Source organism: Mycolicibacterium gadium (assembly GCF_010728925.1).
GTDB lineage: Bacteria > Actinomycetota > Actinomycetes > Mycobacteriales > Mycobacteriaceae > Mycobacterium > Mycobacterium gadium.
This window is the reverse complement of record NZ_AP022608.1, coordinates 5,299,027-5,411,221: the sequence shown is the minus strand read 5'-3', so window position 1 is coordinate 5,411,221 and position 112,195 is coordinate 5,299,027. Positions and strand designations below refer to the sequence as shown.

The window sequence follows — 112,195 nt, the reverse complement described above, 5'->3', positions numbered from 1 at the left end:
AACCAGCACGACCAGATACAGCAGAACCAGCGTCACGTCATCGATACTGCCCGATGCCTCCGACAGGCACCGCGCCCCCGCGCCTACAAGCCTGGCCGCAGGGTCTTCATCGGCGGCCGGTCGACGAGCGACACCTCTGAGGTGCGCGGTGTGAAACCGTCGCCGTCGGCGAAGAACTGGGTCAGGCCGACACCGGAATCCGGCACTCCGCATCGCGACAACAGGGTCGCGATGACCTGTCGGCTCATCGCGGCGAGCTCGGTCAGCGGCCGGTTGCGGTGCTCCCGGACGCCGAGGTTCACCTGCGCTATCGCATTCAGGCCGAGGCGGTCGTACGTATCCACCAGCAGGCCGATCTCCACCCCGTAGCCGGGTGCGAACGGCACCGAGGTCAGCAGCTCACGGGTGCCCGCGTATTCGCCGCCCAGGGGCTGCAGCAAGCAGGTCAGTTCGGGGCGCAACGCGGCGAGCAGCGGCCTGGCCACGAGCTCGGTGACACGCCCGCCGCCGTTGGCGTCCTCGCTGCCGCTGACCTTCAGCGGCCGCCGGTAGAACCCCTTGACCAGATGCACACCCTCAGCCGTGAGCAGCGGACCCAGGAGTTTGGGGACGAACATGGGGTCGGGGTCGATCAGGTCGGAGTCGACGAACACGACGATGTCGCCGGTCGTCACGGCCAGCGAGCGCCACAGCACCTCGCCTTTGCCCGGCTGCGGTGCGACCTCGGGCAGGGCCACCTCGCGGCTGATCACCCTCGCACCGGCGGCCAGCGCGCGGATCTCGGTGTCGTCGGTCGATCCGGAATCAAGCACGATGAGCTCATCGACCAGGCCGCCGAGCAGCGGCGTGATGGTCTCGACGACGCTTGCGACCGTCTCTTCCTCGTTGAGGGCGGGCAGCACCACCGAGATGGTGCGGGATCCCTTCGCGGCCACGAGTTCTTCGATCGTCCACATGGGCCGGCTCCAGCTGTTGTCGGCCAGCCAAGGGTGTGCCGCGATATCGGTGGCGGCCAGCTCCGTTGGCTGTTCAATTAGCACAGTCATGCCAGTCCCCTCACTGTGCGCGTCGGTGGACGCGTTCCGTGGATCGACGCGACCATTTCCAGTACGCGTCGAGTGGAACTCACCTCATGCACTCGGAACATGGCGGCGCCATCGGCGGCGGCCAGTGCGGTCGCAGCCAATGTGCCTTCCAGGCGTTCAGTCAGGTCCACACCCAGAGTTTCCCCGACGAAATCTTTGTTGCTCAGCGCCATCAGGACCGGCCATCCAGTATTTACAAGGTCTTTTACGTGGCGCAACAAACTAAGACCGTGATAAGTGTTCTTGCCGAAATCGTGGGTCGGATCGATCAAGATGGCGTCCCGCGCGACCCCGGAAGCGACCGCACGCTCGGCCGCGGCGGTTACCTCTGCGATGACATCGTCGACGACGCCGCGTTCGGAGATGCCGTAGTTGACGCGGAACGGGCGGGTGCGCGGCACCGCACCGCCGGTGTGTGAACAGACCAATCCGGCGCCGAACTCCGCGGCGACCTCAGGCAGCGCTGGGTCGTGACCGCCCCAGGTGTCGTTGATCAGGTCCGCACCGGCCGCGCAGGCCTGCTTGGCCACCACCGCACGCCAGGTGTCGACGCTGATCAGCCGGTCGGGATAGGTGTCGCGGAGCCATTCGATGAAGGGGACGACGCGGGCGATCTCCTCGTCGACGTTTACGGGCCCCCCTGGGCCTGCTTTGACACCGCCCACGTCGACGATGTCGGCGCCGTCCTCGATCACGCGGTGGGCGGCCGTCTTGGCGGCCTCGTCGGTGAAAGTGGCGCCGCGATCGTAGAACGAATCCGGCGTGCGGTTGACGATCGCCATGATCAGCGCGCGGTCACCGGCTACCGGGCGACCGAGAAACGTCGACTGCACGCCCTCCAGGCTACGGGGGCCTGCGATTTCGCCTAGTTCTTGGGCTTCTTGCCCGCCGCGACCTCGTCGGGGTACTCGTCGTAGAACTCGACGTAGCCCTCCTCGCGACCGGACAGCACGTAGATCGGGTCCTCGATCTTCTCGGCGTCCTCGTCGCCTTCACCCGACGATCCCCCGTAGCCCTCCTTGCGCAGGTCCACCTTCTGGCTTTTGAACGTCGACGTATGTGCGAGTTCTTTGACTACCCGGACGAACAGTGGCAGGGCGTAGCCGGGCAGCTTGTCGTAGACGGCCTTGGCCAAGGCTTTACCGTCGAACTCCTGACCGTCCTTGAGCTGGATCGCCGCCATCCCCGCGCGCCCACCTGCCCCCTCGACCTCGACGCCGAACACCGTGGCTTCCTCGACCTGCGAATCGGTCGACACCGCGGCCTCGACCTCGGTGGTCGCGACGTTTTCACCCTTCCAGCGGAAGGTGTCGCCGAGCCGGTCGGTGAACGCGGCGTGCCCGAAGCCCTGCGACCGCATCAGGTCGCCGGTGTTGAACCAGCAATCGCCTTCCTTGAAGGCGTCCCGGACCAGCTTCTTCTCGGTGGCCTTCTTGTCGGTGTATCCGTCGAACGGCTGGAAGTTGCTCACCTTCGACAGCAGCAGGCCCGGCTCACCGGTTTTGACCTTGCGCACGCGGCCGTTGTCGTCGCGCACCGGATCTCCGGTTTCGGGGTCGTACTCCACGAAAGCCACCGGCGTCGGGCAAATCCCGGTCGACTTGTCGATGTTCAGGACGTTGACGAATGCGGTGTTGCCCTCGCTGGCGCCGTAGAACTCGCACACGCGCGGAATCCCGAACCTCTCGGTGAAGTCGTCCCAGATGGCCGGCCGCAGCCCGTTGCCGATGATCACCCTCACCTTGTGCTTACGGTCGGTGTGCTTGTCCGGCTGGTTCAGCAGATAGGCGCAGATCTCGCCGATGTAGATGAACGCTGTCGCCTGGTACCGGATCACGTCGTCCCAGAACTTCGACGCGGAGAACGACTTGCCGAGCGCCAGCGTCGCACCGGCGTTGATCGTCGAACCGAGCGCAACCGTCAGCGCGTTGTTGTGGTAGAGCGGCAGGCAGCAGTACAGAGCGTCGTCGCTGTGCAGCCGCAGACCGAGACCGCCGAAGCCGGCGAGCGCACGCAGCCACCGATAGTGGGTCATCACGCTGGCCTTGGGCATGCCCGTAGTCCCCGAGGTGAAGATGTAGAACGCCTTGTCCTTGGCCAACACCGCGGCCGTCGTCGCCGGGTCCTGGGTCGGGGCGGTGGAGGCGAGGCGGTCCAGTTCCTCGAGCGTCATCAGCCCGGAGGTATCGGCGCCGCTCTCGGTGATCGGCTCGATCAGATCCGTTTCGGCGACCATCGTCTTGGCGTCGAGCAGTCCGATACTGTGGGACAGCACATCGCCGCGCTGGTGGAAGTTCAGCATGCCCGCGATGGCGCCGCATTTGACGATGGCGAGCATGAGCAACACCGTCTGCGGTGAGTTGCGCAGCATGACGCCGACGACGTCGCCGTGCCCGACCCCGCGCGCGGCCAGCACCGCGGCGTAGCGGTTCGCAGTCTCGTTGGCCTGGCGGTAGGTCAGCTCCTGATCCTCGAACCGAAGGAACGGCTTGTCGCCGTAGCGCGCGGCGCGGTCCTGGAAAACCTTGCCGATCGACGTCTTCGCGGTGGGGCGCGCCATGAAGCCGGTCATCGCGCCGCGCAACATCACAGGGGCGTCCATCAACAGATGCGGAACCCGGGTGGCGATGTCGAGCAGACCGACACTGCTCCGGACGCCGGATTTCTGGTCGGCCATGCGGTGAGTCCCCTCCGGTGTTCGCTTACGGAACACCACCCTATCGGCGTGGGTTTCGACGTCACCCACGCGGTTGGCAGGCGGCAAGAGCGGCCTCGACGTCGTCGACGACCACCAACCGGTCCAGCGCCCGGTGGGTGACGTAGCCCGTGTCGATCAGCCCGTGCAGCCAAGTGAGCAAACCGGTGTAGTGCCCGAACGGGTCGAGCATCACCACCGGTTTGTCGTGCATACCCAGGTAGCCGGCGGTCCAAGCCTCGAAGAACTCCTCCAACGTGCCGATGCCACCCGGCAGAGCTATGAACGCGTCTGCGCGGTCCTCCATCGTCTGCTTGCGCTCGCGCATGGTGTCGGTGACGACGAGTTCGTCTGCGTCTATGTCGGCGACCTCGCGATGCACCAGCGCCTTGGGGATCACGCCGACGGTATGACCGCCGCGGGCCCTGGCGGCGGCCGCCAACGCGCCCATCGCAGACACGTTCCCCCCGCCGGATACCAGCGTCCAGCCACGCTGCGCGATCGCGGATCCGACCTGCTCAGCCAGTGTCAGCAGCTCAGGATGCGTCGGTCCCGACGCGCAGTAGACACAGACCGCCCATTCGCGGTCGAGTTCTTGGGACACACCCTAAAACGTAGCCATAGACTCGCGCCGTGCCAGTGGAGTGGGTGACCGTGCCGCTTGAACCGGCACTGGAGACACTCGAAGCCGGCTGGGGAACTCGCGCCGGAACGGTGATCATCGGCCCCGCCGGGGTCGGCAAGACCACGCTGGCACGCGCCGCAGTTGCGCGTTTGGGTACCGGGTTCGACCGGGTGGATTGGGTCATTGCGACCGCGCCGACCGCCACAATTCCGTTCGCCGCATTCAGCCACCTCATCGAGGTACCGGACACCGGCAAGACCGCGGAGGTGCTGCGGAACGCTCGTGAGTCACTCGGTGATGGCCGACTGTTGGTCGTGGACGACGCCCACCTGCTGGACAAGTTGTCGGCGGCCCTGGTCCATCAGCTGGCCGTGAGTGGCGCAGTCAACCTCATCGTGACAGTTGCGCCCAACGGGCCTGTGGCCGAGGAGGTCTCGGCGCTCTGGGAGGATCACCTGCTCGACCGAATCGAGCTGCAACCCGCGGGCCATGACGACAGCAGAGTAGCCACGCTGGTCGAGCAATTCGTCGCCGCGCTACCCCCCACCGCTCACCGCGTCCTGGAGTACCTGGCCGTCGACGATCCGCTCCCCCTGGCTCAAATCTCCGGGTTGGTGAGCCGCGAAGCCGTCGCCGAGGCGGAGGCCGCAGGCGCGATCGTGGTCGACGACGATCGGGTGCGACCGGCCCATCCGCTGTTCGTCGATGCCGTGCGCGACGCACTGGGTGGTCCGGACCTGCGCCGACTGCGCACGGAGCTCGTCGAACGCCTAGGCGCCGCGCCCCCTCGAGACGTGGTCGAACTGCTGCGGCTGGCCGTGCTCGCCCTGGACGCCGACCGGCCGCAGCCGACCGCCGAATTGGTCAAGGCCGCCCAGGAAGCGCTCCGCCTGGGCGACCTCGAGTTGTCCGAGCGACTCGGACGGGCGGCGCTGCGACGTGCGGCGTCCCTGCCCGCCCGGCTGACACTCGCCTACGCACTGGCGTGGCAGGGTCGCGGCCGCGACGCTGATTCCGTTCTGGCGCAAGTGGATCCGTCGACCCTGTCCGAAGACGAGTTGATGGCGTGGGCCTTGCCGCTGGCCGCCAATCAATTCTGGATGCTGTCCCAGCCGGAGCGGGCAACCGCGTTTTTGCAGGCGACAAGAAACAAGGTGTCTTCGCCCGCCGCCCGAACCACTCTGGATGCGTTGTCGGCGACGTTCGCGATGAACGCAGGTGGTCCCGCCCGGGCACTGCAGATCGCGGACGAGGTCCTGAAGTCACCGGCGGCCGACGACACTGCGATCGGGTGGGCATCGGCCGCCGCGGCGTTGAGTTCGGCCCGCATGGGACGGTTCTCCGACGTCGACGCATTCGCCGAAAGGGCCATCGCCGCCGGGCATCCGGGACTGCTGCGGTTCACCAGTGGCTTCGGTCAGACCACGGCGCTGTTGATGGCGGGCGACCTGGACAGCGCACAGGACCTGGGGCAACAGCTCACCGACTTCGCGCAGCTGCAACAGCCCGGGCGCGCCATCGGCGAGGTGCTGGTGGCCGACGTGCTGATCGCGAAGGGCGAACTCGAGTCGGCAGTTCGGCTGTTGCGCAGGGCTGCGGCGGCCTTGGCGCCGACGGGTTATTCGTGGGGCCCACTGGCCTGGATGCTGTTGGCACAGGCGCTCGGCCAGCAGGGCTCGACCGTCGAGGCGGGAAAGGCGTTGTCGCGCGCGGAGTCTCGGCACGGTTTGAAATCGATGCTGTTCGCGCCGGAACTCGCGCTGGCACGCGCGTGGACGATGTCGGCGCGGGGCGACAAGCACGGCGCCGTAACGGCGGCACGCGACGCGGCGCGTAGCGCCGAGCGTGGCGGGCAGACGGCGGTCGTGCTGCGGGCCCAGTTCGATGCGGTACGGTTCGGCGACCTTCGCGCAGCCGACGCTATCGCGCGTGTCAGCGTTGAATGCGACTGCGCGCTCGGACAATTGGCGCTCACCTACGCACGCGCACTGGTCGGCCGCGACGTGGCGGGCCTCAGCGAAGCGGCACACCGCTTGACGGCCATCGGGATGCACCGCGCGGCCGCCGACGCCGCCGCACAGGCGGCCGACGCCGAAACCGTCTAGAGCCTACGGCCCAGATCGTCGTCGGCGGCGTGACGCGTTGACTCCGGTGGCGCGACGGGGGCCGGACCCGCACCAGGCCTGCTGCTTTCAGGTCCGAACGCCAAATTGCTGTCGTCAGCACGCTGCAGGGGCTCGCGTTGCGGTGCGGACTGCACTGGCTGCTCCTGCGGCCGATCTTCCCGTGCGACGCGCTCCTCGAGGCGTTCCACCCGCTCTTCCAGCGGGTCGCGGCCCGGCTGCCCGGAAGGCTGACCCGCCGCACCCGACGACGGAGCACCCCCGACAGGCGCGGCACCGACAGGCGCACCGCCGGCCGGACGCTGACCAGCCTCGCCGCCTCCGCCGCCCTCGGCCGCCTTCATCACCTGCTCGATCAGCGATCCGAACATGCCGGACCCGCCTTGCGCGGCCTGCGAGGGCGCACCAGCCAGCTGGCCCGCTTGCTCGCCGAGTTTGCCAAGCATGCCGACAACCTGACCGACGGACTGCGATCCGGACTCGTCGGAAGCCGCGTACGCCGCCTGTGCGTCGCCCACCTTTCCGGAGTATGTGTGCTCCTTCGCCTGCAACGCCGCGACATTGGCCGTCAGCTGGGCGGCCAGCGTGGGCAGCACGGCGGAGATCGTCGCACTCATCGCGTCCGGACCCGGCGGAAGCATTGGTATCTCAGGCAATTCGACCGAGGCCGCGTTCCAGCTGATGCCCTCGGGCTTCTTCAGTGGGCCAAGCGCCACAGTCCTCCCCTATCACCAGTCATCGTCTACGTCGTCCTCGTCCAGATCATGATCGAGAGGCGCGGGCACAGCCAGGCCCGGCGACGTGCCGCCGCTCTCGCCCCGCATACCGCCCATCATCGGGCCCATCCCACCCATTCCGGCGCCCGCGGCCATCGGCGCCACCCCACCGACCGCACCGGCGCCCGCCAGTGCGCCCTCGGGCGGGGCGGTGGACACCGGCTTGGCACTGCCCACGAGGTTCGCCATCAACGGCGTCTGCGACGGCACACCGCCCGAGCCGGGCAGTGATGCCGCGCGCACCATGCCGGAGCCGCCGCCCGCACCGCCGCCGCCCGCCAGCGGGTGATTGGAGAAGGCCGAGAACGGCAGCCCGGCCGCGCCCATCGAATCCGATTTGCCGCCCTGCCCGAACATCGACGTCAGCTGCTGCAACGGTTGGGACAGCTGCTGCAACGGCTGCATCATCTGCTGGGGTATCTGCATCAGCATCTGCGGGAGCTGGCCCGCCATCGACCCCAGCTGGCTGAGCATCTGCATCGCCTGGTCAGAGCCTCCACCGGCTTGTTTGGCGGCTTCCTCGCCTGCGTCCTGGGCCTCCTTCGCGCCGGGCACCGTCGGGGCGCCGGGCAGCGGGAGGCTGGGCGGTACGCCGAGGGTGTTGGCGAGCTCGGTCGTATTGGTGGTCACGTTGGCCATGTTCTGCGAAAGGCCCATCATGACCCGGCTGCGGGCCAGCTCGGCGGCGTTGGGGAGGGGCATCGCGGCGATCGCTTCGGCTTCGGCCTGCGTCTCCTGCGCGATGGTGTTGGCCAGGAGTTTCGTCTTCACGACCGAAGCCTCCATGGCGCGCAGCTTGATCGCGATCGCCGTGGCGTGCGCCGCGTTGGCTTCGTGACCGCCGATGATCGTGGTCGCCTCGCCCGCTGCGGCCACCGATCCCGTGCCCTCCCACACATCAGTGAGCTTCATCAGCTGTCCCTGCTGCTGCGGGACCACTGTGCCGCTGATCTTCGCGGCGAGCGTCTCGAACCTGGCGGCAGTCGCCGCCAGCATCTCCTCGTCGACGTTCGGCCAGCCCGGGCCGGTCACGGTCTGGCCCCCGTACGGGCTGGTATCGGGCTCGATCGCCATAGGCACCAAATTTACCGTGTCCGCGGTAGCTGCCGGTCCGCAAATTCTGTCCGTCGAGATCGGCGATCAGCGCGGACTAGTTGTGATGCAGCCGTCCGCCAGATAGCCGAAGGGTGCGCTGGACACCGATCTCCGCCAGGAACCGCTCGTCGTGGCTGACCACCACGAACGCGCCCTGGTAGGCGTTCAGCGCCGATTCCAGCTGTCCGACGCTGACCAAGTCGAGATTGTTGGTCGGCTCATCGAGCAGCAGCAGCTGTGGCGCCGGTTCGGCGTAGAGCACGCATGCCAGCGTCGCGCGCAACCGTTCGCCGCCCGAGAGCGCCGAGACCGGCAGGTGAATCCGGTTACCACGAAACAGGAACCGGGCCAGCAGATGCATCCGCCGGGTTTCGGACAGGCTGGGCGCGGATGCGGCGAGGCTTTGCGCGACGGTGGCGTCGGGGCTGAGCAGGTCGAGTCGCTGAGACAGATACGCCACCCGGCCGTCGGCACGGGCGACGGTTCCGGCGGTGGACGCCGCCTCCCCGATATCTGATGTCGCCGCCGGGGCGGCTCCGGCGATCATGCGCAGCAGCGTCGACTTGCCCGCGCCGTTGCGCCCGGTGAGCGCGATGCGTTCAGGGCCGCGGACGGTCAGATCGGCATCGGTGAACAGCGCCCGGCCGCCGCGTTGCGCGGTCAGGCCTTCGGCCCGCACGACCGTGCGGCCGGCAGGGACGTTCGTCTCGGGGAGCTCCAGCGCCAGCACGTCGTCGTCGCGCAGTGCGCGTTCCGCCTCGTCGAGACGGTTGTTGGCGTCGGCGACTCGCGCCGCGTTGACCCCGTCGATCCGGCCCGCCGACTCCTGCGCGCTGCGCTTCATCGCGCCCGCGATGATCTTCGGCAGCCCGGCATCCTTGATGTTGCGTGCGGCCGTGGACGACCGTTTCGCCGCGCGCTCGCGCGACTGCTGCATTTCGCGCTTCTCGCGCTTGAGGCGCTGTTCGGCGTTGCGGATGTTGTCCTCGGCCACCCGCTGCGCCTCGTTCACTGTCTCTTCGTACATCGTGAAGTTGCCGCCGTAGAAATGCATTTCGCCGCGGTACAGCTCGGCGATGCGGTCCATCCGGTCGAGCAGCCAGCGGTCGTGGCTGACCAGCAGCAGACATCCGGTGAAGCCGTCGAGCGCGTCGTACAGCTTGTGCCGGGCGTCGACGTCGAGGTTGTTGGTCGGCTCGTCGAGCAGCAGGACGTCGGGTTGCGTGAGCAGTTGCGCGGCCAGTCCGAGGGAGACGACCTCGCCGCCGGACAGCGAGCCCAGCCGCCGGTCGAGGTCGAGGTGGCCAAGGCCGAGTCGGTCGAGCTGGAAGCGGCTGCGTTCCTCGACATCCCAGTCGTCGCCGATGGCGGCGAACACGTCGTCGCCGGCGTCACCGCCGGCCAACGCGTCGAGTGCGTCGATGACGTGCGCGATGCCGAGCACTTCGGCGACGGTCCGCTCCGTCGTGAACGCCAGCGTCTGCGGCAGATAGGCGACGGAGCCGTCGACGCTGATCGAACCGCCGGTGGGTTTGCGATCGCCGACGATCAACTGCAGCAGCGTGCTCTTACCCGCGCCGTTGGGGGCGACCAGCCCGGTGCGGCCCTCGCCGACGGTGAACGACAGGTCCGTGAACAGCGGTGTGCCGTCGGAGAACGCGAACGACAAGGCCGAACAAGTGATGGAAGACATGCGAGAGATCTCTCGTGACAAGAACGACGTGAATCGGATTGCCGGCTCAGCCGGCGTCGGACACCGGAGTCGTTGTCTCACCGCATGGTTCCAGCGTACGGATCGGTGTCAACCGGTTAAATATCTCCGTAGCATGTCGGTGGCCGCGGTGATGGCTGCGGTGTCGACGCGCTCGTCGACCCGGTGGGCAAGGTTCGGATCGCCGGGTCCGTAATTGACGGCGGGGATGCCGAGCGCCGCGAACCGCGCGACGTCGGTCCAGCCGTACTTCGCCCGCACCTGTCCACCGGCGGCATCCACCAGCGCCGCGGCGGCGGGCGCCGTCAGACCCGGTAGTGCTCCGCCGGCCGAGTCGGTCAACTCGATTTCGACGTCGAGCCCGTCGAACACCTCGTCCACATGCGCGGCGGCCTCGGGGACGCTGCGGTCGGGGGCGAACCGGAAGTTGACCGTCACCGAAGCGGCGTCGGGGATGACGTTGCCCGCGATCCCGCCGTCGATGCGCACCGCCGACAAACCCTCGCGATACGTGCAGCCATCGATGTCGACGTTGCGCGCCCGATAGGACGAAAGCCGGTCCAGGACAGCACCGATCTTGTGGATTGCGTTGTCGCCCAACCAGGATCGCGCCGAGTGTGCACGGGTGCCCGTGGCTCGCACCACGACGCGCAGCGTGCCCTGGCAGCCGGCCTCGATATACCCACCGGAGGGCTCGCCGAGGATCGCCACGTCGGCCTGCAACCAGTCGGGCAGCTCGCGTTCGATGCGGCCGAGACCGTTGGCCGCCGCCTCGATCTCTTCGCAGTCGTACATCACGAGCGTGATGTCGTGCTGGGGCTCGGTGACCGTCGCGGCCAGGTGCAGGAAGACGGCGTCCCCGGATTTCATGTCCGACGTGCCACAGCCGTGCAGTTGGCCGTCGGTCATCCGGCTGGGCAGGTTGTCGGCGGCGGGCACGGTATCGATGTGGCCGGCGAGCAGCACGCGCGACGGCCGGCCCAGGTTGGTGCGCGCGAGCACGGCGTCGGCGTTGCGCACGACCTCGAATCCGGTCGTCTGCTCGCGCAGCGCGGCTTCGATCTCATCGGCGATGCGGCGCTCGCTACGCGATTCGCTGGGAATGTCCACCAGCGCCGCGGTCAGGGCGATCGGGTCGCCGTGCAGATCGAGGGCCACCTGCTTGACGTTAGTCTGAGCGGCGTGACTTCTGCTGCAGGTATAGGCCTGGCGACGATCGCGGCCGACGGAACAGTGCTGGACACCTGGTTCCCGGGGCCGGAACTGGGCGCTGACGGCCCCGCCGGCACGACCCGGTTGTCGATCGCCGAGATTCCGGAAGAGCTGGGCGCACTGACCGGGCACGACGAGGACCGTGGCGTCGAGATCGTGGCCGTCCGCACCACCATCTCGTCGCTGGACGACGAGGCCGCCGACGCCTACGACGTGTATCTGCGGTTGCACCTGCTCTCCCATCGGCTGGTGCCGCCACGCGGACTGAACGCCGACGGCTTCTTCGGCCTGCTGACCAACGTGGTGTGGACCAATCACGGGCCCTGCGCTGTCGATGGTTTCGAGATCGTGCGGGCCCGGCTGCGTAAGCGCGGTCACGTCACCGTGTACGGCGTCGACAAGTTCCCCCGCATGGTCGACTATGTGCTCCCTGCGGGCGTGCGCATCGCCGACGCCGACCGAGTGCGTCTCGGTGCGCACCTGGCGTCGGGGACCACGGTCATGCATGAGGGCTTCGTCAACTACAACGCGGGAACGTTGGGCAATTCGATGGTGGAGGGGCGTATCTCGGCAGGCGTCGTCGTCGATGACGGCTCCGACGTCGGCGGTGGCGCGTCCATCATGGGGACGCTGTCCGGTGGCGGCACCGAGGTGATCTCGGTGGGCCGGCGCTGCCTGCTCGGCGCGAATGCCGGGCTGGGTATCTCACTGGGCGACGACTGCGTGGTGGAGGCCGGTCTCTACGTCACCGCGGGCACCAAGGTGCAGACCGCCGACGGCCAGACGGTCAAGGCGCGCGAACTCTCGGGTGCCAACAATCTGCTCTTCCGGCGCAATTCGGTGACCGGAGCCGTCGAGGTGGTCAAACGGGACGGCACCGGCATCACGCTGAACGAGGCCCTGCACGCCAACTAGGGTCAGCCCGTCGCGTTCGGTTTCAGCGGCGGGCAGCGGCCCTGGTCATCGGTTGCCAGTTCGAAATGCCAGATCTCATTGGCATAGATCTGGCACAGGCCGAACTGCCTGCCGTTGGCGATCAACCACTTGTCGGCCTCCACCGGGGCGATGTCGACGGCCTTGCCCTCGACATGTTTGGACGTGTCCGGCGACGCGACGAACTGCCGCGCCGCGTCGACGCTCCCGTAGGTGCGCACCCCGTCGTCGAACAAGCGCTGCTGGAATCCCCTTGTGCGCCAACCTGAATTGATCCGGATATCGACGTTCTCGGTCGCGGCCTTGCGCGCCGCGTCCTGAACGGCGGACAGCAGTGCGGAATCCAGTAATCCGACCACGGGGTTGGCCACGTCGAAGGGGCTCAGCGTGACTCCGTCGGGCAGCCAGCCGCCGAAGGTGTCGATCGCCGCCGCTCCGATGTCGAGCGATCCGCCGGTGTCACCGGGCGCCGGCGGTGGCGGCGGTTGCGCGTGCGCCGTCGCACAGGTGGCCAGCATCAGCGCGCCCACTGCCGCGGACACGCGGAAGGCCCGCACGGTCAATCGTCTGAGGCAGCGAGGATACAGAATTCGTTGCCCTCCGGGTCGGCCAGGACTACCCAGCTCTCGTCGCCACGCTGCCCCACGTCGACCCGTCGCGCGCCGAGGGCCAGCACCCGATCCACCTCAGCCTGCTGATCGTCGGGACGGAAGTCGAGATGAATGCGGTTCTTGACCACCTTCTCGTCGGGAACCGCGATGAAAATCCAATTCACTCCGGCACCGGGAGGTGCGTGCAGCACGACGTCGCCGTCCTCGTCGATGTCGTGCGGCCAGTCCAGCACCTCTGACCACCAGCGACCCAGAGCGGTGGCATCGCGGGCGTCGATACAGATCTCGTCGAATCTCAGGCCCATTGCGCCAACTCCTTCTTCAACACCTTCCCCATGGCGTTGCGCGGGAGGCTCTCGACGACCCGCACCTCCCGCGGCCGCTTGTGCACCGAAAGCTCCTGGGCGACAAAGTTGATGAGCGCCTGCGGATCCGCATCGCCGACGACGAACGCGACGATTCGCTGGCCGAGATCGTCGTCCGGGACACCCACCACCGCGGCTTCCGTCACGCCGGCATGCCCGAGCAACGCCGTCTCGATCTCCCCGGCACCCACCCGAAAGCCGCCGGTCTTGATCAGGTCGACCGACTCGCGGCCGACGATCCGGTGCATCCCGTCGGCGTCGACGGCCGCAACGTCGCCGGTGTGATACCAGCCGTCGGCGTCCAAGACCTCGGCGGTCGCGTCGGGACGATTGAGGTAACCGTCGAACAATGTGGCACCCCGAAGATGAAGTCGTCCAATGGTTTCACCGTCATGCGCCACCGCAGCACCGGACTCGTCGAGTAGCCGCGTTTCGATTCCCGTCAGCGGCAGGCCCACCCACCCGGGCCGACGCTCACCGTCGGCGCGCGTGCTGATCGTGATCAGCGACTCGGTGGACCCGTAGCGTTCGATGGGTCGGTGCCCGGTCAGTTCGGCGAGCCGTTCGAACACGGGCACCGGGAGGGGCGCGCTGCCGGAAACCAGCAGGCGGGCGGATGTCAGCGCTGCTGCCGCAGCGGAGTCCTCAGCAATCCGCGACCACACGGTCGGCACGGCGAAGTACAGCGACCCGCCAGCGGCGGCGTAGAGGTCGGGTTTCGGCTTTCCGGTGTGTACGAACCGATTTCCGATGCGCAGCGAACCGAGCAGACCGAGCACCAAGCCGTGCACGTGGTAGAGCGGCAGTCCATGCACCAAGGTGTCCTCGGGCGTCCACTGCCAGGCCTGCGCCAGCGCGTCGATGTCCGCGGCGACCGCGCGCCGGCTCAGGACCACTCCCTTGGGCGGGCCCGTGGTGCCCGACGTGTAGATGATCAGCGCCGTCGCGTCGGGGTGCGGTTCTGCGTAGCGGTGCCACGACCGTGCGTGTATCCGCACGGGAACGTGTTGCAGCCCGCCGGTGTCCGACGGCTTCTCCCCCAGCCATGCCTGCGCTCCGGAGTCGGTGAGGATGTGTGTGCGTTCGGCGGCGCCGACATCGGCGGGCACCGGGACCACGGGCACCCCGGCGATCAGGCAGCCCGTCACCGCCAGCACGGTCGTGGCGGTCGGGGTCGCGAGCACGGCGACACGGTGTGCACCGGCTACGCGCTCGGCGACCGAGGTCGCGGCGCCGACCAGGTCGCTACGGCTCAGCACCGCTTCGTCGATGCGCACGGCGTCGCCGATGTCGGCACCTGCCGCCACTGTCGCGGGGTTCAGGGAGGACAGCAGCACGTTCGTGAGGATACTGGGCGCGTGGATTCCATCGAGACAGTTGCTTCGCGGCAGATCTACCGGAACAACTGGTTCTCGCTGCGCGAAGACGATATCCGTCGGCCCGACGGCAGCGACGGTATATACGCGGTCGTCGACAAACCGACGTACGCGCTGGTGATCGCGCAGGAGGGTGATCGGCTCCACCTGGTCGAGCAGTATCGCTACCCGTTGGGCATGCGGCGGTGGGAGTTCCCCCAGGGCACAGTGCAGGACGACACCGATCCGGAGCCGTTCGAGCTTGCCGCGCGGGAACTGCGCGAGGAGACCGGACTGCGTGCAGAGGCGATGACGATCATCGGTCAGCTCGACGTCGCGCCGGGGATGAGCAGCCAGCGTGGCCTGGTGTTTCATGCGACGGGTATCACCGAAGGCGCACATGATCGTGAACACGAGGAACAGGACATGCGCAGTGCATGGTTCGCCCGCAGCGAGGTGGAGCGGATGATGCGCGACGGTGACATCACTGACGCCCAGTCCATCGCGGCGTATGCGCTGTTGCTGTTGTCGCAAACGCCGGCTTCCCGATGAGCTTTGAACCGCCCACTGGTCTACCCCGTATGAGCGATGAGGTGACCATCCGCAAACTGATCACCGATTGGGCCGCGGCGGTCCATTCGGGCGATCTTGATTCTGTGCTGGCAGAACACGATTCGGACATCGTGATGTTCGATGTCCCACCGCCGTACCGGGGTGTGCGCGGCATGGACGAATACCGGGCCTCCTGGCCGCCGTTCTTCGAGTTTCAGAGTCAGGGCGCGTCATTCGACATCGAAGAACTCGACGTGACAGCCGGCGGGGATGTCGCGTTCGCATGGGCCCTGCTGCGATGCGGCAAGCCCGAGGAATTTGAGGCCAACCCCGACAACCGGCTGAGGCTGACGATAGGGCTGCGCAAGCGCGACGGCCGCTGGGTGGTCACCCACGAGCACCACTCGTTCTGCGTGACCGACTAGCGCGGCGCGCCGTCGACGTCCGTCGGGCGTGCACGGATACCGTCACGGTCGTGTCCAGGCGAACGCTCACCGCGGTGCTCGTCGCCGTCGTCCTGGGCAGCCTGGTGACCGCCCCGCACGCGCTTGCCACGGGCCAGATCTGGAACGGCAAGTTCTCGCTGCTGCGGTACGCGGCCACGAAGACCGGCACCAGCATGGCCGCCCGCCAGCACGAGCCCGACTTCAGCGATGTCTACCTGTTTTCCACCGACTGTTCGACGGGCGCCTGCGTGTCGACCGTCATCGGCGGCCCCAAGCCCGCGAATCCGACGCTGCCGTTACCGCCCCGCTACACGTGGGACGGCACCCGGTGGGTGCACGTCTACGACTGGCAGTGGGATTGCTATCTGGGCGAAGGTGTGCCGAAGCAGTGGAACCCCGCGCATTCGGTCGCCTACTACACCCCGCAAGCCGATGGATCGCTACGCGGGGTCTGGCGCACCGATATCGACGGTGGACCGTGCGGCGGCAGCGTCATCATGAACGTCGCGGCGTTTCCCGCTCAGTGACGGCGTTCGGTCAGGGCACGCAGAAAGAACGTCAGGTTGGCGGGCCGCTCGGCCAGTCGCCGCACGAAGTAGCCGTACCACTGCGTTCCGAACGGCACGTAGACCCGGACGTGATTGCCTTCCGCGGCCATCCTGCGCTGCTCGGCGTCACGAATGCCGTACAGCATCTGATATTCGAAATCATCGACGCCCCTGCTGAACTCGCGCGTCAGCGCAGGAACCGCCTCGATGATCGCAGGATCGTGTGAGGCGACCATCGGATAGCCGTCGCCAGCCATCAGCACTCGCAGGCACGCAAGATAGGACGCGGTGACGTCGTCACGATCGCGGTACGCCACCGATGCGGGCTCGTCGTAGGCGCCCTTGCACAGCCGAATTCGCGCTCCCGAAACGGCGAACTCCCTGCAATCGGCCTCGGTGCGCCGCAGGTACGCCTGCAAAACCGTTCCTAGCCAACCGAATTCGGTGCGCAGGTCGCGGACGATGGACAGCGTCGAGTCCGTCGTCGAATGGTCCTCGGCGTCCACGGTCACCCACGCGCCAGCGCGCTGCGCCCGCTCACAGATGGTGTGGGCGTTCTCGAGTGCGATCTTCTCGCCGTCGCGGGGCAAGGCCTGCCCCAGCGCCGACAGCTTCAGCGACACCTCGAGCGGCCGCACCGCCGCCGTGGGCTCGTCGCGACGGTCCAACGCATCTAGCAACGCAAGGTAGGCGTCGACGGTGGTATTCGCCGCGTCGGCGTCGGTGACGTCCTCGCCGAGATAGTCGATCGACACCAGGCGGTCCGAATTCCGCAACTGCGCAACGGAGTCCAGCGCATCCCTCACCGTCTCACCGGGTACGAAGCGGCGCACCACCTGCCGAGTGACGGGCAGGCGCTCGGCTGTGCGGCGCAATCCGTCCGACCGGCTGACGGCCATGATCGCCGGGCGCGCGACCCGCTCGAAGACACCCACGTCACGCCTCCATGTGGGGATAGGTGTGGTTCGTCGCGGGGGCGAACGTCTCCTTGATCGACCGGGCCGACGTCCAGCGCAACAGATTAAGCGCCGAGCCTGCCTTGTCGTTGGTTCCCGATGCCCGTGAGCCACCGAACGGCTGCTGCCCGACGACCGCACCGGTCGGCTTGTCGTTGACGTAGAAGTTGCCCGCCGCATGACGCAACCGTCGCTGCGCCGTCAGCACCGCCGCACGGTCATCGGCGATCACCGCTCCGGTAAGCGCGTAGCGCGCGCCGCTGTCGACGACGTCGATGACACGTTCGTAGTCGCCGTCCGGATACACGTGGACTGACAGGATCGGACCGAAGTACTCGGTGGAAAACGATTCGTCGGTCGGATCATCGGACAGCAGGACAGTCGGCTTGACGAAATAGCCTTCGCTGTCGTCGTATTCGCCGCCGACGGCGACGGTGACGTTCGCGGCGCTCTTGGCACGCTCGATCGCGGTGACGTTCTTCGCGAAGGCCCGATCGTCGATCAGGGCACCGCCGAAATTGGTCAGGTCGGTGACGTCGCCGTATGTCAATGCTTCGGTGGCGGAGAGGAAGTCGTCACCCATCTGTTGCCACACCGATCGGGGGATGAACGCCCGTGACGCCGCCGAGCACTTCTGGCCCTGGTAGTCGAACGCGCCACGGATCAACGCGGTGCGCAACACGTCGGGCTGAGCCGAGGAATGCGCCAACACGAAATCCTTGCCTCCGGTCTCCCCCACCAACCGCGGATAGGTGTGGTAGCGGTCGATGTGGGTGCCGACCTCGCGCCACAGATGCTGGAACGTCGCCGTCGACCCCGTGAAGTGGATGCCGGCCAGCCGCGGATCGGCAAGTGCCACATCGGAAACCGCGATGCCGTCACCCGCCAGCAGGTTGATGACGCCAGGCGGCAGGCCGGCCGCCTCGAGCAACTGCATGGTCAGGTATGCGGCGAAGGTCTGCGTAGGCGACGGCTTCCACACCACGGTGTTGCCCATCAGTGCGGGCGCGCTGGGCAGATTGCCCGCGATCGCGGTGAAGTTGAACGGGGTGATGGCGTAGACGAATCCCTCGAGCGGGCGGTAGTCGGTCCGGTTCCACACGCCGCGCGCGCTGATCGGCTGTTCGGCGTAGATCTCGCGGGCGAATCCGACGTTGAATCGCCAGAAGTCGATCAGTTCACAGGCGGCGTCGATCTCGGCCTGGTACGCGGTCTTGGACTGGCCCAACATGGTGGCCGCGCACAACTTCTCGCGCCACGGTCCGGCGAGCAGATCGGCGGCGCGCAGGAAGACCGCGGCGCGCTCGTCGAACGGCGTCGCTTCCCAGCCGGGCTTGGCGGCGATCGCGGCGTCGATGGCGGCGGTCGCATCGGCGTGCACTGCGTTGGTGAAGGTACCCAGCCGTGCGCTGTGCCGGTGGGGCTGCACCACGTCGGCGCGCTCCCCGCCACCCATGCGGCGGGCGCCGCCGATCACATGGGGCAGGTCGATCGGGTCTGCGGCAAGCGTCGAAAGGGCTTCGGTGAGCCGGGAGCGCTCCCCTGAACCCGGGGCGTAGTCGAGAACCGGTTCGTTGGCAGGGGCGGGCACGTCGCTGAAGGCGTCCATCCAGTAAGAATCCCCGTTCGTACCGTTTTCAACCGATGGCTGATCGGACAAAGACCTGGTGGACTTATAGTTGGATCAGACAAAGGAGGCGCGATGACCGCACCGTCTTCCGGCCTCGGGCTCGGCAGGCTGCTGCTGGCCTTGGACCGCACGATGGTGACGCTGGTCGAAGCCCCCCGAGGCCTGGACATGCCGGTCGGTTCGGTGGCGCTCGTCGACGCCGACGATGTCCGGTTGGGTCTTGCGGTCGGTGCCGGTTCCGCCGATCTCTTCTTTCTGCTCGGCGTCGCCGACGCCGAGGCCGTGCGATGGCTCGAGCAGCAGTTCGCGGGTTCGGGAACGGTGCCGACGGCCATCTTCGTCAAGGAACCCACCGACGCCGCGGTAAGGCGGGCCGTCGCACTCGGTACCGCGGTCGTGGCCGTCGACCCGCGCGCCCGGTGGGAGTCGCTCTACCGCCTCGTCACCCATGCCTTCGAACATCACGGCGACCGGGACGACCGCGACTCGGGCACCGACCTGTTCGGCCTCGCGCAATCGATCGCCGACGGCACCCGCGGCATGGTCAGCATCGAGGACGAACAATCACACGTGCTCGCGTACTCGGCGTCCAGTGACGACGCGGACGAGTTGCGCCGCCTGACTATCCTGGGCCGCGCCGGTCCGCCCGAACACCTGGAATGGATCGCGCAGTGGGGCATCTTCGACGCGCTGCGGGCGGGCGGCGATGTCGTGCGCGTTGCCGAGCGCCCCGAGTTGGGTCTGCGCCCGCGGCTGGCGGTCGGTATTCACCTGCCCAGTACGGATGCGCGTCGCCCGCCGGCCTTCGCAGGCACGATTTGGCTGCAGCAGGGTTCCGCGCCACTGGCCGACGACGCCGAGGAGATTCTGCGCGGCGGTGCGGTGCTCGCGGCGCGGATCATGACGCGCCTGGCAGCGACGCCGTCGACCCATGCGGTGCAGGTGCAACAAATGCTCGGACTGGCCGGCGACGATGTCGACATCGCAGCGATAGCGCGCGAGCTGGGAATCACCGTCGACGGCCGGGCGGCGCTCGTCGGCTTCCAGGGCGGAGCGTCTGCGCCGGCCGGTGTCATCGCGTTGAGCGCCAGCGCTTTTCGTGCCGACGCCCAGACGGTCTCGGCCGGTGGGCGGGTCTACGTCCTGCTACCCAAGATCGGTGCACCATCGTCGGTGATGTCCTGGGTGCGTGGAGTCGTGAGCGCGATGCGTCGCGAACTCGGCCTCACGCTTCGTGCCGTCGTCGCGGCCCCGCTCGGCGGACTGGCGGGCGCGGCGGCCGCCCGCGTCGAGATCGACCGCGTCTTCGACAGCGCCGATCGCCATCCCGGCGCGATCGGACAGATCACCTCGCTGGACGAGGCGCACACCACCGTGCTCCTCGATGAGATCGTGTCGCACGTCGCCGGACGGTCGCGGCTCGTCGATCCCCGGGTCCGACTCCTGCGCGACGAGGATCCGATGCTGGCCGAGACGCTGCGGGCGTACCTCGACGGGTTCGGCGACGTGGCCGCCGTCGCCAAGCATCTGCACGTGCACCCCAACACAGTGCGGTACCGGGTTCGGCGCATCGAGACGTTGCTGTCCACCGCGCTGGACGACCCCGATGTCCGGTTGCTCTTCGCGCTCGGACTGCGCGCCACCGCCGACACGTAGTCACGTATCGTTTGCCGTAAGAGGGGTATACACGAGCAATGAGTGACACTGCGCTTGGTTCCGAGGAATTCGTGGTGCTCGTGGACGACCGCGGTGCCGCAGTCGGCACTGCCGCGAAAGCCTCCGTGCACCACGCGAGTACCCCGCTGCACCTCGGTTTCTCGTGCTACGTCTTCGACGCCGACGGACGCGTGTTGATGACGCGGCGCGCGCTTAGCAAGCGGACATGGCCTGGGGTGTGGACGAATTCGTTCTGCGGCCATCCGGCACCGGATGAGCCGATCGCAGATGCGGTCCACCGGCGCGCCCGCCAGGAACTCGGGCTGACGATCGAACGCGTGGTGTGCGCGCTACCCGACTACCGCTATCGCGCCGTCGCGGCCGACGGGACCGTCGAGAACGAGGTATGTCCGGTGTACTGCGCTGCCGCCGTGGGTGATTTACATCCGTCGCCGGACGAGGTGATGGACTACACGTGGGCCTCGTGGCCGGATCTGCGGTCGGCCGCTCAACTGCCCTGGGCCATCAGTCCGTGGGCTGCCGAACAGATCCCGTTGCTCGACGCGGCCGGAGTCGTCTCGCACTGATCAAGGGCTGCGCAGCTTGAAGATTCGTTCGGCGTACGCCAGGTCGTCACGCCACAGCCGCGCTGCCGCGTGCCGCATGACCGGCTTGATCAACGGCGCTGCGCGCGTCGCATAGGCGAAGCCCGATCGGTCCGAATGGGCGATCACGGCCTCGACCACCGCGGTACGCGGAGATCCGTCGCGGTCCGAACCCACAGGTGTGGCATGGGTTTCCACGACGCTGCCCGTCCCCTCCCCGTCGACGATGCGCATCACAATGGTCCGCGGCTCCGGGCTGGTGAATTCGGCGACGACCGGCACCCCCAGTCTGCCGACGCGAAAGGTGACTGCGACAAGGAAGCGGTCCATTTCCTCGGGCAGGTCATCGTCAGCGGGCGGAGCCGACAGCACTTCCAGACGGCTGAACGAGTACGGGTGAAACCACGATCCGTGCCACGGATCCATCCGGTTGGCGATGATGTCGCTCGGCTCACACGTTCCGACGAGCCGTGTCACAGCGTGCATCTGCTCGCCGTCGGGGCGTACCGGCAACACGGGCATTTCGGTCGGTGTTTCTCCTCCGATGCTGTCGAGCCGCACCCACGCCAGCACCCCGTCGTCGTGGCAAGGATATGGCCGCCAACCGAACTCGCGTCCGCCCTCCAGTCGCAGCCCATGCCACGGGCATATCAGCGCGCCACAATCGACCGTCCCGGTAGCGAGGTCGGCTCCCAGATGGGGGCACGCGCCTGGTCCCACCTTCAGAGCACCGTCCGCGCCACGCCAGGCGACCAGTTCCTGTCCCGCCACCGACGTCCCGTATGGCCGGTTCTTGATGGCGTCGCTGGCGCCGAGGACGTACCAGTTACCGCTCGGTCGCTGTTGCGAACGCCGCAATGCCGCGTCGATCACCGCCGGTACGGCGTCACGGTAGGTCGGTCGCTGTGCGGGCCAAGATAGCGCGGGCAGCAGTTCGAAAGGGACCGTCTTGGACAGCCGCGACCGAAGTCTCGCGATTCTGCTCATCGTGTCTTGGGCCTTCCACGTTCGGCGACTCGACTCAGGAGCGCCATCCGCCCGTGGTTCGGAACCGTCTGCAGGGAATGACCTCGAATGCCGAAGTGATCGAGAAGGTGATTGGCCGCCGACCATCCCGTCGTCGCGGCGCGTTCCATCAGCGCGACAGGCAGATCGATGCGGATACCGTCACCGGCAAGCACCAGTCCGTCATCGGGCGATCTCACGACCGGCCGGTCGGCGAAGTCGCCAGGAGCGAAGCGCGGGCAGTCGTTGTGCCAGAGCACCTTCTCGGCGACGACGTGAGCATTGCGGGTCTCGGGATACAGCTCGTGGAGGCGACCCAGCAGCCGGTCACGCAGAGTATCGTCAGGCGTCTTCACGGCGTATGAGTGCAGTTCCACCACCGATCCCCCGTGCTTGCGCGACCAGTCCGCCGCCTCGTGTTCGTATCGCTCCAGCACGCTGACGTTGTCCAGCGGTGGCCTGCCGCCTGTTCCGATGAACGGCGCTCGGTCGGAATTCACCTTCTCGTCCAGCCACAACCGATGCACGATGAACGGCGGCGCCTTGCCGAGTTTCGCCACGCTCTTGCGCCAGTCGTCGTCACCGATGCCGGCAGAGTTCTCGACGATCCGTTGCAGGCCAGCGATATCGGTGGCCAGTACGACACCGTCGGCGTCTAGTTTCGCTCCGCCGTCGAGACCGACCATCCAACCCTGCCCGTGTCGCACCTCGCTCACCGACGTCTCGCGGTGGACGCGAACACCAAGCGCCTCGAGATAGGCGCCCAACGGGTTCCACAGCGCCGCATCGAAGTTGGCTCCGGCCACGTCGAAGATCAGCCCCTCCCGGGAGCCGAGGAAGTAGATGTGGAACATCGCTGCCAGTTCGGCCGCCGACAGATCAGTCGGCTCCGCGAAGAAGCTTCTGGAGAAGACCTCGAACGCCAGATGCCGCGCCGCTACGGGAAAGTTGATGTCGCGCAGGAAGGAGTCAGCATCCAGGTGGTCAAGGCGGTCGTAGATGTCCGGCACCGACACCGCCGCCAGCGGAGCAGCCGCTCGCGCGTCGAGTCGGACGAGATCTCGTAGCCGGAACGTGGGACTGCGCAGAGCGAACATCATCGCGTTGAGCGGCGGCGTCAACGGCAAACCCCGAAAGGTGTCGGTGCGGCCTTCTGCGTCGATGAGTGGATAGTCATCCACCGGTGTGAGCATCGCGAGCGCAGGGTCTATGCGCCGCAGAAGGTTTCGCAGATTGTAGTACTGCCGGAAGAACGCGTGAAAGCCGCGATTCATCGCGACCTCAGAGTCATCGGAAAGTCGCTCGGTCCATCCGCCGACCCGGCCGCCCAGGTAAGACTGGCGCTCGATGAGGTCGACCGCAACGCCGCGCTCGGCCAATCCCGTGGCGGCAGCAAGGCCCGCGATGCCTGCGCCGACCACGACGACGCGTGGGCGCTCTGACAGTTCAGATGCGTTCGCCACGCCAGCTGGCCCGGGATGAGTCTGGGCGCGCGGATCGCTCATCGTGGCGCCTGCCCCACGAACGTGTGCACGATGTTGCGCTGCCAACCGGGCATCGTCTCGCTGCGGACGGACTCGAAGCCGTTCGCGGCCATCCTGTGCCGGAAGGCTCCCACCCCGTCGAAGGTGTTCACACTGCGCCGGAGGTAGGTGTAGAGCGAGGCATCGCCACTGCGCAAGCGACCGCTGGGAATGATGATCGCGGTACACACCGCGTTCCACACCGCCGTGGCGAGCTTGGAATCGCGGACCGAGTATTCGTGCACCGCAAGCGTTCCACCCGGTCGCAGGAGCTCACGAAACCTGCGTAGCTGGCCGTCCCGGTCGGTCACGTTGCGGATCAGGTAGGCCGCCAGGATGCCGTCGAACGGTCCGACGACGCCGGCGTCGGCGAGATCCTCGATCCGAGACTGCACGAAGCTGACCGACGTCGGCCACGCTTTCGCCCGTGCCTGCGCCAGCATGCCCTCCGACGCGTCAACCGCGACGATCTCGGCTTCGGGCGCGACGGCCAGTAGTGCCGCGGTCGACGCCCCGGTTCCGCATCCGGCGTCCAACAGGCGCAAACCACGGCCCTGGTCGGCGATCCGCATTCGCTGCGCCGAGAGTCGCAGGTGATCGTGGTAGCCGGGGTTGGCGCCCACGAGCTTGTCGTAGGCAGGCGCCCCGACGTCGAAGGCCCCGGGAATTTCGTTGGAGGACAGACTCACAACGTCTCCTTTGTCTGTTCACGTAGCCGCTGACGCTCCCATAGCAACAGCACCGCGGTGACCATCGCCCAACCGAACAGAAAGTCTTCGACCGGGATGTCGAGCGGAAACCGCAATCCGCTGGTGTGCTGTTCGTCGTAGATGACGATCGGTGCGCTGAGCTTGGTGAGCCAACCGTCGACGGGGATCTGGAAGCCCAGCACGATCGCCATCGAGATCCAATACGCCGCGCGGCGGAACAGTCCCGTTCGCAGTATCGCCAATTCGAGCACGATGACGACGATCACCGCGATCACGGCGGGCACGGTGTAGCCGATGCCGGTCACTGCGCCTGCCTTGCCTTGCCGCGGAGGGCGCGTACTCGCCCGAGCAGGCCGTCGACTGCGTTGTAGGTCAGCAACCCGCACAGCGGTATCACCATGAAGAACAACAGTTCCTCGATGGGCATCCCCCCCGGGAGTTGCAGGCCTGTCACGTACTGAGGGTTGAACGTCCACACGTCCGCGGTGATCGCAATCAGATCCCAGAATACGAACACCGCAGCGACCGGAAGTATTGCGAGGGCGGTGCGTTTGGCGTAGCGATACACACCGGGCCCGAGGAACTCCAGGGGTGCGGTGATCACCAGGCACGCCGCGAGCACGAGCAGGTACTGCCAACGGTCCATCGTCACGTCCCTGAATGGCGGATTCGGGCGGCCCACGCTTCGATGAACCCGCGACCAGCGACCTGAAGTCGGCGGGCCGTGCCGACGGTGGCACGTTGATCGAACACCGCGAAGTCGAGTTCTTCGATGCGGTCCAGGATTTCGGAGTACAAAGTGAGCGCAGCCGAAATGCACGGTCTCGACCGAGGATGAAGCAGGGCAATGCCCTGTTCGGCGAATCGGTAGATGCGTCTGGTCTCCGCGTGCTGCTCCTCCAGGGCGCGCCGCACTCGCGAGTCGGTACGGCGATGGTCGTGACACCAGTTCAGAACGTCGCGGTCCACCTGGTGGACGGCGAGTTCGTCGGCGGGTAGATAGATCCGCCCGCGCTGCAGGTCTTCATCGACATCGCGCAGGAAGTTGGTGAGCTGGAACGCTTTTCCGAGTGCTGCGGCGTACGGTGCAGCCTCGGTGGGTTCGCACACGGTACCCAGGACGGGCAGCATTTGGAGACCGATCACTTCGGCGGAGCCATACATGTATCGGTCGAGTGCGGCGCGGTCGGGGTAGTCGGTGGTCGACAGGTCCATTCGCATCGAGGACAAGAAGTCGTCGAAGTGTTCCCACGGGATGTCATATCTGCGCGCGGTGTCGACCACCGCCGCCAACGAGAGGTCACCATCGTCGTTGGCGCCGGTCGTCATACGGTTGAACAACCGTGTCGCCAACCGCTGCAATTCATTCGCACGCTCCGAGGTGGACACCGACGCGTCGAAGTCGTCCAGGATGTCGTCGGCGCGCCGAGCGAACCCGTAGAGCGCGTGCACGGCGGGACGCTGCTGCGGCGTGAGCAACCTCGTGGCAAGGAAGAACGTTCGCCCGTGCTGTGAGTTCAAGGTGCGGCAGCGTCGGTAGGCGTCCCGCAATACGGGATCGTGGACACCGGCGGCATGGAGTTCTGAACTGATCATGGTTGCACCACCCGTAGTTGGCGTCGCTTGGTCACGGCGCCGGTGATTCTGTCGGCGGCCAGGCGGCCCGACATCAACGCTGTGGGCACACCTACCCCCGGCACTGTCGAGGATCCGGCGAGGACGGCGTTGTCGACACCGCGCACGGTGTTCGCCGGCCGGAACGGACCGGTCTGCCCGAAGGTGTGGGCCAGCGCGAACGGCGTGCCCGCAAGCATGCCCTGGCGCGCCCAGTCCGCGGGGTCGACGACATGCAGTAGTTCGGCTTCGCGGCCGAGCGACGGCATCCGGTTCTGGACGGCCCGCAAGATGCTGTCGGTGTATGCCGGACCCGTTGCGGCCCAATCGACATTGCCCACCGCGGTGTTCGGCGCAGGAGCCAGGATGTACAGCAGATCGCGACCGGCCGGCGCCAGCCCCGCGTCACCCGCCGAGGGCCGAGTGACGAGCAACGAGGGGTCGGTCATCACTTTCCCGTCGTCGATGATGTCCCGGAATGTCTGCTGCCAGGCCTGGCCGAACAGAATCGTGTGGTGCCCGACATCGGTATCGACCGCCTGGCAACCGACGTGCGCGACGACGGCGGAGGGTGCGGGCCGAAGCCGAAGCAGCCGGCGCGGTTCACGGCCGAGCAGGCGATAAGTCTCGGGTAGCTCCGTGGTCAGCACGACCGCGTCCGCCGGGACACGCTCACCGGTGCTGGTGCGCACGGCCGTCACCTCTGATCCGCTGCGCTCCAGTGCGGAAACTGCCGCGCTGTAGCGGAATTGGACACCTGCACCGGCGGCGGCCGCGGCCAGCGCATCAGGCAGCGCGCGCATGCCGCCGCGCGGGAAGAAGACGCCGGAGATGGTGTCCATGTAGGCGATGACGGCGTATACGGCCAATGCCCGCTGCGGCGGAACGCCGGCGTACAGCGCTTGAAAGGTGAACACCCGCTGCAGCCGTTCGTCGCTGATGAACTTGCGCACCATGCGATCCCACCGACGAAAGCCGCCGATGGCCGTCAACCGCGCCAGCGCAGGAGTGAGGAGAGACAGCGGTGAGTCGAAGTTCGCCGCGATGAAACCGTCGAACTCGACGTCATAGAGTCGGGTCAGCCAGTCACGTAGCTGCAAGTAGCCATCGGCCTGCCCGCGGCCCGCGAACCGCTCGATCTCGGCGGCCATTGCCTCTCGGTCGCTGTGCACGTTCAATGAGCTGCCGTCGGCGAACGACGCGTGGTAGGCGGGATCGACCCGCATGAGGTCGAGACGGTCGGACAGCGATTCGCCGACGGCCGCGAATGCGTCGTCGATGAGGTCAGGCATCGTCAGCACGGTTGGGCCCGTATCGAGTAGGTACCCGTCGATGTCGAGGCGCCCCACCCGTCCCCCGGGATGTGGTGCCCGTTCGATCACGGTGACCTCCCGGCCACGCCCTGCGAGATGCAGGGCCGCCGATAATCCCGCGAGGCCCGCACCGACCACGACCACCCGTTGGGCGTTGCTTCCAAAGGTCTTCACGATCACGCCGTCCGTGCGGTGCACGCCGTGGCCATGTCCGCCAGGGCTACTCGGACATCTGGTCGCAGGTCGGCATTGTCGACGAGCGTCAGGGCGTGCGTGAGCCGCGAGTCGATCAGTTTCTCGATCCAATCGACGGCACCCGTGGCGACGATCAGTTCACGCCAGCGGTTGATGTCGTCGACGTCGAGGGCGTCCGCGCGCATCAGGCCGCGCAGTTGCCTGCGCAACACCCTGTCCGCCAGGTGGTAGGCGGCCGCTACGACGGTTGTCGCCTTGCCCTCCAGAAGGTCGCTGCCGCTGGGCTTTCCGGTGATCGAAGGCGATCCGAAGATGCCGAGTACGTCGTCACGCATCTGGAAGGCCTCTCCAATGGCGTCACCGTAGCCGCCAAGCATCGCCATCACCGGCTCGTCACAGCCCGCCATGGCCGCGCCCATTTCAAGTGGGCGCCGCACGGTGTAGTTGCCGGACTTGCGGCGCGACACGGACAGCACGCGGTCCAGGGTTGGGAACCTGCTCGAGTCGTTGATCAGGTCGGCGAATTGCCCTATCGCGAGTTCGGTGCGCATCGCGTCGTAGCGAGGCCAGACCCGCTCGAGGGCGGCGGTCGGAACGCGACTCTCCCGCATCATCTGCGCCGCCCAGACCAGACACAGATCCCCAAGCAGCACCGCGGCGGATTCCCCGAAACGATCCGGCGATCCCCGCAACGGCCGCCGCCGATGCCACTGCGCGAACGCGACGTGCCCGGCGACTCGGCCACGGCGCATGGTGGAGCTGTCCATGACATCGTCCTGCAAGAGGGCGAACGCGTGCAGTAGCTCGAGGCCGGCGGCTGCTCGCAGCGCTGCAGGATCGTGGTCGGCGCCGCACAACCAACCCAGGTACATGAACGTCGACCGCACGCATTTGCCTCCGTCGACGAAATCGCGCAACACGTCGGCCGCGATATCGACCCCGGCAGCCTGAAGCTCGGGTGCGCACCTGGTGTCCACGAACTCGGCGACGATCCCCTGCACAGCACGGCGCAACGCGCCGCGCCAGTGCTCGCCGCCCAGTTCGGCAGCCGGCTGTGAACCGTTGGCCGAATGCGACACCACCTCGTCAAGCATGCGTGAGCCGATCGCTGACACGCGCCACTCCTTCCGCGCCGTGTGCGGTTCAACTTACCCAGGGCTGGCGAGCCCAACCTACGAACACAAATACCCGGTTCGCCGCCAAATTGCATCGTTCCTGCATCGATTAGTCACGCAAACGTCATCACTGTCCACCGGTCGACGGACACAGCAATCAGCCCCAAGGTTGTCGCGCGCCGCTCGCCAACGGAGCACGATCAGTGCATGACGACCGCAGCCCGGACCCGCAGCACGGAAAATCCCTATCTGAACGGCAACTACGCGCCGGTCAGGGAGGAAATCACCGCTTTCGACCTCGAGGTCACCGGAACCATCCCGGAGTATCTCGACGGTCGCTATCTCCGCATCGGACCCAACCCTCTCGGCGATCCGGATCCCGCCCGCTACCACTGGTTCCTCGGCGACGGCATGGCGCATGGACTACGTCTGCGCGACGGCGAGGCGCAGTGGTACCGCAACCGGTGGGTGCGCTCTGCGGCCGTGGCGCGCCGGCTTGGCGAGACCTGGCGCGGAGGTCCGACCGCAGGCGGCTTCGACTTCGCGGCGAATACCAACATCCTCGAACAAGGCGGCCGGACCCTGGCCATCGTCGAGGCCGGCGGACGTCCCTACGAGCTGACCGACGAGCTGGAGACCGTCGGCCCCTCCGACTTCTGCGGCACGCTGTTCGGCGGGTACTCCGCCCATCCCAAGCGGGACCCCGCGACGGGCGAGCTGCACGCCGTCTCATACAGCCCGGTGCGCGGCAACATCGTGAGGTACACCGTGACAGGTGTCGACGGGAAGGTGCGTCGCACGGTCGACATCCGTTTGAAGGCGCAGACGATGATGCACGACTTCTCGCTCACCGAAAAATATGTCGTGCTCTACGACCTGCCGGTCGCGCTGGACCTGAGCGGTCGCGCACAGACTGCCACGGCGAAGGCTGCCACGGGTCTGCTGGCCCACGTCGTGGAGCGCCACGCGCTGCCGGACTTCATGCTGAGAAGGGCCATGCGCAAATCCGGCCAGGGTGGCGGGGCGCCATCGGGCGGTATGCCCTATCGCTGGGCCCCCGAACGGCAGGCCCGCGTCGGGGTGATGCCTCGCGAGGGCAGCGCTGCTGACATCCGTTGGTTCGAAGTGCAGCCCTGCTACGTCTTCCATCCACTGAACGCCTACGACGTGCCCTCTCCCGAAGGCGACAGCATCGTGCTCGACATCGTGCGGCACTCTTCGGTCTTCACGACCGGCACCAGCTTGGTACCCGGCACGCAGACTCTGGACCGGTGGACCGTCGATCTGGCCGCGGGCACGGTCCGGGAAGAACGCCTCGACGACACCGTCCAGGAGTTCCCGCGGGTCGACGAGCGGCGCGTCGGTCGCCCGCACAGGTTCGGGTACACGGTCGGATATGTCGGAGGCTCCGCAGGAATCACCGAAGCGGACTCGATCCGCAAGCACGACCTGCACACCAAACGCACCGAGTCGGTGGCCTTCGGCGCGGGTCGTGAACCCGGCGAGTTCGTCTTCGTCCCATCCGGTGCGGACGCTGCCGAGGACGACGGGGTCGTGATGGGGTTCGTCTACGACCCGGCCACCGACCGCAGTGATCTTGTACTCCTCGACGCGCAGACGCTGGAAACGGTCGCAACGGTGCACCTTCCGGCCCGCGTACCGCACGGATTTCACGGCAACTGGGCACCGACCCGGGGATCGGACCCACAGCGAAGCTAGGGTGGGGCCCCGGCGAAGACAGGGGAAAATCGCGGTATGAGTGTGGACGCTCCGCGGGGCGCCGAATGGCATTGGCTGTGGATGGTCTATGTCGTCGGCGTCTGCGCGGCGGCCATGTTCGCGGTGGTCGTGCTCGATCATCGCTTTCCCGGTGACATGCCCGTCGCCATGGCCGCGATCGCAGGCATGGTGCTCTGCGTGGTGACATTTGGTCGCAGGATCTTCGTTCTTCCTGAAAACAGCTGGGCTGCAGTATTATTCGTCGCAATTGTGGTCGCTCTGTGGACCGTCGCCTTGTGGGCCTCTCCGGTCGCGGTGGCAGCGGTACCGGCGATCTACCCGATTGTGTTCGCGACACTGACGCTGCGCGCCGCGCTGGTGATCACCACGGCGATCAACCTGATCCCGCTGATCCTGGTCATAGTCAGGGAAGGCATCCCTTCGCCGAATCTCGGTATCGCTATTGCGTTTACCCTCATCGGGGTGATCATCGCGCCGGTGATCGGCACTGTGATCATCACGTCGATGCGGCAACGCAGACAGCTGGCCGCCCTGGTGTCCGAGTTGGCGGCCACTCGTGCCGAGAGCGCCCGTTTGTCGCGTGCGGCGGGCACCGCGGCGGAACGGGAGCGACTGGCCCGCGAGATCCACGACACGCTGGCCCAGGGCTTCACCAGCATCGTCATGCTTGCCCAGGCCGTCGAACCAGAGCTGGAAACCGATACCGCCGCGGCGAAGCGACACGTCGAATTGATCGGCGCCACTGCACGGGAGAACCTCGCCGAAGCACGGGCGATGGTGGCCGAACTGACGCCGAGTCCGCTCGAGGAAACGCTGCCCGCCGCCATCCAACGACAGTGCGATCGGCTCGCCGCCGAGACCGACGCCGTGGTCACCGCGCACATCGCCGCCGACCTGCCCACCCAGAGCATGGCCGCCGATGTGGTGCTGCTGCGTGCCACGCAGGAGGCGTTCGCGAACATTCGCAAACACGCGCAGGCTAGCGCAGTCACCGTCGACCTGGCACCGTCGACTTCAGGAGTTCGGCTTACGGTGACAGACAACGGCATTGGAATGGACAGCGGTCACCGCGAGGGCTTCGGGCTGCGCGGAATGCGTGCCCGGGTGGCGCAGGTGGGCGGTGCGATGACCCTGTCCACCGGTTCCGGCGCCGGGACGACGCTGACGGTCGAGGTGCCGACATGACCGCCGCCATCACGAAGGTGCTGATCGTCGACGACCATCCGGTAGTCAGGGAGGGTTTGCGCGGCATGATCGACGCCGAGGCCGACCTCTCCGTCGTGGGCGAGGCGGGTTCGGGCGCGGAGGCGATCGTCATGGCCGAATCCCTGCGACCTGACGTCATTCTCATGGATCTGCGGATGCCGGACGTCGACGGTGTGGCGGCCACCGAGCGAATCCTCGCGGCGCTGCCGGGGACACGCATCGTCGTCGTCACCACGTACGAGTCCGACTCCGACATCCTGCGCGCGGTCGAGGCGGGTGCGGCGGGCTATCTGCTGAAGGATGCGACGCGATCCGAACTGGCCGAGGCCGTTCGCGACGCGGCGCGAGGTAAGACGGTGCTGGCGCCGACTGTTGCCGATCGCCTTGTCCGCTTTGTGCGCCAACCTGTTTCGGCGGCGTTGTCGAGCCGAGAGGTCGAGGTGCTCGGGCTGGTGGCGACCGGCAAGACCAACGCCGAGATCGGGCGTGCACTGCACATCAGCGAAGCCACGGTGAAGACCCACCTGCTGCGGACGTTCAACAAGCTAGGCGTTTCCGATCGCACGGCGGCGGTGACGACCGCGATGTCGATGGGCCTGCTGGATTGATTCCTAGCCCGTGAGTCGCTGTACCGCAGCGGCTATGCGCTCATCGGAAGCGGTCAAAGCGACCCGGACGTGCTGCGCTCCCCCGGGCCCGTAGAACTCACCGGGCGCCACCAGGATGCCTCGCTGGGCCAGCCAGGCCACGGTGTCGCGGCACGGCTCGCCGCGCGTGGCCCAGATGTACAGTCCCGCTTCCGAGTTGTCGACGGTCAGGCCGGCCCCCTGCAGCGCGGGCTTGAGGACGGTCCTGCGCCGCTCGTAACGCGCGCGCTGCTCCCGTTCGTGTTCGTCGTCGTCGAGTGCCGCACCCATCGCGGCCTGCACCGGAGTCGGCATCATCATGCCCGCGTGCTTGCGCACGGCCAGCAGCTCGGCCACCACCGACGGGTCGCCGGCGACGAAACCGGCCCGGTACCCCGCCAGCGACGACGTCTTCGACAGCGAATGGATCGCCAACAGCCCGGTGTGGTCGCCATCGCAGACGTCGGGATGCAGTACCGAGAGCGGCCGGTCCTCCCAGCCCAACCCCAAGTAGCACTCGTCGGAGGCGACGAGGACACCGCGCTCCCGGGCCCAGCCGACGACCTTGCGCAGGTGGTCGACGCCCAGCACCTTGCCCGTGGGGTTGCTCGGCGAGTTCAGGTACACCAGTGCGGGCGACTGCGGACCCAGCTGCGTCAGTGAATCCGCGCGCACGAATGGCGTTCCGGCCAGCCGTGCACCGACCTCGTAGGTCGGATAGGCCAACTCCGGCACCACGACCAGATCATCGGGTGACAGGCCGAGCAACGTCGGCAGCCACGCGATGAGCTCCTTGGTGCCGATCACCGGCAGCACGGAATGCTCGGCAAGCCCGGTGATGCCGTATCGGCGGTGCAGCGCCGCCACCGCCGACGCCCGCAACGCGGGCGTGCCTGCGGTCGTCGGGTAGCCAGGGGCTGCACTGGCCGCGGCCAGTGCGTCACGGATCACCGGGGCGACGTCGTCGACGGGTGTGCCGACCGAGAGGTCGACAATGCCGTCAGGGTGTGATCGGGCCAGCGCGGTGACGTCGGCCAGGGTGTCCCAGGGGAACACCGGCAGAGACGCCGATACGCGCTGCAAGCGCGCCGGTATCAGTCTTTTTCCTGTGGCGGCAGATCCTTGACCGCCTGGGGGTCGTTGTCGGTCTGCCCGACCTTGGATGCACCGCCCGGGGATCCGAGCTCGGCGAAGAAGTCGGCATTGATCTGCGTGTAGCTGGACCACTGGTCCGGCACATCGTCCTCGTAGTAGATGGCCTCCACCGGGCAGACAGGTTCGCAGGCACCGCAGTCCACGCACTCGTCCGGGTGGATGTACAGCATGCGTGCGCCCTCATAGATGCAGTCGACAGGGCACTCCTCGATACATGCCTTGTCTTTCAAGTCAACGCAGGGTTCGGCAATCGTGTACGTCACAGGTTGCTCCTCGATCTCCTGTCCAATGGGGCTGCCATCTCGGGTCAAGGCCCATGAGTTCTGAGCAAGTATGCGGAATCCATACCTGTACGGTCGTCTCAGTGTGCCCTAACTTCGCGCGCCGCCCTGTTATGGGTTGCGCGTGGTTACTGATACTAGACGTCGCAGATACAGCTAGACCAGTCACCACACCCCATCATGTCAACCCGCTGATCGAATGCTCAGCATTGACCTCGGATGCGGCCATCGCTCAGCCGTTAAGAATTCTCCAAGTGCACTCGCTCAGTCTTTCCGTCAATCACCACGACCGCCTCGTCGTCGCGACTGACTCAGAAGGACCAGGACATGACCTACCCCAGGTACGCCGCCAACACGCTCGGCCCGACGCGCGGAGCGCAGTTCCATTCCGCGCCCACTCAGGGCTATCCCATGCGGCCGGCTCCGCAGTTCCAGCCACCGGCTCCGCAGTTCCGGCGGCCGGCTCCGCAGTTCCAGCGGCCGGCTCCGCAGTTCCAGCCGCCGACTCCCCCGGTTCAACCGCCGGCTCCCCCGGCCCAGCCGCCCGCGAAGCGCAAGCGCAGTCGTGGCCCGCTCGCGATCGTCCTCATCCTCGTGATCGTTCTCGCGACCGCCGCCGCGGGAGTGCTCGGCGCCGAGTTCTACGCACGCACCATCGCGGTCGACAAGGTCAAATCGGCCGCCGCATGCTTCATCGAGGGGTCCGAGAACTCCGTCGATGTGACGTTCGAGACCTCGCCGCCGGTTCTCATGCAGTACTTCGACGACAAGTACTCCGGGTTCACGATCGCCACCGACGGACCCATCCGCGGCGTTGACGGGGTCACCGCGGACATCGCGGTCGATGACCTCGACCTCAACGGCGGTGCGAACGACCGGGGCACCATCGGCGCGATCAACGCGACCATCGACTGGACGTCGGAAGGTATGCGGGAATCTGCAAATGCCGCCCTCAAGGAGGCCATCGACGAGTACCTCGAGGGCAGCTTCCTGAGCTTCCTGTCGGACTGGATCTCGACCGACGAAGTGGTGACGAACGTCGAAACCGACCCTTCGACGGGGATCGTCACCCTGGAGGGGATGTTCGACAGCAGGATCGCTGTCAAGCCGGAGACGACCGCCGACGGCGGAATCAAGCTGGAGATCCAGCCCGACGGTTTCACACTCGGCGGCGACCTTGACCTCCCTCAGGAAGACCTGCAGGAGAAGCTGGATGAGATGACGGGCGAGCTCACCGACAACAGGTACAACCTCCGGGTGGATTCGCTCGCAGTCACGAACAACGGTGTGGTTGCCGAGTTCTCGGCCAAGAACATCGACATCCCGGCCAGTGACGGGGGGAGCAGCTGCTTGGACATGTAGACGAAACGCGGCCAGCGCGTCTGCAGGATCTCGTCCTGCAGACGCGCTAGTTCGTTGTGGGGCCGGTGTTACGCCTGCTTGAGTGCCTCGATCTCCAACGTGACGGTGATTTTGTCGCCGACGACGGTGCCACCGGTTTCCAGCGGCATGTCGATGTCGATGCCGAAGTCCTTGCGGTTCAACACCACCGATGCCTCGAACCCGGCGACCTCGCCGTGTCCCATGCCGGGGTTGACGCCGTTGAACTCCAGTTCCAGGGTGACCGGCTTGGTGACGCCCTTGAGGGTGAAGTCGCCGTCGACAAGGTAGGAGTCACCGTCAGACCGGATGCCGGTCGAGGTGAAGGTGGCGGTCGGATACTGCTCGGCGTCGAAGAAGTCGGCGGACCGGACGTGCGCGTCGCGCTGTTCGTTGCGGGTGTTGATGGAGTCGACGGCGATCTCGGCGGTCACCGACGGCGTGCCGTCCTCGGCGACCACGATCGCGCCGCTGAAGGTGTCGAAGGTGCCCCGTACCTTGCTCACCATCAGGTGACGTACGGAGAATCCGATGGTGGAGTGCACGGGATCGATGGCCCAGGTACCCGTGGCGAGCTGGGCGGTTCCGGTGGCGCCGGTGGCAGTGGTCATTCGTGAATCTCTTCCTCTACGGAGCGCCGGCCTCCCCGGCACCTTCGTAGGAATAAACGGACCTCAGTCCGCTTTTATTTCTGGGCCGGGGCCGAGGGCGAATTCGCCAGGTCAACCCCGATCGCCCCAGACGGCCTGCGCGCCGGAGTCACCGATCCGAACGACGGCGATGATCGACGACACGCCCACCAGTAGGGCCATGACGGCCACCATCGCCGCCGCGGCCTTCCGCGGTTTGTTCGAGCGGCCTTCCACCCAATGCAGCCCCGCCAGCGCCACCGCGACGATCAGCATGGCGACCGAGAAGTAAATCATCCACTCTCCGCGCTCAGCATGCTCCTGCAGAATCGGCCGCGGCGGGCCTCCGTGCTCCAGCAGCCATTCGCCCGCTGAAGTGGTCAACGGTGTGAGCACTGCCGTCACCACGGCGAAAGCCAGGACCAGCCACACCAATCGACGACGTGCCGCGGGCCAGATTGCACACAGGATCACGAGCAAGGCGGTCAAGGGCGCGAGTACCACGATGCCGTGTACCAACAGGGCGTGCGCGGGGATTCCGGAGATCGTGTCCATGGCCGCTCCAACGGTTGAGGATTGCGACATTCAAGGTATACACGTTGCAGTCGCGGGAGCGTTCTTTTTGCCTCGAGTTTCCGTAAAGTCAGGCGCAGCAGTGCGTTTCAGGCACTTCTTGTTAGGTAAGGCTAGGCAGCCAGTGGCGCGTACGTCGTGGAGCGCTGTCGCGCCGGCCGGCCGATACCCTCGGCGATCGACGTGAGCTCCTCGACGCTCTTGGCCGAGCCGAACTCCGAACCGGCCATCCGCGAGATGGTCTCCTCCATCAGCGTCCCGCCGAGATCGTTGGCGCCACCGTTGAGCATCACCTGCGTGCGCTCGACACCGAGCTTGACCCAGCTGGTCTGGATGTTGGAGATCCTGCCGTGCAACATGATCCGCGCCAGCGCATGCACAGCGCGGTTGTCGCGGTGCGTCGGCCCCGGCCGCGCCCCACCTGCGAGGTAAAGCGGCGAGCTCTGGTGGACGAACGGCAACGGCACGAATTCGGTGAATCCACCGGTGCGGTCCTGGATCTCGCGCAGCACGCGAAGGTGGCCGACCCAATGTCGCGGCGTGTCGACGTGGCCGTACATCATCGTCGAACTCGACCGCAGCCCGACTTCGTGTGCGGTGCTGACTACCTCGATCCACATCGACGTCGGCAGCTTGCCCTTGGTCAGCACCCAGCGGACCTCGTCGTCGAGGATTTCGGCGGCGGTGCCCGGGATGGAACCCAGTCCCGCCTCACGAAGCTCGGTGAGCCAGTCGCGAATGCTGGTGCCGCTCTTGGTGACTCCGTTGGCGATCTCCATCGGCGAGAACGCATGCACATGCATCGACGGCACGCGCGCCTTGACCGCGCGCACCAGATCGGCGTAGCCCGTGACGGGCAACTCCGGATCGATACCACCCTGCATGCACACCTCGGTCGCACCCGCGACGTGCGCCTCCCATGCACGGTCGGCGACCTCGTCGACCGAAAGCGAGAACGCGTCGGCGTCACCCTTGCGCTGGGCGAACGCGCAGAACCGGCAGCCGGTGTAGCAGATGTTGGTGAAGTTGATGTTGCGGTTGACGACGAAGGTCACATCGTCGCCGACGACATCGCGCCGCATTGAGTCCGCAAGTGCGGCAACAGCATCCAACGCCGGGCCGTCCGCCATTGCGAGCGCCAGGTATGCGTCGTCGGAGAGTGCGGCCGGATCGCGCTCGGCGGAGCGCAGCGCCGAAAGCACGTCGGTGTCGATGCGTTCAGGAGCCTGGGCGGCCAGTTCGTGCACCTTCTCGCGGATCGACTCCCAGTCGCCGAACGCACTTCCCAGATCGCTACGCGTCTCGGTGAGGCGGCCGGCGTCGTCGATGGCCGAGTGAAGGTCGGTGCGACCGAGAGACTCCCAGGCCTCGTCGGGTTCCTGCCAGGGCCGCCCGGTGGGGTTGACATCCAAGGCCAGACCGGTCTCGGGGTCGGCCAGCGCGTCGACATGCCCACGTACCCGCGGGTCGATCCACGCGGCACCGGCCTGTACGTATTGTGGCTGAGCAGTCAAACGCTGCACCAGGTCGTAACCGGCCTCGGCCGTGACCGCGGACAGCTCGTCGAGTGCGGGCCACGGCCGCTCGGGGTTGACGTGGTCGGGGGTCAGCGGCGACACCCCGCCCCAGTCGTCGACTCCGGCGCCGATCAGCGCCAGGCATTCCTGGCGCGACACCAGGTTCGGCGGCGCCTGAATGCGGACCTTGGGTCCCATCACGAGGCGCGCCACCGCCACCGTCGCCAAGAGGTCCTCGAAGCCGGCATCCGGCGTCGCCGCCATCGCGGTGTGGTCCTTGGCCCGGAAGTTCTGCACGATCACTTCCTGAACGTGTCCGAACTCCTTGTGCGATCGCCGGATCGCGTGGATCGTGTCAGCCCGCTCGGCAAGTGTCTCCCCGATCCCGACGAGCAGTCCCGTTGTGAAGGGGATCGACAGACGGCCGGCGTCGGCCAGCGTGCGCAGCCTGACTTCCGGATCCTTGTCCGGGCTGCCGTAGTGGGCCAGTCCCTTGGTCTCGAAGAGGCGCCGCGACGTGGTCTCCAGCATCATGCCCATCGACGGGGCCACTGGCTTGAGCCGGCTCAACTCCGACCAGCTCATCACGCCGGGGTTCAGGTGCGGCAGCAGCCCGGTTTCCTCCAGCACCCGGATGGCCATCGCGCGGACGTAGTCCAGCGTCGAGTCATAGCCGCGCTCGTCTAGCCACTGCCGGGCCTCGTCCCAACGCGCCTCAGGCCGGTCACCGAGCGTGAACAGCGCTTCCTTGCAACCCAATTCGGCACCGCGACGAGCGACCTCGAGGATCTCGTCGGGCTCCATGTACATGCCGAGGCCCTGTGCCCGCAGCTTGCCGGGGACCGTGACGAACGTGCAGTAGTGGCAGGTGTCTCGGCACAGATGAGTGACGGGGATGAACACCTTGCGCGAGTAACTCACCGGCAGCCGTCCGGTCGGACCGCGCCGGCCGGCCGCTTCGAGGCCGGCATCACGCACGCGGGCCGCACTGGCGCACAGATCCGCGAGGTCATCCCCACGCGCGGTCATCGCGATCGCAGCTTCGTCGAGATTGAGTGCCACGCCGTCGCGGGCGCGGCGCAATACGCGCCGCAGGCCTGCGGGGCTGGGTGTGCCTGACTTCGGTGGGATCGCCGGACTGGGCAGATCGGCGCCATGCTGGGGGTTCAGAGCCACTCCCGTGTAACCCCACGTCCGTCGAAGATCATCCGCGCGTCTCACATTCTGAAACATGGGCGCCTGACATATCGGTCACATTAGTCCGCCAATTGACGCAGTCGGTGCGCCGCCGCCCCGCAGTCGAGGTCAGCAAAGCAAAAGGTGCGGTCCATTTACGCGCGAGCAAACATTGACGTAGGTTATGCGAGTCGGGCTTTCCGGAAGGACAACATGAAACGCTCTGCACGCTCGGCAATGGCGGTCGGGGTGAGCATGCTGGCAGTCAGCGCAGCGGTGATCGCTCCGGTGCATACGACCGACGCGCCCGCGCCGGATCCGGCGGTCCGGCTGGCGGCGGCGGTGGAGCCACTGCAACCCGGGGAAAAGCCTCCCCACATCCCCGCCCTGCTCCGGTCGTCGCAGTTGCTGCCATCGGTGGTTCCCACGGCCGTGCCGGGCGCGCCGTCGGTGCTGGCCGTCCCCATCGCCCCGAACCTCGCCAACGGCATCGACAACCTGTACCTCGCGGTCGAGCCGTGGGTCCAATACGGGTTCGAGGTCGCCGCGGCCGCGATCGCCTGGGTTCCCTACGTGGGCTTCCTGTCAGGCCTGATCATGGACGGCTACTTCTTCGGCGAGAGCATCGTCGCGAGCGCCGTCTTCAACTTCACCGACTTCCTGCGCGGCGACGGGGGCCTTGTCGAGAACCTCGTCGACTTCGGTGTCGACGTCGGCCTGGCCTTCGTCTGGCTCGGACTCGACGTGGTGAACACCTTCATTCCGCTGCCGCCGTGCAATTGCTACCCGCCGCGGCCACCGCTACAAGGTCCGTTTTCTGCACTCGACGCGCTCACCACGCTGACGAAGCCGGCGCAGGAAATGACCGCGGACACGACGTCCGTCGACGAGTCGGCGCAACCAGGGCTGGACGAGACCACCGGCGAAGAAGTTGTGGCGGTCGACAACGCGATCGAGCAGAAGCGAGCCGCCCCCGGCACGAAGCTCCGCGAAGTCCTCGGCGAACTCGTCGACCGATTCACTGGCGAACGTCTCGACGGCAGTGCGGAACAGCTGACCAATGACAACGTCACCGACGCGTCCGATACAGTCCGGGCGCAGGGTCAGGTCCGCGGTTCACTCGTCGCCACGCCGACCGGCCAGTCGTCGCATCCGAAAAGCGGGACGACACCGCGTACCGGCAAGCTGAACGAGAAGCTGGCCGAACTTGCGCAGTCACTGGCACCGAAGGTGACCAAGGCGCCGTCATCAAATGCTGACGGCGCGGGCAGCCTGGGCGACCCAGGCGCCGGGGATACCAGCGGCACGCAGTAGCTCTTAGGCGTTGACGTAGCGCCACAGCACCGCTGCGGGAGGCAGCGTGCCGAGTGCGATCAGCAGCAGTGTCCCGTAGGCCATGACCCCGGCGCCGCCATAGACGATGTCGTCGCCGGGTCCGCCCAGTGATAGCAGCGCAACCGTGAGCAGCCAGGTGAGCAGCGGCACCGCCGCTGTCCTCGGCGACGACGTCCAATGGAGCGCGGCCCACACCAGTGCGGCATTCATCAGGCCACCGATCAGCGCGCTGATCGGAAACGGCCACGTGCCGATGTAGGACGGAAGAAAGAACGACGCGAGGATCGCGCAGAGGACGCCGTCGATGGCGAGCAGCGTCAGAACGGCGACGCGCCGATACTCAGCGCTGGGAGCGGGCGAGGTCAGGTCGGGATGCTGTCGATCACGCTGGCGATCGAACCGATGACCCACTGAAAGTTGTCGAGCCGGTCCTGCCAGTGCTGCAGGTTCGGATCCAGATCGGGGTCCATTGTCGTCCCTTCCACTCGCACCAGTTGTCGGGAGCTTACCCCGGTGAGCCCTCGCTATTCGAGGTTCAGACCCGCAAGCAGATCGGTTTCCCAGCCGCGATGGTCGCGGGCGCCCGCCTCGCCCGACACCAGGATGTAGTGCTCGACGGCGCCGACCGGCAGAGCGATGTTGTTCGACAGCGCCAGCGAGCGGTCGTTGGGCGCGACGGTGACCTGGGTCGCGTGCGCCCGCAGGGCCGCCACCTTGGCGGGCAGCTGATCCGGGACGTCGATGACCGCGTCGATCGCCTCGTCGGGATGACCGAACGACACGTCGTCGATGGACACCCGGATCCAATCGTCTGGCACATCTTCGAGCGCGTTCAGACCTTCGGCGATCGCTGTCGTCGAGAGCACGGTCCAGTACACCTTCGGCACGGTCCACGGCTCGCCCGGATATTCGGAGCCGGCCGACGCCGCAACCGCCGCCATTGTCACTTCGTGGGTGTGGATGTGGTCGGGGTGCCCGTAGCCGCCGTTCGGGTCGTAGGTGACGACGACGTGCGGGCGCAGCTCACGAATGATCGCGACCAGCGCGCCGACCGCCTCGGCGGGGTCGGCATCGATGAACCGTCGATGATGTCGAGTCGGCGTACCTTCCATCCCCGAATCTCGCCAGCGGCCCGCGCCGCCGAGGAAAACGGGCTCGTCGACACCGAGAGCCTGCAGCGCCGCCGTCAGCTCACCGATGCGGAACCCGCCGAGTTGGTCTGCCTTGTCGACGGCCAGGTGCGCCCACTGGTCGCCGATCACCTCGCCCTCCTCGCCCAGGGTGCACGTGACCACCCGCACCCGCGCACCCCGGGCGACGTAGTGCGCGATCGTCGCGCCCGTCGTCAGCGTCTCGTCGTCGGGATGCGCGTGGACGAACAGCAGCCGTGGACTCTCCATTGGCACAGCTTGCACGATGATTGGCAGCTAGATTCACCTGGTGTCGCGCCGCACAGTCGAGTTCGTATGCGCGATCATCATCGTCGGGCTGCTCGCCGGGCTGGCGGGCGCGGCCACCACGCTGCTGCTGCACGCCGTCGAACATCTGACGTACCACTACTCCTTCGGCACGCTGCTGTCCGGTGTCGGTGGCAGTAGTCCGGTGCGGCGCGCGGTCGGGCCGATGATCGGCGGTGCGCTCGCCGGCTTCGGGTGGTGGATGCTACGACGACGGACCACCGTCCCGCCGCTGGCCGCGACCATCACGGCGCACCGGCCCATCCCCCGGGTCGCGATGTCCATCGACGCGTTCCTTCAGGTGCTGCTCGTCGGCGCGGGCGCGTCGCTGGGTCGCGAGGGCGCACCCCGTCAACTGTCCGCCGCATTGGGCGATTTAGGCACCACCCGGCTGTCGCTCACAGCGCGCGACCGTGAGATTCTGCTCGCCTGCGCGGCCGGTGCCGGACTGGGCGCGGTCTACAGCGTGCCGCTGGGCGGGGCCTTGTTCGCCGCGCAGATTCTGCTGGGCAGCTGGCATCCGCGGGTGCTGGGCACGGCGTTGATCACGTCGAGCCTCGCGGTCGCGGTCGCCGCGCCCGTCACCCATCTCGAGCATCCGCTGGATTGGCCGGACGCGTCGACGTCCTATCTGTTCGCGTTCCTCGCGCTGGCCGTCGCGCCGCTGGCCGGAGCCATCGGGCTGGCGTTCAACCGGATGATGGACTTCGCGCGGCCCAAGGTGCAAATCACGTCCTGGATACTGATTCCCGCGATCGCGGCGGCCGGCCTGGTGACCGGCATCTGCTCGATCTGGTACCCGGAACTTCCCGGCAACGGGCGCAGCATCCTGACGGTGGCGGTCGACAGCAGTATGACCCTCGGGGCCGCCTGCGTGATCCTGCTGTTGAAACCGCTTCTGACAGCCGGGTTTCTGCGCGCCGGAGCCGTCGGCGGACTGCTCACACCCGCTTTGGCCACCGGCGCGGCCACCGGATCGGTTGTCGCCCTTGCGCTCAATCAGATGGCGGGAACCCAGATCCACGTGTCGGCATTGGCGCTGACGTGTGCGGCCGGGGTCTTGGCAATCACCCAGCGGTCACCGCTCTTTGCGGCCTTGTTCGTGTGGGAACTGGCGCACCCGCCGTACTGGTTCCTCTTCGTGTTCGCGATCGCGGCGTATGCCGCACACGGCCTGCGTGTGATGCGCGAACGCCGCGAGGACGAATCACCTTCTCACTGACGGGTTTTCACCCACGTGCCGGCGTCGCCGACGATGCCGACCGGCACAGCGCCGGACAGCTTGACGTTCTCAACGCTCGGCCCGGCCGCGACGATCGTGGTGTCCTGCAGAATCGGCAGCACCGTCGACATGTTCCACAGTCGCGGTTCGACTGCGGTGATCACGGCGTCGATGGGCTCGCTGCCGTCGAGTGCGGCGTCGATCTTGGGCTGGAGGCTGCGATCACAGATGCCGGTGATATTGCTTGGCGCCTGGACCAATTCGCCGGTTTGCGGCGCGGGACTGGCCAGCGTGGTCGTCGTCGGAGCCGGGGCCACGGTCGTCGGCGCGGTGGCGGTCGTGCTCGACGTGGGCCTCGTGGTTTCCGAGGTTTCCGAAGTCGGTGATGACGTGGCGGGCGCATCCGGTACCGCCGTCGCCACGGCGGTGGCCTCGAGCGCGCGGCAGCCGTACCGCGATGCCAGCGACGTGGCGAGGTCACCGCCGGCTTGATGCCAGCCGACGACGGCGTCGACGCGGTTGTTCGTCAGCGCGTCGCCGTAGAGCGCCACCGGATCGAGCGCCGATACGGATGCTTCGATGCCCACGTTGCGCAGTTGGTCGGCGGCGGTGTTGGCGACCGCGACCGAGGTCGGATCGTTGGCGGCGACGCCGAGCACGAGCGACAGCGGCACCCCGTCCTTGCTGATGCGGCCGCGGCCGTTATCCGGAGCGGGCGTACCGGGTGTCGCGGGGGTCGGCGATTCCACTGGCTCGACTAGGTAGCCGGCGTCGACGAGTAGTGCGAGCGCATCCTCTTTCGAGATCGCGGGCGGCGCGGTCGGCACGTAGCCGGGATCGGACGGCGATCGCACCTGTGCCTGCGCCAACGTCACCGTGTTGTCGTCACCGGCCCCCACCGCGGCGAGCAGGTCGACGTCCAGCAATCCGAAGATCGCCTTTCGCACTTGGGAATCCGCGAGTGCGGGCTGTTGCGCCCGTAGCGACAACTGCATGACCCGCGGCGTGACGATCCGCGCCGTACGGACATCCGGAATCGCCGAGAGTTGCGCGAAGGTGGCCGCACCACCGTGGACCTGGGCCACCTGGGTGTCTCCGTTGCGGATCGAATCGGCCAGGGCGGCAGCGTCCCCGCCGCGCCTCAACAGGATCAGGTCGGGTTTGGCGGGCGCGCTCCAGAAGCGGTCATTGCGCGCCAGCAGGATCTCGTCGCGCTGAGGGTCGATGTTCTCGACCCGGAACTGACCGCCGGTGACGGGCAGTGTGCGAGCCAGACCTGCCGCGAATCCGCCGGGGATGTCCTTGACGATGTGGGCGGGCAGGATGTTGTTGAACAACTCGCGCCAGGCCGGATAGGGCTGCGAGAAGGTCACCACCGCGGTCTTGCCACCCTCGATCGACTGCACGCCGGTGATGAGGTCATAGCCTGCGGGGTCGACCACCCCGGGTTGGCTCACCATCTGCTGCCACAGGTACCAGAAGTCGTCGGCGCCGATCGGGGCGTTGTCGGTCCATGACGCCTCGGGCCGGATCTTGTAGGTGACGGTGAACGGATTCCGACTGGTGACTTCCGCCGACTCCAGCAACGTGGTGTCGAGTTCCCATCGCGATCCGGTCGGGGTGTCGGGATCGGGCACCGGTCGGAACGAGCTGGGCAGCACCAGAGAACTGATCGCGGCGTTCACCGGTGACTGGTCGGCGAGCAGGTGGGGATTGAAGCCCGGACCGATCCAGTCGATGGCCATGATGATCTGCGACGCCTTCGGCGGAGGTGGAGCCGTCGTCTCTGTGGTGTCGGTGCTCTGCGGCGCCGGCGGCGGGCTCACGGTGCAGCCGGATATGAGCGTCATCAGCGCGGATATCGCGACTATGACGCGTACTGGCCTCGGCACGGTGTTCAGGGTATCGGCAGCCGCTGGGCTGTCTTGGCCACGCTATCCGCGGGCCTTGGCGCGGGACTTCGCGCGAGCCCGCAGCGTCGCATCCAATTCGACCTTCCGGACGCGGACCACTTCGGGCGTGACCTCGACGCACTCGTCCTCGGCGCAGAACTCCATCGCCTGTTCGAGGGTCAGCTCGAGCGGACGGGCCAGCGTCTCCATGACGTCGGCCGTCGACGACCGCATGTTCGTCAGCTTCTTCTCGCGGGTCACGTTCACGTCGAGGTCCTCGGCGCGCGGATTGATGCCGACCACCTGCCCCTCGTACGTGTCCTGGCCCGGTTCGACGAAGAATTGGCCGCGGTCGGCCAGCTGAATCATGGCGAACGGCGTGATCGAGCCCGAGCGGTCCGACACCAGCGATCCGGTGTGGCGGGCGCGGATCTCACCCGCCCACGGGCGGTAGCCGTCGAACACCGCGTTCGCGATGCCGGTGCCGCGGGTCAGCGTCAGGAAGTCGGTACGGAAGCCGATCAGCCCGCGGCTGGGCACGATGAAGTCCATCCGCACCCACCCCGCGGCGTGGTTGGTCATTTCTTCCATGCGGCCCTTGCGGGCGGCCATCAACTGGGTGATCGCTCCGACGAACTCGTCAGGGCAGTCGATGGTCATCGCCTCGAAGGGCTCGTGCAGCTTGCCGTCGATGGTGCGGGTGACCACCTGCGGCTTGCCCACGGTCAGCTCGAAGCCTTCGCGACGCATCTGCTCGACGAGCACGGCCAGCGCGAGTTCACCGCGGCCCTGCACCTCCCACGCGTCGGGCCGATCGATGTCGACGACCTTGATCGACACGTTGCCGATGAGTTCGGTGTCCAGTCGCGACTTGACCATGCGCGCGGTGAGCTTGTGCCCGGACACCTTGCCCGCCAGCGGCGAGGTGTTGGTGCCGATCGTGACCGAGATGGCGGGTTCGTCCACGGTGATCCGGGGCAGCGCGTGGGCGTGCTCGGTGTCGGCCAAGGTGTCGCCGATCATGATCTCGGGAATGCCCGCCACCGCGACAATATCGCCAGCTGTCGCCTCCTCCATGGACGTGCGTTCCACGCCCTCGGTGACCAGGAGTTCGGTGATCTTGGCGTTGGTGATGACGGGGTGTCCGTCGACCTCCCGCATCCAGGCCACCTGCTGCCCCTTGCGAAGCCTGCCCTTGTAGATCCGGATGAGTGCGAGACGGCCCAGGAACGCCGATGCGTCGAGGTTGGTCACCAGGGCCTGCAGCGGGGCCTCCGGGTCGCCCTTGGGCGGCGGGATGTGTTCGAAAAGCACGTCGAACAGCGGGTCGAGGTTCTCGCCCTCGGGGTTCTCACCGTTGGCGGGTTCGACGGTGCTGGCGATCCCGGCCCGTCCGGATGCGTAGAGCGTCGGCAGACCGAGCGCGTCCTCGGCGGCCTTCTGCGCCTCCTCATCGAGGTCGGACGCCACGTCGAGCAGCAGATCGTGGCTGTCGGAGACCACTTCGGCGATGCGGGCGTCGGGCCGGTCGGTCTTGTTGACCACGAGGATCACCGGCAGATGCGCGGCCAGCGCCTTGCGCAAGACGAACCGGGTCTGCGGCAGGGGCCCCTCGGACGCGTCAACCAGCAGCAGCACCCCGTCGACCATCGACAGCCCGCGTTCGACCTCGCCACCGAAGTCGGCGTGCCCAGGGGTGTCGATGACGTTGATGACGGTCATGCTGCCGTCGGGGTGGCGACGGTGGACGGCGGTGTTCTTCGCCAGGATGGTGATGCCCTTTTCCTTCTCCAGGTCCCCGGAGTCCATCAACCGCTCGATGGCATCATCACCGCGGTGGGTCAGGGCGCCGGATTGCCGCAGCATCGCATCGACCAGGGTCGTCTTCCCATGATCGACGTGCGCGACAATGGCGACATTCCGAAAATCCACGCCGGTAAGTGTCGCAGTGCGGGTGCTCAATCGCGAAAACGAGAGCGATTCCACGAGACTTAAAGAGAGAAACGTCACTTGAAGGCCAGCAAGCTGCTCGACATCAAACCGAAGAAGAAGTGCTGCCGCAGTAAACCCCGATGCAAGAAATGCCCGCTCGTGCTGCACAAGGTGCGTAAGGCCGAAATGGTGGGAATCCGCGGTAAGGAACTCGAAAAGGTCTATCGGCGCGCCCGCAAGAACTGATCCTCCGGAGTACTTTGGAAATCATCCGTCAGGCGTGTTCACGTGCGGTTTGGAGGTACCGATGTGACGGTTTATCAGATTGCAACCATTGCGCTGATCTTCGTGGTGGCTTCGGCCGCGACGCTGGCGATCTACCTCGGGTTACTCAACTGGATGGGCCGATTTCACGTGGTGCATTGCTCTGCGTGCCATCACCTGACCACAGCGTCGACGAAGGAGCCACAGGCGTCCTGCCCCCATTGCCGCCACCCGTTGCTACTGCATCCTCTGCATGCGGTGACTCACCCGAACGCGCGGGTGCGGGTGCTCAGCGACTCGCTGCGGTACTGAGCGCTGGACCGGAAATCACTGGCCGGCTTGCCCGTCCAGCGCCGAAACGCGTGTGAGAACGCGGTGGTGTCGCTGTAGCCCAGCCTGCGCGCCACCTCGTTGACCGATAGCCCTACGACACTGAGCAATTCGACGGCCAAAGTGTGGGCGACATCGTTGCGCAGCTCCCGGTACGACGTGTGTTCGTGGTCGAGCTGACGACGGAGAGTGCGAGTGCTCATGTGCAGTTCGGCGGCCAACTCCTCGACGGAGGGCATCGCCTCTGGGCTCCGTGCGAAGCGGGACCGCACGGTGGCCGACAGAGTGGGTGCCGCCTCCAGGGTGTGTACGAGGCGTTCACATTCCCGTGCGCACGCGGCGCGGGTGATCGGGTCCGCCGTCGGCAACCGTAGCGCCAGCGCCGTGGTCGGTATGCGGAAACGGTATTGGTTCGCAACGGTTTCCACGTCGAACGGATGCAGCGCGGCGCGCAGTCGCTCACCTTGCTCGCCGTCGAACGGAACCTCCACGGTCAGCGGAGCCGTCGCGAGCCCGGACATCCGCAACAGCAACGGCAACGCCGAAAGATCGCGCGCCGCATAGTATTCGCGGACGTCCACGGGCAGGTGTTCGTAGCGCAACACCACGATCGTGACGTCGCCGACCTGTACCGACTGGGGGTTGAACACCGTCGGAGACAGCGTCGCGTAGGCCAGCGCGAGGGCCAGCGCCTCCCCCGCGTTGGCACTGGACAACAATGCGTAACCCCAAATACCCAGATCGCCGACGGTGAACTGCGATCCGACGCTGATCCCTGCCGCCAGCGGGTCACCGAGTTCGCGGACCAGGTTGGCGGTCATGACGAACTCGTCGTCCTGATCCATGCGGTAGCCGGCGGCCACGACGCCGTTCTCAGTCCATTGCGTGCCGGCCAGCACCCGTTCGAACGGCACGTCGGCGTCGCGCGCTACCGCGAACGCGTAGCGGATTCCAGCGGGACTCCTGGTCGCGGTCATCGCCTCCAATCGTGTCACGCACGGCCACTAGAGCCATGTCGTTGGCCGAATCGATCACCTGATTGGCCTTCGCGATCATGTCGCCGCCGGCGCTGGGCGCGCATTCTTGCCGTATGCGGGCAGCGGTGGTCGGGTCGACGATGCGCGACTTCGGACTGATGGTGGGCCAGGGTGCGGTCCGGGACCTGCGGCTCGCTCGGGTGGGTTCTGTCGCGCAACGCGTGCCGCGGACCACCTTCGATCCCACCGCCACCGACACGATCAGGGATCCGTTCCCCGCGCTGGCGCGACTGCGTGAACATCCGGTGCACGTCAACGAGAAGCTCAATGTGTGGATGTTGGCCCGCCACGAAGACGTCACCGCCGCAGCCCGGGCGCACGACGTGCTGTCGTCGAGTTCGGGAGTCCTGCTGCGGTCCACGGTGATACCCAGCGTCATCACCACCGACGAACCCGACCATGCCCGGCTGCGCCGCGTGGCCGCGCCGTACTTCACGCCATCGGCAATGCGCCGGCTCGAGGGATCGTTGGCGCAGTTCGTCGATCCCAGCGTCGATGCCCTGACGAGCGGCGCGGTCGTCGACATGGTGCCCGCCCTGACGGTGCCGCTGCCCGTATCGGCCATCGCGCTGCTGCTGGGTGTCGATCGCTCCCGCTGGCGCGATTTCCGGGTGTGGTCCAACGGCGTGACCGCGCTGTTCGGCGCCAGCTCGCTCGCCGAAGTCACGACAACGATCGGCCATGCGCTGCCGGGCATCCTGTCACTACGGGAACTCATCGTCGACGAACTGCACAGGCGCCGTCGCGAGGAGCACGACGACGTGCTCGGCGGCCTCAGCAAGGCGCTTGCCGCGCATGAGATCACACCGCTGGAAGCGCTCAGCGCGGCGTTGATCGTGCTGATCGCGGGCAACGAGACGACCACGAACCTGCTCGGCATCCTGCTCATCCAGCTGGCGAGCGATCCGGAACTGTATGCGCGGCTGAGGGATAACCGCGACCTGATCCCGGCCGCGGTCGAGGAGACGTTGCGCTGGGGCTCACCGGTGCAGTGGGTGACGCGCACGACGCTTTCGCCGTACCGAGTCGCCGACACCGTCATTCCTGCCCGCTCGCGGGTAGTGCTGTTCTATGCGGGCGCGAACCGCGACCCGCGCCGGTTCGCCGATCCCGACCATTTCGACATCGAACGAAAACCTCTCGGCCACACCGGCTTCGGTCATGGTTCGCATTTCTGCATGGGTGCGCACCTGGCTCGCCTCGAAGTCGTCGTCGCCCTCAACGGGATATTCGACCGCCTCGCCGGCCTGGAGTTGGCGGGACCGGTGAAGTGGACGACAACCCCGTCGCTGTCAGGGCCGACTGCGCTGCCGATGCGCGCCATCTTGGATTGAGCCCGCTCTAGCGCCGACGAGACGCGGATCAACCCGTCAGCGCGGCGCGCAGTTCGGCAAGCCACGTTCGGTCGGCGGGCACCCAGTCCAGGTCGTCGAGTTCGTGGACGGTGATCCAGCGCAGCGCGCGGTGGTCGTTGGGATGCAAGCTGCCCCCGGTCTGGGTGACCCGGTAGGCGCGCAGCGCGGTCGCCGGCGCGAGCGCGACGTCGACTCCGAGGCGGGCGCCGACAGTCACGTCGACGCCTAGTTCCTCTTTGAGCTCACGGACGAGCGCGGCCTCGTCGGTCTCACCCGCGGCCACCTTGCCGCCGGGCAGTTCCCACAGGCCGGCCAGGGCCGGCGGCCTGTCACGTTGCGCGACCAGCAGCGCGTTAGCCGCGATCAGAGCACCGGCGACGACGATATGATTCGGCTTCTGGTTTAGCACTGCGGCTGACGGTATACCTAACAAGCATGGCTGTATTGACGGACGACCAAGTGGACGCCGCACTGCCCGATCTCGACGGCTGGGAACGCGCCGACGGCGCCCTGCGCCGGTCGATCAAATTCGGAGCCTTCCTCGACGGTATCGATGCAGTGCGGCGCGTCGGCGAGAAGGCCGAGGAGAAAGACCATCATCCCGACATCGATATCCGTTGGCGGACAGTCACTTTCGCGTTGGTAACGCACTCCGAGGGCGGTATCACCGACAAGGACGTCGAGATGGCGAAGGAGATCAACGCGATCGTCGGCCAGTAGCCGCGATCCACGCCAGCGTTACCAGCGTGGCGACGATGTAGATCAGCCCCGCCCAGGCCAGGTACCACGGCCGGGAGATGACCCAGATCGTCGGCTGCGCGAAGCTCAGCAGCCACGGCACCCCGATCAAGGTCAGCGCCAGCCACCCCCACCCCAGCACCTTCGCGCCGAGCCGGTCCCGCAGTGGCCCGTGCAGCAGCCAGATCATCAACGGGATGAGCCACACCCAGTGGTGCGTCCACGAGATCGGCGACAGCAGGAGGCCGAACAGCTGTACGACGACGATCGCCCCGAGTCGGTCCGACGCCCCGCCGATCGCGCGCCAGGCCAGCACCGCAAGTAGGGCCGTCACCGCGATGCCGGCCAGTACCAGCGGCCCGTAGCCCGCGTCGTGTCCGAGTATCCGCGATATCCCACCGCGCCATGACTGGTTGAACGACGTTCCGATCGGTCCCACCCGGGACGCGTCACCCAGCAATTCTCTGAAGTAGTAACGGGTTTCGCCGCCGATGATCAGCCACGAAATCCCCACCGTGGCGAGGAACACGACCGCCGAGAACACGACGGCGGCCCACCGGCGGGCGCCGAGGAAGTACAGGCCCGCCACCGCGGGCGTCAGCTTCACCCCGGCCGCGAGGCCGACCAGTAGTCCCGAGACCCACCATCGCGTGCTGTACACCGCGTACAGCACCGCGAGCACCAACAGCACGTTGATCTGGCCGTAGTCGAACGTGCTGCGAAGGGGTTCGATCCAGATGCCGACGGCCGTCCACACCATCGCCGTTCGCTGGTTGGTGCACCCCAGCAGCCGCTGGCTGATCCGCACGACCCCGTACAGCGCCGCGAAAAGGCCGAGTTGCCAGGCGAATGCGACGAGTCCGAACGGCAGCAGATGCAGCGGGTAGAACACGATGGCCGCGAACGGCGGATACGTGAACGGCAGCGGGAAGTCCGGCGTCTGATCGGCGTAGACGTAGTCGTAGAGCGTGCCCGGATGATCGAGCATGCCCGCGCCGCCGACATACACGTGCAGATCGACGAAGTTGGCCCCGTTGGGCACCAGATACGTCCACGCCAGGCGCACGACGATGCTGATCACCAACAGAACCGGCGCCGCGGCCGCCAGTCGGGCAGGCAATCGCGACGCGGTCGAGGCGGTGGTCGGCGTGTCTATCCGTACGACTCTATCGACCGGTAACCGTTAGCCCTCGCAACCGTAACGGTTGCATAAATGCCACACGTGTCACTTGAGTAACACCAGTAACACCGTAGCTTCGGGTCGAGGCGTGCCGACCAACCTGAATGGGAGAACCATGCACAGCACCAGAAAACTCTTCGCGACCACAATGATCGCGGCCGCGGGAGCCGTCACGGCTGCAGTGGCCTTGAGCGGAACCGCTTCCGCCCAGCCCGCAGCACCCGCACCGACCCCCGGCGTTCCGGGTCTGCCGTTCATCCAGCAGCTCGCATCCAATCCGGCCGCAGCGACGCAACTCATGCAGGGCTTCACGTCGATGCTGACCACCGCCGCCACCCCGGCCGCACCCGCCGCCGCGCCGCAGACCGCGACCGCGTCGGTCACCCTGCCGCCAGCTCCGGCGCTGCCCACCGCAGCGCCGGTCGCCACAGCGGCAGCGCCTGCGACCAACCCGGCCAACCTGCTGACCGACGCTGCGGCACCGCTGACCGGTCTCGCATCGCTGTTGCCCGCCGGAACGCCGTTGGCCGGTCTCCTGCCGGCAGCGTCGACGGCCGCCGCACCCGCCGCGGCCGCCGCACCGGCGCTGGCTGCTCCTGCGGCCGCCGCTCCCGCGGCGCTTCCCGCCGCCGGTGCCGCACCGCTGATGCTGCCGTTGTCGGCACTGCCCTGACGGCAGCGGCGACGTCGACCGAGAAGACCACCACAACCACTCTCAGGGGGAAATATGTCAACTCCGACGATGTTCGCCACCGCTGCCGTTGCGCTCGGCTCATCGGTCACGCTGCTGTTCGGCGGCGTGACCGGTGTGGCCGGCGCACAGCCGGCGCCCGCCCCGGCACAACCCATCGACGCGCTGCAGGCCCCTGGTCTCCCTGCGGTACAGAGTCTCGGACCGATCATTCAGCAGGCCGCCGCCGATCCGACCAGCGCGGCCTCGACGTTGATGGCCGCCGCCGCGGTGTTCGCCGGCGACGCCGCCGCACCGCCCGACTCACGCAACGTCGCGTCGGCCGTCAACCAGTTCGTCGCCCACACGCCAGCCCCCGGTGCGGCGCCGGGCACGGTGGCGCACCTGCCCGCGGGGGTCAATCCCGCCCATGCCGTCGGTCCCGCGCCGGAGGAACTGCCTGCCCCCGAGGCCGCCGCGGCACTACCCGCGCCCGAGGCCGCAGCGCCGGCGCCCGGTCCCGCACCGGAGGTCGCCGTTCCGGTCCCCGCGCCGGCACCTGCGCCAGGCCCGGATCCCGCTGCCGCCGCACCCGCCGCAGCGCCCGGCGGCCCCGACTTCGGTCCGGACTCCCCGACGACGCAGGACTTCCTGTACCCGTCGATCAGCAACGGATGCCTCAAGGATGGGGGAAACGTGCTCGCCACAGCGATTTCGGTGGCGGGTCCCGCGAAGATCCCGACGCCGGGACCGGGACCGGGCCAGACGGCCTACGTATTCACCGCGATCGGCACCCCGGGTCCCGCTGCGGAGCAGAAGCTGCCGCTGAACGTCACCTGGGTGAACCTGACGACCGGCAAGTCCGGCGGAGCCACCCTGGTGCCACGGTCAGACATCAACCCCCAGGGGCCGACCACGCTGACGGCGATTGCCGACACCGGTTCGGGCAGCATCATCTCGACGATCTTCGGTCAGGTCACCACGACCGAGAAGCAATGCCAGTTCATGCCGACCATCGGTTCGACGGTCGTCCCCTGACGCGGGCGGCTCAGTAAGCCATGAAGAGGATGGCATCTCGGTCGTAATCGCGGCCGGGATGCACCTCTGACAGGTGAGCCTGAGCCTTCTCGACGAGATCGTCCTCGTTCTCACCGCGGATCGCCTCGCCGCACGGGCAATTCAGGTGTGTCTTCATACCTTTAGCTTCCCACAGCCGATGATGTTGGGCATGGAGCTTTCCGACGTCATGCGAACAACCGGTGCTGTCCGTCGATTCACCGACGACCCCGTGCCCGACGAGGTGCTCGAGCGCATCCTCGACAACGCTCGGTTCGCGCCCACCGGCGGCAACCGCCAAGGCACCCATGTCATCGTGATCCGCGATCGCGAGACCCGGAAGGCGCTGGCCGACCTCAGCGTGACGGGTGCGCGCCGCTACACGGCTCAGGTCAAGAACGGCGAATTCCCGTGGAATCCGGTGAAGCCCATGCAGGTCACGACGGAGGAAGTCGCCGCGACCGAGGCGGGTCCCTATCTTCCGTTCGTCTACTGCGGAGCCGTCCTGGTGGTGTGCGTGGACCTGAACGTGTGCGCGGCATTCGACCAGCACCTCGACCGGATCGGGCTGATCGCGGGCGCGTCGGTGTATCCATTCGTGTGGAACATCCTGCTCGCTGCGCGTGATGAGGGCTATGGCGGCGTGCTGGCGACCGTGACCGTGGCCGAGGAACCCCGCGCCAAGGACCTGCTCGGTATCCCAGAGGACTACGCGATCGCCGCGCTGCTGCCGATCGGCAAACCGGTGAAGCAGGTGCGCAGGCTCACCCGCAAGCCGGTTGCCGAGATCGCGACCCGCGAGCGCTTCGACGGTGAGCCGTTTCGCGCTTAGCGCGCGGTTTCGGCCGCTAGGTCGACATTCGGTAACAGTTCGGCAGTTAGCCAGCCTCGAAGGCGCCGCGCCTCTTCCCCACTCGTGGGTGCCGTGGGACCTTGAATGCATGACCTGCATTTTGGGTTACGCCGCCGCGAGCGCCGTCGGGCAGAACCTCGAGGGTCAGCTCGCCGCGCTCAGCGCCGAGGGCGTCGACCCCAGACGGGTGTTCACCGACAGGGTGTCCGAAACGGCCGACCGCGCCCGCGCCGGGTTGTACGCGATGCTGAGCTACGCCCGCTCCGGTGACACGGTCATCGTCGTCGCGCTCGACCGCCTCGGCCGCTCGACCGCAGAGGTCACCCGAACCATCGCCGACCTCACCGATCGCGGATTGCGACTGCGGGCGTTGCGCGAGGGTCTGGACACCGGCACGGCGACAGGTCGTGTCGTCGCAGGGATCCTGCGCGGCCTGGCCGAACTCGACCTGCAACCCCACCGCGAGCCGAGCTAGCCTTTCGCGGCCTTGGCCGCCGCCTTGGCCTGCTTCTTGTAGTTCCGCACCCTTTCCAGCGAACCGGGATCGACCACGTCGGCCACCGACAGGAACGAGCCGGCCTTCCCGTAATCGCCGGCGGCCTTGCGCCACCCCGCCGGCGTCACGCCGTATTGCTTGCCGAGCAGGGCGAGGAAGATCTTGGCCTTCTGCTCGCCGAACCCGGGCAGCGCCTTGATGCGACGAAGCACCTCGGCCCCGTCCGGATCGCCGGACGTCCACAGCCCCGCCGTATCTCCGCCATAGTCGGTGACGATGAGCTGGGCGATGGCCTGGATCTTCTTGGCCATGGATCCTGGAAAGCGATGTATCGCAGGGGTTTTCGAACACAGCGCGGCGAACTCTTCGGGGTCGTAATCGGCGATCTCCCTGACATCGAACCCACCGATGCGGTCGGCGATCTTCTTCGGGCCCGCGAATGCATGCTCCATCGGGTACTGCTGATCCAGCGTCATACCGGTCAGCAACGCGAATGGATTGGATTCGAGCAGTTCGTCGGCCGCGGGATCTTGAACCAGCTGCAGTTTTGCCACCTCGCCAGTTTAAATTGACCTCTATCCGATGAGGTGAGATGTCCGGCGAGCTCGCAATAATCCTGGCTGCGGTGCTGCTCGTGGCCGCGGTGGGCGCCGCGGTCATCACGGTGCGCACGCGCCGGGTCGTCGCGACCCCCACCGAGCGCGCCGTCCACGCGGCCCTGCACACCGCGTCACTGGCCGCCCGGGCCCTGCGCCAGGGCCTGGACACCGAATCCGCCGACACCGCCGCCCCGTTTCTGCGCGGGCTCACCGGGACCGAGGGTGTGGCGATCTTCTCCGCCGAGGGCCGACTGCTCGCGCAGGATCCCGAAGACGACGCACTGTGGACGCCCGACGTGTTCGACGCATGCGAGCGCGCAGCCCACGAGTCGATCGCCGGTGGACGACGAATGCTCACCCACGCGCGGACGTCGACGGTTGTCGCGCAGCCGATGCTCGCCGAGGGTGGCGACGCACTCGGCGCCCTCGTCGTCGTGACCGCCCGCGCCCCCGCGCCCGGCCTGCTCGGCGCCGTCGGTGAGGTTGCCCGGTACGCGACCAGCCAGATCGAGCTCGCCGAACTCGACGCCTCCCGCGCCCGACTCGACCGCGCCGAGGTGCTCGCCCTGCGCGCGCAGATCAGCCCCCACTTCATCTACAACGCGCTGAACACGATCGCGTCGTTCGTGCGCACCGACCCCGACCGCGCCCGCGAGCTCATCCTCGAGTTCGCCGATTTCACCCGCTACTCGTTCCGGGCCGCGGGGCAGTACACGACGCTCGCCGACGAGCTGCGCAACATCGACCGCTATCTCACGCTCGAGCGTGCGCGATTCGGCGACGCCCTCAAGGTCAGGCTTCAGGTCGCGCCGGAGGTGCTCAACGTCGTCGTACCGTTTCTCGCGCTGCAGCCCCTGGTCGAGAACGCGGTCCGGCACGGCTTCGCCGGACAGCGCGGTGGCGAGATCGAGATCATCGCCCGTGACGAAGGATCGGATTGCGTCATCACGATCGAGGACAACGGCGTCGGGATGGACCCCGACACGTTGCGCACCGGCCACGGCGACGTCCTGACCAACGACGGGGCCCTGACCAACGAGGGGGCACTGGCCGACGACGGGGCACTGGCCGAGGAGAAGAAGGACTCCGCACACGTGGGGCTGACCAATGTCGATCACCGCCTGCGCGCGGCCTTCGGCAACGACTACGGTCTGGTGGTCGAAACAGCAGTCGGCGCAGGCACAAAGGTCGTGATGCGAGTACCCAAATTCCGCGCGGGCGTGCGCGTATGAACAAGCTCCTTACGGTGCTCGCGGTCGACGACGAGGCGCCCGCGCTCGACGAGCTCGCCTACCTCCTCGACCAGCACGGTGACATCGGCAGAGTGCTGCGCGCCGGCGACGCCACATCGGCTTTGCGTGAACTCAACCGCTGCAACGTCGACGCGATCTTCCTCGACATCAACATGCCCGGGCTGTCCGGCATCGAGCTCGCCGGTGTGCTCGCCAATTTCTCGCACCGGCCGGCCATCGTGTTCGTCACGGCCCACGACGACAAGGCCGTCGCGGCATTCGACGTCGGCGCGCTGGACTACCTGCTCAAGCCGATCCGCCAAGACCGCCTCGATGAGGCGGTGCGACGCGTGCTGACGGCGCGGGTCACCGAACCCACCGATCAGCCTGACGACGACGTGATTCCCGCCGAACTGGGCGGCGTCACGCACCTGGTCCCACGGGACACCATCGGTTGGGTGGAGGCCGAGGGCGACTACGCGCGGCTGCACTCGGCGTCGGGGTCCCACCTGGTCCGCATTCCGCTGAGCACCCTGGAAAGTCGTTGGCGCGACAAGGGTTTCCACCGGGTGCACCGGTCGTATCTGGTGGCGCTGCGACTGGTCACCGGGCTGCGCAACAGCGACGGCGGCGTGCTGGTGCGCCTGCGCGCCAACGGCGCCTCGCCGCCGGTCGAGCTGCCGGTCAGCCGGCGACAGGCCCGCGAACTGCGCGACCGTGTCGTCCGCGACCCGATGCGGAACCTGAAACCCGATGACTAGCGGGGAACGGCCGCAACGCGAACGCGTCGTGCTGTCGCAGCGGCGCGGTGCCCGCATGGTGCGCACCCGTGTCGAGGTGCAGGAACAGACGCAGGTCGGCGACGCGTTGGTGCGCGGCCTGGTTCGCGCCCAGCTCGGGCTGGCGCTGCGCCTGGCCGCCGTGGTCGTGTGTGCCGTCGTCGCAATTCCCTTGCTCAATGCGGCGTTTCCAGATCTCGCGGCCATCAGCGTCGCCGGAATCCGGCTCAACTGGCTCGTGCTCGCGGTCCTGGTGTATCCCTTCTTCTACGGCGTCGGACGGCTCTACGTGCGCCTGGCCGAACAGGCGGAGCGCGACTTCGTCGGCGTCGTCGACAGCGAACCATGACCGGCTCGCCCTTGACGGCGGCCGCCCTGCTCGTGGCCGTCATCGCGACCGTCGCCATCGGCGTCTACGGGGTGCGGTTCTCCCGCACCACATCCGACTTCCTGGTCGCCTCACGCACCGTCGGTCCGCAATGGAACGCCGCCGCGATCTCCGGCGAATACCTCTCGGCCGCATCGTTCCTCGGCGTCGCCGGGCTGATCGCCAAATACGGCGCCGACGCGCTGTGGTATCCGGTCGGCTTCACCGCGGGATATCTCGGCCTGCTGCTGTTCGTCGCCGCGCCGCTGCGTCGCACCGGCGCCTATACGGTGCCCGACTTCGCCGAGTTCCGACTGGGCTCGGCGAGGCTGCGCAAGGTCGCCATGATCGTCGTCGTGGTGGTGTGCATCTACTACCTGGTGCCGCAATACCAAGGTGCCGGGCTCGCGCTGAAAGCCCTTCTGGGTCTACCGGTTTGGGTGGGGCCATTGGTGGTCGGCGCCATCGTCATCTCGAACGTGGTGGCCGGCGGTATGCGGTCGATCACGTTTGTCCAGGCGTTCCAATACTGGTTGAAACTGACCGCGATCGCGATACCCGCGCTCGCGCTGCTCGGCCTGTTCGTCACCGACCGCGGCGATCTCGGTGGCCCGATGCCTCCTACGGTCACCGCGGCCACCACGGTCGCGATCGAAACCGATGTGATGGTTCGGGTCGCCGATCCGGCAGGCATCACGGTGACGGGCATGCTCGACGGCACACCCGTTGACGCCCAGCCGATCCCGGCGCCGGGCGCTCATACCCTCAAAGCAGGCACGACACTGATCCTTGCCGCGGGCGCAGCGACACCTGTGGTGGCAGGCACACCCAGCAGCGGCACCGAGTGGATCGCGTCCGGCAGCGGGCTCGGCGGTGACCATCCGCTCTATCAGGTGCTGTCGATCATCGTCGCAACGTTCCTGGGCACCATGGGTTTACCGCACGTGCTCGTGCGTTTCTACACCAACCCCGACGGCCGCGCGGCCCGGCGTACAGCGCTGGCGGTCATCGCTCTGCTGTCGCTGTTCTATCTGTTTCCGACGCTGCTCGGGGTCTTCTCACGCCTCTACGTTCCGCGGATCCTGATCACCGGGAACGCCGACGCCGCGGTCCTTCTCGCGCCGTCGACCGCGATCGGCGGGCCGGCGGGGCAGTTGCTTGCCGCACTCGTCGCCGCCGGTGCCATCGCGGCGTTCCTTGCGACGTCGTCCGGGCTGCTGGTCAGCATCGCGGGGGCGTTGGCCACCGACGTGATGCGCGGCCGGGTGCGGGACTTCCGGGTGGCCGCGGTGGTCGGCGGACTGATCCCGATTCCGCTGTCACTGGCCACCACCGGCGAGCTGGAGTTGTCCCGCAGCGTCGGCCTGGCGTTCGCCGTCGCCGCGTCCACGTTGTGCCCGCTGCTCGTGCTCGGTATCTGGTGGCGGGGGCTGACCGCCTGGGGTGCCGCCTGCGGCCTGGTGGTCGGCGGCGTGCTGTCGGGCACCGCGGTCACCGTGGCCGTGGCGGGTGGGATCGACGAGGACGTTCTCGGCGGCTGGCCCGCGGTGATGATCGGGTACCCCGCCGCGGTCACCGTTCCGCTGGCATTCGCCACGATGATCCTGGTCAGCGCCCTGACACGGGCCTCGGCGCCAGCTGACGTCGCACAGATCTTCGCCCGCATGCACCTGCCGGAACGGCTGGGCATGGGCGTGGAGCGCGTGCCCCGCGGTTGACATCACCGTTCGTCGTCGCCGATCGACCGCTTACCGCACCACCTACGGGTTTCACCGTGTCAACGCCGTATGCACTGGGTATGTGACCTGCATCTCATCTAGTTTCTGCAGTTGAGCCGGTTCACATTCGACGTTCAGGAGCACACGATGCCGACAACAGAAACCGCAGTCAGCGGCGAAAAGTACCTGGCCGTCCAGGCCAGCCCGGAATTTCAGGAACTGCGAAGCCGATTGCGCCGCTTCGTATTCCCTATGAGCGCGCTATTTCTACTCTGGTACGCCGCGTACGTGATCCTCGGCGCTTTCGCCAATGACTTCATGGCTATCAAGGTGTGGGGCAACATCAACGTCGGCATCCTCGTCGGGCTCGGCCAATTCGTGTCGACCTTCGTCATCACCGCAATCTATGTGCGGTTCGCCAACCGGGAACTCGACCCGCGCGCCAAGGCGATCCGCGACGAGCTCGAGGGCGGTGTGGCATGAACCACGACACTCTGACCATCCTCGCCGCCGAGGGCACCACCGTCGGCAGTCCGACTGCAAATATCGGCATCTTCGGTCTCTTCGTAGCGATCACGCTCTTCATCGTCATCCGCGCGAGCAAGAAGAACGCCACTGCCGCCGAATTCTTCACCGCGGGAAGGTCTTTCACCGGACCGCAAAACGGCATCGCAATCTCCGGTGATTACCTGTCCGCAGCCAGCTTCCTCGGAATCGCGGGAGCCATCGCCGTCTACGGCTACGACGGCTTCCTCTACTCCATCGGCTTCCTGGTGGCTTGGCTGGTGGCCCTGCTGTTGGTCGCCGAGTTGCTGCGCAACGCAGGCAAATTCACGATGGCCGACGTGCTGAGCTTCCGGCTCAAGCAGCGCCCGGTAAGGATGGCAGCCGCGACGACCACGTTGGCTGTGTGCCTGTTCTACCTGCTTGCGCAGATGGCGGGTGCGGGCGGTCTGGTCGCCCTGCTGCTCAACGTCACCAGCGACATCGGTCAGGCGCTGGTCATTGCCGTCGTGGGTCTGCTGATGATCGCCTACGTGCTGATCGGTGGCATGAAGGGCACGACCTGGGTGCAGATCATCAAGGCAGTCCTGCTGATCGGCGGCGCGGCCATGATGACGGTGTGGGTGCTGGCCAAGTTCGGCCTGAACTTCTCCGAGATGCTCGGCGCCGCCCAGTCCGCGGTCTCGGGCTCGTCGGATGCGGCCGTCGCAAGCCGTGACGTCCTGGCGCCCGGCGCCCAGTACGGCGCCTCGCTGACGTCGCAGATCAACTTCATCTCGCTGGCGCTGGCGCTCGTGCTCGGCACCGCGGGCCTCCCCCACGTGCTGATGCGCTTCTACACCGTCCCCACCGCCAAGGAGGCGCGTCGCTCGGTGGTGTGGGCGATCGTGCTGATCGGCGCGTTCTACCTGTTCACCCTCGCCCTCGGCTACGGCGCCGCGGCTCTCGTCGGACCCGATGCGATTCGCGAGGCACCCGGCGGACAGAATTCCGCAGCGCCGTTGCTGGCGTTCGAACTCGGTGGTGTGGTCCTGCTCGGCATCATCTCGGCCGTCGCCTTCGCGACGATCCTCGCGGTGGTCGCAGGCCTGACCATCACGGCCGCAACGTCATTCGCTCATGACATCTACGCCAGCGTGATGAAGAGCCATGAGGTCAGCGAGAGCGAGCAGGTTCGCGTATCCCGCATCACCGTGGTGGTGATCGGCGTCCTGTCGATCGGCCTCGGCATCCTCGCCGCAGAGCAGAACATCGCGTTCCTGGTGGCGCTGGCGTTCGCGGTGGCCGCAGCGGCCAACCTGCCGACGATCATCTACTCGCTGTACTGGCCGCGGTTCAACACCCGCGGTGCGCTGTGGAGCATGTACGGCGGCCTCATCTCGACGATCGTGCTGATCATCTTCTCGCCCGCGGTGTCCGGCGCGAAGACCGCGATGTTGCCGAACATCGACTTCGCTTTCTTCCCGTTGGCAAACCCCGGCATCGTGTCGATTCCACTGGCGTTCATCCTCGGCATCGTCGGCACGCTGAGTTCGCCGGACCGCGGCGACCCGGAGATCAACGCGGAGTTCGAGGTGCGCTGCCTGACCGGCGTCGGGGCCGAGAAGGCTGTCAGCCACTGATCGGCCGCGATCTCGGTGCGCCTACAGTCGCTGAGCGGTCGTAGGCGCACCGAAATCGCTGACGCGCGGGGATTACTTCACCCGCGATGGGGGTTGTTTTCTCGCGTGAGCCCGCAACGCGTCGCCTTCCCGCTGCTGGCGTACGCGTTCGCCGCGATCATGGTCGGTACGACGCTGCCGACGCCGATGTACTCGCTCTACGCCGAGCAGATGAACTTCTCGGTGCTGACGACCACGGTGGTGTACGCGACCTACGCGGGCGGTGTGCTTTTCGCGCTGCTGGTGTTCGGCCGCTGGTCCGATGTCATCGGCAGACGGCCCGTGCTGCTGGCGGGAGTGGTCTTCGCACTTGCCAGCGCGGCGGTGTTCCTTTGCGCGGACAACGTGTCGATGCTCTTGATCGGCCGGGTGCTGTCCGGTTTGTCGGCGGGCGTCTTCACGGGGACGGCCACCGCCGCCGTCATCGAAGCCGCCCCGCCCAGCTGGCACACCAGGGCCGCCGCCGTCGCGACGATCGCCAATGTCGGCGGTCTCGGCGCCGGACCGGTGGTCGCCGGCGTACTGGTGCAATACGTTCCGCACCCGTTGCAGTTGAGCTTCATCCTGCACATGGCGCTCGCACTGCTCGCGGGCATCGCGGTGCTGGTCGTCCCCGAGACGTCTCAGCGCGTGGGAAGCATCGGTTTCCAGCGGCTCTCCGTTCCAGCGGAGGTGCGCCCGGTGTTCGTCATCGCCGGACTGGCCGCTTTCGCGGGATTCTCGGTCACCGGCCTCTTCATGGCCGTCGCGCCATCCTTCGTGGCCGACGTCGTCGGCATCGACAACGACGCGCTGGCCGGGCTCGTCGCGGCGTCGATCTTCGCCGCGTCGGCGGTCGCGCAAATCGGCGCCAGGGGGGTCGCGCCGCAGCGCGCGGTCGCGATCGGTTGCGCGGTGCTGGTCGCAGCGATGGCGATTGTCGTTGTCGCCCTCTATTTGTCCTCGCTGGCGGGACTGGTCGCGGCCGGCCTCGTGGCAGGCGTCGGCCACGGTATGACGTTCAGCCGTGGGCTGGCGGCCGTCGTCGAACGCACGCCGGCGGCGCGCCGGGCCGAGGTGAGCTCCACCTATTTCGTCGTCGCGTACGTGGCCATCTCATTGCCGGTCGTCGGCGAAGGCCTGGCCGCTCAGGCCTGGGGACTGCGCACCGCCGGGGTGAGTTTCGCGGTCGCCGTCGCCATTCTGGCCGGCGTCTGCCTGGCCGCGATCCTGGCCCGGGAAGCCCGCCAGTCCCGACGGGCCGGCGTCGAGGTCGCGAGCTAGCCGCTTTTACGCCGGAACTCGCGGCGACTCTCGAGGGGGCCATGGGCCCGCGGTTGCTTCGCGCCCTTGTCTTTGTGGTCGGAACCACCGGCCGACTTGGCCTTTTTCCGCTCCAGCGCTTCCCGGAACTTGCGTTTCGTCTCGTCTTCCGGTGCATCAGGCATGACCGCAGCCTACTGCCCGCCTGCCGCGCGGTCGCGTGCTTTACCGCTTGCCGGGGGGCATGCCGTAGACGTGCGAGATCGGCAGCGTCATGACGACCCGTCTGTCGTCGACCATCGCCCTCCGGTAGTCGTCCCAGTCGGGATGCTCACCGGCGATATTGCGGTACAACGCAATCAGCGCCTCGACGGTGTCGTCCTGCGGTGAGGCGGCCGGCGGGGTGAGGGTCGCGTCGCCCTCGGCGACGGCATAGGACCACCCGTCGTCGGAGCTGACATGGATCGAGGCCCGCGGGTCGCGCCGCAGGTTGCGGGTTTTGGCGCGCGGTTCGGTGATCGACACCTGGATCGTCAGACTGCGCGGGTCGAAGTAGTAGGACACGTTCGACAACTGCGGGCGGCCATCGCGTTTGATCGTGGCCAGCACGCCCAGCGAGTTCCCACCGATCAACGCCAACAGCTTGTCGTCGAGAACGTGACGTCCCATTGTGCGAGCCTACGTCGGAATCCCTGCGTGGATTGCGACATATCTAGCATGAAGCAGATCATGACGGTCAGTGGGGAAGTTCTCGACGGCGTCTCGGCCACCACGCTGTGGACCCTGCACAACCGCGGCACCGAGGCCAAGCGCTCTGACGGGGTGATCCGCGACCCGTGGGCGGTCACGCTGTTCGACGCGATCTCCTATGACTTCCGCAAGTTCGGCAAACCCAACCAGTCACACGGGTTACGCGCGGTCGCCTTCGACGCCGCCACGAGCGACTATCTGCGCACGCATCCGAAAGCATCGGTGGTGGCGCTCGCCGAAGGTCTGCAGACCAGCTTCTGGCGGCTGGAACGCGCCGGCGTTGCCGACCAATTGACCTGGTACTCAGTGGATCTTCGGCCCGTCATGGCACTTCGGGAGAAGCTGCTGCCCAGCGACGAGCGGATCGTGCCGCTGGCCCAGTCGGCGCTGGACCTGAGCTGGATGGACCGCATCGACGACTCGCACGGGGTGTTCATCACCGCCGAGGGCCTGCTGATGTACCTGCAGCCCGACGAAGCACTTGGCCTGATCCGCGCCTGCGCAACCCGCTTTCCCGGCGGGCACATGATGTTCGACTCGATCCCTCACTGGTTCTCCCGGCGCACCCTGACGGGCCTCAAGCTGTCCGACCGATACGTCACCCCGCCGATGCCGTTCGCGCTCAGCGCGGAAGAAGCGCTCGCCCTGGCCGGCCGCATTCCGGGCGTGCGCGGCGCCCGCGATATCGCCATGCCGCCCGGGCGGGGCCTGTGGAAGGTGGCGAGCCACTCGAGGATGGACCACATCGGTTTCCTGCGCCGCAATCGCCCGAGCATCACGGTGCTGGAGTTCTAGTCTCGCGGTATGACCAGATACGCCGGATTTCTCCGCGGGGTGAACGTCGGCGGCGTGAACCTCAAGATGGCCGAGGTGGCCAAGGCATTCGAGGACGCCGGATTCACCAATGTGAAGACCATCCTCGCGAGTGGAAACGTGTTGCTGGACAGCCGTTCCGGGGTGGCCGCGGTCAGAAAGAAGGCCGAGAAGGCGCTGCGCGACGCGTTCGGCTACGACGCATGGGTGCTGGCCTACGACCTGAAAACCGTGCAACAGATCTCCGACAAGTTCCCGTACGAGCGTGAGGTCGACGGCTACCACTCCTACGTCACGTTCGTCACCGATTCCGACGTCCTCGACGAGCTCGCGGCCCTCGGCGACGACGCGGGGCCCGACGAGAAGATCGCGCGCGGCGAGGGTGTCATCTACTGGCAGGTCCCCAGCAAGGGCACGCTGGACACCACAATCGGCAAGACGATGGGCAAGAAGCGCTACAAGTCGTCCACCACCACTCGCAACCTGCGCACAGTCGAGAAAGTTCTGCGATAGGTACATTCGGGCGTGTGACATCCGAAACGACCGCGAAGGCCGACGGCGCCGTTCTGTCCGGTGTGTCCGAGACGGCGCTGATGACATTGCAGGTCCGCGCGAACGAGGCGCGCAGACCGGATTCGATCATCGACGACCCGATGGCGATCCGGCTGGTAAATTCCATCGATTTCCAGTGGGCGAAGTTCGGGCTGAGCCGCCGGCAGGACATGGCGGTGCGCGCGCTGGCCTTCGACACCGAGACACGCCGCTACCTCGCCGACCACCCCCGGGCCACCGTGGTGGCGCTGGCCGAGGGCCTGCAAACCAGCTTCTATCGTCTCAACGCGGCCGGGGTCGGGGACGAATTCCGTTGGCTCACTGTCGATCTTCCCCCGATGATCGAGTTGCGCCGCAAGCTGCTCCCGCCGTCGGAACGCATCACCATGCGCGCACAGTCGGCCCTCGACTTCAGCTGGATGGACGAGGTGCCCGCCGAGGACGGCGTGTTCATCACGGCCGAGGGCCTGCTGATGTACCTGCAGCCCGACGAAGCCCTCGGCTTGATCGCCGCGTGTGCGCAGCGCTTCGGCGGCGGCCGAATGATGTTCGACCTGCCACCCGCGTGGTTCGCCAAGGGGATCACCCGCGGCATGCTGCGGCCCACGCTGCGCTATCGGGTGCCGCCGATGCCGTTCAGCATGACGCCGTCGCAGCTGGCAAATCTCGTCAACGAGGTGCCCGGCATTCGCGCGGTCCACGACTTGCCGATGCCGCAGGGCCGCGGCAGAGCCTTCAACGCCCTCGTGTCGACGGTTCAGCGGGTGCGCCTGTTCGACTCCGTGCGCCCGGTGAACACCCTGCTGGAATTCGGCTGAGAAGCGTCGATCAGACGGGCAACGCCACTGCGCGTTTGGGCTGCGCGACCGCCTGTTCCGACGACGCGAACTGCAGGTGCGGGTCGACGACGGAGCCCTCACGCAGCATTTCGACGTCGTAGTAGTAGTTCATCGACACACGCCACGGATCCCCGTCACCCTGCTTGGGTAACCGGTCCAGGGCACGCTGGACGTATCCGGCACTCAGGTCGAGCATCGGCCGAGTCGCCATTCCGTCCTCGACGACGTCGGCCCGCGCGATGTCGTAACCCTGCGCGTCCATGTGGCTCAACAGGCGGCAGAAATGCTCGCACAGCAGGCCGACCTTGAGAGTCCACGACGAGTTGGTGTATCCGAACGCAAAGGCGAAGTTCGGTACGCCCGACAGCATCATGGCCTTATAGGCGACCGAGTCGGCGAGGTCCACCGGCGTTCCGTCCACAGTCAGCGACATCCCACCGAGCAACTGAATGTTCAAACCCGTTGCGGTGACAATGATGTCAGCCTCTAGGTGCTTCCCGGATTCCAGCTGGATGCCGGTCTCGGTGAACGTCAATATGCGATCGGTGACGACCGAGGCGGCTCCGCTGCTAATCGCCTTGAACAGATCGGCGTCGGGGACCGCGCACAGCCGCTGATCCCACGGGTTGTACGCGGGGTTGAAATGCTCGTCGACTGGATAGCCGGCCGGCAGTTCCCGTGCATTGAGGTGGCGGATCAGCTTGCGCGCCGCGGCCGGGTACTTCTGGCTCAACTGGTACACAGCACGCTGCTTGACGATGTTCTTGCGCCGGGCCAGCGCGTACCCGCGCTCGGCGCCGAGCAGCTTCTGCGCCGCGTTGGCGAAAGTGTCCTTCGAGGGCACCGGCAACACATAGGTCGGTGAACGCTGCAACATGGTCACGTGGCCTGCCGTGTCGGCCATCGCGGGCACCAGGGTTACCGCTGTCGCGCCGCTGCCGATGATGACGACCTTCTTACCGGCGTAGTCGAGGTCCTCGGGCCAGTGCTGCGGGTGTACGACCTGACCCCGGAATCGGTCGCGACCCTCGAAACGCGGGGTGTAGCCCTGGTCGTAGCGGTAGTAGCCGCCCGCGCAGAAGATCCAGTTCGCACTGATCTGCACCAATTCCTCGGTGCCCTCCCCTGCGACGCGGCGCTCGACGTCGACTACCCAGCGCGCGTCGGCGCTCGACCACTCCGCGCCCAACACCTTGTGGTGGAAGCGGATCTTGGCGTCGATGCCGTTCTCCGCGGACGTCTCGCGCAAGTAGGCCAGGATCTTGTCCGCTGAGGCGATGGCGTCCTGGTCGCGCCACGGCTTGAACTCGTAACCGAACGTGTGCAGGTCGGAGTCCGAGCGAATTCCCGGATAGCGGAACAGATCCCACGTACCGCCGGTTGCGCCGCGTGCTTCGAGGATGGCGTAGGACCGGTCGGGGTGTTCCTTCTGGAGGTAGTAGGCGGCGCCTATGCCGGAGATGCCGGCGCCGACAATCAACACGTCGACGTGCTCGGTGCGGGATGTGGTGTGGACCATGACGGTGACTCCTGACGACGGTGGCTCGATACGTAGATCGTCGCGCCCCCGGGACCATCGCGGATAGAGCAGATTTCACCTGATTTCGCGTTTGAATGGTGCATCTTGCACCATCGCTCTATCCTGGTCCGATGACGTGGAAGCGCCCATCGACCCAGGTCAGAAAGCTGATCAGGAAGGGCGCGCAGATCATCGTCAATGCGCCGCCGGAATGGCTCGACGAGCTCGACGCCGCGGTGCTCGGCTCTAACCCGGCCATCGCCGCGGACCCGGAACTCGCTCGGGCGGTGAGCCGCAGCAACCAGGCCAACCTGTTCTTCTGGGCGACGGCCAATGTCCGCGACCCCGGGGCTCCGGTTCCTCCGAACTCCGGACCCGAGCCGGTGGATGTCGCGCGGGAACTGGTCCGCCGGGGGCTCGACGCATATTCGCTGGACGCGTACCGAGTCGGCGAAGGGGTGGCCTGGCGCCGCCTCATGAGAATCGCCTTCGAGCTGACCTCTGATCCGGCGCAGTTGCACGAATTGCTCGACGTGTGCTCCCGGTCGATCAGCGCGTTCGTCGACGACACCCTGTCGGCCATCGCGGCCCAGATCGACCTGGAGCGCGACGAACTGACGCGCGGAACCCATGCCCAACGTCGAGAGACCGTGGCGCTGGTTCTCGACGGCGCGCCCATTCCGCGCAGGCGCGCCGAAGATCGGCTGGGCTACGCACTGACCGGACTCCACACCGCGGCGGTCATCTGGAGCGACGAACCAACGGGCGATCTGGCCCGACTCGACAGGGCGGCCGAGTCAGTGGGGCACGCCGCCGGCGGGGCGCGACCGTTGAGCGTGCTGGCCGGTACCGCGACCCGGTGGCTGTGGGTGCCGGGCAACGTCACCGTCGACACCGATGCGCTGCTGCAATCGGTGCACCACGCACCCGATGTCCGCATCGCGATTGGGGCGACGGCCGGCGGTATCGACGGATTTCGCCGCAGCCATTTCGACGCCATCACCACCCAGCAGCTGATGGCGCGGCTGCGGTCACCACAGCAGATCGCGCAGTTCGCCGACGTCCAACTGGTCGCACTCATCACTACCAACACCGACCGCGCCGCGGAGTTCGTCGAGCACACGCTGGGCGATCTCGAATCGGCCGGAGTCGAGTTACAGGACACGGTAAGGACATTCGTCGCCGAAGGCTGCAATGCGTCCCGAACTGCAGCGAGGCTCTACACGCATCGCAACACACTGTTGCGTCGGCTGGCCCGCGCGGACGAACTCTTGCCGCGTCCGCTGGCCGAATCCTGCGTCAACGTGGCCGTCGCACTCGACATCGTGCGGTGGCGCGGCGCCCGCGGCTAACCGAACGCGATTTCGATGTAGCGCAGCGCATCGGCCTTGTCGATTCCCAGCGCCTTGGCCGCCGTCACGTAGGTGTGGGCGGCGGTGGCCATCGCGGCGTCGGCGGGGTCGACGCGCGCGACGAATGTGCCGAAGCGGCCCCGGGTTTCGAGAACGCCCGCAGACTCCAGCTCGCGATAGGCGCGGGCGACCGTGTTGACGGCCAGGCCGAGTTGACCGGCCAGTTCGCGCACCGTGGGCAATCGGGTGCCCGGCGGCAACCTGCCGTCGCGCACGCCTTCGATGATCTGCGTTCTGAGCTGGTCAAACAGGGGGCTCGAAGCGCGATGGTCGATGCAAACCCAATCCCCCAACTTGGTCACGTGCTCAGTATCGCCTAAGCCGCTAGTTTGGTCATGTGCAAGTGACGGTCCTCAGCGGTGCGGGCATCTCGGCCGAAAGCGGAGTGCCGACGTTCCGGGATGCCGAAACCGGGCTGTGGGCCAAGGTGGATCCCTACGAAATTTCGAGCTCAGAGGGCTGGCAGGCCAACCCCGAGCGGGTGTGGGCGTGGTACCTGTGGCGGCACTACATGATGGGGTCGGTCGACCCGAACGACGGCCACCGGGCGGTGGCGGCCTGGCAGGACTACGCCGAAGTGCACGTCGTCACCCAGAACGTCGACAACCTGCACGAGCGGGCGGGCAGCAAGAACGTCTACCACCTGCACGGCAGCCTGTTCGAATTCCGTTGTGATCGCTGTCGATCGGCCTACACCGGCGAGTTACCCCCGATGCCCGAGCCGGCCGAGACCGTCGACCCCCCGCGGTGCGACAGGTGCGGCGGCATGATCCGGCCCAACGTCGTATGGTTCGGGGAAGCGCTGCCCGACGACGAGTGGCAACGCTCGATCGAAGCGGTCGTAGAAGCCGACCTCGTGATCGTGGTCGGCACGTCGTCGATCGTCTATCCCGCCGCCGGCATACCCGAGATGGCGCTGGCCAACGGCAAAGTGGTCATCGAGGTCAACCCCGAACCCACACCATTGTCCGCGGCTGCGACGGTGTCGCTGCGAGAGACCGCGGCGGGCGCGCTGCCGAGGCTGCTGCAGCGACTGCCCGCGCTGCTCGGCTAGGCCGCTCTCACCGCGCGGCCGATCGCGAACTCCGCGACCGGTAACGGCACCCACCTCGGCATCGTCCATTCACGGCGCGCCCTCGACACCGTGAACCCGGCACCGGTGATGCTCTGCTCGGTGTGCCGATGGGTATGACAGTTGCCGAAGAGCCGCGGCCAGAACGTGGCATCGGCGAACCTTTGCAGACCGGCCTGCACACCGCTGCCGGCGATGTGCTCGAGGTACCGTAGCTCACCACCCGGTTTCAACAGCGAATACAGCTGTCGCAGAACATTTTCGGGGTCATCGACCGAGCACAGCACCAGCGAGCACACCACTCCATCGAACGGCTCACTGCCTGAGGCCATGTACTGCTCCACCGTGTCGGTGCTGACGGTGACCGGTACCGGGGCCGCGGCGGCCGCCTGCTGCGCCACCTCGGCAAGGGTACGTTCGGGCTCGACGGCGACCACCTCGGTCACGGTGTCGGGATAGAACTCGAAGTTCGTGCCCGTGCCCGCACCCACCTCCAGCACGCGGCCCGACAGGCCGGCGAGGTTCTCCCGCCGCAGCCGCCGGATCGCATCGGTCTCGTGGGTGGACATCACCTTCCACAAGCGGGCGAAGAACGGGTTATCGACGGTGTTCTGCATCCAGTAGTCCCTTCAACTTGGCCATGGTGTCCTGCGGCGCGGTCGTCGGCCCGATCGCACCCGACACGATCTCTCCGACGACGACGGCTCTGAGTACCCGGTCGGCGAACGCCTCGGTCTCACCCCACGGAAGGTACGGCCGGGAGATCAGCATCGCCGCCACCCCGTGCGCGGTCGTCCACAGTTCCAGCGCGACGGTGGTCGCATCGTTTTCGGGCAGGATACCCTCGGCCATCAAGGCCTCGACCGTGTTGCAGATGTGTACGAACGCCGAGTTGTTCAGCATCGTGTCCACGTCGCTGCCCGGCCGCCCCTCGCCCATGGTGGCAATCCGGTACAGCTCAGGGGTTTTCACGGCGAAGCGCACATACGCCAGCCCTTGCGCGCGCAGCGCGTCGATAGCCGCGGCCTCACCGGCGGCGGCCGCCTGCATCTCCTCGTCGAGCTTCTCGAAATACCGCGCGCACACCGCGTCCAGCAGTGCGTCCTTGTCGGTGAAGTGCAGGTAGATCGAGGGCGGTGTCACTCCGACGCGCTTGGCCACGGACCGGATGGACACCTCTTTGGCGTGCCCGGTTTCCAGCAGCAGATCGGTGGTCGCGTCGAGAATCTCGTCGCGAAGTTGCTCACCCGATCCGCGTGGCGCGCGTCGCCGTTTCATCGCGCGGGCACGGCCGTGGGTGGCGCTTCCCGGACCGGCGCCGGATCGTCCGCGGACTCGCTGATGCCGATCCGTTCGTGCAACTTGGCCAGGGGCTTGGGCGCCCACCAGTTCCATCGTCCGAGCATGTGCATGAATGCGGGCACCAGCGCCATACGAACCAGTGTGGCATCGGCGATGATCGCCAGCGTCATCCCGACGCCCATCATCTTCATGAACGACACCTCCGCGGCGATCAGCGCGGCGAACGAGATCGACATCAGCAACGCGGCCGCGGTGACCACCCGGCCGGTCTTGGCCAGGCCCAGTGCGACACTTTCGTCGCTGTCCGCGCGTGTCTTACCTGACCTCAGCCAGTATTCGCGGATGCGCGATATCAGGAACACCTCGTAGTCCATCGATAGCCCGAATGCGAGGCAGAACAACAACACCGGCATGTTCGCGACCAGAGTCCCGGTGGCCGTGGTCCCCAGCGCGCCCAAGTGGCCGTCCTGGAAGATCCACACCAACGCGCCGAACGCGGCCGTCAGCGACAGCACATTGAGCACCAATGCCTTCAGCGGAAGAATTACGCTGCCGGTGAGCAGGAACAGCAATACGAAGGTGATGGCCGCGATGACACCGAGAACCAGGGGCAGCCGCGACGTGATCGCTTGTGAGCTGTCGTGGTTGATCTGGGCAAGACCGGTGACGAGCACCGGTTTTCCGTTCGGTGTACCGACGGCATGCACCGCGTCGAGCTGAGCCTCGGAGGCGTCGGAGAACAGTGGCGCCGTACTGCCGACGGTGAAGAACGCGCTGCCGTCCTTCATACCGGTCGCCGCCGCGGGCGGCCCGGTGAGCCGGCCGTCGACGAACGAACCACCGGGTGCGGACACCGACGACACGTCGACCACCTGTGACAGTGCGCTCGCATACCGATCGAGTTCGGCCGGGGTCGCCCCCGCGGCGTCGGGGATCACGACAGTGACGTTGGTCGACGAGTCCACCGCGAAGTCATTTCGCAACTCATCACCGACCTCGCGCGCCGAGGCAGATTGCGGTAGCACGCGATCGTCGGGGAAGCCCCACTTGATCCCCAGGAAGGGCGCACCGAGCAAGAGCAGCACGGTGACGATGATGAAAGCGACCGGAATCGACCGGCGCATAACGAATTTCGTGCTGCGGTACCAGAACATCTGCTCGACGGGCTTGCGCACCGGATCGGGCCTGCCGAGGAGCCGGCGGATCAGCCGACGGGCGTCCCATGCGTCGAGCCGGTCCCCGAGCAGCACTATCGCCGCAGGTGCCACCACGATCGCCGCCACCGCCGCGAAGGTCACCACGGCGATCCCCGCATAGGCGAACGACTTGAGGAAGTACATCGGGAACAGCACCATCGCGACCATCGACAGCGCGACGGTCAGCGCCGAGAACAGCACCGTGCGACCGGCGGTCGTCATCGTGCGGATCAGCGCCCGGTCCCGGTCCGCGCCGTCGGCCAGCTCGTCGCGGTACCGGCTGATAATGAGCAGTGTGTAGTCGATGGCGAGCGCCAGACCCATGGCGATGGTGAGGTTCATCGCGAAGATGGACACATCGGTGACATAGGTGGTGGCACGGAGCACAGCCATCGATCCGAGGATCGCGAACCCGCCGACGGCCAGAGGCAGCGCCGCGGCCAGTAGCCCCCCGAACACCCAGACGAGCACGATGAAGCTCAGCGGAATCGCGATGGCCTCCATCATGAGAAGGTCTTTTTCGCTCTGCGCGTTGATCTGGACATAGGTCATCGCCACACCGCCTGCGCGCACCGTCACGCCGTCACGGTCGTGGACCAAACTGTCGGTGAGCTCCTTGGCGTTTTTCTGCGCGCCGCTCTCCCCGCCGGTGATGCCGGCGACGATCAGACCCGTCTTACCGTCCTTGCTGACGAGCGCGGGGACGGCCGACGGCGGTGCGGTCCAGGCGGACGTCACTTGCGCAACGCTCGGGGATTCCTGCAATTGCGTGACGATGTCAGCGGCTACCGCGCGCGCCGCCGGACTCTGGGCACTTGCGTTCTCGTCGGTGAGGCTGATGACGAGTTCCATGTCGCCCTGGCCGAACCTGTCGACCAGCAGCTGCGTCGCCTGCGCCGACTCCGAGGTGGGGTCCTGGAAGCCTCCGGCGGACAGGCTCTTGGCGACGGGGATGCCGAAAATCCCACACGCCAGCATGACGAGCGCCGCGATCGCCACGATGCGCCGTGGTGCCGTGATCGCCAACCCTGCGATGCGTTCAAGCACGTCGCGACCTCCTGCTAGTTGGATACCGTCGATAACTTACCAATGATAAGTTACCGCTGCAAGGTAGCTCTTCCCTTAGGTACGACGCGGACCGATGCCACGTTCAACGACAGCCGCGATGAGAACCGTGGCCGCCGCCGGTCTATCGCTGTATGACAACCTCGACTGCCGAACCGACCACCTCGAGCACCTCGAATTTGACCGATATCGGCCTGCTGATCCTGCGTATCGGGATCGGCGCGACAATGGTGCACGCCGGCCTACTGAAGGTGTTCAGCTTCGATGCCACCATCGGCTTCATGGAGACGGGCGGGTGGACGCCGTCGACCGTCGCCGCGCTGATGGTGACGGCGACTGAATTACTAGGCGGGATCGGACTGCTCCTCGGTGCGCTGACGCCGCTGGCGGCATGCGCTGTCATCGCGGCGATGATCGACGCGTGGGCGGTGAACGTCTCGGCCGCCGAGGTCTGGGCCGACCCGTTCAACGCACCGTTTCTGATCGCGCTCGGCGGCACATCGCTGCTGTTCGCGGGGGCGGGCGCGTACTCGGTCGACGCGCGATTGTTCGGCAGGACCGTGTGGTCGGCCAGGATTGCGATCGGCCTCCTGGTCGTGGCCATCGCGGCGGCTCTTTTCACCTGGGTTTTGCTCAACGGGACGAACCCAATCCACTTCGACGCCCCGACCAGGTGAAACTTACTGACGGGTAGTGACGGACCCTACCCGGCGGTAAGAATTGCCACCGTTTTCCGAATCGTGACTCAAAGATTCCTTAATAGCGATGGTTACTGTTCAGTACATGTGGATCGACGACACCAGTGCTGATGTCATCAAGGTTGACTTCGAGGCGCTTTACCACGGTGATTTCCTGGTAGAGGGCGATACCTCGGAGCAGCTCGACGACGAGCACACCCTGCCCACCGCGGTATGAGAAAGCGCGCGCCCTGAGGGCGCGCGTTCTTCCGCGACGGTTTGCCCCAGCGCGGGGCCCATATCGCTGATTCCTGTGTTCTGAAAATCCCGTCCTACGCGACGTTCTCTTCTCGGTCCGCCTCGACCATGCCGGCCAGTCTGCCGGTGATGATCTCTTCGGCTTCGGTGACGATCCGCGCCACCAGCTCGCCGCACGTCGGGATGTCGTTGATCAGACCCATCGCGGTGCCCACCGACCAGATGCCGGCATCCAGGTCACCGATCTCGTAGACCTTGACTCCGCGTGACCCCGCGACCAGGTCCTTGACGTCCTCGAACTGACCACCGCGGTTGAGGATCTCCACGACCTCGCGGGACACCGCGTTGCTCGCGACGCGGGCGGTGTTGCGCAGCGGCCGGAAGATCATCTCGGTGTCGAGCTCGCTGCCCGCCACGATCGCTTCCTTCACGTTCTGGTGAATGGCCGACTCGACGGTGCACATGAAGCGGCTGCCCATGTTGATGCCGTCGGCCCCCAGCGCGAGCGCAGCCACCAGCCCACGACCGTCGGCGAACCCGCCCGAGGCGATCATCGGTATGTCGATCTTGACCGCCGCGGCAGGGATCAGCACCAGTCCCGGGATGTCGTCCTCACCGGGATGACCTGCGCATTCGAATCCGTCGATGCTGATGCCGTCCACGCCGAGGCTCTGGGCCTTGACCGCGTGCCGCACCGAGGTGCACTTGTGCAGCACCTTGATCCCGTTGTCGTGAAACATCGGCAGGTGGGGTGCGGGGTTGGAGCCCGCGGTCTCGACGATCTTGATGCCGGAGTCGACGATCACCTGTCGATACTCGTCATACGGCGGTGGGTTGATGGTCGGCAGGATCGTCAGGTTCACCCCGAATGGCTTGTCCGTCAGATCGCGGCACTTCGCGATCTCCTTCGCCAAATCGGCGGGCGTCGGCTGCGTCAGGGCGGTGATGAACCCGAGCGCACCCGCATTCGCCACTGCCGCGACGAGTTCGGCGCGACCGACCCACTGCATACCGCCCTGGACGACGGGATGCTCGATACCGAAGGTCTCGGTGAACTTCGTGGTGATGCTCATCGGGGAGCCATCCTGATCGCACCGTCCAGACGAATGACTTCGCCGTTCAGCATCGGGTTCTCGATGATGTGCACCGCCAGCGCGCCGTATTCGTCCGGGTCGCCGAGCCGGGCCGGATGCGGCACCTGCTTGCCGAGCGACTGCTGCGCCTCCTCGGGCAGCGAGCCCAGCAGCGGGGTCTTGAAGAGTCCGGGCGCGATGGTGCACACCCGGATCAGCTCGCGGGACAGATCGCGGGCGATCGGCAGGGTCATGCCGACGACGCCACCCTTGGACGCGGAGTACGCCGCCTGGCCGATCTGGCCCTCGAAGGCCGCGACGGACGCGGTGTTGATGATCACGCCGCGCTCCTCCCCGAGCGGCTCGGTCTTGGCGATGCGCTCTGCCGACAGCCGAAGCACATTGAAGGTGCCGATCAGGTTGACCTCGACGACCTTCTTGAACGCGTCCAGCGGGAACGGGCCGTCCTTGCTCAGCGTCTTGGCCGCGTTGCCGATGCCGGCGCAGTTGACGTTGATGCGCACCGGGCCCATCGACTCGGCGACATCGAGCGCCTTGCTGACCGCGGCCTCGTCGGTGACGTTGGTCTCGACGAACGTGGCGCGGTCACCGAGCGCTGCGACGGCGTCTTCGCCCCGCAGGTCGATCACCACGACGGATGCGCCCCTGTCGAGCAGCCGTTTGGTGGTCGCCAGGCCTAGCCCGGAAGCTCCCCCGGTGACGACGGCTACGGCGTCTTTGATCTCCACTTACTCTGTTCCCTCTCTGTTGGAAAGACCCGGCGTCAAACCCAGTCTCGGAGTACGGCTTCGGTGTCGGCGCCAGCGGGCCCCGGCGGCGTGGGGGTGGGCGGCACGCTGCGCGAGAACCGCGGCGCGGGCATCGGCTGCAGGTAACCGCCCTCGGCCGAATCGTCGCGGTAGAACGTGTCGCGCTCGGTGATGTGCGGTTCGGACTCGACCTCGCCGAAGGACAACACCGGCGTGACGCACGCGTCGCTTTCGGCGAACACCTTCGCCCAATGGTCGCGATCTTTGGCGGCGACGGCATCGGCGATGGCCGCGCGGAGTTCAGGCCAGCGGGCCATGTCGTTCTGGTCGGGCAGATCGGCGCCGTCCAGACCCAGACCCTTGATCATCTCGGCGTAGAACTGCGGCTCTATCGCACCGATCGCGATGTGCCTGCCGTCGGCGCACGTGTAGGTGTCGTAGTAGGGGGCGCCGCCGTCGAGCATGTTCACGCCACGCTCGTCCGACCACATGCCGTCCTGACGAAAGCCCCAGATCATTTGCGCCAGAACGCTGGACCCGTCGACCATCGCCGCGTCGACCACCTGACCCTTGCCGGACGTCTGACGCTCCCACAGCGCCGAGAGGATCCCCACGAGCAGGAACATCGACCCCCCACCGAAATCGCCGGTCAAGTTCAGCGGCGGCACGGGCCGCTCACCGGCACGCCCGATCGAGTGCAACACCCCGTTGAGGGAGATGTAGTTGATGTCGTGACCGGCCTGCAGCCGCCGCGGACCGGTCTGGCCCCACCCCGTCATGCGGCCATAGACCAAGCGTTCGTTGACCTTCGCACAATCCTCGGGGCCCAAGCCCAACCGTTCGGTGACGCCGGGGCGCAGTCCCTCGATCAGCACGTCGGCCTTGGCGACCAACTTCAGCACCAGTTCGCGACCCTCGTCGGACTTCAGATCAGCGGTCACCGAACGGCGATTGCGAAGTGCGGTTTCCCGCCGCGAGCTCGGAATGCCGCCCAGCTTTCCCGGCCGATCGATGCGCACGACGTCGGCGCCGAGGTCGCCGAGGATCATCGCAGCGTGCGGACCTGGACCGATGCTGGCCAGTTCGACGACACGCAATCCCTTGAGTGGTCCAGTCATGCCCAATTACCGCCCTTCGTCCGACTAGCGCTGTCGACGCCGACATAGCTTACTTGTATAACCAAGTGCTTCGGTCCTAGGGTTCAGTCATGACAACGGTCGACTCGAGCGTGCAGACCTACAGCGGTATCGACGACCTGTCCGTCGACCTGGTCGACGGTGTGCTCTCGCTGACCATGAACCGGCCGGCGAGCCTGAACTCGCTGACCAAACCGATGCTCGCCACCATCGCCGACACCTTGCAGCGAGCGGCGGGTGATGCCCGTGTCCGCGTGGTGCGGCTCGGTGGGGCCGGACGCGGCTTCTCGTCCGGCGCGGGCATCAGCGAATCCGACCACGCCAATCCCGATGCCACCGGCACGCCCGCCGATGTGCTCGACGCCGCCAACAGCGCAGTCCGGTCGATCGTGAGCCTCCCGCAGCCGGTGGTCGCCGTCGTCCAGGGGCCCGCGGCGGGCGTCGGAGTGTCTCTGGCCCTGGCCTGCGATGTCGTATTGGCTTCGGAGAAGGCGTTTTTCATGCTGGCCTTCACCAAGATCGGTCTGATGCCCGACGGCGGCGCTTCGGCGTTGATCGCCGCGGCGGTCGGTCGTATTCGCGCCATGCGGATGGCTCTGCTGGCCGAGCGGATTCCGGCGTCCGAGGCGTACGAATTCGGGTTGGTCACGGCGGTCCATCCGGTCGAGGAGTTCGATGCCGAGGTCGACAAGGTCATCGCGATGCTGGCCGGCGGACCGCGGGTGGCGCTGCGGTTGACCAAGGACGCCATCAACTCCGCGACGCTCCCCGAACTCGAGGCGGCGCTGGAACGCGAGAAGGTCGGCCAGCTGTCACTGCTCGACTCGGGCGATTTCCGCGAGGGCACCAAGGCGTTCCAGCAGCGCCGGCAGGCGAATTTCACCGACTCCTGACACAAATAAATCGGTGGACTCGGTCACCTCTGATCGGCGACCATCGGTTGGTGAGTACGCAATTCGAGATTCAGCCGGTGCGCGACGCCGGCGGTTGGCGCGTGCTCGCACCCTTTCAGATCCGCGAGTACCGCCTGCTCATCGCGGCGGTGACGCTATCGATCTTCGCCGACGGCATGTTCGCCGTCGTGCTTGCCCTACAGGTCATCGAGCTCGACAACAACCCGGTGTCGTTGTCGATCGTGATGACGTGCTTCGGCGCCGCGTTTGTGGCGTTCGTTCTGGTCGGGGGGATCACCGCGGACCGGATAAACCAGCGCAAGATCATCATCGGCGTCGAGACAGTGAACGTCGTGGCGGCATCAACGGTCGCAGCCCTGGGACTGCTTGGCGCGCTGCAGGTCTGGCATCTGGCCCTCGCGGCCACCGCAATGGGAACCGCCGCCGCGTTCTTCTTCCCGGCATACAGCGCGATCCTGCCGCGGATCCTGCCTGCCGAACAACTGTTGGCCGCCAACGGTGTCGAAGGCGTGGTGCGCCCGGTGTTCCAGCGCGCGGTCGGTCCGGCCGTCGCAGGCATGTTGATCGGTGCGACATTCCCGGCGGTGGGTTCTGTCGTGGTCGCCGCACTCTTCGCTACCGGCCTCGTCCTGCTGATCGCGACGAGGCCGGCGGCGTCGACGCCACCGCAGGATCCCGATGTCGAACGCGCGCACGTGTTGCGCGATCTGCGGGACGGCTTCGTGTTCATGCTACGCACGCCGTGGCTGCTGTGGACGCTGTTGTTCGCGAGCATGTTCGTGCTCGTCGTACTCGGACCCATCGAGGTGTTGCTGCCCTTCATCGCCAACGACCGGTTCGACGACGGCGCGCGCATGTACGGCTTCATCCTGGCGTTCTTCGGAATGGGCAGCGCCCTTGGCGCGCTTGCGGTGTCCTCGGGCCGGCTGCCCCGTCGCTACCTGACGGTGATGATGGCTATGTGGGGCCTCGGCTCCATCCCTTTGGTGGTCGTCGGCTTCACGTCGTCGTTCGCATTGATGGCAGTAGCGACGTTCGTCGTCGGTGTCACCGACGGTGCGGGCATGGTGATCTGGGGTACCCTGCTGCAGCGCCGGGTACCTTCCGAGATGCTGGGCCGGGTGTCGAGTCTGGACTTCTTCGTCTCGCTGGCGTTCATGCCGGTATCGTTCGCGATCGTCGGCCCGCTGTCGAAAATCGTTACGATGCAGACGATTTTCTTGGTGGCCGGCATCGCTCCGGTGATACTGGCGGCCATTGCGTTGGTTGCGGCGAAGATGCGTCAGGACGAGCTGGCGCACCCATTGCGCTAGACGCCGAAAAGCGGCGGCAGTGCCAGCACCATGACCAGTCCCCAGAAGAAGTGGGTCAGCATCGGTGCGAGCACTCCCCCGGTGATGCGGCGCTCGATCGCACACACGGTGCCGAGGACGGCCGCCGCAAAACCCAGCATCGGGTTACCGGTCGCGACGCCCGTCGCGATCACGTACAGCACCGTCGATACCAGCACCGCATGGAACCGGCCGAGCGCGGTGTAGAGAGCACCGCGGAAGAACATCTCTTCGGCCACGCCGTTGACGACGGTGATGAACGTGACCAGTAGCAGCGGCCCGTAGTCGGCGTACTCCAGTACGCGAGTGATGTATTCGCGCACAGGAGGAATTTCGCGGGCGATCAATCCGCCCACGATGAAGACGGCTCCGAGCAACAGGCCCACCGCGGTCCCGGTGATCCACGGGCGCTGGTTGCGGCCACGGAACCGAATGCAGCCAAGGTGCAGCGGGCCTGACAACAACGCGCCGACCGCCCACACCGCGGCCAGCGCCAGCGTCAGCCAGTAGAACGAGGCGTCTCCCGGGGGCAGGGCCAGCGAATAGCCAAGCAGCACAGCGCCGATGACCAACACGATGGCAACGATGACGCGTCTGCGGCGGATCAGGCTAGGTGGCTCGTGGTGCGGTACCGGGCAGGTACCGACGATGTCCCTGGCCTCGGCCAACCATCGCGGCCGAGTTTCGGGTGGTTGAGTCACGCCGACTTCGCCTTCGGGACAAGGCCGATGGCGGTGTCCAGTCCCGTGCGCACAGCCGCGGCGAGGGGTCCTGGCACGACGCCGAGCAGGCCCAGCGCCGGTCGCGCGAACGACGGCGTGATGTGGCTGGCCAGTTGCCGAATGCGGAAGGTGTCACCGCCCGCCCAGACCGGGTCCGTATCGGCGAGATGGTGCGGGTCGGCGAGCGCGTCGACGGGTTGCGGTTTGCGGCTCTCGAGAGCCCTGGTGATGGCCTCGTCGATCCCGACGAGGCCGTCGGGCGGGTCGGGCACCAGATCACGAAGGCCGTTCTCGGAGGCCATCATCGGGTGGTCGAGCGACTCCACGAGGTCAGCGGCCAGACCGCCCGGCACCGGCAGCACCGCCGATGTCACCAACGACACCAGCCCGATGTCCACGCCGTTGACCGGCAGTTCGGCCCGCCATTTGCCGGAGATGCGTGCGCACGCGCGGAGCAGGTCGGCGTAGGAGGACGTCTCCGGACCGTAGATGTCGTACGCCCCGGCAGGAACCTTCTCGTCCGCGGCGGCGACCAAGTAGTAAAGGACATCCTGTATCGAGATCGGGTCGATCGGATTGATCGACCACCCCGGCATCGGCATCAGTAGGAATCGGTCGGTGACGTAGCGCAGCATCTCGAACGACGTCGAACCCGACCCGATGATCATCGCCGCACCCAGCCACACCACCTCCGGCCCGCCATCCACGCGGAGCGCCTCGGCGACTTCGGCCCGGCTGCTCAGATGCTCGGAGAGATCGTCATCGTCGGGAACGAACCCGCCCAGGTAAATGATCCGGCGAACGCCGGCGTCCTTGGCCTCGTTCGCCACGTTGGCCGCCGCACGGTTATCCGCCTCGCGAAAGCCCGGCTGCCCGATGCCGTGCACGAGGTAGTACACGACGTCCACCGGTCCGGCGGTGGCGAACGCGTGCCGCGCCGACTCCTGGTTGTGGGCGTCCAGCGCCACCCCGGTGACCCGGTCCTGCCAGCCGAACTTGGCCAGCCGCGCGGGGCTTCGGGTGGCGACGACAACGTCGTGGCCCGCATCCAGCAGGGCTGAGACGAGCCGCGACCCGACATAGCCCGTGGCGCCGGTAACCAGGATTCGCAATTTGCTCACCGTACGGCTGTACCCGGAGTGCGCGGGATCGCAACCTTGTCGCGCTCAGCTGTTGTTGGCGTCACGGTGCAGCTCGATGAGTGCCTGATACACCTGCGCGTTGTGCCGGTTGTGCGCCACTTCGGCGTCGCTGAGATCGCGCCGCGTCTTGCCGGGCACGCCGGCCACCAACGACCGCGGCGGTACGACGAAGCCCTGCGGCACCAACGCGCTGGCGGCGATCAGCGAGCCCGCGCCGATCTTGGCGCCGTTGAGTATGACCGCTCCCATCCCGATGAGACAGCCGTCTTCGACCTCGCAGCCGTGCAGTACGGCGTTGTGCCCGACGCTGACGTTGGCGCCGATGCGGACTGGAAAGCCGGGGTCGACGTGGATCGTGACGCCGTCCTGGATGTTGGTGCCCGCGCCGACCTCGATCGGTTCGGCCTCAGCCCGAAGTGTCGCGCTATACCAGACACTGGCGCGGGCGCCGAGCGTCACCTGACCGATCAGGCTCGCATTGGGCGCGACCCAGCTCTCGGCGTGCAACGACGGCGCACGCCCACGGATGGGCACGATCAGCGGCTCAGGCATGCGCGACATCGTAAGTCACGAGGCGTGACATATTGACGGGGTGACATCGACGCCGACAGCACTGGGGGTCGTCGACGGCGTCGACCTGACCGGCAAGGTGTGCGTCATCACGGGTGCATCGGCCGGACTGGGCAGGGAGTCGGCGCGCGCTCTCGCCGCCACCGGCGCGCACGTCATCCTCGCCGCGCGCAATCGGGCCGCCCTCGCCGACGCCGACGCATGGGTTCGTGCCGAGGTTCGGAATGCCAAGACCTCGACGGTGGAACTGGACCTCACCTCCCTGGCCGCGGTCCGGTCGGCTGCCGACGCCATCGGTGCCATCGCGCCCGCGATTCACGTGCTGATGAACAACGCGGGAGTCATGTTCACCCCGTTCGGCCGAACGACCGATGGTTTCGAAATGCAGTTCGGCACCAACCATCTCGGCCATTTCGAACTCACGCGCCTACTCGAGCCGCAGCTCGGCGCGGCCGGGGGTGCGCGCATCGTGAACCTGTCGTCGGACGGGCATCGGCTGGCCGACGTCGACCTCGACGACCCGAATTGGCAGCACCGCGAGTACGACAAGTTCGCCGCGTACGGCGCCTCGAAGACTGCCAACATCCTGCACGCGGTCGAGCTGGACCGGCGCCTGCGCGACCAGGCCATCAGGACAAACGCGGTGCATCCGGGCGTCGTGGCGACGTCACTCGCACGGCACATGTCCCGCGACGACTTCGCCGCGCTGACGGAGTTCGTTTCGTCGGATCCCGGTCAGCCGAAGGTCGACGTCCGCCGCGACTTCACCATGCCCGAGCAGGGCGCGGCCACCCAGGTGTGGGCGGCGGTGAGCAGCGACCTCGCCGACGTCGGATCGGTGTACCTGGCGGACTGCCGGATTCAGGACGACCAGGAAAGCCCAGCGCCGTATGCGACGGACGCCGCGCACGCATTGCGGCTGTGGGAAGTCTCCGAGCGCCTCTGTAGCTAGGCCCTGTGCTTCGTCGCGGCGGCATTGTGTGGCAAGATCCGCAACTCGCAGGTCAGAGCACCTGCGACGTAGGTTTAGCGGGGTCTTCGCTTTGGTGATGCCGCATTGGGCGTTTTAACATGCGATGCACTGGAAGACCTGAGGAGCACTTACGTGAAGACCCGCACCAGCAAGACCATTGGCGCCGTCGCCGGAATCGCCGCGATCGCCGTGTCGGTGCCGATGGCTGTGACCGCATACGCGCAGCCGTCCACCGAGCCGGCCCCGACGCTCGAGATCCCCGATCCCCAGGGTTCGGGCTGCGATGCCTTCAAGACGTCGGTGCCCAGCTACAAGGATCTGGCGAACGTCCCGGTGGGCACCGCGCTGCAGAGCATCCCGGATGTCAGCACCTTCTACTCTGCGATCTCGGGCGGTTTCAACCCCGCGGTCAACATCGTCCCGGTTCTGGAGAACGGCCCGTACGTCGTCTTCGCGCCGACCAACGAGGCGTTCGCCAAGCTGCCTCCGGCTCAGCTCGATGCGCTCAAGGCCGATCCGGCTGCGCTGAGCGACCTGGTCTACTACCACGACTTCCTCGGCCTGCTCGGCAATGAGGACGTCAAGGGCCAGCGGCCGACCCAGCAGGGCGCCGAGATCAACGTCGAGGGCGACGGCGGCGATATCAAGGTCAATGACACCGCCAAGGTTCTCTGCGGTGCGATCTTCGCCAAGAACGCGCGGATCTATCTGATCGACACGGTGCTTGATCCCAAGCTGCCGCCGGACGCGCTCACGCCGACGAGCACGTCGGGCACGTCCACCACCACCACGACGACAGCCAGCCCGACGGCACCACCGACGGCAGGGGCCGCTGAGGTTCCCGCGGCGGAGGCGCCGACCACCGAGCCGATGCCTGCGGCGGACGCCCCGATCGGCTAGAGCCCACGCCGGCGAGCCGGCTAGAGCCCGAGGTCGCGGCCGATGATCTCCTTCATGATCTCGGTCGTGCCACCGAAGATCGTCTGGATGCGTCCGTCGACGTAGTCGCGCGCGACGCGGTACTCCAGCATGTAGCCGTAGCCGCCGTGCAGCTGCACGCACTGGTCGACGACCTTCTTGGCGACCTCGGTGGCCCACCACTTCGCCTTGGCCGCCTCGACCGCGGTCAGCTCACCGTCGACGACACCCTGCAGGCACCGGTCGATGTAGTTCTCGGTGACCTCGAGTTCGGTGTCCATCTCGGCGAGCAGGAACCGGTTGTGCTGGAAGCTGCCGATCGGCTGCCCGAACGCCTTGCGGTCCTTGGCGTATTGCAGTGTCTGCCGCCAGGTTTCGCGGGCGCCCGCGACGGCGGTGATCGCGATCGAGAGCCGCTCCGAGGGCAGGTTGGTCATCAGGTGGTAGAAGCCGCGACCCTCCTTGCCGAGCAGGTTGGCGCCGGGAACGCGGACGTTCTCGAAGTGCAGTTCGGACGTGTCCTGCGCGTGCAGGCCCATCTTCTCCAGCTTGCGGCCGCGTGTGAAACCTTCCATCCCGCGCTCGACGACCAGGAGCGAGAAGCCCTTGTGTCCGGCCTCGGGATCGGTGCGGGCCACGACGACGACGAGGTCGCTGTTGATGCCCGACGAGATGAAGGTCTTGGAGCCGTTGACGATCCAGTCGTCACCGTCGCGCACCGCCGACGTGCGGATGCCCGCCAGGTCGCTGCCTGCGCCGGGTTCGGTCATCGCGACAGCGATGATGGTCTCGCCGCTCGTGATCCCGGGCAGCCAGCGCTGCTTCTGCTCGTCGTTGGTCAGGTCCTTGAAATACGGTCCGACGACGTCGTTGTGCAGGCTCAGCGCAGGTGCGGGAACACCGGCCTTCGCGATCTCCTCGTCGATGATCGCGTTGAAGCGGAAGTCATCTGAGCCTCCGCCGCCGAACTCCTCGGGCATGTTGAATCCGATGAGTCCGTGCTTACCGGCAGCCACGTACGCCGACCGATCGACGATGCGATCCTCTTCCCATTTCTCGGCGTTGGGAACCAGTTCGCTGTCGATGTAACCCCGGACTGTGTCGCGGAACGCTTCATGCTCGGCGTCGTAGATCGTGCGCTTCATAATCTTTTCGGTGCCTTTCCTACTTGGCTTTCCAGACCGGCTGGCGCTTCTCCGCGAAGGCCAACGGCCCTTCCTTGGTGTCCTCGGAACGGATGAGCGTTCCGATTTCGCGCATGGTCCTGGTCCAGCCCGCCTCGTCGCCGGTGATGACGCCGTCGTCGACGCCCATGGCCACCCGTTTACTGGCCCACACCGCCAGTGGTGCGTTGCATGTAATCCGTTCGGCCAGAGCGATTGCCGCGTCGACAGCGGTGCCGTCTGGCACCACCTGGTTGACGAGGCCCCACTTCAACGCATCCGCCGAACTCATCGGATCGCCGGTGAAGATCAGCTCCATCGCCACCTTGCGCGGCAGATGATCGACGATGCGGAACACACCACCCGCGGCGGCGATCAGCCCTCGCTTGACTTCGGGCAAACCGAACTTGGCGCGCTCTTCCGCGACGACGAGGTCACTGGCGAGCGCGAGCTCGGTTCCGCCGCCGAGGGCGGTGCCGTTGACGGCCGCGATCGTCGGCTTGTCGATGTAGTGGTGGACGTAACCGGCGAAACCCCAGTCGCCGTGATCGGGATGAAACAGGTTCTCGCGGCGCGAGATGGCCTTGAGATCCGCTCCTGCGCAGAAGGATTCGCCTGCACCGGTGATGACGACGGCGCGGACTTCGGGGTCGTCCTGCGCCGCCTGTAGGGCGTCTCCAACCGCGATGCTCACCGCGCTGTTGACGGCGTTGCGCGCTTCGGGTCGGTTGAGGGTGATGACGAGGACGTTGCCCCGCCGCTCGGTGAGAGCGGCGGGAGCGGTCACGTCAGTGGTCACAACAGCTCGATGATGGTGGCGTTGGCCTGGCCGCCACCCTCACACATGGTCTGCAGGCCGTACTGAATTCCCTTGTCCCGCATGTGGTACAGCATCGTGGTCATGATGCGTGCGCCGGAGCCGCCCAGGGGGTGGCCCAGTGCGATGGCACCGCCGTTGGGGTTCAGCTTCTTCTCGTCGGCGCCGATGTCCTTCAGCCACGCCAGGGGCACCGGGGCGAACGCCTCGTTCACCTCGAACACGCCGATGTCCTCGAGCCGCAGGCCCGAGCGCTTCAGCGCCTTCTGCGTAGCCGGAATCGGGGCGGTCAGCATGATCACCGGGTCAGCACCGGCCAGCGTGGCGGTGTGCACCTTGGCAAGTGGTTTGAGCCCCAGGGACTTCGCCTTCTCTGCCGACATGAACAGGATGGCCGCCGAGCCGTCCGAGATCTGGCTGGAGTTGCCGGCGTGGATCACGCCGTCCTCTTTGAAGGCCGGCTTCAGGCCCGCCATCTTCTCGATGGTGGTGCCGCGGCGGATGCCCTCGTCCTTGAGCACCGCGTTGCCGTCCTGGTCCTTGATGCCGACGATCTGGTCGTCAAAGGCGCCCGCATCCTGTGCGGCGGCGGCCTTCTCATGGGAATCCAGCGAGTACTGGTCGACGGTGGTGCGGTCGAAGCCCCACTGCTCGGCGATCATCTCGGCGCCGATGCCCTGGTTCGGGGTCTGGCTGTAGCGGCTGCGGAAGGCCTCCGGGTAGGGATGCCCACCGTTGGCCAGCGAGGCGCCCATCGGGGTGCGCGACATCGACTCCACACCGCCGGCGACGACGACGTCGTAGTGTCCGGCGACCACACCGGCCGCGGCGAAGTGGATGGACTGCTGGCTCGACCCGCACTGGCGGTCGACGGTCACGCCGGGCACGCTCTCGGGCCAGCCGGCGGCCAGCACGGCGGTACGCGCGATGTCTAGCGCCTGCTCGCCGGCCTGCATGACGCAACCCCAGATGACGTCGTCGACGATGCCGGGATCGATGCCCGCGCGCTCAGCCAGACCATTGAGGACCTGCGCCGACAGCTCACCGGCGTGAACACCGGACAACCCGCCGTTGCGCTTGCCGACCGGCGACCGGACAGCCTCGACGATGACGGCTTCAGCCATGACCTATCTCCTTTGAAAGTCGTGTAGTCCCCGAAGGTAGAGGAACAAAGATTACTAGGTCAACCTACTGGTTGGTAGGCTGACCCGAGCCGCACATCACGCGATGTGCACTGTCGTCAATCTTCCACATGGTTTACTGAGTTGTATAGCTGGTAGACGGCCAGCAGATATCCGTGGAGTGTGGAGTGGCTCGTAGTACACCTCTGGCGCCGATGATCGGGCCGGACGGCGTCGGCGGGCGCACGGCGGTTCGGTCGCCGAAGACCGCCGAGCTCGTCGCTGGCACGTTACGGCGCATGGTGGTCGATGGCCAGCTCAAAGACGGCGATTTCCTGCCCAACGAGGCCGAGCTGATGGCCCATTTCGGGGTCAGCAGGCCGACGCTGCGCGAAGCGGTACGCGTGCTGGAATCCGAACGCCTCGTCGAGGTTCGTCGCGGCTCGCGCACCGGCGCCCGTGTTCGCGTACCCGGCCCCGAAATCGTCGCGCGGCCCGCAGGTCTGCTACTCGAGCTGTCGGGCGCCACGATCGCCGATCTGATGACGGCGCAGTCGGGTATCGAGCCGATGGCCGCTCGGCTGCTCGCCGAGTCGGGTACCAGCGATGTGTTCGATGAGCTCGACCGGATGCTCGACGAGCATCTGCCGACCGATTGGCGTTCGGACCGGCTCGCGGAGACGACGGCCGATTTCCACCTGCGCATGGTGCAGCTGTCGGGCAACACGACGCTCGCGATCATCTCGGGCATGCTGCACGAGATCACGGTGCGGCACACCGCATTCGTCTTCAAAGAGGGCCGACCGGTGTCCAAGGCGGACTACGACAAGCTCATGCGCTCGTACCGCCGCCTGATGCAGCTGCTGCGATCGGGCGACGGCGCGGCGGCCGAGGCTCACTGGCGCAAGCACCTCGACGTGGCGCGCGGCCTGATGCTGGAGGGGCTCGAGGACGTCAAGGTCAGGGATGTGATGGGCTAGAGTCCGCCGCCGACCACGTCACGTGGATGGGGATGTCGTCGCTCCACGGCTGTCCCATGACCATGTCGGACACGTTGACATAGCCACGCTCGAACCCCCCCGTCGCCGCGTCGACCAACCGGTACTCCTGACGCTGCCGGTGAAACGGTTGCGCGTCGAGGATGATGACGCGTACCTCACCGGGTTCGAAGTTGCAGCGCTTCTGCATCGCGGCGATCAGCTGCTCGTTGTGCATATGGCCGTCGCCGAAATTCCATCCCACCGCGGTGCTGCAGAGCCGCTCGCCTTCGGTGATCACGTACTCGTCCTGGTTGCGGCCGGCCAGCGCATGGTGCACCAGCGTCAGCAGCGCCTTACCGTGAGAGTTGAAGCCGCGGAACGCATATCCCTTGTACAGGTAGATCATCGCCTGTTCCGGGCTGCCGTAGACCTTCTCGAGCTGCGAGGCCGGCATGCTGGCAATGGCGACGAGCCCGCGCTCGATCTTCTCGCTGGCCGAGGGTTTGATGCACCACCACGTGGTGTCCCAGTTTCCGGCGTAGTACCGCATGCCCGGCAGGAACGAGATCTTGCGCGGGAACAGGTTGCCGAGCACCACGATGGTGGCCAGCAGCAGGAACAGGACCGCGGGCAACGGCGTGGTCATGTCGGACAGACCGACCTCGGCGTGGCCGACGAAAAGCGTTATGACGCAGAACATCATGAAGACGTTCCACTCCAGCGGAACGCCCATCGGGATCGCTGACAGAATGCCGAAGTGGAAGCACAGCATGACGAACGCGGCGATGTACGTCGGCCACCCGCCGTGGGAGAACAGCAGCACCAACGGAACCAGCATCTCGATCGCGGTGCTGAAATGGGCGATGAACCTCGATACCGGACCGGGACGCAGATCATCGGGGAACCGCTCGAAGAATTTGCGCTTGAGCCAGCGTGTCCGGATCAGCGGGTTGTTCGACATCATCGTCGAGATCACGAATGGGAAGTGTTTGTTCAGTTTCGACGTGGCCGCGCCCATCCAGATCGCCACGCAGACCAGTTTGGCGGCGATGATCATGTCGACCCCGTAGCCCACGAACAGGAACGCGACGACGAAGGAGCCGTACACCTCGCCGCGGGCGGCCAAGAAGATCACCTTGTCGCGCAGACCCGCCAGGGCCAGCAGCCCGAGAATGGTCCAGATCTGCCACATCGGCAGCACGCCGACCGTGGTGCCGAGTGCCGGAACCGGTCCGGTGCCGTCGGAGAACAGCGCGATGAGCAGCACCACCAGCAGTGCGCCGTAGAGCACGACGTCGAGGGGGGTTCGGGCGTCACCCTTGGTCAGCGGTATCCGGTTCGGCCACGGTGGCAGCCGAATGGTGTTGGGCCGCAACCAGTACAGGATCGATCCCAGCGGCGGGAAGAACCGGTTGTTCAGCGGGCCGAACCCGCAGCCGAGGCCGATGACCTCGAACAGCATGGTGTACAGCACGACCTTCTGGAACACGATCGGTTCGGTCCACCACTCGGCGACGTTGGTGAAGCCGTCCACACCTGTGGTGGCGAGCGCGAACAGCCAGCCGCCGAGGATGTAGAGCAGGATCTTGACGACGTAGAACAGGTGCATCACGACAGGTGTGCCGAAGCCGACCTCGGCCCAGTGTTCGGCCATCGGCCGAATCTTCTCCGAGCGTGAACCCTTGCTCCACTCGGCGAAGTCGACGACGGGCATGTCGGGCTTGAGAAATCCCATGGCCGAAAGACTAGAACGTGTTCTAGCCGCGCGGAAACAGTTCGCCGGACTTGCAGAAGCTAGGCGTCGGCTTTGGCCGGTGGCCGGTAGAAGATGGCCAGCTGCCCGATGCCGCCGGCCAGACCGAGACCGAGCGCGATGACCAGGCCCCACCAGCCGTGCAGGAAGTCGTAGAGCGCCGACGTGCGGAACAACGCATAGTCGAGGCTGTACTTCCCCGCCCCGATCGTGGCGATGCCTACCGCCGATGCCGCGAGCACCAGGTTGTACTCCCAGCCCTCCTTGACGATGAAAAAGCCGTTTGGCCGGTGCACGGTCCATGCGGCGACGAGCATCAGAGCGACGAAGCCCGCGGCGGGGATCGGTGTCAGCAGGCCAACGGCCAGGCCGATGCCCGCTGCCATCTCGGTGGTCGCGGCGATGCGGGCGTGGAACATGCCCGGCTTCATGCCCATGCTGTCGAACCAGCCGGCCGTCCCCTTCAGTCCGCCCTTGCCGAAGAACTTGTTGTACCCGTGCGCGGCCATGGTGAGACCGAGGACGACTCGCAGGATCAACAGGCCGATATCAGCAGCGGAATCGTATGCAGTCATGCAACAAAATCTAGGCCATGTGTTAAACCGCCGACCAGCCCCCGTCGACGCTGAGGATGGCTCCGTGGATGTTGGCGGCGTCGGCATCATGTTGGCCACCGGCGACCTGAGCTACCTCGAAGCAGCACTTGAAGTGGGGATCGCGTCGCTCCGAACGTGATATCGGGCGTGAAGTTATCCCCAATGCCGGTTTTATCCACAGGTTGGGGTGAGCTGCTGGTTCGCGGTCGATGGTCCGATTAGTGTCGAACCTATGTTCGATCAACTCGTTGAGGCGGCCAGCCGCAGCCGCGGTGGTGCATCGGTGGGGGCGTGGGCGCGGGTGGAGAACGCCGCGTGTGCCCGTCGGCTGTTGGCGACCGCTGAGGAGCTCGAACGGATGTGGGCCGTCGACGGCTCTGAGGAGCGGGAGCAGTGGTGTCTGGACAACTGGGGTGCCGTGGCGGCGTCGGTGGCCGCCGCGCAGAACGTCTCTTTGGGGGTGGCCTCGCATCAACTGCTGATCGCCATCGGGTTGCGCGAACGGCTCCCGCGGGTGGGTGAGGTGTTCGCCGCCGGGGCCATCACCTACCGGCTGGTGTCCGCGATCGTGGCCCGCACCCGGCTGATCAGCGATCCCGACACGATGGCCAAAGTCGACACCGAGATCGCCGCCCAGGTCCAAGACTGGGGATCGCTGTCGGCGCACAAGACCGAAACCCAGATCGACTACTGGGTCAATCGCTATGACCCCGCCGCGGTACGGCGCACCGAATCCTCCGCCCGCAACTGCCATGTCGACATCCACGACCCCGACGACGGATCAGGTGTGGTGTTCATCGAAGGCCGGCTCATCATCACCGACGGCGAGGCCCTGGACCAACGGTTGGACGCCATGGCGCGCACGGTGTGCGAGCGCGATCCGCGCACCCTGGATCAGCGCCGCGCCGCCGCACTCGGCGCGCTCGGGCACAAAGCCGACCGGCTGGCCTGCTTATGTGAGGACCCCGACTGCCCGGCAAAAGACGCCCAATCCAGTGCGGTGGTGGTCCATGTGATCGCTCACGAGGAGTCACTGACCGATGACACCCCGGCCCAGTTGGACGGCGAAGCACCGGTGGATCCCGATCGCAAACCGTGGCAGGAGATGACCTGGCGCGAAGCCCTCGCCCCGACACCGTGGACACCGGTCATCGCGGCCACCCCGCCGGCGCTGGTCGTGGGTCGCGGGATGCTGCCCGCCCCGCTGTTGGCCGCCAAAATCGCCGGCAGCGCCAAGCTAGTGCCGGTCGTGCATCCGGGCAACAACCCACCTGAGCCGCGCTATATCCCCTCGGCGGTGTTGGCGACGTTTGTGCGGTGCCGCGATATGACGTGCCGGTTCCCGGGCTGCGATGAGCCCGCCCACCGCTGCGATGTCGACCACACCATCGCCTACCCGCACGGTCCGACCCAGGCGTCGAACCTCAAAGTTCTGTGCCGAAAACACCACTTACTCAAAACCTTCTGGGGCTGGGCTGACGAACAACACCCCGACGGCACCGTCATCTGGACCTGCCCGCAGGGCCAGACCTACACCACCTATCCCGGCAGCCGACTGCTGTTCCCCACCCTGTGCCGCCCCACCGCGCCCGTCCGGGGTCACCGCTCCACCCCGCCCACCACCGACCCAGCGCGCGGGCTGGCCATGCCCCGACGCACCACCACCCGAGCCCAGAACCGCACCCAAGCCATCAACGACGAACGCCGACACAACCAAACACTGATCCACACCGAAGCCGAACAACGCGCCCGCAATCAGCACAACCCAGGCGACAGCGTCGGAAACGAGTACGACAACACCTACTTCCCCACCCGACCACGACCCCCAAGCGACCACGACCCAGCACCATTCTGAGCCGGTCAGCGTTGGGACAGCGTCAGAGCGCAGCGTCCAATCTTTCGACGTAGGCGTCGATGTCGCCGATCGCCGACTCGGCCGCGTGCACGCTCAAGAGGATTGTGTCGCCGACTCCGCACACGGCATGCGTCAGCCCCATCATCGGTGACAGGCCGGGGAACGCGCACGCCACAGTGACCCGCGCGCCACCGAAATGGAAATCCATCGCGCCGCAATTCACGCTCGACACGACGGTGTTACCCGTGACGTTCGAGACACGGACATCGGGATCGAATCGATCCATGCCCCAACGCAACAACGGCGCCGGCGTCGCGGCGAACGCGCGGTCCGCCATCCGTATGGCCGGGTGCGCGGCTCGGCGACGACGCGCATCGAGATCAGCGGCGATACGCACACCACGCTCCGACTCGGCCAGCTCGGGGTACAGACCCACACCGACGTTCCCGAAGTGGTTGTACGCCAACTGCGGTGGTGGCTTCGCCATCGGCACCTCAGCTCCCAGGAACGACGGATCCTCACCGAGGCACCGCAACTGCGCGGCCAGCGCCCCCGATACGGCAGACAGCGCCGCCACCGTCACCGTCGGGCCGTTCAGGTCCGAACGCCGTCGCACCAGGGTCCGCAAGTACCGCGATCCCGCAGGTCGATCGTTGGTCCGCAGCGCCGGTCGCAGATCTGCCGGCGAGGGAACCCTTCCCGCCCCGGTGTCTTCGACCAACCGGCGGTGCGCACGGGCCGCGCGAAACCCCGCGATCGGTAGCCGCACAGGCCCGGTGCGCGGAGCATCGATCCCCGGTACGACGCCATCGCGTCGGCCGAACATGATCGCCGCGGGCGCCGACGTTCGTCCGCCGCCGCCGAGGGCGTGCGAGATGTGTAGCACCGCAACCGTACCCGGCCCACCCACCCCCGGCACACCCTCGATGCCGGTGAAGACATGCATGCGCCAAGCCGCCACCCGCGCATCCAGCCGCTCGGCGGTCAGAACGCGCGCCTCGTCCAGACACTGTTGAAAGCTGCTGTCCCCCATGTTGTGCACCACAAACTGCGAGCGGTCGACCTCGTGATGCACCCACGCCGGGTACCTGAAACGTCCGCCATCCTCGATGCACACAGTCAGATCGGGACAACCGCGGGCGCGCTGGGCGATCTCCTCGATCGCGGCGTCCAAATCCGCGGGTACGCCATCGAATCCGTACAGCAGAACCGTGTCATTCGGGATCTTCGCCGCCATCCAGTACGTCTGCGCGTCCACAGCGGACAGTCGGCGGACCGTCATCGACTAGCCGACGAAGTCGAGAATCTGCTTCGCGACCACGTCAGGCTGATCGAGCTGGAGGAAATGCCCGGCGTCCTCGACGATCGCCACCTCACTGCCATCCGGCAGGACCTTCTGAACCCACTGCGCGTAATCGGGTGTGGCACAACCATCGTCGCGGCCGTGCAGATAAAGGGTGGGAATCTTCGGCGCTTCAAGCCAGTGTTGGTGCAGCTCGGCGTACTGGGTCGGCACTTTCGAATTGCGTATGACTGCGCGGTAGTAGCCCAGTGCGGCGCGCCAACGATCGGGAGCGCCGATGGCCGCCTCGACGTGCCGCACATCCTCGTCGGCTCGATATCCGGGCGACCATTTCCGCCACAGCCGCGGCACGATCCATTTGGTGGAACGTTCTGGTAGCCAAGGCAACTGGAAGAACAGTATGTACCAGCTCTTCAGGAGCTGCGCCGGTAACGTCGCGACGAGTCGTCCGGCGTCGGACACCCTCCCGCCGCCGGGCGGCCGGAACGATGCGCTCGGCGGCACCGACATGATCACGGCCTTCTTGAACGGACTGTCCGGCATCGCGGCCAGCCCCGCACCGGCCATGGCGCCCCAGTCGTGTCCAACGATCACATCGCGGCCCGTCGGCCCGACCGCGTCGAGCACCCGCAGCGCATCGTCCATCAGTGCACCGATGTGAAAGCTGCCGTCGGAGGGCAGCGACGACGGTGCGTAGCCGCGGTTGAACGGCGCGATCACCCGCCATCCCGCATCGACGAGCAATGGCGCCAGCTTGCGCCAGCCATGCGCGGTGTCGGGAAAACCATGCAGACACAACGCGATCGGCGCACCCTCAGCACCCCACGACAGCACACGCAGTTGCACCACAGGCGTCGCGACGTCGATGGTCTCGGGTTCGAGCATCAGACGGGTTCGAACTCCGAAATCAGCCAGCGGCCATCGACCTTGTCCAGTGTCACCCGCACGCTGGATGCCGTGTCGGTCGGAAGCTCCTGGCCGACGACCACCGTTTGGTTGACAAAGACCAGCACCACGGCATGGGTCGGATCGGCCGACACCGACGCAGCGGCCGGAACCGACGCGACGGCCGAAATCTGCTTCTGGGTCGCCCCCGGGATCACCACATCGTTGATCAGCGACGTGTACGAATCCCGGAACTCACCCGTCAACAGATCGCGGGCGGCGTTGAGCTCCTGCTCGACGGTATCCGGCTTGTACGACAGCATCTTGATGGTGCTCTCCTTGGCCGCATTCACCGAATCGAATGCCGGAGAAGGATTCTGCTCCGATGCAGCCGGTGGCACGGCACCATATTCGCTGGTGTTGAGCTCCCACCGCGCGTACCCAGCTCCCAGCGCCAGCAACAGCGCAATCGCCGGCAGCACGCCGAATGCGAACACGCGTGCCCAATTGGTCTTCTTCTTTTCGGCGGTGGGCGCGTCCGCGGATTCCGCTGACTCCTCGGCAGATTCCGTTGACTCCTCGGTGGCAGAGGACTCCGTGTCGATTACCTCGGCATCCGTCGTCTCGGCGTCGGTAACCTCGGCGTCGTTGACCTCGGCGTCCGTTGCTTCGGCGACAGCCGTGTCCTCCGTGGGCTCTTCAGCTTTTTCGACGGACTCTTTGCCGCTTCCCGCCGGCATCCGGTGTTTGCTGCTCACGGCACGAACTCCACGTTGGACACCTTTGCGTCGTCACCGACCTTCTGAACCGTCAACCGCATCCGCCATGCACGCGGCTCTTGCTGGGGTGCACCGACATTCGAGGTGTTCACGGTCACCGCGACAAGCACCTGCGCCTCGTTATCGGTTGCCGACTCCAGCCCCGCCTCGGCGATCGTCCCGACCGACTTCGACTGCGCCTGCTTCACCACCTGAACAAACGGTGCCGAGCGGTTCTGGAAATCGTCGTAAAACGTTCCGGTCGCCGAATCGAGCACGCGCTGCACGTCGGCCTCGGCGTTCTGCCAGTCGATCGTCGTCAGGTTGAGCGCACCCTGCCTACCTACTTGCAGGAAGAGTTGCCGTGCTTTCTCGCCCTGATACGCCTGGTATCCGCGGTAGCCCGTCCAGCCGGCCAGTCCGGCGAGCAGAATCACCACGACGAGTCCTGCGATCGTCGCGAGCCGAACAGGCGACATCGGCGCCTTCGGAGCCTTCACATCTGATGCAGCCGCTGCCTCTTCGTCGTAGGACGCCGCGTCCTCGTCGACCGGCTCTACAGCGTCCACGTCCGGCGGATCGGCAGCATCAGACAACGATGCCTTGTCACCCGACGATGCGGTGCTCTCCTCCTCAGCGGGTGACTCCGGCTCTGCGGCGCCGGATTTCTCCTCGGACGCCGCGCTGTTGGTCAGTTCCCCCTCGGGGGCATCAGCATCGTCTGCCATGTTTGCTCCTCTGCGGCACTTCGGGCCAGGTTGGACTGTGTGTACACACGTCCGTCCGGACCAACATACGTGCCTGTTGCCGGATCATATTCAGCGGCCGCGATCGGCGGCGGCGCCGGAGCCGGCGGAGGAGCTACTTCTCCGGGAGGCAGCTGGGGAATCGGCTGACCGGACAGGGTGGCGTTGGGGTCGCCCTTCCAGTTGTAGCCGTCGTTGAGCGGCACGTAAGTCTCTCCGCTTTCGCACATCTTCACCGTGGGTGCGCGTTTGCCCGGCACCGTCACACACGGCAGGTTGCGCGCACCGCGCACGTTGAACGGAGCGTCCTGCGGGATGCGGCAGTACACGTCCCCGGCGGGCCGGTCCGGATAGTCCTGCAGGGCGGGCACCCGCTGCTGCTGGGTCGGCAGGAATCCGGTCGTGCACGGTGGCGGCAGGTTCAGGTTCAGGTTCAGCGTCAGGTAGTCGCCCATGTAGTCCTGCTTGGTGTTCGCCTTGGCGACGCCGATCGCCTGAGTCGTCGCGGTGCCCTGCGGGAACAGCACCAACAGCTGTTCGAGGCTGGGCTGATAGGCGACGGCGACCTCGCCGATGTTCACCAGGTTGGCCAACACGATCGGCAGCGTCGGCTGCAATCTGTCGAACAGCGCCCGCACCTCTTCGGCCGCGCCGGGCCCCTTTTCGAGAATGCCCGCCACGGCGGCGTCCTGTGACTGCAACTGGTCGGTGACCGACGCGAGATTGGCCGCCCACGCCTGAATCTCGCCACCGGTGTCGGTCTGGGAATCCAGGATCGGTTGCGACTGATCGATCAGAGTCGTCAACGGGTCGAGGTTCTCGCGCGCGTCGATGGCCAGGTTCGTCCCGCCGTCGACCAATCGGGACAGGTCTGGTCCGAGGCCGCCGAGCGCGATGTACGCCTCATCCACAGCGGTGCGCAGGTTGTCGCGCGGAATCGCGGCAAGACCGCGATTGGTGGCATCCAGGACCGTGTTCACGTCGATGGGGACCCGCGCCCGATCCTGCGGGATGACATCGCCGTCCCGGAGTATCGGGCCGTCGCCGCTGCGTGGAATCAACTGGACGTACAACTCACCGACCGCGGACACGCTGTGTACCTCGGCCTCGAGGTCGGCGGGGATCGGCACGTCGGAATCAAGCGAAAGATCTGCCGCGACACCATTATCGGTGAGTTTGACACTCTTCACGATGCCGACCTGAGTTCCGCGGTAGGTGACGTTCCCGCGCGGATACAGCCCACCGGCCTCCGGCAGTTCCAGGGTGACGCGATACTCCCCGATGCCCATGAGCGCGGGCAGGCGCATGTACGAGATGACCATGATGCCCAGAGCCACCACGGCCAGCACGCTGAAGATCATCAGCTGAATGACGATCTGTCGAGTCAGTCGCATGTCACGGCCCCTGATCCCAGCGATACGCCTCGAGCAACGGGTTGCCGCCAGGGGGCGGAACGTTGTGGTTACAGGGGCTGGGCATCTGGCCGACGGTGCGGCCCCAGAACAACTCCAACCACGTCAGGTTGCATTCGAATCGTGTTCCGGTGAAGAAACCTTGGTCGATGCGGCTGAGCGTCATGTCCACGATCAACGACAGGTTCGCGTAGTCGCCCCGGATCCAGTTGGTCAGGGTCTCTTTCGGGAACGGGAACGTCGGCAGGAAGCTCAGTGCCCGGGTCAGCGCCGGACCTGCATTGGCAAGCTGTTCGAGCGTTGGCCCCAGGTCCCTGAGCTCCTGAACGAGCGCTTCCTTGGTCTGGTCGACCGAATCGGCGGCCAGCGCGCTGAACCTACCCAGCTGTACGAGCGCCTCGGAAAGGTTGTCCCGCTGATCCTTCAGCACCTCGAGCGCATCGGGGATAGTGCGCAATGCCCTGTCCACCACGGGCTTCTGCTCAGCGATCTGGCCGACCAGACTGTTGATGCTCTCGTTGGCGGCGATGATGTCGCCCTTTTGGTCGTTGACGTAGCCGATGAAGATGTCGAGCTGCTCTATAAGACTGCGCAGGTCGGCTTCGCGGCCCGTCCACGCGGTGCTGAACGCCTCGGTGATGTCCTGAACCTGCCCGATCCCACCACCATTGAGCAGCAGCGCGACCGACGCCAGCGTCTGCTCGGTGCTCGGGTAATTGCTCGCCGACTTCAGCGGAATCAGCGAACCTTCGTGCAGCCTGCCCTCCGGCGCCACATCGGTCGGCGGCGCGAGTTCGATGTGCAGCGAACCCAACAGGCTGGTCTGCCCCAGCTTGGCCGTGGCGTTGGCGGGTAGCTGGACATTCTCGTTGAGCTCCATCGTGACCAGGGCGTTCCAACCCTGCCGCTCGATCTTGGTCACGTTGCCGACCGTCACGTCTGCGACCCGGACCCGGGAATTCGGCTCGATGTTGTCGACGTCGGGCATCTGCGCCTGAATGGTGAACGCGCCGGGCCCGCGGCCCTGGACCCCCGGCAGCGGAATCGAGTTCAGGCCCTGCCAATCACCGCAACCGGAAACAACAGCGGCGACGGCCAGCAGTACCGCGCTGGTGCGCAATCGAATTCGTCGCGTCGTCATCGTGGCCCCGTTCCATGCGGCACCATCATGCCCTGCAGACCGTCAACTGGGTTCGTGGCCACAACGGCCTCGGCGGGAAGCGGGGGTCCCGGCGGCGGGGGCGGCGCAGAGCCGTCCGGCGCCGGCGGGGGCACTGCGACAGGCGGCTGCGGCGGAATGTAACTGGGCCGCATCCACTCCTCGCTGTAAGTGATCTCGTTCGGCCGCGCCTGCGCACCGACGAAGAGGTTCTGTCCGATCGGCGGGAAGTTGTACTGACGGTTCTTGATGATCGGCGCCAGATACTGCACACACAGCTTCGCCGACTGCTCGGCATTCAGCCGCGACGCCGCCTGCACCGCGCCGCACAGGAAGCTGATCGGGTTGGCGAAGTTGTTGACCGCGAGGATCGCGCTCGCACCACCCTGCGCCGGTTGATAGACGTTGACGTAGTTCTGGAATGAGTTGGGCGCTACGTGCAGGAACTGTTTGACGTCGTCAAGGCTGTCGTTCAGCGCCTGGGTCACACCGGCCAGCTTGTCCGACGTGGTGCCCAGGGATTCTCGGTTGTCCGCAACGAACGTCTGGACATCACCGATGACGGCGTTGAAATCCCGCACAGCATCGGCAACCTCATTGGGGTTGTCGGCAAGCAGGCCGGTCACCGACGCCAGGTTCTGGTTGAGCTGACGCATCAGGTTCGTACTGTCCTGCAGCGCTGACACCAGGATCGACAGGTTCTTGATGGTCGAGAAGATGTCGGTGCTTTTGTCGCCGAGAGCCGAAAAGGCTTGCGACAGCTTGATCACCGTGTCGCGGATGTTCGCACCCTGGCCGCGCAGGTTGTCGGCGGCGGTGTTGATCACCGAGCCGAGCGGGCTGACCCCACCGGGCTCCGTGGGCTGCAACTCCTGGGCCAGTCGTTCGAGCTGAGAACGCAACGTGTCCCACTCGACCGGCACCACCGTGCGCTCACGCGGAATCACCGCGTTGTCGGCCATCGTGGCACCGCCCGTGTACACCGGCGTCAGCTGGATCGCACGCGAGGTCACCAGAGTCGGCGACAGGACCGCGGCGTTGGCGTCCGCGGGCACCTTGTACTTGCTGTCGTACCAGAACGAGATCTTGACGCGGTCGGGCTCCGGCTCGATCTTATGGATCCGGCCGACGTTCACCCCGAGTATCCGGACGTCGTCACCCTCGTAGATGCCGTTGCTGTTCTCGAAGTACGCAACGACATTCGTGCGGTTGATGGTGTCGCTGGTGCGCAACAGGACGACCACGCCCGCGACCAGCAGCACGACCAGCGCTACGGCCACCCAACTCGTACGAATACGGTTCACTGGCCCGCCTCCCCAGTCAGCGGTGGCGCCTCACCGGGTGCGGGAACCATCACCGGGCTCGGCGTCGGTACCGGGATGGACCCCAGCCCCGCCGGCGCTTCCGCGGGCGGTCCCGGCGGCGGTCCCCCTGGCGGCGGTGCGGGAAGCGGCGGGCGGTAAGGGTAGCAGCCGGTCGGGCCGGGCAGCGGCAGCCCTGGCGGACCACATCCTTGGTCGCCTGGATTACCCGTGATGGCATCGGGCAGTTGAAGATTCGGATCGCCGCCCTGGCCGGTACGTGGGTACGGCACCGGCATCGCCGGGACTGCGGGTGTGCCGATCTGCGGATCGGTGCGCTCGGATGGCAACAGCACGTTGGGATCCAGACCGAGGTCGGAGAACGCCACGTCGATGAACGGCTGCAGGAACTGGCCGGGCAGCAGGTTGGCGATGTAGTTCTTGAAGAACGGCCCCGACGAGACCGATTCACCGAGCGACATCGCGTAGCCGGTCAGCAGTTTCAGCCCCTTTTGCAGCCGCTCCTTGCGGTTGTCGAGGACCGTCAGCACGCCGTTGAGCTTGTCGATCGCGGGCCTCATCGTGTCGCGGTTCTCGGAGATGAAACCCTCCAGCTGCTGGCTCAGCGCCGAGATGCTGCCGGAGATCTGGTCGATTGCGGCGCTCTGGTTCTGCAGCTCGGCCAGAAGTGCGTTGGTGTCGGCGATCAGGCTGACAACCTGGTCGCTGCGCTCGGCCAGCACCGCCGTCGACTTGTTGGCGTTGGTGAGCAGTTGCCGCAACTCCGCGTCGCGTTCGTTGAGGGTCTCGGAGAACCGGGCCACGCCTTCGACGGCGACCCGAAGCTGGGGCGGGGTCTCGGAGAACGTATCCGCAACCACCCGCAGGGAATCGGAAAGCTGTGTGGTGTCCAGACCGCTGATGGTCGTCGCGAGCTCACCCAGCGCATCGGGCAGCTGGTACGGCGATGTCGTGCGGTCACGCGGAATCGTGCCCTCCTGGCGGCCGTCGCCGCGCGACATGACCTCGAGGATCTTCGTGCCCAGCAGACCCTTGGTCTTGATCGCCGCCTCGGTGCGGTCCCCGAGCGCGATGTCGTCGTCGATGGTGAACTTGACCAGGACCTGCGGTCCGTCGAGTTCGATCGATTCGACTTGGCCGACTTGGAATCCCGAAACCTGCACGGCCACACCGGTTGTCAGGCCACCGGCCTCGTCGAAGTACGCCGAGTACTCCTTGGTCTGGTTGATGAACGGGATGTTCTCGTATTGCAGCGCGACGAGCACGATCCCGGCGGTCAGGCCGAGGCCGATGGCCCCCATGACGAACGGACTACGTTCGGAAAACGGCTTCATCGTGGCGCGCACCTCCCCGTCTGCTGTCCGGCGATCTTCACATAGACCGGCTGGCCACCCTTGCCGTTGAGCTTGAGGACGATGTCGCAAAGATAGAACGAGAAGAAGTCACCGTAGATGCCCTGCCGGCTCAACGCCTGATAGGCGTCGGGGAGGGTGTTGATCAGGTTGTCGAAGTAGTCGACATCGGCCACCACGATGCCTGCCGCCCGGTCCGTTTCCTGGATGGTCTTCGCGAACGGCGGACGTGCCTGCGACAGCAGATCCGCGACGCTGCCTGCTGCGGCATTCGCGTACGCGACACCGTTGGCGATGTCGGTCCTGCGCTCCGCGAGTCCCTGCACCAGCTCCGAAAGCGAGTCGACCGCTTTTGCGAACTGGTCACTTTGGTCGCCGAGCGACCCGAGGACGATGTTCAGGTTGACGATGACCTCACCGATCAATTGATCGCGGTCGGCCAGGGTATTGGTCAGCGCCGCGGTCTGCGTCAGGAACGAGCCGATCGTCGCTCCCTGGCCCTCGAACGCCTGAATCAGCTGTCCGGACAGGGCATTCACCTGGTCGGGGTCCAACGCCGAGAACAGCGGCCGGAAGCCACCGATCAACGCATCGAGATCCAGCGCGGGCGATGTGCGGGCCAGCGGAATCGTTTCCCCCGGCCTGATCTTCGTGGTGCCACCCGCACCCTCCACCAGCGACAGGTAACGGCCGCCGATCAGGTCGTCGTACCGGATCACTGCCCGGTTGCCGTCGGTGAGCACGACCGAATCGTCGGCGGTGAACTCGACAAGTGCGGTCGTATCGCCCTGGATGGAGATGTTCTCGACCTTGCCGACCTCCACTCCCGCGATGCGGACGAAGTCGTTCTTCTCCAGGCCGGTCACGTTCAGGAACTCGGCCTTGTATGTGTTGGCCTTCTCTCCGAAGCGCAACTGCCCGAACACCGCATACAGCGCGAACACCCCGAGCAGACACACAGCCAGGAAGACGCCGAGACGCACGGCTGCGCTTTTCCAGCTGCCCGTCATTGCGGCATTCCTTTCCGGTCGAAGTGTCGGTCGAAGTATCGGGGGGTCACGGCCCTGGTGCCGCGAAGTGCGGCAACGGAACCGGCGGCAACGGTGTCGGCTGCTGGAACGCAGGCGCCTGCACCACGAAGGGCTCCGACCCCGGCCGCGGACCCGGATCCTTCGGCGCTCCCGGTGGCGGGGCCGGCGGCAGACCCGGCCACAGCGGCGTTCCGTCCGGCGCGTACAACGGTGCGCCGTACGCCGGGGCACCCGGATACGGGACCGGCCCGATCGCGGGGCCGCCGAAAAGGTTTCGGATACTCGGCGGCTCGGGCACCGCACGGGTGGTCGGCAGGTAGTTGACGTAGCCGGGGAAGCCGATGCCGGGGTTGGGTCGCCAGTCGACTCCGGTTCCGAAGCCGGTGTTCGTCACGAGTTGGCGGACGGGCCAGTTCTCCTTGACGTCCGGCAACGACCCGCAACCCGGCTTGCCACCTGGACCGCCCTTGGCGCCGACGATCGGCAGGTGCCGCGGGAAGCTGTACGGGTCATCGCCGAGGGCCAGGCCGGCGTCGAGGACGATCGATCGCCCGTTGCCGCCCGGCGCTTCGTACCCGCCGTGGTCCAGCAGATGCTTGGCGCCCAACAGCAAGCAGGTGTAGGACGGGTTGTACTTGTACAGCAGGTTGGTCGTCGGCTCGAGCACGTTGATGGCCTTGATCAGATTCGCCTGACTCGGCGCGAGCAGCGCAATGCCGCTATTGGAGAGCCCGATTGTGCTGAGCAGCAACGCATCCAGGGCGTCCGAACGCCTGACGATGGTCTCGCTGGTGGTGCTTGCCGCGTTGAGCGTCGCGAGAATGTCCTGTGCCGCAACGCTATAGGTGTCGCTGAAGTTCTTGAGCGACTGCCAGTCGGCGCGGATGGTCTCGCTGCGCGGGTTCAGCGCGAGAAGGACCTGATTGGCGTCGGTGGTCGCCTCCCCGATCCGCTCGCCCTTGCCGCGGACACCTTCGGCGAGCGCCGACAGCACGCTGTTGAGCTTGGCCGCGTCGATCTGGTCGAGCACGCCGACGACGTTCTCGAACACCGTGTTGACCTCGACGCTGACGTTGCGCGACACCAGCACCTGGCCGGCTCTCAGCCGTTCCGAACTGGGATCGCTCGGATAGACGAGGTCGACGAACTTGGCACCGAACACCGTGGTGGCGCGGATCTGCGCCTCGACATTGGCCGGGATGTACTGGAGTTGATCCGGGTAGATCTCGAGTTTGAGCTTGACCGGTTCGCTGCCGCCCTCGATTGCGGCGACCCGCCCGACCTGCACGCCACGCAGCTTGACCTTGGCGTCGGTTTCCATCACCAGACCGGACCGCTCGGACGTCAGCGTGACCGGCACGAACTTCTCCAGCGAGCCCGTGAACAACGCCGCCGTCAGCCAGATGGCGCCGATCACCAACAGCACCAGGAACAGCGTCCACCAACCCGGGTGCAGTCCCTCGTCGTCCCTCGCGTCAGCCATCGCGTCATCCAGCCAGATTGAAGTTGCCGGTTTGCCCGTACACCGCGAGCGAGATCATCATCACGACGAAGGCCGCGACGATCAGCGAAGTCCGCACCGCACGTCCCACAGCCTCCCCCACGCCCGCCGGTCCGCCGCTTGCCGAGAAGCCGTAATAGGTGTGGATCAACATGATCACCACGGCCATCGCGATGCTCTGAACGAACGACCACACCAGGTCCGTGGGATTCAGGAATGTCCGGAAGTAGTGGTCATACACACCGGTCGACTGGCCATAGATCACGGTGGTGCCGAATCGTGCGGCCCAGAACGACGCGAGCACGCCGACGCAGTACAGCGGGATCACGACGACGAGGCCCGCCATGACGCGGGTGGACGCGAGGTACGCGATGCTGCGGATGCCCATCACCTCGAGCGCGTCGATCTCCTCGTTGATCCGCATGGCGCCCAGTTGCGCGGTGGCGCCGGCGCCGATGGTGGCCGCCAGTGCGATCGCCGTGGTCGCGGGTGCGATGAGGCGGACATTGAAGAACGCCGACGCGAACCCCGTCAACGCCTCGACGCCGATCTCGGAGAAGTCGGTATAGCCCTGCACCGCCACCAGGGCGCCGGTGGTCACCGTGAGAAAGCCGACGATCGCGACCGTTCCGCCGATCACCACCAGAGCGCCTGTGCCCAGGCCCATCTGAGCGATGATGCGCATCAGCTCGATCCGGTAGTTGGCGAACACGTACGGGATGCTGCGCAGCGTCTTGCCGTAGAACTTCGTCTGCATGCCAACGTGATTCCAGGCGGCGGCATAACCGTCGAGTCGCTTCGCCAAGCGCGGGAACCGCCGGTCAATCGGCCGGCGGGTCCGTTCCACAGATGCGCTGCTCACATCGTCACCCGCACTGCCACCGCGGTCGCGACGACGTTGATCGCGAACAGCGCCATGAACGTGAAGACGACGGTCTCGTTGACCGCGTTGCCGACGCCCGCCGGGCCGCCGCCGACGGATATGCCTTTGTAGCAGGCGATCAGACCGGCCGAGAGCCCGAACAACGCCGCCTTGATCAGCGCGATGGTGACGTCGAGCGCGCCGATGATCAGTGTCAGGCCCGCGGCGAACGCACCCGGTGACACGTTCTGGATGTAGACGCAGAAGAAGTAGGCACCCGCGAGGCCGACGAGGATCACCGTCGCGGACAGTGCCAGCGATACCAGGGTCGCGGCCAGCACGCGGGGCACCACGAGGGCCTGGATCGGATCGACGCCCATCACTCGCAGCGCGTCGAGTTCCTCACGAATGGTCCTGGCGCCGAGGTCGGCGCACATGGCCGTGGCGCCGGCGCCCGCGACAACCAGCACCGTCACGATCGGACCGATCTGCCGCACCGTGCCGAGCGCGGCTCCGGTTCCGGAGAAGTCGGCAGCACCGAACTCCCTGAGCAGAATGTTGAAGGTGAACGTCAGCAGCACGGTGTAGGGGATCGTCAACATCAAGGTCGGCACGATCGACACCCGCGCGACGAACCACGCCTGGGTGATGAATTCGCGCCATGCGAACGGCGGCCTGACCATCGCGACGAACGTGTCGAGCGCCATCCCGTAGAAACCGCCGACTGCGCGGACCGGCTTGACGAGGACGTCGGAAGCGACCACGTGCTACTTCCTTCCGCCTGAACAGATCCCCTGACCCCAGAAGTGCTGTGAATCCAGGCACCGCGATGGGACGCGGGTGACCGTAGCATCACGGATTTGAATCACGCCATCTGGACCGTGACACGGACGCCGCCTCCCGCCGAAAGCCATACGAAAGGCTACTTCCGGGATGCCATTTAGATGCCGTAACCGTCAAATACGGACCGCGTCCTCCAATTCGGCGATGACGATCTTGCGCATTCCGAGCATCGCTTTGTTCGCAGCAGCGGCGCGTGCGGGGTCCGGGTCGGCGAGCAGTTCATAGAGCCGGTCGGGCACAACCTGCCAGCTCAGACCGAATCGATCCTTGAGCCAGCCGCACTGCGACTCCTCGCCGCCGTCGAGCAACCGCTCCCAGTAATAGTCGACCTCCGCCTGGTCCTTGCAGCGGATTTCGAAAGACACCGCCTCGGAAAACGGGAACTGCGGACCGCCATTTATACCGATGAACCGTTGCCCGTCCAGCGAGAAATTGCCCCACGCCACCTCACCGGGCGTACCCGGGCCGGCGTCGGTATAGCGCTCGAACCCCTCGATCGAGGAGTTGGGGAAGATCGCGGTGTAGAACGCCGCCGCTTCCTCGAGATTGTTGTCGAACCACAAGCTTGGCGTAATAGCAGGCATGTCAGAACCGACTTCCCGCGCGACCGAAACTCATCGCGGGGTGGCGCCCAGGGCACGTAACGCGAAGTCCAGAACTCGGTTCTGCGCCCGCTGCACACCTTACCTTGTCCTCGTAGTGCTGGGTGAGCATCATCCTGCTGACCAACGCGCTGATGGCGATCGCATCCTGCTCGGGATTCGTCAACGGGAACGTCCCGTCCTCGCGGCCGCGGCGCAGGATCCCGACCAGCGAGCGCTCGCGGTCGGCGTGGGCTTGCTCGCGCGTCTCGCGGTATCCCTTCGCGGCGCGCACTTCGTCGGAATCGATCACCGAGAAGTGCATTCGGGTCTGGTCGTCGTGAATCAATCCGAACATGCCGGATATCCAGGCCCTGACCTGATCCACCGGGCCGCCGGGGACCTCGGCACAGATGCGGTCCAGGCGCTCGGCCAGCAAGTCGGTCTCCTGACGCAGCATCGCCAGGAACAGTTCGTCCTTGGACTCGAAGTGGCGGTAGAACGCCCGCGTCGACACACCCGCTCGCTGCAGGATCGCCGCGACCGAGATGGCGCCGGAATGAGGCTCTGACAGGCAGGTATAGGCGGCATCGATGATGCAATTGCGGTCATCGCCCTCGGCAGTCTCTGGCTGCACGTCGCAAATCATAGGGACGCCGTTCGCCAGCCGGGCCGAAGTCACACGCAAATTCTTCCTCGGTAACGTGAGGCTCCGGATCGGCGGAGAGGAAGTCGGTTGGATACCACACGCAGCGAACCGCAGACGGTGAAGTTCCGGGTGGCCGGCGTCGACGCTGACATCACCCTGGTCGCCGACGAGTGGAACCGAGGGGCACCGTCCGCGCAGGACCGGCCGACGGTGCTGATGCTCCACGGCGGCGGCCAGAACCGCTTCTCGTGGAAGGGCACCGGGCAGATCCTGGCCGATCACGGGCTGCACGTCGTCGCTCTGGACAGCCGTGGCCACGGCGACAGTGACCGCGCACCTGATGCCAATTACACGGTGGATGCGCTGTGTAACGACACCCTGGCCGTCATCGACCAGATCGGCCGCCCGGTGATCCTGATCGGCGCGAGCATGGGCGGAATGACCGGAATGCTGGTCGCACACGCCGCCGGGCCGCAACGAGTGACCAAACTCGTGCTCGTCGACGTGGTCCCGCGCTACGAGAAGGAGGGCAGCGCCCACATTCGCGAGTTCATGGCCAGCGGCATGGATGGCTTCGCGTCGCTCGACGAGGCGGCCGACGCGGTTGCCGCATATCTTCCATACCGGACAAAGCCGCGCAGCCCTGAGGGTTTGAAGAAGAATCTGCGTTTGCGTGACGGACGCTGGTACTGGCACTGGGATCCGGCGTTTCTCACCGCACCGATGGACGACCCGTTCGTGCGGGTGGAGAAACTCGAGCGGGCGGTGATGGAATCGACGATGCCGATCCTGCTCATCCGAGGCAAGCTTTCCGACGTGGTCAGTCCTGAAGGCGTCAAAGACTTCTTGGAGAAGGTGCCCCGCGCCGAGTTCGCCGAGTTGTCCGAAGCCGGGCACACCGCAGCCGGGGACGACAACGACGCCTTCTCCGAAGTCGTAGTTCAGTTCGTCTGCAAGTGACCGTCGACCGCCGCACCGTCGGCTTCAATTTCCTCGAGGAACCGGAGTTGCCCGCGCCGCAGGTGAGCGAGGAGCAGGCCGAACAGATCCTGCGTGAGCACTACGGACTGTCGGCCAGCGCCAAATCTCTTGGCAGCCAGCAAGACCGGAACTTCACGGTGATTTCTGAAGACGGGACGATCGTCGGTGTGCTGAAGATCGCCAACCCGGCCTTCAACGCCACCGAGCTGCAGGCTCAGGACCTCGCGGCTGATCTGATCGCGTCGGCCGAACCCGGTTTGCGCGTCGCGGTTCCTCTGCCCAACACCGCAGGCGAGAAATGCACGACCATAACAGGTTTGGTCGACGGCCCCGCCTACGTTCGGTTGCTGCAGTACCTTCCCGGCGGCACCCTGCTGCAGTCGGCTTACTTGTCGCCGACAGCGGTCGCCGGTCTCGGCGAGGTCGCGGGCCGAGTAAGCCGTGCGCTCGCCGGTTTCACCCATCCCGGCCTGGACCGCATCCTGCAATGGGATCTACGGCATGGCGCCGACGTTGTCGCCGAACTGATTTCGCACGTATCGGACCCCGGACACCGGACCGCACTCGAGACGGCGACGCGTCAGGCGTGGTCGCGCATCGCGCCAATGGCCGATGACCTGCCGCGGCAGGCGGTCCACCTGGATCTCACCGATGCCAACGTGGTGGTGTCCGGCGCCCTCGCCGACGGAGTCATCGACTTCGGCGACCTGACCGACACCTGGGCGGTCAGCGAGCTCGCGATCACGGCGTCGTGTGTGCTGGGGCATGCCGGCAGCGGTCCGACGTCGGTGCTGCCGGCGATCAGGGCGTTCAACGACATTCGTCCGCTCACCGCGACGGAAGCGGACGCGCTGTGGCCGCTGTTGGTGTTGCGCACCGCGGTGCTGATCGTCAGCGGTGCACAGCAGGCGGCACTCGACCCCGACAACGACTACGTCACCGAGCAGTCCGACGGTGAATGGCGGATGTTCGAGCAGGCCATCTCGGTACCGATGGACGTCATGACCGAGGTCGTCAAGGCCGACCTGGGGCTGAGCCGGGCACCTGCGGCGCTCGAGCTGACGACGCCGCTGGTCGACGCCACAGCCGTGACGCTCGACCTGTCTACGACGGCGGATATCTACGACGACGGTGGCTGGCTCACAGCAGATCTCGAGGACTCACAGGCGCGTGCCGCGGTGCGAGACGGCGCTGAACTGGTGGTGACCGTTTACGGTCAGCCAAGGCTGAACCGGGCGCCGAAGTTGAGCCAAGACAGCCCGGCTGTCGTACCGACCGGCGTCGGGATGTGGCCGGCCACCGACATGGCGCTGCGCGCCCCGTGGGACGGCGAGGTCGCCGACGCATCCGCCGATGGCATCACCTTTCAGGGCCCCGGTTACGAGCTGATGCTCGCCGGGGTGCGTCCGGTGGCGTCGGGCAGCCTGCGCGCCGGCGAGGTCTTGGCGGAGGCGTCGGCGCACAGCTGGGTGCAGGTATCGGTGCGGCCGACAGGTGCACCTGCGGCGCCGCCATTCACGACCGCGGAGCTGGCGCCGGGATGGCTTGCGCTGACGCGAGATCCACGTCCCCTGCTCGGACTGGGCCCGACAGAGGTGGCCACGGCGCCGGATCTGCTGACGCGCCGCGACGCCAGTTTCGCGCAGGTGCAGGAGCACTATTACCGCACGCCACCTCAGATCGAGCGCGGATGGCGCAACTACCTGCTGTCGACGCGCGGCCGCTGCTATCTCGACATGGTCAACAACGTGACCGTGCTCGGTCACGCACACCCCCGCGTCGCCGCCACCGCCGCCCGTCAGCTGCGGAAGTTGAACACGAACTCACGGTTCAACTATGAGGCGGTGGTCGAGTTCAGCGAGCGGCTGGCCGCGACCCTGCCCGACCCGCTGGACACGGTGTTCCTGGTCAACTCCGGTTCGGAGGCAAGTGATCTGGCGATCAGGCTTGCGACGGCGGCAACAGGCCGCCGCGATGTGGTCGCGGTCAGGGAGGCCTATCACGGCTGGACGTACGGCACCGATGCGGTGTCGACCTCGATCGCCGACAACCCGAACGCTCTCGCGACCCGGCCGGAGTGGGTGCACACGGTGGAGTCGCCCAACAGCTTCCGCGGCAAGTATCGCGGGGCCGATGCGGTGCGGTATGCCGACGACGCGGTGCGCCAGATCGACGAACTGATCGCCGCAGGCCGCGCGCCCGCGGGGTTCATCTGCGAGAGCGTGTACGGCAATGCGGGCGGTATGGCGCTGCCCGACGGCTATCTGCAGCAGGTGTATGCGGCCGTGCGGGCGGGCGGTGGGCTCGCCATCTCCGACGAGGTGCAGGTCGGATATGGCCGTCTCGGCGAATGGTTTTGGGGTTTTCAGCAGCAGCAGGCCGTGCCCGACATCGTGTCGATCGCCAAGTCGACGGGTAACGGCTACCCGCTCGGTGCAGTGATCACCAGCCGCGATGTCGCGGACAGGTTCGCATCGCAGGGTTACTTCTTCTCGTCGACCGGCGGTAGCCCACTGTCGTGCGCGATCGGCATCACGGTGCTCGACGTACTGGAGGAAGAGGCGCTGCAGCAGAACGCCTCTCACGTCGGCGCGCATCTCAAGGCCGGGCTGCGGGCGCTCCAGCAGCGGCATCCCATCATCGGCACCGTGCACGGGATCGGGCTGTACCTCGGCGTCGAGATGATCCGTGATGAACAGACCCTCGAGCCCGCGACCGAAGAGACCGCCGCGATCTGCGACCGCATGCTCGAACTCGGCGTGATCATCCAGCCGACGGGCGATCACCTGAACATCCTGAAGACCAAGCCGCCGTTGTGCATTGACATCGAGGGCGCCGACTTCTACGTCGACACACTGGACCGGGTGCTGACCGAAGGCTTCTAGCCGGCCCCGGCTCGCGCCGACGTGCTAACACTTCATCGCTATCGACGAAGTGCAGCGAAAGTGCGAGAAAGCTGCTGCATTTCGTTGAAAGCGACACCGTTCATCGGATCGGCGGCCATCTCGGGGTTGATTTGCGTTGTGTCGATGAGTTTCATCGAGAGATGACACAAACCCCCGATCTACTGGTCACCGAATTCTGCAAGAAGTGGTCCTCGCCCGATGCCGCCGAACTGGCTTCCTACTTCGCCGAAGACGGCGTTTACCACAACGTCCCGATGGACCCGGTGACCGGACCTGAGGCGATCAAGGAGTTCATCGCCGGGTTCACGGCGGCTTTCGACGGCATCGACTTTCAGGTACACCGGCAGGTCAGCGACGGCTCCGGCACGTCGGGGATCGTGATGAACGAGCGCACCGACGTCATGCGCCGCAAGGACGGTGGTGAGATCGCACTGCCGGTGATGGGCGTCTTCGAGGTCGTCGGCGGCAGGATCGTCAAGTGGTCGGACTACTTCGACATGGCGACGGTGACGAAGGCATTCACCTAAGCCAGCAAGGGCACCGCGTCATGGCGGGTGTCGGTGAGGATCTCGAACATCGCGCGCCGGGAGGCGACGAGTTCCGATCGGGAAAATGCTTTGCCCGCCACCTGGATTCGACATGTTGCGATGGCCGAGTTGTAGCAGTACTTCTGCCCGCCGTCGGTATCGGTGTACGTCAGCCCGATGACGTCTTCGGGCTCGGCAACGATCTCCCCCTCGATCATGTGATCCCCGATCCGGCCACCGAAGGTCCACGCGAACGGTCGATAACGCGCGTGCGTTTGCAGGCTATGCAGGATCGAGCGGACCGCGAACTCCTCACCCTCGTGCCGGAACACGAACAGCGTGGCGGCCGGCGTCAGGAAACCGCCGATCGCCGCTCGCGCCGTCACGATCTCCAGGGTTGAGTCCGGCGCATTGTCGAACCCGCATATCTGACCGAAGGCATACGCCGGCGTGTGTTTGGTTCCCCAGTTGTGGTTCACGCTGCCGGTCCAGTCGTCGACGACGACGCGGGTGTCGTCGAGCTCGAGTGCTCCGTTGAACCGCGCGAGCGGATGTCGCACCGTGGTCTTCGCCGTGGGGACCCGCGCCCGGTACGCGCGCTCGGTGAGGAGCTTGACCGGTGCGTCCAGTCCGGGGGTGATCCGCAGATCCCAGCGCGCCGAGCGGTTGCCGCCGGTGACGACGCCCTGCGCGGACCGATCATCGAGGGTCGCGGCGCCGATCCGCGCGGTCCAATCGTCGTACTCGTAGGAGGTCGCGTCGAGGCTGTAGGGCTCCTTGAGGGCGCGATTGCCCGAGCCGTCGGGGTCGAACACCATCACCCAGACGTCCGCGACGGGATCCCCCGCCGTCGGCATCAGCAGCGTCTCGCGCAACCACAGCGCCTGCGGCCGATCAGGGTGGTTGGCCCGGATATACCGACTCTCGTAATAGGGGGCTTGCGCCGACATCCCAGACTTCCCAGACATCACAGCTTCAGCATCCAATACTTGAGCGGTGATGGGTGCACAGATCGCGGCCTACGTCCTCGGTGCGATCGCCATGGCAGAGGCCGTCGCTCTCGCCGTGCTCTACGTACAGCGCAACCGCGACCGAGAGGAACTCGAAGCGCTGCGCAGCCGCGTCGACACCCGAAACATGCTGCTCACCGGCGGTCGCGAAGCCGTCAAGACGGTGTGGCAGACGGCCAACATCCTGCGTAAGGACGGATTCGGCGCCGCAGTGCGGTCCTCGATCGAAGACCTCGCCGACTGGGCCGAGGTGGAACGTCCAGACCTGGCCCGGCTGGCGCCCAGCGGTCGCGTCGCGATCCTGTTCTCCGACATCGAAGAGTCGACGGCACTCAACGAACGCATCGGGGATCGCGCGTGGGTCAGGTTGATCGGCAGACACGACAAAATGGTGCGCAGGCACGTCAACAAGCATTCGGGCC

The 112,195-nt window shown here is 66.5% G+C and carries 114 protein-coding genes and 1 pseudogene (2 of these 115 running past the window's edge); 46 read left to right on the top strand and 69 right to left on the bottom strand.

The features are described 5' to 3' along the window. From G6N36_RS26725 to G6N36_RS26705, 5 genes are all read right to left on the bottom strand, one after another. Nucleotides 1-36 carry the 5' portion of a DivIVA domain-containing protein gene (locus G6N36_RS26725; protein WP_163689706.1) on the bottom strand. It extends 339 nt beyond the left edge of the window, so 36 of the gene's 375 nt are visible here — the first part of the coding sequence; its start codon is at nt 34-36; its stop codon lies beyond the left edge, outside the window. Between the two features lie 47 nt (nt 37-83). Beyond that, on the bottom strand, nt 84-1,046 hold the full coding sequence (locus tag G6N36_RS26720; protein WP_163689705.1) for a glucosyl-3-phosphoglycerate synthase: 963 nt from the start codon (nt 1,044-1,046) through the stop codon (nt 84-86). Next, on the bottom strand, nt 1,043-1,867 hold the full coding sequence (gene folP / locus G6N36_RS26715) for a dihydropteroate synthase (protein ID WP_235690324.1): 825 nt from the start codon (nt 1,865-1,867) through the stop codon (nt 1,043-1,045). Before folP ends, G6N36_RS26720 begins: the two co-directional genes overlap by 4 nt. Nucleotides 1,868-1,950: 83 nt before the next feature. Beyond that, on the bottom strand, nt 1,951-3,762 hold the full coding sequence (gene fadD6 / locus G6N36_RS26710; protein ID WP_163689703.1) for a long-chain-acyl-CoA synthetase FadD6: 1,812 nt from the start codon (nt 3,760-3,762) through the stop codon (nt 1,951-1,953). A gap of 61 nt (nt 3,763-3,823) precedes the next feature. Next, nucleotides 3,824-4,384: a cytokinin riboside 5'-monophosphate phosphoribohydrolase gene (locus G6N36_RS26705; RefSeq protein WP_163689702.1), complete on the bottom strand. Its 561-nt coding sequence runs from the start codon at nt 4,382-4,384 to the stop codon at nt 3,824-3,826. 29 nt (nt 4,385-4,413) lie between these two features. On the opposite strand from G6N36_RS26705, the gene G6N36_RS26700 reads away from it, so the two are divergent. After that, the gene (locus G6N36_RS26700; RefSeq protein ID WP_163689701.1) at nt 4,414-6,510 is read left to right on the top strand and encodes an ATP-binding protein; all 2,097 of its coding nucleotides are present in this window, start codon (nt 4,414-4,416) and stop codon (nt 6,508-6,510) included. Here G6N36_RS26700 and G6N36_RS26695 read toward each other — a convergent pair. From G6N36_RS26695 to dapE, 4 genes are all read right to left on the bottom strand, one after another. Further along, nucleotides 6,507-7,244 carry a hypothetical protein gene (locus tag G6N36_RS26695; protein WP_163689700.1) on the bottom strand — a complete coding sequence of 246 codons (738 nt, stop codon included), beginning with the start codon at nt 7,242-7,244 and terminating at the stop codon, nt 6,507-6,509. The two genes, G6N36_RS26700 and G6N36_RS26695, sit on opposite strands and share 4 nt — an antisense overlap. A 12-nt stretch (nt 7,245-7,256) precedes the next feature. Continuing rightward, entirely contained in the window at nt 7,257-8,378 is a 1,122-nt protein-coding gene (locus G6N36_RS26690; protein WP_163689699.1) for a hypothetical protein, read from the bottom strand. 76 nt (nt 8,379-8,454) lie between these two features. Beyond that, the gene (locus tag G6N36_RS26685) at nt 8,455-10,092 is read right to left on the bottom strand and encodes an ABC-F family ATP-binding cassette domain-containing protein (protein ID WP_163689698.1); all 1,638 of its coding nucleotides are present in this window, start codon (nt 10,090-10,092) and stop codon (nt 8,455-8,457) included. 108 nt (nt 10,093-10,200) lie between these two features. Then, a complete protein-coding gene (gene dapE / locus G6N36_RS26680; protein ID WP_163689697.1) occupies nt 10,201-11,268 on the bottom strand; it encodes a succinyl-diaminopimelate desuccinylase in 1,068 nt (355 codons plus the stop codon). Nucleotides 11,269-11,292: 24 nt separating this feature from the next. Between dapE and dapD the strand changes: the two genes are divergently transcribed. Beyond that, on the top strand, nt 11,293-12,237 hold the full coding sequence (gene dapD, locus G6N36_RS26675; protein ID WP_163689696.1) for a 2,3,4,5-tetrahydropyridine-2,6-dicarboxylate N-succinyltransferase: 945 nt from the start codon (nt 11,293-11,295) through the stop codon (nt 12,235-12,237). A 2-nt stretch (nt 12,238-12,239) separates the two neighbouring features. On the opposite strand, the gene G6N36_RS26670 is transcribed toward dapD, so the two are convergent. Genes G6N36_RS26670 through G6N36_RS26660 form a run of 3 tightly spaced genes read right to left on the bottom strand, consistent with a single transcriptional unit; the run spans nt 12,240 to nt 14,568 of the window. Next, complete coding sequence (locus G6N36_RS26670) at nt 12,240-12,773, bottom strand: M15 family metallopeptidase (protein ID WP_163690938.1); 534 nt, start codon at nt 12,771-12,773, stop codon at nt 12,240-12,242. A gap of 41 nt (nt 12,774-12,814) precedes the next feature. Further along, nucleotides 12,815-13,171: a VOC family protein gene (locus tag G6N36_RS26665; RefSeq protein ID WP_163689695.1), complete on the bottom strand. Its 357-nt coding sequence runs from the start codon at nt 13,169-13,171 to the stop codon at nt 12,815-12,817. Beyond that, nucleotides 13,162-14,568 (bottom strand): acyl-CoA synthetase, encoded by a 1,407-nt coding sequence (locus G6N36_RS26660; RefSeq protein WP_163689694.1) that lies wholly within the window; start codon nt 14,566-14,568, stop codon nt 13,162-13,164. The genes G6N36_RS26665 and G6N36_RS26660 overlap by 10 nt, the downstream gene beginning before the upstream one ends. Nucleotides 14,569-14,589: 21 nt before the next feature. On the opposite strand from G6N36_RS26660, the gene G6N36_RS26655 reads away from it, so the two are divergent. Genes G6N36_RS26655 through G6N36_RS26645 form a run of 3 tightly spaced genes read left to right on the top strand, consistent with a single transcriptional unit; the run spans nt 14,590 to nt 16,111 of the window. After that, nucleotides 14,590-15,138, top strand: a complete 549-nt coding sequence (locus tag G6N36_RS26655) for an NUDIX domain-containing protein (RefSeq protein ID WP_163689693.1) — start codon at nt 14,590-14,592, stop codon at nt 15,136-15,138. Nucleotides 15,139-15,167: 29 nt separating this feature from the next. Then, on the top strand, nt 15,168-15,563 hold the full coding sequence (locus G6N36_RS26650; RefSeq protein ID WP_163689692.1) for a nuclear transport factor 2 family protein: 396 nt from the start codon (nt 15,168-15,170) through the stop codon (nt 15,561-15,563). A 50-nt stretch (nt 15,564-15,613) separates the two neighbouring features. Next, nucleotides 15,614-16,111 (top strand): Rv2253 family sensor-like surface protein, encoded by a 498-nt coding sequence (locus G6N36_RS26645; RefSeq protein WP_170311145.1) that lies wholly within the window; start codon nt 15,614-15,616, stop codon nt 16,109-16,111. Here G6N36_RS26645 and G6N36_RS26640 read toward each other — a convergent pair. Both G6N36_RS26640 and pruA read right to left on the bottom strand, forming a co-directional pair. Then, the gene (locus G6N36_RS26640) at nt 16,105-17,067 is read right to left on the bottom strand and encodes a proline dehydrogenase family protein (protein ID WP_163689691.1); all 963 of its coding nucleotides are present in this window, start codon (nt 17,065-17,067) and stop codon (nt 16,105-16,107) included. The genes G6N36_RS26645 and G6N36_RS26640 overlap by 7 nt on opposite strands. A 1-nt stretch (nt 17,068) precedes the next feature. Next, a complete protein-coding gene (gene pruA, locus G6N36_RS26635) occupies nt 17,069-18,697 on the bottom strand; it encodes an L-glutamate gamma-semialdehyde dehydrogenase (RefSeq protein ID WP_163689690.1) in 1,629 nt (542 codons plus the stop codon). 93 nt (nt 18,698-18,790) lie between these two features. Between pruA and G6N36_RS26630 the strand changes: the two genes are divergently transcribed. Continuing rightward, entirely contained in the window at nt 18,791-20,374 is a 1,584-nt protein-coding gene (locus G6N36_RS26630) for a PucR family transcriptional regulator (protein ID WP_163689689.1), read from the top strand. A 38-nt stretch (nt 20,375-20,412) separates the two neighbouring features. Further along, nucleotides 20,413-20,961 (top strand): isopentenyl-diphosphate Delta-isomerase, encoded by a 549-nt coding sequence (gene idi / locus G6N36_RS26625; RefSeq protein ID WP_163689688.1) that lies wholly within the window; start codon nt 20,413-20,415, stop codon nt 20,959-20,961. Here the strand turns inward: idi and G6N36_RS26620 are convergent, their stop codons facing one another. From G6N36_RS26620 to G6N36_RS26585, 8 genes are read right to left on the bottom strand one after another with little or no spacing between them, the layout of a single operon-like run. Further along, nucleotides 20,962-21,966 (bottom strand): Rieske (2Fe-2S) protein, encoded by a 1,005-nt coding sequence (locus G6N36_RS26620; protein ID WP_163689687.1) that lies wholly within the window; start codon nt 21,964-21,966, stop codon nt 20,962-20,964. After that, entirely contained in the window at nt 21,963-23,489 is a 1,527-nt protein-coding gene (locus G6N36_RS26615; protein WP_163689686.1) for an FAD-dependent oxidoreductase, read from the bottom strand. The genes G6N36_RS26620 and G6N36_RS26615 overlap by 4 nt, the downstream gene beginning before the upstream one ends. After that, a complete protein-coding gene (locus tag G6N36_RS26610) occupies nt 23,486-24,196 on the bottom strand; it encodes a class I SAM-dependent methyltransferase (RefSeq protein WP_163689685.1) in 711 nt (236 codons plus the stop codon). The genes G6N36_RS26615 and G6N36_RS26610 overlap by 4 nt, the downstream gene beginning before the upstream one ends. Beyond that, nucleotides 24,193-24,522, bottom strand: coding sequence for a lycopene cyclase domain-containing protein (locus G6N36_RS26605; RefSeq protein WP_163689684.1), 330 nt, complete (start codon nt 24,520-24,522; stop codon nt 24,193-24,195). Before G6N36_RS26605 ends, G6N36_RS26610 begins: the two co-directional genes overlap by 4 nt. Next, nucleotides 24,519-24,863 (bottom strand): lycopene cyclase domain-containing protein, encoded by a 345-nt coding sequence (locus tag G6N36_RS26600; RefSeq protein WP_163689683.1) that lies wholly within the window; start codon nt 24,861-24,863, stop codon nt 24,519-24,521. The genes G6N36_RS26605 and G6N36_RS26600 overlap by 4 nt, the downstream gene beginning before the upstream one ends. Before the next feature lie 2 nt (nt 24,864-24,865). After that, nucleotides 24,866-25,813: a phytoene/squalene synthase family protein gene (locus tag G6N36_RS26595; protein ID WP_163689682.1), complete on the bottom strand. Its 948-nt coding sequence runs from the start codon at nt 25,811-25,813 to the stop codon at nt 24,866-24,868. Continuing rightward, nucleotides 25,810-27,318 carry a phytoene desaturase family protein gene (crtI, locus tag G6N36_RS26590; protein WP_163689681.1) on the bottom strand — a complete coding sequence of 503 codons (1,509 nt, stop codon included), beginning with the start codon at nt 27,316-27,318 and terminating at the stop codon, nt 25,810-25,812. Before crtI ends, G6N36_RS26595 begins: the two co-directional genes overlap by 4 nt. A 2-nt stretch (nt 27,319-27,320) precedes the next feature. After that, a complete protein-coding gene (locus tag G6N36_RS26585; RefSeq protein WP_163690936.1) occupies nt 27,321-28,433 on the bottom strand; it encodes a polyprenyl synthetase family protein in 1,113 nt (370 codons plus the stop codon). Between the two features lie 228 nt (nt 28,434-28,661). Between G6N36_RS26585 and G6N36_RS26580 the strand changes: the two genes are divergently transcribed. From G6N36_RS26580 to G6N36_RS26570, 3 genes are read left to right on the top strand one after another with little or no spacing between them, the layout of a single operon-like run. Continuing rightward, on the top strand, nt 28,662-30,173 hold the full coding sequence (locus G6N36_RS26580; protein ID WP_163689680.1) for a carotenoid oxygenase family protein: 1,512 nt from the start codon (nt 28,662-28,664) through the stop codon (nt 30,171-30,173). A gap of 36 nt (nt 30,174-30,209) precedes the next feature. Continuing rightward, a complete protein-coding gene (locus tag G6N36_RS26575) occupies nt 30,210-31,379 on the top strand; it encodes a sensor histidine kinase (protein WP_163689679.1) in 1,170 nt (389 codons plus the stop codon). 8 nt (nt 31,380-31,387) lie between these two features. After that, a complete protein-coding gene (locus G6N36_RS26570; RefSeq protein ID WP_163690935.1) occupies nt 31,388-32,008 on the top strand; it encodes a response regulator in 621 nt (206 codons plus the stop codon). Nucleotides 32,009-32,011: 3 nt separating this feature from the next. Here G6N36_RS26570 and dapC read toward each other — a convergent pair whose 3' ends face one another. Together dapC and fdxA are read right to left on the bottom strand one after the other, a co-directional pair. Next, entirely contained in the window at nt 32,012-33,109 is a 1,098-nt protein-coding gene (gene dapC / locus G6N36_RS26565) for a succinyldiaminopimelate transaminase (RefSeq protein WP_220096933.1), read from the bottom strand. Nucleotides 33,110-33,120: 11 nt separating this feature from the next. Beyond that, nucleotides 33,121-33,444, bottom strand: a complete 324-nt coding sequence (gene fdxA, locus G6N36_RS26560; RefSeq protein WP_083123932.1) for a ferredoxin — start codon at nt 33,442-33,444, stop codon at nt 33,121-33,123. 345 nt (nt 33,445-33,789) lie between these two features. On the opposite strand from fdxA, the gene G6N36_RS26555 reads away from it, so the two are divergent. Continuing rightward, complete coding sequence (locus G6N36_RS26555; RefSeq protein ID WP_163689678.1) at nt 33,790-34,824, top strand: LmeA family phospholipid-binding protein; 1,035 nt, start codon at nt 33,790-33,792, stop codon at nt 34,822-34,824. Between the two features lie 68 nt (nt 34,825-34,892). On the opposite strand, the gene G6N36_RS26550 is transcribed toward G6N36_RS26555, so the two are convergent. The 3 genes from G6N36_RS26550 to G6N36_RS26540 all read right to left on the bottom strand — a co-directional run bounded on the left by G6N36_RS26550 (nt 34,893) and on the right by G6N36_RS26540 (nt 38,737). Next, nucleotides 34,893-35,453, bottom strand: a complete 561-nt coding sequence (locus tag G6N36_RS26550) for a YceI family protein (RefSeq protein WP_163689677.1) — start codon at nt 35,451-35,453, stop codon at nt 34,893-34,895. A gap of 111 nt (nt 35,454-35,564) precedes the next feature. Next, nucleotides 35,565-36,026, bottom strand: a complete 462-nt coding sequence (locus G6N36_RS26545) for a DUF2231 domain-containing protein (protein WP_163689676.1) — start codon at nt 36,024-36,026, stop codon at nt 35,565-35,567. A gap of 131 nt (nt 36,027-36,157) precedes the next feature. Further along, a complete protein-coding gene (locus tag G6N36_RS26540) occupies nt 36,158-38,737 on the bottom strand; it encodes a bifunctional FO biosynthesis protein CofGH (RefSeq protein WP_163690933.1) in 2,580 nt (859 codons plus the stop codon). Nucleotides 38,738-38,950: 213 nt separating this feature from the next. Here G6N36_RS26540 and G6N36_RS26535 point away from each other — a divergent pair, with 213 nt between their 5' ends. Next, nucleotides 38,951-40,051 (top strand): hypothetical protein, encoded by a 1,101-nt coding sequence (locus G6N36_RS26535; protein ID WP_163689675.1) that lies wholly within the window; start codon nt 38,951-38,953, stop codon nt 40,049-40,051. A gap of 3 nt (nt 40,052-40,054) precedes the next feature. Here the strand turns inward: G6N36_RS26535 and G6N36_RS26530 are convergent, their stop codons facing one another. Both G6N36_RS26530 and mshB read right to left on the bottom strand, forming a co-directional pair. Further along, entirely contained in the window at nt 40,055-40,483 is a 429-nt protein-coding gene (locus G6N36_RS26530; RefSeq protein WP_163689674.1) for a hypothetical protein, read from the bottom strand. Between the two features lie 113 nt (nt 40,484-40,596). Then, complete coding sequence (mshB, locus tag G6N36_RS26525) at nt 40,597-41,472, bottom strand: N-acetyl-1-D-myo-inositol-2-amino-2-deoxy-alpha-D-glucopyranoside deacetylase (RefSeq protein ID WP_163689673.1); 876 nt, start codon at nt 41,470-41,472, stop codon at nt 40,597-40,599. A gap of 40 nt (nt 41,473-41,512) precedes the next feature. Between mshB and G6N36_RS26520 the strand changes: the two genes are divergently transcribed. Then, nucleotides 41,513-42,751: a chloride channel protein gene (locus G6N36_RS26520; protein ID WP_163689672.1), complete on the top strand. Its 1,239-nt coding sequence runs from the start codon at nt 41,513-41,515 to the stop codon at nt 42,749-42,751. Here the strand turns inward: G6N36_RS26520 and G6N36_RS26515 are convergent. Both G6N36_RS26515 and typA read right to left on the bottom strand, forming a co-directional pair. Continuing rightward, the gene (locus G6N36_RS26515) at nt 42,745-44,601 is read right to left on the bottom strand and encodes an ABC transporter family substrate-binding protein (protein WP_163690932.1); all 1,857 of its coding nucleotides are present in this window, start codon (nt 44,599-44,601) and stop codon (nt 42,745-42,747) included. The genes G6N36_RS26520 and G6N36_RS26515 overlap by 7 nt on opposite strands. Before the next feature lie 84 nt (nt 44,602-44,685). Continuing rightward, nucleotides 44,686-46,575, bottom strand: a complete 1,890-nt coding sequence (gene typA, locus G6N36_RS26510; protein WP_163689671.1) for a translational GTPase TypA — start codon at nt 46,573-46,575, stop codon at nt 44,686-44,688. 78 nt (nt 46,576-46,653) lie between these two features. Here typA and G6N36_RS29480 point away from each other — a divergent pair, with 78 nt between their 5' ends. Next, the gene (locus G6N36_RS29480; protein ID WP_170311144.1) at nt 46,654-46,821 is read left to right on the top strand and encodes a hypothetical protein; all 168 of its coding nucleotides are present in this window, start codon (nt 46,654-46,656) and stop codon (nt 46,819-46,821) included. 63 nt (nt 46,822-46,884) lie between these two features. Continuing rightward, nucleotides 46,885-47,151 carry a hypothetical protein gene (locus G6N36_RS30015; protein ID WP_163689670.1) on the top strand — a complete coding sequence of 89 codons (267 nt, stop codon included), beginning with the start codon at nt 46,885-46,887 and terminating at the stop codon, nt 47,149-47,151. On the opposite strand, the gene G6N36_RS26500 is transcribed toward G6N36_RS30015, so the two are convergent. Next, nucleotides 47,103-48,146, bottom strand: a complete 1,044-nt coding sequence (locus G6N36_RS26500) for a helix-turn-helix domain-containing protein (protein WP_163689669.1) — start codon at nt 48,144-48,146, stop codon at nt 47,103-47,105. The genes G6N36_RS30015 and G6N36_RS26500 overlap by 49 nt on opposite strands. Nucleotides 48,147-48,259: 113 nt before the next feature. On the opposite strand from G6N36_RS26500, the gene G6N36_RS26495 reads away from it, so the two are divergent. Next, a complete protein-coding gene (locus G6N36_RS26495; RefSeq protein ID WP_235690188.1) occupies nt 48,260-49,540 on the top strand; it encodes a cytochrome P450 in 1,281 nt (426 codons plus the stop codon). Nucleotides 49,541-49,568: 28 nt separating this feature from the next. Here G6N36_RS26495 and G6N36_RS26490 read toward each other — a convergent pair whose 3' ends face one another. Further along, entirely contained in the window at nt 49,569-49,970 is a 402-nt protein-coding gene (locus G6N36_RS26490; RefSeq protein WP_170311143.1) for a (deoxy)nucleoside triphosphate pyrophosphohydrolase, read from the bottom strand. 26 nt (nt 49,971-49,996) lie between these two features. Between G6N36_RS26490 and G6N36_RS26485 the strand changes: the two genes are divergently transcribed. Next, nucleotides 49,997-50,281 carry a 4a-hydroxytetrahydrobiopterin dehydratase gene (locus G6N36_RS26485; RefSeq protein ID WP_083123947.1) on the top strand — a complete coding sequence of 95 codons (285 nt, stop codon included), beginning with the start codon at nt 49,997-49,999 and terminating at the stop codon, nt 50,279-50,281. On the opposite strand, the gene G6N36_RS26480 is transcribed toward G6N36_RS26485, so the two are convergent. After that, nucleotides 50,259-51,419, bottom strand: a complete 1,161-nt coding sequence (locus G6N36_RS26480; protein WP_276067968.1) for a mannosyltransferase — start codon at nt 51,417-51,419, stop codon at nt 50,259-50,261. The genes G6N36_RS26485 and G6N36_RS26480 overlap by 23 nt on opposite strands. Before the next feature lie 175 nt (nt 51,420-51,594). Between G6N36_RS26480 and G6N36_RS26475 the strand changes: the two genes are divergently transcribed. Continuing rightward, complete coding sequence (locus tag G6N36_RS26475) at nt 51,595-52,152, top strand: hypothetical protein (protein ID WP_163689668.1); 558 nt, start codon at nt 51,595-51,597, stop codon at nt 52,150-52,152. A 54-nt stretch (nt 52,153-52,206) separates the two neighbouring features. Then, nucleotides 52,207-53,187, top strand: a complete 981-nt coding sequence (locus G6N36_RS26470) for an Rv1157c family protein (RefSeq protein WP_163689667.1) — start codon at nt 52,207-52,209, stop codon at nt 53,185-53,187. Between the two features lie 10 nt (nt 53,188-53,197). Here G6N36_RS26470 and G6N36_RS26465 read toward each other — a convergent pair whose 3' ends face one another. Next, nucleotides 53,198-53,344, bottom strand: coding sequence for a DUF1059 domain-containing protein (locus tag G6N36_RS26465; RefSeq protein WP_083123951.1), 147 nt, complete (start codon nt 53,342-53,344; stop codon nt 53,198-53,200). 33 nt (nt 53,345-53,377) lie between these two features. Between G6N36_RS26465 and G6N36_RS26460 the strand changes: the two genes are divergently transcribed. Beyond that, nucleotides 53,378-54,037 (top strand): nitroreductase family protein, encoded by a 660-nt coding sequence (locus tag G6N36_RS26460; RefSeq protein WP_163689666.1) that lies wholly within the window; start codon nt 53,378-53,380, stop codon nt 54,035-54,037. A 109-nt stretch (nt 54,038-54,146) separates the two neighbouring features. After that, nucleotides 54,147-54,533 (top strand): recombinase family protein, encoded by a 387-nt coding sequence (locus tag G6N36_RS26455; protein ID WP_163689665.1) that lies wholly within the window; start codon nt 54,147-54,149, stop codon nt 54,531-54,533. Here the strand turns inward: G6N36_RS26455 and G6N36_RS26450 are convergent. Beyond that, nucleotides 54,530-55,108 carry an HhH-GPD-type base excision DNA repair protein gene (locus tag G6N36_RS26450; protein ID WP_163689664.1) on the bottom strand — a complete coding sequence of 193 codons (579 nt, stop codon included), beginning with the start codon at nt 55,106-55,108 and terminating at the stop codon, nt 54,530-54,532. The two genes, G6N36_RS26455 and G6N36_RS26450, sit on opposite strands and share 4 nt — an antisense overlap. Nucleotides 55,109-55,146: 38 nt before the next feature. Here G6N36_RS26450 and G6N36_RS26445 point away from each other — a divergent pair, with 38 nt between their 5' ends. The 7 genes from G6N36_RS26445 (at nt 55,147) to G6N36_RS26415 (ending at nt 62,677) form a co-directional block, all read left to right on the top strand. Next, nucleotides 55,147-56,385, top strand: a complete 1,239-nt coding sequence (locus G6N36_RS26445) for a sensor histidine kinase (RefSeq protein WP_163689663.1) — start codon at nt 55,147-55,149, stop codon at nt 56,383-56,385. After that, a complete protein-coding gene (locus G6N36_RS26440) occupies nt 56,382-57,146 on the top strand; it encodes a LytR/AlgR family response regulator transcription factor (protein ID WP_163689662.1) in 765 nt (254 codons plus the stop codon). Before G6N36_RS26445 ends, G6N36_RS26440 begins: the two co-directional genes overlap by 4 nt. Next, a complete protein-coding gene (locus G6N36_RS26435; protein WP_083123969.1) occupies nt 57,139-57,513 on the top strand; it encodes a hypothetical protein in 375 nt (124 codons plus the stop codon). The genes G6N36_RS26440 and G6N36_RS26435 overlap by 8 nt, the downstream gene beginning before the upstream one ends. Next, the gene (locus G6N36_RS26430) at nt 57,510-59,249 is read left to right on the top strand and encodes a sodium/solute symporter (protein ID WP_163689661.1); all 1,740 of its coding nucleotides are present in this window, start codon (nt 57,510-57,512) and stop codon (nt 59,247-59,249) included. The genes G6N36_RS26435 and G6N36_RS26430 overlap by 4 nt, the downstream gene beginning before the upstream one ends. Before the next feature lie 147 nt (nt 59,250-59,396). Next, nucleotides 59,397-59,732, top strand: a complete 336-nt coding sequence (locus tag G6N36_RS26425; protein ID WP_163690928.1) for a DUF485 domain-containing protein — start codon at nt 59,397-59,399, stop codon at nt 59,730-59,732. Next, nucleotides 59,729-61,375 carry a monocarboxylic acid transporter gene (locus G6N36_RS26420; protein ID WP_179964877.1) on the top strand — a complete coding sequence of 549 codons (1,647 nt, stop codon included), beginning with the start codon at nt 59,729-59,731 and terminating at the stop codon, nt 61,373-61,375. Before G6N36_RS26425 ends, G6N36_RS26420 begins: the two co-directional genes overlap by 4 nt. Nucleotides 61,376-61,480: 105 nt before the next feature. Further along, nucleotides 61,481-62,677, top strand: coding sequence for an MFS transporter (locus G6N36_RS26415; protein ID WP_372512383.1), 1,197 nt, complete (start codon nt 61,481-61,483; stop codon nt 62,675-62,677). Here G6N36_RS26415 and G6N36_RS26410 read toward each other — a convergent pair. Continuing rightward, nucleotides 62,674-62,841 (bottom strand): DUF5302 domain-containing protein, encoded by a 168-nt coding sequence (locus G6N36_RS26410; RefSeq protein WP_163689660.1) that lies wholly within the window; start codon nt 62,839-62,841, stop codon nt 62,674-62,676. The genes G6N36_RS26415 and G6N36_RS26410 overlap by 4 nt on opposite strands. 40 nt (nt 62,842-62,881) lie before the next feature. After that, nucleotides 62,882-63,325, bottom strand: coding sequence for a PPOX class F420-dependent oxidoreductase (locus G6N36_RS26405; protein ID WP_163689659.1), 444 nt, complete (start codon nt 63,323-63,325; stop codon nt 62,882-62,884). Nucleotides 63,326-63,385: 60 nt separating this feature from the next. Here G6N36_RS26405 and G6N36_RS26400 point away from each other — a divergent pair, with 60 nt between their 5' ends. From G6N36_RS26400 to G6N36_RS26390, 3 genes are all read left to right on the top strand, one after another. After that, nucleotides 63,386-64,201: a class I SAM-dependent methyltransferase gene (locus G6N36_RS26400; protein ID WP_235690187.1), complete on the top strand. Its 816-nt coding sequence runs from the start codon at nt 63,386-63,388 to the stop codon at nt 64,199-64,201. Nucleotides 64,202-64,210: 9 nt separating this feature from the next. Next, entirely contained in the window at nt 64,211-64,732 is a 522-nt protein-coding gene (locus G6N36_RS26395) for a DUF1697 domain-containing protein (RefSeq protein WP_163689657.1), read from the top strand. Between the two features lie 80 nt (nt 64,733-64,812). Further along, the gene (locus tag G6N36_RS26390) at nt 64,813-65,589 is read left to right on the top strand and encodes a class I SAM-dependent methyltransferase (RefSeq protein WP_276067984.1); all 777 of its coding nucleotides are present in this window, start codon (nt 64,813-64,815) and stop codon (nt 65,587-65,589) included. A gap of 10 nt (nt 65,590-65,599) precedes the next feature. Here G6N36_RS26390 and G6N36_RS26385 read toward each other — a convergent pair whose 3' ends face one another. Continuing rightward, on the bottom strand, nt 65,600-67,129 hold the full coding sequence (locus G6N36_RS26385; protein ID WP_163689655.1) for a flavin-containing monooxygenase: 1,530 nt from the start codon (nt 67,127-67,129) through the stop codon (nt 65,600-65,602). Between the two features lie 131 nt (nt 67,130-67,260). Here G6N36_RS26385 and G6N36_RS26380 point away from each other — a divergent pair, with 131 nt between their 5' ends. Next, nucleotides 67,261-68,481: an Rv1453 family transcriptional regulator gene (locus tag G6N36_RS26380; RefSeq protein ID WP_163689654.1), complete on the top strand. Its 1,221-nt coding sequence runs from the start codon at nt 67,261-67,263 to the stop codon at nt 68,479-68,481. On the opposite strand, the gene G6N36_RS26375 is transcribed toward G6N36_RS26380, so the two are convergent. Continuing rightward, nucleotides 68,478-68,843, bottom strand: a complete 366-nt coding sequence (locus G6N36_RS26375; RefSeq protein WP_163689653.1) for an Rv1152 family transcriptional regulator — start codon at nt 68,841-68,843, stop codon at nt 68,478-68,480. The two genes, G6N36_RS26380 and G6N36_RS26375, sit on opposite strands and share 4 nt — an antisense overlap. A 35-nt stretch (nt 68,844-68,878) precedes the next feature. Here G6N36_RS26375 and G6N36_RS26370 point away from each other — a divergent pair, with 35 nt between their 5' ends. After that, entirely contained in the window at nt 68,879-69,595 is a 717-nt protein-coding gene (locus G6N36_RS26370; RefSeq protein ID WP_163689652.1) for an NAD-dependent deacylase, read from the top strand. Here the strand turns inward: G6N36_RS26370 and G6N36_RS26365 are convergent. Genes G6N36_RS26365 through G6N36_RS26355 form a run of 3 tightly spaced genes read right to left on the bottom strand, consistent with a single transcriptional unit; the run spans nt 69,592 to nt 73,158 of the window. Beyond that, complete coding sequence (locus tag G6N36_RS26365; RefSeq protein ID WP_163689651.1) at nt 69,592-70,230, bottom strand: class I SAM-dependent methyltransferase; 639 nt, start codon at nt 70,228-70,230, stop codon at nt 69,592-69,594. The two genes, G6N36_RS26370 and G6N36_RS26365, sit on opposite strands and share 4 nt — an antisense overlap. Further along, nucleotides 70,211-70,891, bottom strand: coding sequence for a TetR/AcrR family transcriptional regulator (locus G6N36_RS26360; protein ID WP_163689650.1), 681 nt, complete (start codon nt 70,889-70,891; stop codon nt 70,211-70,213). Before G6N36_RS26360 ends, G6N36_RS26365 begins: the two co-directional genes overlap by 20 nt. Continuing rightward, on the bottom strand, nt 70,888-73,158 hold the full coding sequence (locus G6N36_RS26355; RefSeq protein WP_163689649.1) for an MMPL family transporter: 2,271 nt from the start codon (nt 73,156-73,158) through the stop codon (nt 70,888-70,890). The genes G6N36_RS26360 and G6N36_RS26355 overlap by 4 nt, the downstream gene beginning before the upstream one ends. Nucleotides 73,159-73,310: 152 nt before the next feature. Here G6N36_RS26355 and G6N36_RS26350 point away from each other — a divergent pair, with 152 nt between their 5' ends. Both G6N36_RS26350 and G6N36_RS29640 read left to right on the top strand, forming a co-directional pair. Continuing rightward, nucleotides 73,311-73,853 (top strand): DoxX family protein, encoded by a 543-nt coding sequence (locus tag G6N36_RS26350; protein ID WP_163689648.1) that lies wholly within the window; start codon nt 73,311-73,313, stop codon nt 73,851-73,853. An 88-nt stretch (nt 73,854-73,941) separates the two neighbouring features. Next, nucleotides 73,942-74,091 carry a hypothetical protein gene (locus tag G6N36_RS29640; protein ID WP_163724406.1) on the top strand — a complete coding sequence of 50 codons (150 nt, stop codon included), beginning with the start codon at nt 73,942-73,944 and terminating at the stop codon, nt 74,089-74,091. 94 nt (nt 74,092-74,185) lie between these two features. Here the strand turns inward: G6N36_RS29640 and G6N36_RS26345 are convergent, their stop codons facing one another. From G6N36_RS26345 to G6N36_RS26335, 3 genes are read right to left on the bottom strand one after another with little or no spacing between them, the layout of a single operon-like run. After that, nucleotides 74,186-75,184, bottom strand: coding sequence for an NAD(P)H-dependent flavin oxidoreductase (locus G6N36_RS26345; protein WP_163689647.1), 999 nt, complete (start codon nt 75,182-75,184; stop codon nt 74,186-74,188). After that, the gene (locus G6N36_RS26340) at nt 75,181-75,933 is read right to left on the bottom strand and encodes a 3-hydroxyacyl-CoA dehydrogenase (protein ID WP_163689646.1); all 753 of its coding nucleotides are present in this window, start codon (nt 75,931-75,933) and stop codon (nt 75,181-75,183) included. Before G6N36_RS26340 ends, G6N36_RS26345 begins: the two co-directional genes overlap by 4 nt. Nucleotides 75,934-75,968: 35 nt before the next feature. Further along, nucleotides 75,969-77,072, bottom strand: coding sequence for a CaiB/BaiF CoA transferase family protein (locus tag G6N36_RS26335; protein ID WP_163689645.1), 1,104 nt, complete (start codon nt 77,070-77,072; stop codon nt 75,969-75,971). Nucleotides 77,073-77,161: 89 nt separating this feature from the next. Here G6N36_RS26335 and G6N36_RS26330 point away from each other — a divergent pair, with 89 nt between their 5' ends. Together G6N36_RS26330 and tet(V) are read left to right on the top strand one after the other, a co-directional pair. After that, on the top strand, nt 77,162-77,983 hold the full coding sequence (locus G6N36_RS26330) for an enoyl-CoA hydratase (protein WP_163689644.1): 822 nt from the start codon (nt 77,162-77,164) through the stop codon (nt 77,981-77,983). Between the two features lie 68 nt (nt 77,984-78,051). Beyond that, a complete protein-coding gene (gene tet(V) / locus G6N36_RS26325; protein WP_179964970.1) occupies nt 78,052-79,317 on the top strand; it encodes a tetracycline efflux MFS transporter Tet(V) in 1,266 nt (421 codons plus the stop codon). Here the strand turns inward: tet(V) and G6N36_RS26320 are convergent. Genes G6N36_RS26320 through G6N36_RS26310 form a run of 3 tightly spaced genes read right to left on the bottom strand, consistent with a single transcriptional unit; the run spans nt 79,314 to nt 81,760 of the window. Continuing rightward, the gene (locus tag G6N36_RS26320; protein WP_179964969.1) at nt 79,314-80,003 is read right to left on the bottom strand and encodes a CPBP family intramembrane glutamic endopeptidase; all 690 of its coding nucleotides are present in this window, start codon (nt 80,001-80,003) and stop codon (nt 79,314-79,316) included. The genes tet(V) and G6N36_RS26320 overlap by 4 nt on opposite strands. 29 nt (nt 80,004-80,032) lie before the next feature. Further along, entirely contained in the window at nt 80,033-81,178 is a 1,146-nt protein-coding gene (locus G6N36_RS26315; RefSeq protein ID WP_163689641.1) for an NAD(P)H-binding protein, read from the bottom strand. Nucleotides 81,179-81,223: 45 nt separating this feature from the next. Continuing rightward, complete coding sequence (locus G6N36_RS26310) at nt 81,224-81,760, bottom strand: gamma carbonic anhydrase family protein (RefSeq protein WP_179964876.1); 537 nt, start codon at nt 81,758-81,760, stop codon at nt 81,224-81,226. A 31-nt stretch (nt 81,761-81,791) separates the two neighbouring features. Here G6N36_RS26310 and G6N36_RS26305 point away from each other — a divergent pair, with 31 nt between their 5' ends. Both G6N36_RS26305 and G6N36_RS26300 read left to right on the top strand, forming a co-directional pair. After that, nucleotides 81,792-82,721 (top strand): SDR family NAD(P)-dependent oxidoreductase, encoded by a 930-nt coding sequence (locus tag G6N36_RS26305; protein WP_179964875.1) that lies wholly within the window; start codon nt 81,792-81,794, stop codon nt 82,719-82,721. A 153-nt stretch (nt 82,722-82,874) separates the two neighbouring features. Further along, on the top strand, nt 82,875-83,642 hold the full coding sequence (locus tag G6N36_RS26300) for a fasciclin domain-containing protein (protein ID WP_163689639.1): 768 nt from the start codon (nt 82,875-82,877) through the stop codon (nt 83,640-83,642). Nucleotides 83,643-83,662: 20 nt separating this feature from the next. On the opposite strand, the gene G6N36_RS26295 is transcribed toward G6N36_RS26300, so the two are convergent. From G6N36_RS26295 to G6N36_RS26285, 3 genes are read right to left on the bottom strand one after another with little or no spacing between them, the layout of a single operon-like run. Beyond that, a complete protein-coding gene (locus tag G6N36_RS26295) occupies nt 83,663-84,805 on the bottom strand; it encodes an acyl-CoA dehydrogenase family protein (RefSeq protein ID WP_163689638.1) in 1,143 nt (380 codons plus the stop codon). Nucleotides 84,806-84,824: 19 nt separating this feature from the next. Then, on the bottom strand, nt 84,825-85,622 hold the full coding sequence (locus G6N36_RS26290; RefSeq protein WP_163689637.1) for a crotonase/enoyl-CoA hydratase family protein: 798 nt from the start codon (nt 85,620-85,622) through the stop codon (nt 84,825-84,827). Further along, on the bottom strand, nt 85,619-86,764 hold the full coding sequence (locus tag G6N36_RS26285) for a thiolase family protein (protein WP_163689636.1): 1,146 nt from the start codon (nt 86,762-86,764) through the stop codon (nt 85,619-85,621). Before G6N36_RS26285 ends, G6N36_RS26290 begins: the two co-directional genes overlap by 4 nt. 185 nt (nt 86,765-86,949) lie before the next feature. Between G6N36_RS26285 and G6N36_RS26280 the strand changes: the two genes are divergently transcribed. Beyond that, the gene (locus tag G6N36_RS26280) at nt 86,950-87,741 is read left to right on the top strand and encodes a FadR/GntR family transcriptional regulator (RefSeq protein ID WP_163689635.1); all 792 of its coding nucleotides are present in this window, start codon (nt 86,950-86,952) and stop codon (nt 87,739-87,741) included. Here the strand turns inward: G6N36_RS26280 and G6N36_RS26275 are convergent. Both G6N36_RS26275 and G6N36_RS26270 read right to left on the bottom strand, forming a co-directional pair. Next, nucleotides 87,722-89,476, bottom strand: coding sequence for a DUF3556 domain-containing protein (locus tag G6N36_RS26275; protein WP_163689634.1), 1,755 nt, complete (start codon nt 89,474-89,476; stop codon nt 87,722-87,724). The genes G6N36_RS26280 and G6N36_RS26275 overlap by 20 nt on opposite strands. Before the next feature lie 59 nt (nt 89,477-89,535). After that, entirely contained in the window at nt 89,536-90,069 is a 534-nt protein-coding gene (locus G6N36_RS26270; RefSeq protein ID WP_083123997.1) for a DoxX family protein, read from the bottom strand. Nucleotides 90,070-90,142: 73 nt separating this feature from the next. Here G6N36_RS26270 and G6N36_RS26265 point away from each other — a divergent pair. Both G6N36_RS26265 and G6N36_RS26260 read left to right on the top strand, forming a co-directional pair. Continuing rightward, a pseudogene (locus tag G6N36_RS26265) lies at nt 90,143-90,229 on the top strand (TetR/AcrR family transcriptional regulator); the annotation flags it as partial. Nucleotides 90,230-90,322: 93 nt separating this feature from the next. Beyond that, the gene (locus tag G6N36_RS26260; protein ID WP_163689633.1) at nt 90,323-91,945 is read left to right on the top strand and encodes an HNH endonuclease signature motif containing protein; all 1,623 of its coding nucleotides are present in this window, start codon (nt 90,323-90,325) and stop codon (nt 91,943-91,945) included. Nucleotides 91,946-91,967: 22 nt separating this feature from the next. On the opposite strand, the gene G6N36_RS26255 is transcribed toward G6N36_RS26260, so the two are convergent. From G6N36_RS26255 to G6N36_RS26190, 14 genes are all read right to left on the bottom strand, one after another. Further along, the gene (locus G6N36_RS26255) at nt 91,968-93,227 is read right to left on the bottom strand and encodes a WS/DGAT domain-containing protein (RefSeq protein ID WP_163689632.1); all 1,260 of its coding nucleotides are present in this window, start codon (nt 93,225-93,227) and stop codon (nt 91,968-91,970) included. 3 nt (nt 93,228-93,230) lie between these two features. Continuing rightward, the gene (locus tag G6N36_RS26250; protein ID WP_163689631.1) at nt 93,231-94,133 is read right to left on the bottom strand and encodes an alpha/beta fold hydrolase; all 903 of its coding nucleotides are present in this window, start codon (nt 94,131-94,133) and stop codon (nt 93,231-93,233) included. Further along, nucleotides 94,133-94,891: a hypothetical protein gene (locus G6N36_RS26245; protein WP_235690186.1), complete on the bottom strand. Its 759-nt coding sequence runs from the start codon at nt 94,889-94,891 to the stop codon at nt 94,133-94,135. The genes G6N36_RS26250 and G6N36_RS26245 overlap by 1 nt, the downstream gene beginning before the upstream one ends. Then, entirely contained in the window at nt 94,888-95,619 is a 732-nt protein-coding gene (locus G6N36_RS26240) for an Rv1363c family protein (protein WP_163689630.1), read from the bottom strand. The genes G6N36_RS26245 and G6N36_RS26240 overlap by 4 nt, the downstream gene beginning before the upstream one ends. Next, nucleotides 95,583-97,031 carry an MCE family protein gene (locus tag G6N36_RS26235; protein WP_163689629.1) on the bottom strand — a complete coding sequence of 483 codons (1,449 nt, stop codon included), beginning with the start codon at nt 97,029-97,031 and terminating at the stop codon, nt 95,583-95,585. The genes G6N36_RS26240 and G6N36_RS26235 overlap by 37 nt, the downstream gene beginning before the upstream one ends. Nucleotide 97,032: 1 nt before the next feature. Further along, nucleotides 97,033-98,190, bottom strand: a complete 1,158-nt coding sequence (locus tag G6N36_RS26230; protein WP_163689628.1) for a virulence factor Mce family protein — start codon at nt 98,188-98,190, stop codon at nt 97,033-97,035. Next, nucleotides 98,187-99,512: a virulence factor Mce family protein gene (locus G6N36_RS26225; RefSeq protein WP_163689627.1), complete on the bottom strand. Its 1,326-nt coding sequence runs from the start codon at nt 99,510-99,512 to the stop codon at nt 98,187-98,189. Before G6N36_RS26225 ends, G6N36_RS26230 begins: the two co-directional genes overlap by 4 nt. Further along, on the bottom strand, nt 99,509-100,864 hold the full coding sequence (locus G6N36_RS26220) for an MCE family protein (protein WP_163689626.1): 1,356 nt from the start codon (nt 100,862-100,864) through the stop codon (nt 99,509-99,511). The genes G6N36_RS26225 and G6N36_RS26220 overlap by 4 nt, the downstream gene beginning before the upstream one ends. Then, nucleotides 100,861-101,892: a virulence factor Mce family protein gene (locus G6N36_RS26215; RefSeq protein ID WP_163689625.1), complete on the bottom strand. Its 1,032-nt coding sequence runs from the start codon at nt 101,890-101,892 to the stop codon at nt 100,861-100,863. Before G6N36_RS26215 ends, G6N36_RS26220 begins: the two co-directional genes overlap by 4 nt. 46 nt (nt 101,893-101,938) lie before the next feature. After that, the gene (locus G6N36_RS26210; RefSeq protein ID WP_163689624.1) at nt 101,939-103,396 is read right to left on the bottom strand and encodes an MCE family protein; all 1,458 of its coding nucleotides are present in this window, start codon (nt 103,394-103,396) and stop codon (nt 101,939-101,941) included. 4 nt (nt 103,397-103,400) lie between these two features. After that, nucleotides 103,401-104,219, bottom strand: coding sequence for an ABC transporter permease (locus G6N36_RS26205; RefSeq protein WP_235690323.1), 819 nt, complete (start codon nt 104,217-104,219; stop codon nt 103,401-103,403). A 53-nt stretch (nt 104,220-104,272) separates the two neighbouring features. Continuing rightward, nucleotides 104,273-105,040 (bottom strand): MlaE family ABC transporter permease, encoded by a 768-nt coding sequence (locus G6N36_RS26200; RefSeq protein WP_163689623.1) that lies wholly within the window; start codon nt 105,038-105,040, stop codon nt 104,273-104,275. A 192-nt stretch (nt 105,041-105,232) separates the two neighbouring features. Next, nucleotides 105,233-105,703, bottom strand: coding sequence for a VOC family protein (locus tag G6N36_RS26195; protein WP_163689622.1), 471 nt, complete (start codon nt 105,701-105,703; stop codon nt 105,233-105,235). Nucleotide 105,704: 1 nt separating this feature from the next. Beyond that, nucleotides 105,705-106,337 (bottom strand): TetR/AcrR family transcriptional regulator, encoded by a 633-nt coding sequence (locus tag G6N36_RS26190; protein ID WP_308205926.1) that lies wholly within the window; start codon nt 106,335-106,337, stop codon nt 105,705-105,707. A gap of 99 nt (nt 106,338-106,436) precedes the next feature. Between G6N36_RS26190 and G6N36_RS26185 the strand changes: the two genes are divergently transcribed. From G6N36_RS26185 to G6N36_RS26175, 3 genes are all read left to right on the top strand, one after another. Next, the gene (locus G6N36_RS26185; protein ID WP_163689621.1) at nt 106,437-107,309 is read left to right on the top strand and encodes an alpha/beta fold hydrolase; all 873 of its coding nucleotides are present in this window, start codon (nt 106,437-106,439) and stop codon (nt 107,307-107,309) included. After that, nucleotides 107,306-110,215, top strand: a complete 2,910-nt coding sequence (locus G6N36_RS26180; protein ID WP_163689620.1) for an aminotransferase — start codon at nt 107,306-107,308, stop codon at nt 110,213-110,215. Before G6N36_RS26185 ends, G6N36_RS26180 begins: the two co-directional genes overlap by 4 nt. A gap of 161 nt (nt 110,216-110,376) precedes the next feature. Beyond that, nucleotides 110,377-110,763 (top strand): nuclear transport factor 2 family protein, encoded by a 387-nt coding sequence (locus tag G6N36_RS26175; RefSeq protein WP_163689619.1) that lies wholly within the window; start codon nt 110,377-110,379, stop codon nt 110,761-110,763. Here the strand turns inward: G6N36_RS26175 and G6N36_RS26170 are convergent. Further along, nucleotides 110,760-111,731, bottom strand: coding sequence for a hypothetical protein (locus G6N36_RS26170; protein WP_163689618.1), 972 nt, complete (start codon nt 111,729-111,731; stop codon nt 110,760-110,762). The two genes, G6N36_RS26175 and G6N36_RS26170, sit on opposite strands and share 4 nt — an antisense overlap. 31 nt (nt 111,732-111,762) lie before the next feature. Here G6N36_RS26170 and G6N36_RS26165 point away from each other — a divergent pair, with 31 nt between their 5' ends. Continuing rightward, nucleotides 111,763-112,195, top strand: the 5' portion of a protein-coding gene (locus G6N36_RS26165) for an adenylate/guanylate cyclase domain-containing protein (RefSeq protein ID WP_163690921.1). The gene runs 344 nt beyond the window's last position; the window shows 433 of its 777 coding nt (coding positions 1-433); it begins with the start codon at nt 111,763-111,765; its stop codon lies beyond the right edge, outside the window.

What these genes read in the sequence shown, in the direction of transcription:
- G6N36_RS26720 (WP_163689705.1), bottom strand. Translation starts at nt 1,046, where the DNA reads ATGACTGTGCTAATTGAACAGCCAACGGAGCTGGCCGCCACCGATATC.
- folP (WP_235690324.1), bottom strand. Translation starts at nt 1,867, where the DNA reads ATGGCGATCGTCAACCGCACGCCGGATTCGTTCTACGATCGCGGCGCC.
- fadD6 (WP_163689703.1), bottom strand. Translation starts at nt 3,762, where the DNA reads ATGGCCGACCAGAAATCCGGCGTCCGGAGCAGTGTCGGTCTGCTCGAC.
- G6N36_RS26690 (WP_163689699.1), bottom strand. Translation starts at nt 8,378, where the DNA reads ATGGCGATCGAGCCCGATACCAGCCCGTACGGGGGCCAGACCGTGACC.
- G6N36_RS26685 (WP_163689698.1), bottom strand. Translation starts at nt 10,092, where the DNA reads ATGTCTTCCATCACTTGTTCGGCCTTGTCGTTCGCGTTCTCCGACGGC.
- G6N36_RS26670 (WP_163690938.1), bottom strand. Translation starts at nt 12,773, where the DNA reads ATGCTGGCCACCTGTGCGACGGCGCACGCGCAACCGCCGCCACCGCCG.
- G6N36_RS26665 (WP_163689695.1), bottom strand. Translation starts at nt 13,171, where the DNA reads ATGGGCCTGAGATTCGACGAGATCTGTATCGACGCCCGCGATGCCACC.
- G6N36_RS26650 (WP_163689692.1), top strand. Translation starts at nt 15,168, where the DNA reads ATGAGCGATGAGGTGACCATCCGCAAACTGATCACCGATTGGGCCGCG.
- pruA (WP_163689690.1), bottom strand. Translation starts at nt 18,697, where the DNA reads ATGGACGCCTTCAGCGACGTGCCCGCCCCTGCCAACGAACCGGTTCTC.
- G6N36_RS26630 (WP_163689689.1), top strand. Translation starts at nt 18,791, where the DNA reads ATGACCGCACCGTCTTCCGGCCTCGGGCTCGGCAGGCTGCTGCTGGCC.
- idi (WP_163689688.1), top strand. Translation starts at nt 20,413, where the DNA reads ATGAGTGACACTGCGCTTGGTTCCGAGGAATTCGTGGTGCTCGTGGAC.
- G6N36_RS26620 (WP_163689687.1), bottom strand. Translation starts at nt 21,966, where the DNA reads ATGAGCAGAATCGCGAGACTTCGGTCGCGGCTGTCCAAGACGGTCCCT.
- G6N36_RS26615 (WP_163689686.1), bottom strand. Translation starts at nt 23,489, where the DNA reads ATGAGCGATCCGCGCGCCCAGACTCATCCCGGGCCAGCTGGCGTGGCG.
- G6N36_RS26600 (WP_163689683.1), bottom strand. Translation starts at nt 24,863, where the DNA reads ATGGACCGTTGGCAGTACCTGCTCGTGCTCGCGGCGTGCCTGGTGATC.
- G6N36_RS26595 (WP_163689682.1), bottom strand. Translation starts at nt 25,813, where the DNA reads ATGATCAGTTCAGAACTCCATGCCGCCGGTGTCCACGATCCCGTATTG.
- G6N36_RS26585 (WP_163690936.1), bottom strand. Translation starts at nt 28,433, where the DNA reads ATGCTTGACGAGGTGGTGTCGCATTCGGCCAACGGTTCACAGCCGGCT.
- G6N36_RS26580 (WP_163689680.1), top strand. Translation starts at nt 28,662, where the DNA reads ATGACGACCGCAGCCCGGACCCGCAGCACGGAAAATCCCTATCTGAAC.
- G6N36_RS26575 (WP_163689679.1), top strand. Translation starts at nt 30,210, where the DNA reads ATGAGTGTGGACGCTCCGCGGGGCGCCGAATGGCATTGGCTGTGGATG.
- G6N36_RS26555 (WP_163689678.1), top strand. Translation starts at nt 33,790, where the DNA reads ATGACCTACCCCAGGTACGCCGCCAACACGCTCGGCCCGACGCGCGGA.
- G6N36_RS26550 (WP_163689677.1), bottom strand. Translation starts at nt 35,453, where the DNA reads ATGACCACTGCCACCGGCGCCACCGGAACCGCCCAGCTCGCCACGGGT.
- G6N36_RS26545 (WP_163689676.1), bottom strand. Translation starts at nt 36,026, where the DNA reads ATGGACACGATCTCCGGAATCCCCGCGCACGCCCTGTTGGTACACGGC.
- G6N36_RS26535 (WP_163689675.1), top strand. Translation starts at nt 38,951, where the DNA reads ATGAAACGCTCTGCACGCTCGGCAATGGCGGTCGGGGTGAGCATGCTG.
- mshB (WP_163689673.1), bottom strand. Translation starts at nt 41,472, where the DNA reads ATGGAGAGTCCACGGCTGCTGTTCGTCCACGCGCATCCCGACGACGAG.
- G6N36_RS26515 (WP_163690932.1), bottom strand. Translation starts at nt 44,601, where the DNA reads ATGACGCTCATATCCGGCTGCACCGTGAGCCCGCCGCCGGCGCCGCAG.
- G6N36_RS26500 (WP_163689669.1), bottom strand. Translation starts at nt 48,146, where the DNA reads ATGACCGCGACCAGGAGTCCCGCTGGAATCCGCTACGCGTTCGCGGTA.
- G6N36_RS26495 (WP_235690188.1), top strand. Translation starts at nt 48,260, where the DNA reads ATGCGGGCAGCGGTGGTCGGGTCGACGATGCGCGACTTCGGACTGATG.
- G6N36_RS26485 (WP_083123947.1), top strand. Translation starts at nt 49,997, where the DNA reads ATGGCTGTATTGACGGACGACCAAGTGGACGCCGCACTGCCCGATCTC.
- G6N36_RS26475 (WP_163689668.1), top strand. Translation starts at nt 51,595, where the DNA reads ATGCACAGCACCAGAAAACTCTTCGCGACCACAATGATCGCGGCCGCG.
- G6N36_RS26470 (WP_163689667.1), top strand. Translation starts at nt 52,207, where the DNA reads ATGTCAACTCCGACGATGTTCGCCACCGCTGCCGTTGCGCTCGGCTCA.
- G6N36_RS26465 (WP_083123951.1), bottom strand. Translation starts at nt 53,344, where the DNA reads ATGAAGACACACCTGAATTGCCCGTGCGGCGAGGCGATCCGCGGTGAG.
- G6N36_RS26460 (WP_163689666.1), top strand. Translation starts at nt 53,378, where the DNA reads ATGGAGCTTTCCGACGTCATGCGAACAACCGGTGCTGTCCGTCGATTC.
- G6N36_RS26455 (WP_163689665.1), top strand. Translation starts at nt 54,147, where the DNA reads ATGACCTGCATTTTGGGTTACGCCGCCGCGAGCGCCGTCGGGCAGAAC.
- G6N36_RS26445 (WP_163689663.1), top strand. Translation starts at nt 55,147, where the DNA reads ATGTCCGGCGAGCTCGCAATAATCCTGGCTGCGGTGCTGCTCGTGGCC.
- G6N36_RS26440 (WP_163689662.1), top strand. Translation starts at nt 56,382, where the DNA reads ATGAACAAGCTCCTTACGGTGCTCGCGGTCGACGACGAGGCGCCCGCG.
- G6N36_RS26435 (WP_083123969.1), top strand. Translation starts at nt 57,139, where the DNA reads ATGACTAGCGGGGAACGGCCGCAACGCGAACGCGTCGTGCTGTCGCAG.
- G6N36_RS26430 (WP_163689661.1), top strand. Translation starts at nt 57,510, where the DNA reads ATGACCGGCTCGCCCTTGACGGCGGCCGCCCTGCTCGTGGCCGTCATC.
- G6N36_RS26425 (WP_163690928.1), top strand. Translation starts at nt 59,397, where the DNA reads ATGCCGACAACAGAAACCGCAGTCAGCGGCGAAAAGTACCTGGCCGTC.
- G6N36_RS26420 (WP_179964877.1), top strand. Translation starts at nt 59,729, where the DNA reads ATGAACCACGACACTCTGACCATCCTCGCCGCCGAGGGCACCACCGTC.
- G6N36_RS26410 (WP_163689660.1), bottom strand. Translation starts at nt 62,841, where the DNA reads ATGCCTGATGCACCGGAAGACGAGACGAAACGCAAGTTCCGGGAAGCG.
- G6N36_RS26405 (WP_163689659.1), bottom strand. Translation starts at nt 63,325, where the DNA reads ATGGGACGTCACGTTCTCGACGACAAGCTGTTGGCGTTGATCGGTGGG.
- G6N36_RS26400 (WP_235690187.1), top strand. Translation starts at nt 63,386, where the DNA reads ATGACGGTCAGTGGGGAAGTTCTCGACGGCGTCTCGGCCACCACGCTG.
- G6N36_RS26395 (WP_163689657.1), top strand. Translation starts at nt 64,211, where the DNA reads ATGACCAGATACGCCGGATTTCTCCGCGGGGTGAACGTCGGCGGCGTG.
- G6N36_RS26390 (WP_276067984.1), top strand. Translation starts at nt 64,813, where the DNA reads ATGACATTGCAGGTCCGCGCGAACGAGGCGCGCAGACCGGATTCGATC.
- G6N36_RS26385 (WP_163689655.1), bottom strand. Translation starts at nt 67,129, where the DNA reads ATGGTCCACACCACATCCCGCACCGAGCACGTCGACGTGTTGATTGTC.
- G6N36_RS26380 (WP_163689654.1), top strand. Translation starts at nt 67,261, where the DNA reads ATGACGTGGAAGCGCCCATCGACCCAGGTCAGAAAGCTGATCAGGAAG.
- G6N36_RS26365 (WP_163689651.1), bottom strand. Translation starts at nt 70,230, where the DNA reads ATGCAGAACACCGTCGATAACCCGTTCTTCGCCCGCTTGTGGAAGGTG.
- G6N36_RS26360 (WP_163689650.1), bottom strand. Translation starts at nt 70,891, where the DNA reads ATGAAACGGCGACGCGCGCCACGCGGATCGGGTGAGCAACTTCGCGAC.
- G6N36_RS26350 (WP_163689648.1), top strand. Translation starts at nt 73,311, where the DNA reads ATGACAACCTCGACTGCCGAACCGACCACCTCGAGCACCTCGAATTTG.
- G6N36_RS29640 (WP_163724406.1), top strand. Translation starts at nt 73,942, where the DNA reads ATGGTTACTGTTCAGTACATGTGGATCGACGACACCAGTGCTGATGTC.
- G6N36_RS26345 (WP_163689647.1), bottom strand. Translation starts at nt 75,184, where the DNA reads ATGAGCATCACCACGAAGTTCACCGAGACCTTCGGTATCGAGCATCCC.
- G6N36_RS26335 (WP_163689645.1), bottom strand. Translation starts at nt 77,072, where the DNA reads ATGACTGGACCACTCAAGGGATTGCGTGTCGTCGAACTGGCCAGCATC.
- G6N36_RS26330 (WP_163689644.1), top strand. Translation starts at nt 77,162, where the DNA reads ATGACAACGGTCGACTCGAGCGTGCAGACCTACAGCGGTATCGACGAC.
- G6N36_RS26310 (WP_179964876.1), bottom strand. Translation starts at nt 81,760, where the DNA reads ATGTCGCGCATGCCTGAGCCGCTGATCGTGCCCATCCGTGGGCGTGCG.
- G6N36_RS26295 (WP_163689638.1), bottom strand. Translation starts at nt 84,805, where the DNA reads ATGAAGCGCACGATCTACGACGCCGAGCATGAAGCGTTCCGCGACACA.
- G6N36_RS26285 (WP_163689636.1), bottom strand. Translation starts at nt 86,764, where the DNA reads ATGGCTGAAGCCGTCATCGTCGAGGCTGTCCGGTCGCCGGTCGGCAAG.
- G6N36_RS26275 (WP_163689634.1), bottom strand. Translation starts at nt 89,476, where the DNA reads ATGGGATTTCTCAAGCCCGACATGCCCGTCGTCGACTTCGCCGAGTGG.
- G6N36_RS26270 (WP_083123997.1), bottom strand. Translation starts at nt 90,069, where the DNA reads ATGACTGCATACGATTCCGCTGCTGATATCGGCCTGTTGATCCTGCGA.
- G6N36_RS26260 (WP_163689633.1), top strand. Translation starts at nt 90,323, where the DNA reads ATGTTCGATCAACTCGTTGAGGCGGCCAGCCGCAGCCGCGGTGGTGCA.
- G6N36_RS26255 (WP_163689632.1), bottom strand. Translation starts at nt 93,227, where the DNA reads ATGACGGTCCGCCGACTGTCCGCTGTGGACGCGCAGACGTACTGGATG.
- G6N36_RS26250 (WP_163689631.1), bottom strand. Translation starts at nt 94,133, where the DNA reads ATGCTCGAACCCGAGACCATCGACGTCGCGACGCCTGTGGTGCAACTG.
- G6N36_RS26240 (WP_163689630.1), bottom strand. Translation starts at nt 95,619, where the DNA reads ATGGCAGACGATGCTGATGCCCCCGAGGGGGAACTGACCAACAGCGCG.
- G6N36_RS26235 (WP_163689629.1), bottom strand. Translation starts at nt 97,031, where the DNA reads ATGCGACTGACTCGACAGATCGTCATTCAGCTGATGATCTTCAGCGTG.
- G6N36_RS26230 (WP_163689628.1), bottom strand. Translation starts at nt 98,190, where the DNA reads ATGACGACGCGACGAATTCGATTGCGCACCAGCGCGGTACTGCTGGCC.
- G6N36_RS26220 (WP_163689626.1), bottom strand. Translation starts at nt 100,864, where the DNA reads ATGAAGCCGTTTTCCGAACGTAGTCCGTTCGTCATGGGGGCCATCGGC.
- G6N36_RS26215 (WP_163689625.1), bottom strand. Translation starts at nt 101,892, where the DNA reads ATGACGGGCAGCTGGAAAAGCGCAGCCGTGCGTCTCGGCGTCTTCCTG.
- G6N36_RS26210 (WP_163689624.1), bottom strand. Translation starts at nt 103,396, where the DNA reads ATGGCTGACGCGAGGGACGACGAGGGACTGCACCCGGGTTGGTGGACG.
- G6N36_RS26195 (WP_163689622.1), bottom strand. Translation starts at nt 105,703, where the DNA reads ATGCCTGCTATTACGCCAAGCTTGTGGTTCGACAACAATCTCGAGGAA.
- G6N36_RS26175 (WP_163689619.1), top strand. Translation starts at nt 110,377, where the DNA reads ATGACACAAACCCCCGATCTACTGGTCACCGAATTCTGCAAGAAGTGG.
- G6N36_RS26170 (WP_163689618.1), bottom strand. Translation starts at nt 111,731, where the DNA reads ATGTCTGGGAAGTCTGGGATGTCGGCGCAAGCCCCCTATTACGAGAGT.